This is a genomic window from Halobacteriovorax sp. JY17 (assembly GCF_002753895.1).
Taxonomy (GTDB): domain Bacteria; phylum Bdellovibrionota; class Bacteriovoracia; order Bacteriovoracales; family Bacteriovoracaceae; genus Halobacteriovorax.
The window spans coordinates 343,338-458,680 of the sequence record NZ_NJER01000003.1; the positions used below are offsets into that span (position 1 = coordinate 343,338).

The 115,343-nt window shown below is 36.5% G+C and carries 117 protein-coding genes, 6 tRNA genes and 1 pseudogene (2 of these 124 cut by a window edge); 20 read left to right on the forward strand and 104 right to left on the reverse strand.

The features are described from left to right. Positions 1-2,999, forward strand: partial view of a putative Ig domain-containing protein gene (locus tag CES88_RS14060; protein ID WP_290735649.1) — the 3' portion only. 1,939 nt of this gene lie to the left of the window's left edge; 2,999 of the gene's 4,938 nt are visible here — the last part of the coding sequence; its start codon lies off the left edge, out of view; its stop codon occupies positions 2,997-2,999. On the opposite strand, the gene rimO is transcribed toward CES88_RS14060, so the two are convergent. After that, positions 2,992-4,368: a 30S ribosomal protein S12 methylthiotransferase RimO gene (gene rimO, locus CES88_RS14065; RefSeq protein WP_290735652.1), complete on the reverse strand. Its 1,377-nt coding sequence runs from the start codon at positions 4,366-4,368 to the stop codon at positions 2,992-2,994. The genes CES88_RS14060 and rimO overlap by 8 nt on opposite strands. Before the next feature lie 129 nt (positions 4,369-4,497). Here rimO and CES88_RS14070 point away from each other — a divergent pair, with 129 nt between their 5' ends. After that, positions 4,498-6,504 (forward strand): lytic transglycosylase domain-containing protein, encoded by a 2,007-nt coding sequence (locus tag CES88_RS14070; protein WP_290735655.1) that lies wholly within the window; start codon positions 4,498-4,500, stop codon positions 6,502-6,504. Here the strand turns inward: CES88_RS14070 and CES88_RS14075 are convergent. Both CES88_RS14075 and smc read right to left on the reverse strand, forming a co-directional pair. Beyond that, positions 6,494-7,099, reverse strand: coding sequence for an outer membrane lipoprotein carrier protein LolA (locus tag CES88_RS14075; protein WP_290735658.1), 606 nt, complete (start codon positions 7,097-7,099; stop codon positions 6,494-6,496). The genes CES88_RS14070 and CES88_RS14075 overlap by 11 nt on opposite strands. A gap of 47 nt (positions 7,100-7,146) precedes the next feature. Next, the gene (smc, locus tag CES88_RS14080) at positions 7,147-10,827 is read right to left on the reverse strand and encodes a chromosome segregation protein SMC (protein WP_290735661.1); all 3,681 of its coding nucleotides are present in this window, start codon (positions 10,825-10,827) and stop codon (positions 7,147-7,149) included. A gap of 286 nt (positions 10,828-11,113) precedes the next feature. On the opposite strand from smc, the gene CES88_RS14085 reads away from it, so the two are divergent. Further along, positions 11,114-12,703 (forward strand): methyl-accepting chemotaxis protein, encoded by a 1,590-nt coding sequence (locus tag CES88_RS14085; protein ID WP_290735665.1) that lies wholly within the window; start codon positions 11,114-11,116, stop codon positions 12,701-12,703. Here the strand turns inward: CES88_RS14085 and CES88_RS14090 are convergent. The 5 genes from CES88_RS14090 to CES88_RS14110 form a co-directional block, all read right to left on the reverse strand. Continuing rightward, positions 12,700-13,635 carry a hypothetical protein gene (locus tag CES88_RS14090; RefSeq protein WP_290735668.1) on the reverse strand — a complete coding sequence of 312 codons (936 nt, stop codon included), beginning with the start codon at positions 13,633-13,635 and terminating at the stop codon, positions 12,700-12,702. The two genes, CES88_RS14085 and CES88_RS14090, sit on opposite strands and share 4 nt — an antisense overlap. A 126-nt stretch (positions 13,636-13,761) precedes the next feature. After that, complete coding sequence (locus tag CES88_RS14095; protein ID WP_290735670.1) at positions 13,762-14,100, reverse strand: hypothetical protein; 339 nt, start codon at positions 14,098-14,100, stop codon at positions 13,762-13,764. 1 nt (position 14,101) lies between these two features. Beyond that, complete coding sequence (locus CES88_RS14100) at positions 14,102-14,437, reverse strand: DUF6488 family protein (RefSeq protein WP_290735673.1); 336 nt, start codon at positions 14,435-14,437, stop codon at positions 14,102-14,104. Positions 14,438-14,446: 9 nt separating this feature from the next. Further along, positions 14,447-15,220, reverse strand: a complete 774-nt coding sequence (locus tag CES88_RS14105) for a HupE/UreJ family protein (RefSeq protein WP_290735675.1) — start codon at positions 15,218-15,220, stop codon at positions 14,447-14,449. Positions 15,221-15,263: 43 nt separating this feature from the next. Beyond that, complete coding sequence (locus tag CES88_RS14110) at positions 15,264-15,638, reverse strand: hypothetical protein (RefSeq protein WP_290735678.1); 375 nt, start codon at positions 15,636-15,638, stop codon at positions 15,264-15,266. 219 nt (positions 15,639-15,857) lie between these two features. On the opposite strand from CES88_RS14110, the gene CES88_RS14115 reads away from it, so the two are divergent. Continuing rightward, on the forward strand, positions 15,858-16,184 hold the full coding sequence (locus CES88_RS14115) for a recombinase family protein (protein WP_290735681.1): 327 nt from the start codon (positions 15,858-15,860) through the stop codon (positions 16,182-16,184). Between the two features lie 2 nt (positions 16,185-16,186). Further along, complete coding sequence (locus CES88_RS14120) at positions 16,187-16,354, forward strand: hypothetical protein (protein ID WP_290735684.1); 168 nt, start codon at positions 16,187-16,189, stop codon at positions 16,352-16,354. Between the two features lie 56 nt (positions 16,355-16,410). On the opposite strand, the gene CES88_RS14125 is transcribed toward CES88_RS14120, so the two are convergent. The 6 genes from CES88_RS14125 to rph all read right to left on the reverse strand — a co-directional run bounded on the left by CES88_RS14125 (position 16,411) and on the right by rph (position 21,446). Then, positions 16,411-17,202 (reverse strand): cation transporter, encoded by a 792-nt coding sequence (locus CES88_RS14125; protein WP_273871398.1) that lies wholly within the window; start codon positions 17,200-17,202, stop codon positions 16,411-16,413. A gap of 54 nt (positions 17,203-17,256) precedes the next feature. Beyond that, a complete protein-coding gene (locus CES88_RS14130) occupies positions 17,257-19,137 on the reverse strand; it encodes an FTR1 family protein (RefSeq protein WP_290735692.1) in 1,881 nt (626 codons plus the stop codon). Beyond that, a complete protein-coding gene (locus CES88_RS14135) occupies positions 19,130-19,666 on the reverse strand; it encodes a metal-dependent transcriptional regulator (protein WP_290735695.1) in 537 nt (178 codons plus the stop codon). Before CES88_RS14135 ends, CES88_RS14130 begins: the two co-directional genes overlap by 8 nt. A 372-nt stretch (positions 19,667-20,038) precedes the next feature. Beyond that, a tRNA-Pro gene (locus CES88_RS14140) sits at positions 20,039-20,113 on the reverse strand. Between the two features lie 38 nt (positions 20,114-20,151). Beyond that, positions 20,152-20,742, reverse strand: coding sequence for a non-canonical purine NTP pyrophosphatase (locus tag CES88_RS14145; protein ID WP_290735697.1), 591 nt, complete (start codon positions 20,740-20,742; stop codon positions 20,152-20,154). Further along, positions 20,742-21,446, reverse strand: a complete 705-nt coding sequence (gene rph, locus CES88_RS14150; RefSeq protein WP_290735700.1) for a ribonuclease PH — start codon at positions 21,444-21,446, stop codon at positions 20,742-20,744. Before rph ends, CES88_RS14145 begins: the two co-directional genes overlap by 1 nt. 76 nt (positions 21,447-21,522) lie before the next feature. Here rph and CES88_RS14155 point away from each other — a divergent pair, with 76 nt between their 5' ends. Next, a complete protein-coding gene (locus tag CES88_RS14155) occupies positions 21,523-22,221 on the forward strand; it encodes a biotin--[acetyl-CoA-carboxylase] ligase (RefSeq protein WP_290735703.1) in 699 nt (232 codons plus the stop codon). Here the strand turns inward: CES88_RS14155 and CES88_RS14160 are convergent. The 15 genes from CES88_RS14160 to CES88_RS14230 form a co-directional block, all read right to left on the reverse strand. Beyond that, positions 22,218-23,474, reverse strand: coding sequence for a response regulator (locus tag CES88_RS14160; RefSeq protein WP_290735706.1), 1,257 nt, complete (start codon positions 23,472-23,474; stop codon positions 22,218-22,220). The genes CES88_RS14155 and CES88_RS14160 overlap by 4 nt on opposite strands. A gap of 54 nt (positions 23,475-23,528) precedes the next feature. Continuing rightward, positions 23,529-24,269 carry a hypothetical protein gene (locus CES88_RS14165; protein ID WP_290735709.1) on the reverse strand — a complete coding sequence of 247 codons (741 nt, stop codon included), beginning with the start codon at positions 24,267-24,269 and terminating at the stop codon, positions 23,529-23,531. 2 nt (positions 24,270-24,271) lie between these two features. Continuing rightward, positions 24,272-26,503, reverse strand: a complete 2,232-nt coding sequence (locus CES88_RS14170; RefSeq protein ID WP_290735712.1) for an FHA domain-containing protein — start codon at positions 26,501-26,503, stop codon at positions 24,272-24,274. Further along, entirely contained in the window at positions 26,484-27,473 is a 990-nt protein-coding gene (locus tag CES88_RS14175; protein ID WP_290735715.1) for an FHA domain-containing protein, read from the reverse strand. Before CES88_RS14175 ends, CES88_RS14170 begins: the two co-directional genes overlap by 20 nt. Then, on the reverse strand, positions 27,470-29,026 hold the full coding sequence (locus tag CES88_RS14180; protein WP_290735718.1) for an FHA domain-containing protein: 1,557 nt from the start codon (positions 29,024-29,026) through the stop codon (positions 27,470-27,472). The genes CES88_RS14175 and CES88_RS14180 overlap by 4 nt, the downstream gene beginning before the upstream one ends. Beyond that, positions 29,014-29,361 carry a DUF192 domain-containing protein gene (locus CES88_RS14185; protein WP_290735721.1) on the reverse strand — a complete coding sequence of 116 codons (348 nt, stop codon included), beginning with the start codon at positions 29,359-29,361 and terminating at the stop codon, positions 29,014-29,016. Before CES88_RS14185 ends, CES88_RS14180 begins: the two co-directional genes overlap by 13 nt. Then, the gene (locus tag CES88_RS14190) at positions 29,361-30,575 is read right to left on the reverse strand and encodes a type II secretion system F family protein (RefSeq protein WP_290735723.1); all 1,215 of its coding nucleotides are present in this window, start codon (positions 30,573-30,575) and stop codon (positions 29,361-29,363) included. Before CES88_RS14190 ends, CES88_RS14185 begins: the two co-directional genes overlap by 1 nt. 83 nt (positions 30,576-30,658) lie before the next feature. After that, complete coding sequence (gene nagZ / locus CES88_RS14195; RefSeq protein ID WP_290735725.1) at positions 30,659-31,735, reverse strand: beta-N-acetylhexosaminidase; 1,077 nt, start codon at positions 31,733-31,735, stop codon at positions 30,659-30,661. 66 nt (positions 31,736-31,801) lie between these two features. Further along, the gene (locus CES88_RS14200) at positions 31,802-32,626 is read right to left on the reverse strand and encodes an ABC transporter permease (RefSeq protein WP_290735728.1); all 825 of its coding nucleotides are present in this window, start codon (positions 32,624-32,626) and stop codon (positions 31,802-31,804) included. A gap of 13 nt (positions 32,627-32,639) precedes the next feature. Further along, on the reverse strand, positions 32,640-33,551 hold the full coding sequence (locus CES88_RS14205; protein WP_290735731.1) for an ABC transporter permease: 912 nt from the start codon (positions 33,549-33,551) through the stop codon (positions 32,640-32,642). Then, a complete protein-coding gene (locus tag CES88_RS14210) occupies positions 33,551-34,342 on the reverse strand; it encodes a hypothetical protein (protein WP_290735734.1) in 792 nt (263 codons plus the stop codon). The genes CES88_RS14205 and CES88_RS14210 overlap by 1 nt, the downstream gene beginning before the upstream one ends. 3 nt (positions 34,343-34,345) lie before the next feature. After that, positions 34,346-35,191 (reverse strand): hypothetical protein, encoded by an 846-nt coding sequence (locus tag CES88_RS14215; RefSeq protein ID WP_290735737.1) that lies wholly within the window; start codon positions 35,189-35,191, stop codon positions 34,346-34,348. A gap of 25 nt (positions 35,192-35,216) precedes the next feature. Beyond that, positions 35,217-36,254 carry a rod shape-determining protein gene (locus CES88_RS14220; RefSeq protein ID WP_290735740.1) on the reverse strand — a complete coding sequence of 346 codons (1,038 nt, stop codon included), beginning with the start codon at positions 36,252-36,254 and terminating at the stop codon, positions 35,217-35,219. A gap of 23 nt (positions 36,255-36,277) precedes the next feature. After that, positions 36,278-37,324 carry an AMP nucleosidase gene (locus CES88_RS14225; protein WP_290735743.1) on the reverse strand — a complete coding sequence of 349 codons (1,047 nt, stop codon included), beginning with the start codon at positions 37,322-37,324 and terminating at the stop codon, positions 36,278-36,280. Positions 37,325-37,673: 349 nt separating this feature from the next. Then, positions 37,674-38,696: a hypothetical protein gene (locus tag CES88_RS14230; protein ID WP_290735744.1), complete on the reverse strand. Its 1,023-nt coding sequence runs from the start codon at positions 38,694-38,696 to the stop codon at positions 37,674-37,676. 42 nt (positions 38,697-38,738) lie between these two features. On the opposite strand from CES88_RS14230, the gene CES88_RS14235 reads away from it, so the two are divergent. Beyond that, the gene (locus CES88_RS14235) at positions 38,739-39,698 is read left to right on the forward strand and encodes a glycosyltransferase family 2 protein (RefSeq protein ID WP_290735747.1); all 960 of its coding nucleotides are present in this window, start codon (positions 38,739-38,741) and stop codon (positions 39,696-39,698) included. On the opposite strand, the gene CES88_RS14240 is transcribed toward CES88_RS14235, so the two are convergent. Continuing rightward, a complete protein-coding gene (locus CES88_RS14240) occupies positions 39,688-41,667 on the reverse strand; it encodes an ABC transporter substrate-binding protein (RefSeq protein ID WP_290735749.1) in 1,980 nt (659 codons plus the stop codon). The two genes, CES88_RS14235 and CES88_RS14240, sit on opposite strands and share 11 nt — an antisense overlap. Positions 41,668-41,829: 162 nt before the next feature. Here CES88_RS14240 and CES88_RS14245 point away from each other — a divergent pair, with 162 nt between their 5' ends. After that, on the forward strand, positions 41,830-42,531 hold the full coding sequence (locus tag CES88_RS14245) for a hypothetical protein (protein WP_290735752.1): 702 nt from the start codon (positions 41,830-41,832) through the stop codon (positions 42,529-42,531). Positions 42,532-42,567: 36 nt separating this feature from the next. Here CES88_RS14245 and dnaJ read toward each other — a convergent pair whose 3' ends face one another. The 3 genes from dnaJ to CES88_RS14260 all read right to left on the reverse strand — a co-directional run bounded on the left by dnaJ (position 42,568) and on the right by CES88_RS14260 (position 46,318). Beyond that, the gene (dnaJ, locus tag CES88_RS14250) at positions 42,568-43,710 is read right to left on the reverse strand and encodes a molecular chaperone DnaJ (RefSeq protein WP_290735755.1); all 1,143 of its coding nucleotides are present in this window, start codon (positions 43,708-43,710) and stop codon (positions 42,568-42,570) included. 84 nt (positions 43,711-43,794) lie between these two features. Then, positions 43,795-45,717 carry a molecular chaperone DnaK gene (gene dnaK / locus CES88_RS14255; RefSeq protein ID WP_290735758.1) on the reverse strand — a complete coding sequence of 641 codons (1,923 nt, stop codon included), beginning with the start codon at positions 45,715-45,717 and terminating at the stop codon, positions 43,795-43,797. 25 nt (positions 45,718-45,742) lie between these two features. Then, positions 45,743-46,318 (reverse strand): nucleotide exchange factor GrpE, encoded by a 576-nt coding sequence (locus CES88_RS14260; protein ID WP_290735761.1) that lies wholly within the window; start codon positions 46,316-46,318, stop codon positions 45,743-45,745. 221 nt (positions 46,319-46,539) lie between these two features. Between CES88_RS14260 and CES88_RS14265 the strand changes: the two genes are divergently transcribed. Then, the gene (locus CES88_RS14265) at positions 46,540-47,511 is read left to right on the forward strand and encodes a hypothetical protein (RefSeq protein WP_290735764.1); all 972 of its coding nucleotides are present in this window, start codon (positions 46,540-46,542) and stop codon (positions 47,509-47,511) included. Here the strand turns inward: CES88_RS14265 and CES88_RS14270 are convergent. Continuing rightward, positions 47,503-48,624 (reverse strand): coproporphyrinogen-III oxidase family protein, encoded by a 1,122-nt coding sequence (locus tag CES88_RS14270; RefSeq protein ID WP_290735766.1) that lies wholly within the window; start codon positions 48,622-48,624, stop codon positions 47,503-47,505. The genes CES88_RS14265 and CES88_RS14270 overlap by 9 nt on opposite strands. A 71-nt stretch (positions 48,625-48,695) precedes the next feature. On the opposite strand from CES88_RS14270, the gene CES88_RS14275 reads away from it, so the two are divergent. After that, positions 48,696-51,260: a pitrilysin family protein gene (locus CES88_RS14275; RefSeq protein WP_290735769.1), complete on the forward strand. Its 2,565-nt coding sequence runs from the start codon at positions 48,696-48,698 to the stop codon at positions 51,258-51,260. An 8-nt stretch (positions 51,261-51,268) separates the two neighbouring features. Here the strand turns inward: CES88_RS14275 and CES88_RS14280 are convergent, their stop codons facing one another. Further along, positions 51,269-51,796: a hypothetical protein gene (locus CES88_RS14280; protein WP_290735772.1), complete on the reverse strand. Its 528-nt coding sequence runs from the start codon at positions 51,794-51,796 to the stop codon at positions 51,269-51,271. A gap of 196 nt (positions 51,797-51,992) precedes the next feature. On the opposite strand from CES88_RS14280, the gene scpA reads away from it, so the two are divergent. Genes scpA through CES88_RS14300 form a run of 4 tightly spaced genes read left to right on the forward strand, consistent with a single transcriptional unit; the run spans position 51,993 to position 55,661 of the window. Beyond that, the gene (gene scpA / locus CES88_RS14285) at positions 51,993-54,122 is read left to right on the forward strand and encodes a methylmalonyl-CoA mutase (protein WP_290735775.1); all 2,130 of its coding nucleotides are present in this window, start codon (positions 51,993-51,995) and stop codon (positions 54,120-54,122) included. A gap of 2 nt (positions 54,123-54,124) precedes the next feature. Further along, on the forward strand, positions 54,125-55,090 hold the full coding sequence (gene meaB, locus CES88_RS14290; RefSeq protein WP_290735778.1) for a methylmalonyl Co-A mutase-associated GTPase MeaB: 966 nt from the start codon (positions 54,125-54,127) through the stop codon (positions 55,088-55,090). Between the two features lie 8 nt (positions 55,091-55,098). Beyond that, positions 55,099-55,449, forward strand: coding sequence for a hypothetical protein (locus CES88_RS14295; RefSeq protein WP_290735781.1), 351 nt, complete (start codon positions 55,099-55,101; stop codon positions 55,447-55,449). 11 nt (positions 55,450-55,460) lie between these two features. Next, positions 55,461-55,661: a DUF5989 family protein gene (locus CES88_RS14300; RefSeq protein WP_290735784.1), complete on the forward strand. Its 201-nt coding sequence runs from the start codon at positions 55,461-55,463 to the stop codon at positions 55,659-55,661. Here CES88_RS14300 and CES88_RS16665 read toward each other — a convergent pair. The 3 genes and pseudogenes from CES88_RS16665 to CES88_RS14310 all read right to left on the reverse strand — a co-directional run bounded on the left by CES88_RS16665 (position 55,658) and on the right by CES88_RS14310 (position 59,127). Continuing rightward, on the reverse strand, positions 55,658-56,140 hold the full coding sequence (locus CES88_RS16665; RefSeq protein WP_365993278.1) for an SxtJ family membrane protein: 483 nt from the start codon (positions 56,138-56,140) through the stop codon (positions 55,658-55,660). The genes CES88_RS14300 and CES88_RS16665 overlap by 4 nt on opposite strands. Further along, a pseudogene (locus tag CES88_RS14305) lies at positions 56,129-57,886 on the reverse strand (carbamoyltransferase); the annotation flags it as partial. The gene CES88_RS16665 and the pseudogene CES88_RS14305, both read right to left, overlap by 12 nt. Then, a complete protein-coding gene (locus CES88_RS14310; protein ID WP_290735788.1) occupies positions 57,886-59,127 on the reverse strand; it encodes a radical SAM protein in 1,242 nt (413 codons plus the stop codon). The gene CES88_RS14310 and the pseudogene CES88_RS14305, both read right to left, overlap by 1 nt. 131 nt (positions 59,128-59,258) lie before the next feature. On the opposite strand from CES88_RS14310, the gene CES88_RS14315 reads away from it, so the two are divergent. Then, the gene (locus CES88_RS14315) at positions 59,259-60,263 is read left to right on the forward strand and encodes an SGNH/GDSL hydrolase family protein (protein WP_290735790.1); all 1,005 of its coding nucleotides are present in this window, start codon (positions 59,259-59,261) and stop codon (positions 60,261-60,263) included. On the opposite strand, the gene CES88_RS14320 is transcribed toward CES88_RS14315, so the two are convergent. The 5 genes from CES88_RS14320 to CES88_RS14340 form a co-directional block, all read right to left on the reverse strand. Next, the gene (locus CES88_RS14320; RefSeq protein WP_290735817.1) at positions 60,250-61,461 is read right to left on the reverse strand and encodes a cysteine desulfurase; all 1,212 of its coding nucleotides are present in this window, start codon (positions 61,459-61,461) and stop codon (positions 60,250-60,252) included. The genes CES88_RS14315 and CES88_RS14320 overlap by 14 nt on opposite strands. A gap of 352 nt (positions 61,462-61,813) precedes the next feature. Further along, positions 61,814-62,671 (reverse strand): hypothetical protein, encoded by an 858-nt coding sequence (locus CES88_RS14325; protein ID WP_290735820.1) that lies wholly within the window; start codon positions 62,669-62,671, stop codon positions 61,814-61,816. A 282-nt stretch (positions 62,672-62,953) separates the two neighbouring features. Further along, entirely contained in the window at positions 62,954-63,400 is a 447-nt protein-coding gene (locus tag CES88_RS14330; RefSeq protein WP_290735822.1) for a hypothetical protein, read from the reverse strand. A 20-nt stretch (positions 63,401-63,420) separates the two neighbouring features. Continuing rightward, the gene (locus CES88_RS14335; protein ID WP_290735824.1) at positions 63,421-65,070 is read right to left on the reverse strand and encodes a hypothetical protein; all 1,650 of its coding nucleotides are present in this window, start codon (positions 65,068-65,070) and stop codon (positions 63,421-63,423) included. Positions 65,071-65,181: 111 nt separating this feature from the next. Next, positions 65,182-66,057 (reverse strand): MBL fold metallo-hydrolase, encoded by an 876-nt coding sequence (locus tag CES88_RS14340; protein ID WP_290735827.1) that lies wholly within the window; start codon positions 66,055-66,057, stop codon positions 65,182-65,184. A 76-nt stretch (positions 66,058-66,133) separates the two neighbouring features. Between CES88_RS14340 and CES88_RS14345 the strand changes: the two genes are divergently transcribed. After that, on the forward strand, positions 66,134-66,463 hold the full coding sequence (locus CES88_RS14345) for a helix-turn-helix domain-containing protein (RefSeq protein ID WP_290735829.1): 330 nt from the start codon (positions 66,134-66,136) through the stop codon (positions 66,461-66,463). A gap of 106 nt (positions 66,464-66,569) precedes the next feature. Here CES88_RS14345 and CES88_RS14350 read toward each other — a convergent pair whose 3' ends face one another. From CES88_RS14350 to CES88_RS14650, 61 genes are all read right to left on the reverse strand, one after another. After that, positions 66,570-67,193 (reverse strand): L-threonylcarbamoyladenylate synthase, encoded by a 624-nt coding sequence (locus CES88_RS14350; RefSeq protein WP_290735831.1) that lies wholly within the window; start codon positions 67,191-67,193, stop codon positions 66,570-66,572. Beyond that, positions 67,193-68,170 carry a protease modulator HflC gene (hflC, locus tag CES88_RS14355; protein ID WP_290735834.1) on the reverse strand — a complete coding sequence of 326 codons (978 nt, stop codon included), beginning with the start codon at positions 68,168-68,170 and terminating at the stop codon, positions 67,193-67,195. Before hflC ends, CES88_RS14350 begins: the two co-directional genes overlap by 1 nt. Beyond that, positions 68,170-69,177, reverse strand: a complete 1,008-nt coding sequence (gene hflK, locus CES88_RS14360; protein ID WP_290735837.1) for an FtsH protease activity modulator HflK — start codon at positions 69,175-69,177, stop codon at positions 68,170-68,172. The genes hflC and hflK overlap by 1 nt, the downstream gene beginning before the upstream one ends. Positions 69,178-69,186: 9 nt before the next feature. Further along, entirely contained in the window at positions 69,187-69,699 is a 513-nt protein-coding gene (locus CES88_RS14365; protein ID WP_290735840.1) for a biotin/lipoyl-containing protein, read from the reverse strand. A 2-nt stretch (positions 69,700-69,701) separates the two neighbouring features. Further along, positions 69,702-71,150 (reverse strand): biotin carboxylase N-terminal domain-containing protein, encoded by a 1,449-nt coding sequence (locus CES88_RS14370; protein WP_290735843.1) that lies wholly within the window; start codon positions 71,148-71,150, stop codon positions 69,702-69,704. Further along, a complete protein-coding gene (locus CES88_RS14375) occupies positions 71,147-72,709 on the reverse strand; it encodes an acyl-CoA carboxylase subunit beta (protein WP_290735846.1) in 1,563 nt (520 codons plus the stop codon). Before CES88_RS14375 ends, CES88_RS14370 begins: the two co-directional genes overlap by 4 nt. Positions 72,710-72,905: 196 nt before the next feature. Continuing rightward, positions 72,906-74,477, reverse strand: coding sequence for a sigma-54 dependent transcriptional regulator (locus CES88_RS14380; protein ID WP_290735849.1), 1,572 nt, complete (start codon positions 74,475-74,477; stop codon positions 72,906-72,908). 181 nt (positions 74,478-74,658) lie between these two features. After that, the gene (locus CES88_RS14385; protein ID WP_290735851.1) at positions 74,659-75,216 is read right to left on the reverse strand and encodes a TlpA disulfide reductase family protein; all 558 of its coding nucleotides are present in this window, start codon (positions 75,214-75,216) and stop codon (positions 74,659-74,661) included. Between the two features lie 72 nt (positions 75,217-75,288). Next, positions 75,289-75,645, reverse strand: a complete 357-nt coding sequence (gene rplQ / locus CES88_RS14390; RefSeq protein ID WP_290735853.1) for a 50S ribosomal protein L17 — start codon at positions 75,643-75,645, stop codon at positions 75,289-75,291. 35 nt (positions 75,646-75,680) lie between these two features. Beyond that, on the reverse strand, positions 75,681-76,694 hold the full coding sequence (locus CES88_RS14395; RefSeq protein WP_290735855.1) for a DNA-directed RNA polymerase subunit alpha: 1,014 nt from the start codon (positions 76,692-76,694) through the stop codon (positions 75,681-75,683). A gap of 24 nt (positions 76,695-76,718) precedes the next feature. Further along, complete coding sequence (rpsK, locus tag CES88_RS14400; protein ID WP_014245793.1) at positions 76,719-77,105, reverse strand: 30S ribosomal protein S11; 387 nt, start codon at positions 77,103-77,105, stop codon at positions 76,719-76,721. A gap of 17 nt (positions 77,106-77,122) precedes the next feature. Then, the gene (rpsM, locus tag CES88_RS14405) at positions 77,123-77,506 is read right to left on the reverse strand and encodes a 30S ribosomal protein S13 (protein WP_290735870.1); all 384 of its coding nucleotides are present in this window, start codon (positions 77,504-77,506) and stop codon (positions 77,123-77,125) included. A 21-nt stretch (positions 77,507-77,527) separates the two neighbouring features. Continuing rightward, the gene (rpmJ, locus tag CES88_RS14410) at positions 77,528-77,644 is read right to left on the reverse strand and encodes a 50S ribosomal protein L36 (RefSeq protein ID WP_290735872.1); all 117 of its coding nucleotides are present in this window, start codon (positions 77,642-77,644) and stop codon (positions 77,528-77,530) included. Between the two features lie 25 nt (positions 77,645-77,669). Further along, positions 77,670-77,894 carry a translation initiation factor IF-1 gene (gene infA, locus CES88_RS14415; protein WP_014245796.1) on the reverse strand — a complete coding sequence of 75 codons (225 nt, stop codon included), beginning with the start codon at positions 77,892-77,894 and terminating at the stop codon, positions 77,670-77,672. Between the two features lie 83 nt (positions 77,895-77,977). Beyond that, entirely contained in the window at positions 77,978-78,616 is a 639-nt protein-coding gene (locus CES88_RS14420) for an adenylate kinase (protein ID WP_290735876.1), read from the reverse strand. Next, entirely contained in the window at positions 78,616-79,926 is a 1,311-nt protein-coding gene (gene secY, locus CES88_RS14425) for a preprotein translocase subunit SecY (protein ID WP_290735879.1), read from the reverse strand. The genes CES88_RS14420 and secY overlap by 1 nt, the downstream gene beginning before the upstream one ends. Before the next feature lie 12 nt (positions 79,927-79,938). Then, entirely contained in the window at positions 79,939-80,397 is a 459-nt protein-coding gene (gene rplO / locus CES88_RS14430; protein WP_290735880.1) for a 50S ribosomal protein L15, read from the reverse strand. Between the two features lie 20 nt (positions 80,398-80,417). After that, positions 80,418-80,603: a 50S ribosomal protein L30 gene (gene rpmD / locus CES88_RS14435; protein ID WP_290735883.1), complete on the reverse strand. Its 186-nt coding sequence runs from the start codon at positions 80,601-80,603 to the stop codon at positions 80,418-80,420. A gap of 14 nt (positions 80,604-80,617) precedes the next feature. Further along, positions 80,618-81,208, reverse strand: a complete 591-nt coding sequence (gene rpsE / locus CES88_RS14440) for a 30S ribosomal protein S5 (protein WP_290735885.1) — start codon at positions 81,206-81,208, stop codon at positions 80,618-80,620. Between the two features lie 10 nt (positions 81,209-81,218). Further along, entirely contained in the window at positions 81,219-81,593 is a 375-nt protein-coding gene (rplR, locus tag CES88_RS14445; protein WP_290735888.1) for a 50S ribosomal protein L18, read from the reverse strand. A 63-nt stretch (positions 81,594-81,656) separates the two neighbouring features. After that, positions 81,657-82,193 (reverse strand): 50S ribosomal protein L6, encoded by a 537-nt coding sequence (gene rplF, locus CES88_RS14450; protein ID WP_290735890.1) that lies wholly within the window; start codon positions 82,191-82,193, stop codon positions 81,657-81,659. A 9-nt stretch (positions 82,194-82,202) separates the two neighbouring features. Next, positions 82,203-82,583, reverse strand: a complete 381-nt coding sequence (gene rpsH, locus CES88_RS14455; RefSeq protein WP_365993280.1) for a 30S ribosomal protein S8 — start codon at positions 82,581-82,583, stop codon at positions 82,203-82,205. Positions 82,584-82,601: 18 nt separating this feature from the next. Further along, positions 82,602-82,907 (reverse strand): 30S ribosomal protein S14, encoded by a 306-nt coding sequence (gene rpsN, locus CES88_RS14460; RefSeq protein ID WP_290735896.1) that lies wholly within the window; start codon positions 82,905-82,907, stop codon positions 82,602-82,604. Positions 82,908-82,927: 20 nt separating this feature from the next. Beyond that, on the reverse strand, positions 82,928-83,467 hold the full coding sequence (gene rplE / locus CES88_RS14465) for a 50S ribosomal protein L5 (protein ID WP_290735899.1): 540 nt from the start codon (positions 83,465-83,467) through the stop codon (positions 82,928-82,930). 13 nt (positions 83,468-83,480) lie between these two features. After that, on the reverse strand, positions 83,481-83,792 hold the full coding sequence (rplX, locus tag CES88_RS14470; RefSeq protein WP_290735902.1) for a 50S ribosomal protein L24: 312 nt from the start codon (positions 83,790-83,792) through the stop codon (positions 83,481-83,483). A gap of 18 nt (positions 83,793-83,810) precedes the next feature. Further along, positions 83,811-84,179, reverse strand: a complete 369-nt coding sequence (gene rplN, locus CES88_RS14475; protein WP_290735906.1) for a 50S ribosomal protein L14 — start codon at positions 84,177-84,179, stop codon at positions 83,811-83,813. A 47-nt stretch (positions 84,180-84,226) separates the two neighbouring features. Continuing rightward, positions 84,227-84,481 (reverse strand): 30S ribosomal protein S17, encoded by a 255-nt coding sequence (rpsQ, locus tag CES88_RS14480; RefSeq protein ID WP_290735909.1) that lies wholly within the window; start codon positions 84,479-84,481, stop codon positions 84,227-84,229. Between the two features lie 2 nt (positions 84,482-84,483). Further along, a complete protein-coding gene (gene rpmC, locus CES88_RS14485) occupies positions 84,484-84,681 on the reverse strand; it encodes a 50S ribosomal protein L29 (RefSeq protein WP_290735912.1) in 198 nt (65 codons plus the stop codon). 29 nt (positions 84,682-84,710) lie between these two features. Continuing rightward, a complete protein-coding gene (gene rplP / locus CES88_RS14490; protein WP_290735915.1) occupies positions 84,711-85,121 on the reverse strand; it encodes a 50S ribosomal protein L16 in 411 nt (136 codons plus the stop codon). A 100-nt stretch (positions 85,122-85,221) separates the two neighbouring features. Then, the gene (gene rpsC / locus CES88_RS14495; protein WP_290735918.1) at positions 85,222-85,848 is read right to left on the reverse strand and encodes a 30S ribosomal protein S3; all 627 of its coding nucleotides are present in this window, start codon (positions 85,846-85,848) and stop codon (positions 85,222-85,224) included. Positions 85,849-85,858: 10 nt separating this feature from the next. Beyond that, positions 85,859-86,194 carry a 50S ribosomal protein L22 gene (gene rplV, locus CES88_RS14500; protein ID WP_290735921.1) on the reverse strand — a complete coding sequence of 112 codons (336 nt, stop codon included), beginning with the start codon at positions 86,192-86,194 and terminating at the stop codon, positions 85,859-85,861. Between the two features lie 48 nt (positions 86,195-86,242). Beyond that, positions 86,243-86,527 carry a 30S ribosomal protein S19 gene (gene rpsS / locus CES88_RS14505; protein ID WP_290735925.1) on the reverse strand — a complete coding sequence of 95 codons (285 nt, stop codon included), beginning with the start codon at positions 86,525-86,527 and terminating at the stop codon, positions 86,243-86,245. A gap of 15 nt (positions 86,528-86,542) precedes the next feature. Further along, positions 86,543-87,367 carry a 50S ribosomal protein L2 gene (gene rplB / locus CES88_RS14510; protein WP_290735928.1) on the reverse strand — a complete coding sequence of 275 codons (825 nt, stop codon included), beginning with the start codon at positions 87,365-87,367 and terminating at the stop codon, positions 86,543-86,545. A 27-nt stretch (positions 87,368-87,394) separates the two neighbouring features. Beyond that, a complete protein-coding gene (rplW, locus tag CES88_RS14515) occupies positions 87,395-87,685 on the reverse strand; it encodes a 50S ribosomal protein L23 (protein ID WP_290735931.1) in 291 nt (96 codons plus the stop codon). Positions 87,686-87,688: 3 nt separating this feature from the next. Further along, positions 87,689-88,306, reverse strand: coding sequence for a 50S ribosomal protein L4 (rplD, locus tag CES88_RS14520; RefSeq protein WP_290735934.1), 618 nt, complete (start codon positions 88,304-88,306; stop codon positions 87,689-87,691). 16 nt (positions 88,307-88,322) lie between these two features. Beyond that, positions 88,323-89,021 (reverse strand): 50S ribosomal protein L3, encoded by a 699-nt coding sequence (rplC, locus tag CES88_RS14525; RefSeq protein ID WP_290735936.1) that lies wholly within the window; start codon positions 89,019-89,021, stop codon positions 88,323-88,325. Between the two features lie 89 nt (positions 89,022-89,110). Then, on the reverse strand, positions 89,111-89,419 hold the full coding sequence (rpsJ, locus tag CES88_RS14530) for a 30S ribosomal protein S10 (RefSeq protein ID WP_290735939.1): 309 nt from the start codon (positions 89,417-89,419) through the stop codon (positions 89,111-89,113). A 201-nt stretch (positions 89,420-89,620) separates the two neighbouring features. Further along, on the reverse strand, positions 89,621-90,811 hold the full coding sequence (tuf, locus tag CES88_RS14535; protein ID WP_290735942.1) for an elongation factor Tu: 1,191 nt from the start codon (positions 90,809-90,811) through the stop codon (positions 89,621-89,623). Between the two features lie 61 nt (positions 90,812-90,872). Beyond that, positions 90,873-92,957, reverse strand: coding sequence for an elongation factor G (gene fusA / locus CES88_RS14540; protein ID WP_290735946.1), 2,085 nt, complete (start codon positions 92,955-92,957; stop codon positions 90,873-90,875). Positions 92,958-93,041: 84 nt separating this feature from the next. Continuing rightward, positions 93,042-93,512, reverse strand: a complete 471-nt coding sequence (rpsG, locus tag CES88_RS14545; protein ID WP_290735949.1) for a 30S ribosomal protein S7 — start codon at positions 93,510-93,512, stop codon at positions 93,042-93,044. Between the two features lie 79 nt (positions 93,513-93,591). After that, positions 93,592-93,966: a 30S ribosomal protein S12 gene (gene rpsL / locus CES88_RS14550; protein ID WP_014245824.1), complete on the reverse strand. Its 375-nt coding sequence runs from the start codon at positions 93,964-93,966 to the stop codon at positions 93,592-93,594. An 82-nt stretch (positions 93,967-94,048) separates the two neighbouring features. Continuing rightward, positions 94,049-98,176, reverse strand: a complete 4,128-nt coding sequence (rpoC, locus tag CES88_RS14555; RefSeq protein ID WP_290735955.1) for a DNA-directed RNA polymerase subunit beta' — start codon at positions 98,174-98,176, stop codon at positions 94,049-94,051. A 42-nt stretch (positions 98,177-98,218) separates the two neighbouring features. Beyond that, entirely contained in the window at positions 98,219-102,346 is a 4,128-nt protein-coding gene (gene rpoB / locus CES88_RS14560) for a DNA-directed RNA polymerase subunit beta (RefSeq protein WP_290735958.1), read from the reverse strand. 160 nt (positions 102,347-102,506) lie between these two features. After that, positions 102,507-102,872: a 50S ribosomal protein L7/L12 gene (gene rplL / locus CES88_RS14565; protein WP_290735962.1), complete on the reverse strand. Its 366-nt coding sequence runs from the start codon at positions 102,870-102,872 to the stop codon at positions 102,507-102,509. Positions 102,873-102,929: 57 nt separating this feature from the next. Then, the gene (gene rplJ, locus CES88_RS14570) at positions 102,930-103,490 is read right to left on the reverse strand and encodes a 50S ribosomal protein L10 (protein ID WP_290735965.1); all 561 of its coding nucleotides are present in this window, start codon (positions 103,488-103,490) and stop codon (positions 102,930-102,932) included. Positions 103,491-103,581: 91 nt separating this feature from the next. Beyond that, positions 103,582-104,289 (reverse strand): 50S ribosomal protein L1, encoded by a 708-nt coding sequence (rplA, locus tag CES88_RS14575; RefSeq protein WP_290735967.1) that lies wholly within the window; start codon positions 104,287-104,289, stop codon positions 103,582-103,584. 45 nt (positions 104,290-104,334) lie between these two features. Next, the gene (gene rplK / locus CES88_RS14580; RefSeq protein ID WP_290735970.1) at positions 104,335-104,760 is read right to left on the reverse strand and encodes a 50S ribosomal protein L11; all 426 of its coding nucleotides are present in this window, start codon (positions 104,758-104,760) and stop codon (positions 104,335-104,337) included. Between the two features lie 42 nt (positions 104,761-104,802). Then, positions 104,803-105,459, reverse strand: coding sequence for a transcription termination/antitermination protein NusG (gene nusG, locus CES88_RS14585; RefSeq protein WP_290735973.1), 657 nt, complete (start codon positions 105,457-105,459; stop codon positions 104,803-104,805). Between the two features lie 14 nt (positions 105,460-105,473). Beyond that, a complete protein-coding gene (gene secE / locus CES88_RS14590; protein WP_290735976.1) occupies positions 105,474-105,860 on the reverse strand; it encodes a preprotein translocase subunit SecE in 387 nt (128 codons plus the stop codon). A 169-nt stretch (positions 105,861-106,029) separates the two neighbouring features. Next, entirely contained in the window at positions 106,030-106,761 is a 732-nt protein-coding gene (locus CES88_RS14595; protein WP_290735979.1) for a transporter substrate-binding domain-containing protein, read from the reverse strand. 54 nt (positions 106,762-106,815) lie between these two features. Beyond that, a tRNA-Trp gene (locus tag CES88_RS14600) sits at positions 106,816-106,892 on the reverse strand. A gap of 121 nt (positions 106,893-107,013) precedes the next feature. Beyond that, positions 107,014-108,204 (reverse strand): elongation factor Tu, encoded by a 1,191-nt coding sequence (gene tuf / locus CES88_RS14605; RefSeq protein ID WP_290735942.1) that lies wholly within the window; start codon positions 108,202-108,204, stop codon positions 107,014-107,016. 254 nt (positions 108,205-108,458) lie between these two features. Continuing rightward, complete coding sequence (locus CES88_RS14610) at positions 108,459-108,776, reverse strand: hypothetical protein (protein ID WP_290735981.1); 318 nt, start codon at positions 108,774-108,776, stop codon at positions 108,459-108,461. Positions 108,777-108,858: 82 nt separating this feature from the next. Then, positions 108,859-108,933 (reverse strand) — tRNA-Thr (locus tag CES88_RS14615). 66 nt (positions 108,934-108,999) lie between these two features. Then, positions 109,000-109,773: a hypothetical protein gene (locus tag CES88_RS14620; RefSeq protein WP_290735984.1), complete on the reverse strand. Its 774-nt coding sequence runs from the start codon at positions 109,771-109,773 to the stop codon at positions 109,000-109,002. Then, positions 109,770-110,252 carry a hypothetical protein gene (locus tag CES88_RS14625; RefSeq protein WP_290735987.1) on the reverse strand — a complete coding sequence of 161 codons (483 nt, stop codon included), beginning with the start codon at positions 110,250-110,252 and terminating at the stop codon, positions 109,770-109,772. Before CES88_RS14625 ends, CES88_RS14620 begins: the two co-directional genes overlap by 4 nt. Positions 110,253-110,349: 97 nt before the next feature. Next, a tRNA-Gly gene (locus tag CES88_RS14630) sits at positions 110,350-110,425 on the reverse strand. 42 nt (positions 110,426-110,467) lie between these two features. Continuing rightward, positions 110,468-110,553 (reverse strand) — tRNA-Tyr (locus tag CES88_RS14635). A gap of 7 nt (positions 110,554-110,560) precedes the next feature. Next, positions 110,561-110,636, reverse strand: a tRNA-Thr gene (locus tag CES88_RS14640). A 158-nt stretch (positions 110,637-110,794) separates the two neighbouring features. After that, positions 110,795-111,553 carry an RNA methyltransferase gene (locus tag CES88_RS14645; protein ID WP_290735990.1) on the reverse strand — a complete coding sequence of 253 codons (759 nt, stop codon included), beginning with the start codon at positions 111,551-111,553 and terminating at the stop codon, positions 110,795-110,797. After that, positions 111,550-113,277, reverse strand: a complete 1,728-nt coding sequence (locus CES88_RS14650; protein ID WP_290735993.1) for a proline--tRNA ligase — start codon at positions 113,275-113,277, stop codon at positions 111,550-111,552. Before CES88_RS14650 ends, CES88_RS14645 begins: the two co-directional genes overlap by 4 nt. A gap of 257 nt (positions 113,278-113,534) precedes the next feature. Between CES88_RS14650 and CES88_RS14655 the strand changes: the two genes are divergently transcribed. The 4 genes in view from CES88_RS14655 to CES88_RS14670 are tightly spaced (each overlapping or abutting the next) and all read left to right on the forward strand, a layout consistent with a single transcriptional unit that may run on beyond the window. Beyond that, positions 113,535-113,891 (forward strand): hypothetical protein, encoded by a 357-nt coding sequence (locus tag CES88_RS14655; protein ID WP_290735995.1) that lies wholly within the window; start codon positions 113,535-113,537, stop codon positions 113,889-113,891. Next, the gene (locus CES88_RS14660) at positions 113,888-114,364 is read left to right on the forward strand and encodes a hypothetical protein (RefSeq protein WP_290736000.1); all 477 of its coding nucleotides are present in this window, start codon (positions 113,888-113,890) and stop codon (positions 114,362-114,364) included. The genes CES88_RS14655 and CES88_RS14660 overlap by 4 nt, the downstream gene beginning before the upstream one ends. Beyond that, on the forward strand, positions 114,354-115,241 hold the full coding sequence (locus tag CES88_RS14665) for a hypothetical protein (RefSeq protein ID WP_290736003.1): 888 nt from the start codon (positions 114,354-114,356) through the stop codon (positions 115,239-115,241). Before CES88_RS14660 ends, CES88_RS14665 begins: the two co-directional genes overlap by 11 nt. Then, positions 115,241-115,343: the 5' portion of a hypothetical protein gene (locus CES88_RS14670; protein WP_290736006.1), read on the forward strand. 926 nt of this gene lie beyond the right edge of the window; the window shows 103 of its 1,029 coding nt (coding positions 1-103); the start codon lies at positions 115,241-115,243; its stop codon lies off the right edge, out of view. Before CES88_RS14665 ends, CES88_RS14670 begins: the two co-directional genes overlap by 1 nt.

The window sequence follows — 115,343 nt, forward strand, 5'->3', positions numbered from 1 at the left end:
TTTTCAATTCTGCAACTGGAGTACCTTCAAGACTACCTACTCTATATAATGACTTGAGTCCTACAACTCTTTCATTGGGAGAAGTAATATCTTACGACATCTCACCAACACTTCCTTCTGATTTTACGATGTTTAATAGCACAACAGGAGAAATTGATGGAGATGCATCTCTACCTCTCTCCCTCACAACTCCCAAGACATTTGTAATTCAATTAACAAATTCAATTGGTGAAATTGTTGCTAAAGAGTATAAATTCCTCGTAAAAAGTGCTCCTATTCAAGCGACAATTGGTCGCTACCAATTCATTAGAATTTCACAAAACTTTAATAACTTCTATATTGGTTCCCGTTTTCAAACATCTGGTGGGACAAAAGGACGTGTTGTACACAAAATTGGAAATTCTACATCTGGAGGTTTACTCGTAGATGCCCAAGGAACTATTGAAGCGGGAGAAGATATTGATAACGTTATCCCATACTATGCTGCAGAAGCTAGAGTTCAAAAGTACTTATTAATTACTTTAAAAAATGCTACGACATTAGCTGCCTCCAATATTATTACAACGACGGATGGTGATACAGCACAGATTCAAAGTGTTGTGACTGGTGAAAATAAAGTCTACGCCTTAGTTTCAAGTGGAGACTTCTCTGCTGGTGAAATAATAAATGCAGGAACAGCTACTGAGACTATAGTAATGGATGTCGTTAGCAAGCACTACGCATCTCATATTTTAAGACTTACAGATGCATCTCCTCTTGAGATAGGGGGCTATATATCCTCCAACCTTGGACTAGGTAGTGCCGACGTTATCTTTAAAGAGGACACGAATGACTATGCCTATATTCAACAATTAAGTGGAGAATTTAGACAAGCTGAGAACTTTGACAACACTGTCACTTACGCAGGACCAGAATCAACTATTTCTCGAATTATTGGACCAATTGTAAAAATAACTTCTTCAGGAAATGCAGGAGGAGCGGAAGTTACCTCCAGTACTAATTCATTCATTGAAGGTTCTACAATTACAGCCTACCAAGCAGGTCATAAATCTTCGGGTATTGTTCTAAATACATCTGGAAATGATTTCATAGTAGACGTTAAAGATATTAAGGGGACAAACTCTTTCGAGATAGGAAACTCTCTAGATGATGCGACTCCATTTAATATCGCACTTGACTCTGCAAACACCGTTACAGCAATTGCCACTGGAAATGTTATCCCTCTCTACGTTGGAGAAGAAACTTATATTGAAGGTAAGATAAAAGGAGTTTTCAGTAACGTTAAACTTACTCCAGAAACTCTCCCACAGGGACTTTCTTTTGATGGCACTACAGGAGTAATTTCCGGTACACCTAACGAGCCGCAAGAAAAAACAACTTATACTATTACCTACTCATCACCTGGTGATGCTGATGCAGTTTTTACTTTTGAACTCGTTACCTATAATCAATTTGAATTAATTCAAGAAACCGAACAGGCTTCTTCATATATTCTTCATAAAGAAGGACAGGGCTATGGAACAACCTCTTGTAAGATTTTAAGTTCACAGGTGTCTCCAACTAACACTTCAAAATACCAGATGAATGATATTGTCTGCAGACTAGAAGGACAGGAGCTTGATCTCTACAATAGAGGTGCCGCACTTAAAGTAAAGTCTGGGGCCGGAATGTGTGAATATGTTAGATATATTCCAGAGGCTCACAAAAGCTATCCCACAGGAAGAACAAGATCTTACTTTGTTCAATACAATGAATTTACTGATGCCTGTATGCCTTTTGGTGGAAACCCAGCGCTTCCTCAAATAGATATTGTAAATCCAATAACAGGTGGAGCCTTAACAATCATGGATACTGCAGTAGATCACACAAATGGACCTCTCTCCGTTCAATCTGGAGGAGTTATAAATTTTGGTGAAAAAGCATGTGTTGCAGGTGATTGTTTACAACAATATGGTAAAGCAGGGGCAACAAACGCGTGTCAATTCAACCATACAACTCCGAAAGGAGACCTTAAGTGTGATGAAGGTAGTAAGTTCACTTCTACAGTGTCATGTGAAGAAAAAACCGATGGATACTGCGCCTGTGTAGCAACAGACTGGGTAGAAGAAGAGTGTGGAGGAAATAAGAATGCTTGTATCAGTGGTGGAATCAGAAGTACTGGATTAACAATAGGTCTAGAAAATTCAGAAATAGTAAATTCATTTGCTGGAGTTGTTCAAGAGTTTACAGTAAAATCACCACAGTCATACGGACTTGGAAACAATACTGTCATCGCAAATACGACAAGAGCATCTCAATGTAGAGACGTTTCTCAGAACTATGCTTTTGACAGCTACGATGATACCGGAATTCTCTCTACCTTTATAGGGAATTACTCAAACTACAATACGACTGACTTTACTGCAAGTGACTTTGAAGCGAACGTTAGCCCGAATGGTGGGAACGAAGCAAACGCTAATAAGTTTTACGAATACCACTGTCTAGACGCTGCATTTAACGTAAAAGCTAGAATTAGACTACAAATAAGAGACTGGGATAAATCCTTTAATCCAGAAACACCAAATATTGAAGTGTTTGACAACGGCGGAGCCATATCGAATATTGATGATTCTACAACAACGTGTTTTGGACTTAATTGTGACCAGAAGTGGGATTGGGATACATTGATTGATGCTTTAGCGGCAGCTTCAAAACCAAACTACACAGTTGCAGCAGGATCATGCTCTAGAGGTGCATATGCTGCTCCAGCTGGTACAGTTAGAACAACTGAATCTAGTACAACAATCCACACATCACTACCTCTAAACTCTCAGCTTATGCCAGGTATGATTGTAAAAGTTGGGACAGACCTAACTTCTGGAGGGGAGTTTAGATACTTTACAGTAGAATCTGTCAGTAGCGATAGATTTACGGTAACAACTCCTGCCGACATGACCCTCAGTGGGCTAGATTGGGAAATCGCAAGAGACTTCCCATTTCCTATGGACCATACTAATTAAGAGTAACGACTCTACCAACTAAATCATAATCTAAAACTTCGGTGATCTCGACTTTTACGAGATCTCCGGCTTTTAGGCCTTCTAGATCACTATCATTTATAATAACTTTTCCATCAATATCTGGAGCTTGTCCAACATGACGCCCTTGAATTAAAAGTTCTGTTTCTTCGTGAGCCCCTTCAATAAGAACGTCTATAACTTTTCCTTTATAACTAGCATTGAGCTCTCTAACTATTTCTCTTTGAACTTCAAAGAGCTGATCAAAACGATCATCAATTGTTTCTTGGTCTACTTTATCTCTAAGTCTATAAGCAGGTGTCCCTTCTTCGTCTGAATATCTAAAAATTCCTAAGTGATTAAACTTAGCTTTCTTTACACCCTCTAAAAGAGTCTGAAAATCCTCTTCACTCTCTCCAGGAAAACCTACAATAATTGACGTTCTAAGAACGATACCAGGATTTCTCTCACGAAGTCTTTCGATTCTATTCATGATTTCATCACCAGTAATTTTTCTATTCATCCTCTTTAAAACGTTTGTTGAAAAATGTTGAACAGGCATATCAAGGTAGCTACAAATCTTTTTACTATTTCTCATCTGCTCAATAACTTCATCCGTTAATTCATCTGGGTAGAAGTAAAATAGACGAATCCAATCTATCCCCTCAATACTTTCTAATCCATTTAAAAGTGCGAAGAGATTATTATTCTCATCAAGATCAACACCGTAATCAGAAAGATCTTGAGAAATAAGATTCAATTCACGAACACCAGACTCTGCAAGGTTTTGGGCCTCTGTGACTAATGACTCAACAGATCTAGATCTTAATCTTCCTCTAAGCGCAGGAATAATGCAGAAGGTACAATTTCTATTACAGCCTTCTGAGATTTTAAGCCATGCCGTATAGAATGGAGAAGTATTTAATCTTGGATCAAACTCCGTGTGGATAAACTTTGGAATTTCTACGAATGATTTCTTCTCAAGCTTATTGTCTTCTAAAGCCTTAAGAAGAGGAACAATTTTATTATACTCTCCTGTTCCAATAAACATATCAACTTCAGGAAGAGATTCTTCTAACTGATCTGAATATCTCTGCGCCATACAACCAGAAACAACAAGGGCCTTACAATTTCCCTGCTCTTGATCTTTATAGTCAGCAAGATCTAAAATCGTTTCAATTGACTCTTGTTTTGCAGCCTCAACAAATGAGCACGTATTTACAACTATGACCTCAGCAGTTTCAGGTTCAGGGACAACCTGAAATCCATCTAATCCCATATAGCCAAGCATTACCTGCGAATCGACTAAGTTCTTAGAACATCCTAATGAAGTGAAAAATACAGTACGGTTTTCAAACTTTGTTGTTTGCATAGAATTCCCTTAAATTTAAAAATAACATGGCAACTTGTATTACATATTCTTCCAATAATCAAAGGGTTGTGTAATATTTCAACGAATTAGTCGATTGCTTTTTTTAGCGATGAGAAATAGACTTAAGCCATGGAAAACAAAAGCTTTTATATCCTTATTTTAGTGACCTTATTCTACTCCTCGTGTGCCACAAAGGTGATGAGTCCTCCAAATCCAAATTTTTTAAATTTGAGTGGCAGCCTTGAGCTTTCAGAATCTGATATTTTGGCCCAGAAATTCCATAAGGCTAATTTAGATTTTTCAAATAAGTTCTATCAGAAAGCCTGTCCAGAGTTTGAAGAACTATCAAATAATAAGAAATTTCCGCTTAGAAATATTGCTCTTATTCGAGCCCTTAAGTCATGTAACTGGACTGTTCCTAAGTTGATATCTGTTTGGGAGTCTCATGAAATCGAAGATTGGCTCTCTCAAGATTATTACCAAATATCTTATGAAGTCGCAAAGTCCAAGAACATTAAACTCTGGCAAGCAAAGCATAACTTCTCGCTCTATCCTTTTGAAGTACGAAAAGAAGAAAAAGAAAAATATATTCGAAATGCTCTTGAAATAGCTGAGGACGAACAAATCACAGAGCTAGTGACAAAGTATAATGAAGAACTTCAAAAAATTTCACCAAGATTTATCATTGCCCCAAGCGATGACCAGCTCTATGAAGTCGCGAGAGATTTTGAAAGAGCAAGAGAATATGACAACGCAATTAAAACCTATGAATCCATTATAAAAAATCAAAATGTAGATTTAAAAACAAAAATTAATTCATGGCACAGAATAACTAGAGTTTTTAAGAATAAGAGAAGAAAAGATCTTGCACAAAGTTCTACAAAGACACTTGTCAATTGGATAGAAAAAAACAGAGAATCAATAGGGAGCCAATATAATTTTGAACTTGTTGAAGCAAGAACGAGGTGGGCAAGAGCAACTTGGACTGAAAATAATCTTCCTCTAGCAAAGAAAATACTAACGAATACTCTAAAAAGGCACTCTCCTACGGACTCTCAAGGTGCTACTATTCACTACCTACTTGCAGGAATTGCAAAAGAAGAAAAGAAGATTAAATCTGCAATTTACTATCTCAACCAATCTATAAAACTTAGCGATAGAGAGCAGAAGGAAGATATTCTATGGCAACTCTCTTGGCTCGAATATAAGAGAAAGAATTACCAAGTATCGAGTAAGCTTCTCCTTGAACTTCACTCAGATTATAGCGACACTTCAAAGTATAGTTACTGGCTTGCAAAATCTCTTTCGAGAGAAAAGAAAACAAAAGAGTCTCTTCCTTATTTTTCGAAAACAATTGAGCTTAATCCCTATGGATACTATGGGATTCAGGCAAAGAGAGTTCTTGGGCTAAAGAGTGATTTCAACTTAGAGGTTATTAAATCAACAGAAGATAATCTATTTGAATGGTTGATTGCTCTTGGAGAATACGACTCTGCAAAGAAGTACCTAGATGGTCTTATTTATTCTAGTAAGTCTGATTCAAGTAAACTCTCTCTTTTAGAGAGAATGAATAGGGCCAGAAATTTTCAAGGAAGTCTTCGAACATTCTTTAATATGGATGAAAATCAACGTGGTGAAATTGAGAAGAAATTTATTCAATATATTTATCCAAAGCCAAGTTTAGAATCTAAATACTTAGAAAATAAGTTTGATAACAACCTAGCGTATTCTATTATCAGACAAGAGTCTGCGTTCAACAGGGAAGCAAGAAGCTTTGCGGACGCTTATGGACTAATGCAAGTAATCCCCTCAAGAGCTCAAAAACTCGCGAAGAAGCACTCTATCCCATACCAAGACACTGATGACCTCTACAATATCGATGTGAATATGGCACTCGGAGTTCACTACCTAGAAGATTTAAAAAAGATGTTTCAATACCTTCCAATGGTAATCGGCTCTTATAATGCTGGAGAAGCGGCCATGAGTAGATGGGTTAAATCCCGCTACCAAGGAGATATAGAAATTTTCATTGAAGATATTCCTTACCAGGAAACAAGAAAGTATATAAAGCTAGTTCTTAGAAATTACTTTATTTACCAAGAACTACCTATTGATAAGAAAGTATTTATCTATTAATTTTCGTGTTCTTTGGAATTTCAAAAACAAAGTGATCTTTAGAAAACTTAGGGCCTTCAATAATTTTTGAAAGCTCTAACCTCTTTACTTTCTTACTATCTAAAACCATTTCAACAGTTTTTAAATTTTTAAAAAGTGGTTTTCCATCTTTGAATACTAGCTTCGCACTAACGATTCCTAAATCCTTAGAAATATCTTTTGTGAAAGTTAAAAAGTAATTACTTTCTTTATTCTTTGTTACTTTATAAAGCTTATTAGTAAGAAGTCCCTTTCTTAGAATATCTAGAAATTTTGTCAGTTCATTCTTAGTTGCTTCTTGAATGGTCACTTGCCCTGGCTCACTTTCTATAAAAGCAGGTGTATAATACCAAGTCTTTCTTTCATTACTAACATAAGTTAAGCTCTCCGGTGATGAAGTCTCTAATCGAATACTTCCAGGGTAGCTATAATCCATCATTCCCTTAGATCTCTTCTCTTTTCCAGTTAAGGCACTTTTATACACTTGCTCAAAACTTGCCGAAAAACGATCAGGAATAAATGCCGCGGCATAAATTTGATTAATAAATAGAAGTGAAATTAAGATTGATTTAGCCATAATAGTGAAGCCTCCATAGACTTCACTATTATAACTAGATATGAAAATTAGTGCAATTGTACTGATACTGCTTTTGAAACACCTGGCTCTTGCATAGTCACACCATAGAGCGTGTCATTAAGTTCCATTGTTTTCTTATTGTGAGTAATGAGAATAAATTGAGAGTCAGAGCTCATTTCTCTAAGTAGTTCGTTAAATCTACCTACGTTAGCATCATCAAGAGGAGCATCAACCTCATCTAGAAGACAGAACGGAGAAGGTTTAACTAAGAATATTGAGAAAATTAGTGACACTGCTGTCATGGCCTTTTCACCACCTGACATCAAGTTAATATTCTGCATTTTCTTACCTGGTGGCTTAGCAATGATGTCTACCCCACACTCACTATCATTTATATCACCAGTAACTTTTAGCATGGCTTCACCACCACCAAAAATGATTGGGAATACTTTTCTAAATCTTACATCAACTTCTTCAAAGGCAATTTTAAATCTCTCTTTAGACTTATCATCAATATGATTTATTGCCGTCTCAAGATCTTCGAGCGATTGTTTTAACTCAACCTCTTGCACTCTTAGGAAATCAAACCTGAGCTTTTGACGATCGTAATCTTCAATTGCTTGCCAATTTATTTCTCCAAGACGGTTATACTCGTTCTTGTAATTCTTAAGCTTATTAGAACATTCTTTTAAATCCTGCCCATAACGTCTGTGGAACTCGTATGATTGTTTTTGAATAGGAATTAGACCATTTTCAGTTTCCATCATATACATTTGTCTTGTATCGATAAGGTCTTCAAAATCATCTTGTTCGTACTCTAAGAATCCACCGATAGCTTCTCTTAAGTCAATTTGATACTTTTCAAAGATATTTTTAACCGACTCAACTTCTTCATTTTGCCACTGAGTGATTTTAAGATCGTATTCTGTAATATCTTTTTCATTCTTACTAACTTTCTTATTTAGCTCCTTAACCTCATCTTCTCTCTCTTGCATTGCAAGTAGTAGCTGAGTTAAGTCATCTTTCATAATTCCTAGAACATCATCTCTGCCTGAAAGCTCAGAGGCCTTCTCTTGATTAGATGTCTCTAGAAGATCAATTTGATCGTTAGTTGTTTCAATTTCTTCATTATACTTTTCTATTAATTCTTTATTTGAAGCTATACGTGTTGTTTGCTTCTCCATTTGAGAATTAATATCATCGATTTGAGCTTGAATTCCAGAAACACGTTCCTTAAAAGTATTTATCTCTACTTGTTTCTCCATATAAGACTCTCTTTCAGTCTCATATGTTGATCTTAGATCGATTAATTCCTCATTCTCTTCTTCAAATCTCGCTGTTAAATCTTCAAGCGCTTCATCAAGAATAACTTTATTCTTAGAAAGTGAATCCTCACTCTCAAGCATATCTAATCTAGATTTTGAAATTTCGGTCTTTCTCTTCTTTAGGATCTCAAGACGTGTATTTCCTGACTCCATTCCAGAAAGTTTAGACTCAAGGGCTGACTTCTTTGCAGCATGATCCGCTCTTGCTTCAGAAAGTTGATTTCTTTGTAGCTCAAGCTCGTCTCTCTTTTCTTCAAGTGTAATAGAATGTTCTTCACACTTAACTTCAAGATTTCTCACTTCAACTTCAAGAACTTCTATTTCTTTTTCAAGTTCTAAGATCTGATTATTTCTTTCAACAACGCCCTGCCCTTCAGAGTTTCCAGTCATCGTTAAAATTTTTCCATTTCCAGCATTTCGAATTAAAGACTTTCCATCCACTGAGCTGATTGCCTTAAATTTAATTGAATCTGAAATAGACTTGAAAACGTCTTGATCGAAGCTTGTTGCAATAAAGTATCCATCAAAGAATGGTACTAGTTTTGCTTTATATTCTTCAGGAAGATTTAGTAACTCATAAACAGGAGTTATATTCCCACCTGTAGCAACTCTTAATCTCTCAAGAGTTTCTTCAGAAGTCATGTCTCCACTTTTATTTGGAGAAAGGAATTCTAAAGCTTTTTCATTATTATTCTTACACCAGTCAAGAACAGGACTTACTTCATCTTCAGTAGAAACAAGAGTATCCATGAAATCACTTAGAAGATTCTGAACTGCTTTTGCGTGCGTTTCCTCACACTGTATTAGACTTCCAAGTAATTGGTATTTTTCAGAATCAACAGTCTTTAAAAAATCAACGGCACCTTCTCTAACACCGTCCATCGCCGCGCTAACTTCTCTTAATGACGAAAGCTTAGACTCTTTTGTAATAAGAGACTTACTTCTCTCTTTAAGCTCAGCTTCAAGAGCTTTATTTTCTACGATTAACTTTTCAATTTCAGTTTTTAAACTTACTTCAAGGTCAGTTAATCTCTCAGCTAACTCATTTGCCGCGTGAACAGCATCTCTTTCTTCTGCTAGTTGAGTAGAAACACCTGAGTATTGCTTCTCTAGAGCTTCAATTTCTTCAGTTATATCCTGAAGATTAGCAGCATACTCTTCAAGCTTGGAAGTATTTTGAAAAGCTGTTTGAGAAAGAGTATTGAGTTCAGCTCTCTTCTCTTCCATTCCACTTTTCATCGAGTCGACTTGATCTACCTTAAGCTCCAACTGCTCTTTAAGAAGTTCTATTCTCTCTTCAACTTCTTCAAAGTTGATAGCCTCTTCATTCTTTGCCTGCAATTCAACTAGAGATTTTTCAAGAGCTTTAATCTTCTCTTCTCTTTCGATTAGCTCTTCTTCAAGCTCGGACATTTCTTTTTGTCTTGTCTCGATTAAATTTTCTTTATCTGTAAGAGTTTTACAAAGATTAGAAAATCTCTCTTCAGCAGTAGCAAGTTGAGTAGAAATTTCATTTCTTTCTTTTTGAAGAATTTCGACTTTCTCTGTTTGCTCTTCTTTCTTAAATCTCTCTTCTTCGAGTGAAATTTCAAGAGAATTCTTTCTTGTTGCCCAACCTTCGAGCTCAAGAGTTTTTTCATTTAATAAAGTCTTTCCATCTCTTAAATCCTTAAGAAGATCATAAACTTTATGAGAGTGAACAATAATATCATTTCTCTTAATTTTCTCTTTAAGAGATCTTGCACGCTCCGCTTTTTCAGCTTGTTTTTGCAGGGCCTTCAAGTTCTTTTCAATCTCAGATTGAAGGTCTTGAAGTCTATTTAAGTTTTGTTCTGTTTGTTCAATTTTCTTTAAAGACTCTTTCTTTCTGACTTTAAATTTTGTGATACCAGCAACTTCTTCAATCATCGTACGACGCTCTTCCGGCTTCGCTTGAACAAGTCTATTGATTTCCCCCTGAGCAATAATCGAATAAGATTTCGCTCCGGCCCCAGTATCCATGAAAACTTCTTGAATATCTTTAAGTCTCGCAGGGTAATTATTTATTCGGTATTCAGTCTCACCATTTCTATAAAGCTTTCTAGTCAGCTGAATTTCAGATGGGCTTGATACTTTATTTCCAATGTGGATATGTTTACCATCATCATTACCAAGAACAAGAGTCGCCTCAGCATATGCACCAGGGTTATATTTTGAAGAACCTGCAAAAATTAAATCTTTCATGGATTTACCACGAAGGTGTTTTGCAGATTGCTCACCCATTACCCAAAATAAGGCATCAACAATATTCGATTTTCCACAACCATTTGGCCCAACGATACCAGTAATACCGTCATCAAAATGTATAGTTGTGCGATCTTTAAAGGATTTAAATCCCTGTATAACAAGTCTCTTCAATTTCACAAGCGCATCCTCTGCTTGAAATAGTGTGTGTATGTCCTAGAAATCTACCATTAATAAAGGCCTTTCGTACACGATAAATTATTAAATGTAAGATCTTGTGAGGCCAGGCTCAACGTAATTTTAATAACTTAAAAACATTAACTTTATTAACTTCAACCCAATATTAGCGAGATAAAAAGGTAGTTAAGGCACTTACTAAATAAAATCTTGATTCTTCCTTTAGTAAACGCTGTAAATATTTAAAAAAACGTTCCGACAACTTAAGAAATCTTGAAAATGAGGAATTATGACAAAGATAAACTTTAAGATTAAACTTATATTATTGTGTATTTTCATGTCATCAGTAAGTCTGACTATTGGAATCGTTTCATACTTAGGTTTTCAAAAGTTTACCGACTTATCCAAAAATATTAACCACGATGTTATTCCTCGAAGCCTTCTTCTAAGTGAGATGGATGTGAATTATCAAAAAACTAGAATTGCGGTAAGAACCTTAGGTCTTGCGAACCTAAGTGATGAAGACAGGCTTGAGGCCATACAAGCTTCAATCAACGCAGTAGCTGCATATGAAAAAGCTTCCGACAATTTAAATGCCAAAATCTCAAACCCAAAAGAAGAAATTCTCTACAAAAATGTTCTTAAAGAATGGGCTGATTTTAAAAGTGTTGGAGTTCGCGCACTTGATTTAGCAAAAGTGTACGATGAACCAGCAAAGATTAAACTACTCGAAATATTTCTTAAGCATTGCCCGGAAGCGGCAAGCCAATACCAAACAGTCCTTGATGAGTACAATAAATATATTCGTCTTGAAGTAACACACTCTTCCGACTCTGCAACAAAGACTTCACACTTTTTAAACATCATTCTAATTGGAATTTCAATTACGGGAATATTCTTAGGTCTTATAACTGGATTTATTTTTGCGAGCAAAATTTCCACATCTATTAGAAAAACCCTAGAAAATCTTACACAGAGTTCAAGTTTTTTAACTCTTAGTGCGAACACTATTGCCGAGACATCTCAAAGCCTTTCAAGTTCAAGTGAGCAACAAGACACCTCACTTCAAGAATCATCCTCATCTCTTGAAGAGATTAGCTCAATGGTGAGAATGACTGCAGACAATGCGATCAAGTCTGACGACTTAGCAAAATCAAGCCTTACCAAAGCCTCTTCCGGAAAAAAAGCTGTAACAAAAATGATTCAATCCATGAGTGATATAAATATTAATATTGATACAATTGTTGAAGAGCTAGATGGAAATAATTTAGAAATGAAAAAAATCACTGATCTCATAAATAAGATCGAAGAGAAGACACAAATCATTAACGATATTGTTTTTCAAACAAAGCTTCTCTCCTTCAACGCTTCAGTAGAAGCGGCAAGAGCTGGTGAAGCTGGAAAGGGATTCGCTGTCGTTGCAGAAGAGGTTGGAAAACTTGCAGAGCTTAGTGGGAAAGCATCGATTGATATTGCAGAGATGGTTTCTTCCAGCGTCGACCAAGTAAATAGAATCGTTAACGATTCACAGAAGAGAGTTTCTCTACTAGTTACAGATGTACGAACAAGTGTAACCAACGGCTCAAGTATTGCGAATGAATGCGGTGAAATTTTAGAAAATATTGTAACAAGTGTTGAGCATGTCACGACTTCAATTTCTGAAATCTCTACGGCCTCAAGAGAGCAATCAAAAGGAATAGAGGAACTTCAAGAATCAATTCTTCAAGTTGATAGCTCGTCAAAATCTAATACAGGCATTGCAAGAGATACTTCCGAAGTTGCAAATAAACTTAAAGATCAGGTCACTCATGTTAATAGCTCCATCTCAGAAATTCAAAATGTCATTCTTGGTGACTTTGAAAGGAAGAAAGCTTCTTAATTATTACAAATAACTTTATCGAGCTTGCAAGCAAGCTCTTTATATTTCTTAGCAAGCTTAGGATTCGCCTTTTGATAAATTGAATACTTTAAACAAGACTCTGCGGATGGGTCAATTTTAACCTGGCAAGCTCTTCTGTAGAAACTCATTGATCTTGCCAAATTTTTCTTTTCAATACTTTGAGCGTAACGAATACAACCCATTGCAAGTTCAAGATCACAGGCCTTTTCAAAGGAGGCCAAATCAAGTTTCCCTTCCTTCTGTTCAACCTCTCCTAAAGCTAGGCACCCCTGGGCACTCTTGTTGTTACAAGCTGTCTCTGCCCATTTCCTAGCTTCTGTTAAATTGGCCAAGAAGAGATACTTTGAAGCAAGCTCTGTACATTTCTCGTACTTTTTTTCGGTACAGCTCTTTTCCAAAATTTTCATTCTCGCTTTTAAAAGATCAAGATACTTTTTCTGATCTGCGAGCTCTTCTTTACTTAATTCTTTCGAGTTTGTTCGAATAATTTTTGAAAAATAAATATCATACCGATCTTTTTTTTCACAGGCCTTCTTAACATTTAGAGTACAGGCCTTTTCGTAGTGATCTAAGGATTGTAAATAATCTTTCTTAGTAAAGTTAAAATCCGCAAGCTTAAAACATCCCATTCCAAAAGAGTGTTCACACGCAAGAATTAAATACTTCGGATCACTAATCAATTGATTTAATTTCTTATAAACTCTATCTAGGGCGTAGCACGATCTTCCGTCTTTTAAATTACAACCTTTTTCAAAGTAAGTAAGTGGAGCAAGCTGATCACCATCAACAGCTCTTTTATAAGCATACTCAAAACAGTCTGTAGCTTTTCCAGAATTACATCCATTTACCAATTGAGACACTTCTGCCTGAATGGAAAAAAAGGAAAAAAAGAAAACAAGAATAACGTTCATTATCAAAGTATAACACAAGAACTTATAGAAATTTTATAGGAAAATTAAGACAAAAATAGCCAGACGAAATTCTTCAACATCGTTTTTTTACACAAGAAGTCCCCCCAAAAAATGAGGGGGACTATTTTAAAGAAATTTAGTGGCGTATGAATGAATAAAATATCCAAATCCCAGTAAAGCTATTCCACTTGAATAGCAGGTCCAAAAATTTAAATTAAATTTTTGAGCCAGGAGAAATGGAATAAAGAATAATAATGAAACAGGTATCGCAACGAATACGCTCTTTGCATATTCAACTGACTGACTTGAATCTCCCCATTCTAAATGAGAAAAAGCCAGAGCTAAAAGAGTAGTTAGAGGCAAGGCGGTCAAGAACCCTGCCAAACCAGTCTTTTTACCTGAAAGCCAAGAAACAAAGCTAATTAAAATAGCCGCGAAAATCGTTTTACCTACTGCTAACCACATATTATTTTCCCGAGAAATTTGCTGCGACAAATCCACCTGATTTTTTCAAAAAGATATAAAGCTTTTTTCCTTTAACACCTTTGTCATTGTCAAATGTAACGATCCATTCATTTTTCTTCATCTCTGACTTATCAAACTTTGAATTGAGCCATGAAGTATCTATTTTCTTTGCTTTTATAAGCCTTTGGATATGCTCTCTTCCAATTTTTTCAGTCTTCTCTTTACTAATCATAGGAGCACTATGAGAGTGACCATGTCCATGAGAATGTCCTCCTCCCGGACCAGCAAAAGAAATTGAAGTTAAAGTAAGTGTTATTAAAATTGTTATAATTTTCATAAATTTTCCTTATAAGTTATCGTGTTGTTCAGTATTTTTAGTCTTATCTATCTTAAGGTGATGATGAATATGATTATCTTCACTAAATCCAAATTCCTCGGGGCTTGAGTTGTGTAAGTAGCCATGAAGCTGCATTAGCAAGAGCATAAATCCCGCAAGAATTAGACCATCGTTAGCTATCTTTGAAAATCTTTTAAAGAAGTTCGTCTTCCGAACTCCAGACAGTAAGACTAGCATAATCCCGAGGGCGACAATTTGTCCAAGCTCAACCCCTACGTTGAAAGAGACGATTCTCATCAACATTCCCATTCCTTTTTCACCAAGTGGGAGCTGTTGCAATCTTGTTGAAAGACCAAAACCATGAATTAGGCCAAAAATAAAAACCATCATTAAGAGATTCGGAGACCTCCTCATTCCAAAGTATGTTTTAAATCTATCATTATTATCAAAACCCTTATAGCAAACACTAATGGCGATTACTGCATCAACCAACCAATAGTTAGCCGTAATCCCCATAAAAGTTGCTAGAATAAGCGTAATGCTATGACCAAGAGTGAAGACACTAATGAATTTCACTATTTCTTTAAATGTAGTTAAGAAAAATATTACTCCAAAAAGAAATAGTAAGTGATCATAACCAGTAATCATGTGCTCGGCACCGAGCCATATATATTGAAGATAACCACCTTCAATCATTGCTTGCTTAGCTTCCTCACTTATTCCATGAGCAAAAGAACTTGCTGACATGAATAACATGAGAAAACTTAATATTAGTTTATACATATTTTCTCCAAATAAATTATTGTGATTAGAATTAAAAAAAGAGTTAGCCAATCGGGGGCTTAAAGAGTTTCAACAAGTGAGGACTTGAAATTAAATACTTTTCAAAAAAACCTTGTGAAGGCCTATATTGATCTGAGTTGGTTTGAATATTGGTAGATTGATTTAAAAACTTCAATTCAAATTGAGGAATCTTTGAATGATCATGATTATGCTCGTGCTCTTCACCATCTTCGCTATGTCTATGACTATGACCATGCTCCAGAGCTGTATCATCAATATTATCATGGTGAATTTTATTTATATGAGCATATTTATCCAAGTGAGACTTTGTATTATCTAACTCTAATAAAGGCTTCCCTGTGCTAACAATACATAGACAAAAGAATAAATGAATTGCTGCTTTAAAAATCTTATACATATTTGAATAGTCTATAGGACTTAAAGAGAACTTTAAAACATTTTATTTTCAACATATTGAGGGACTTGAGCGGGAAAGAAAAATGGTCGGCTCGCCGACACCGTATGCGAACCAAACCATCATAGCTCATATCTATCTGTTTTTATTACACATTTTTTCAATAATCCCAAGGAAAATATCGGAATTTTACGGAAACTATACCTCGATTTTGATCTCTCAATGAGCAAAATCAGTGAACTAACTGAAGGAAAGTGGCCAAAGACATCTATCATTGAAGCCCTTCAGGCCCATGGAATTAAGAAGTCAGACACTCCAATTCCTTCCAAACCCAAGTATGGCTACAAAGTGGAAAATGGGGAGCTAGTTCTTTGTGAAAAAGAACAGAAAATCATCAAACTGATCTTGGAGCTTCATGCCCAAGGTAACTCTTTGCGAAAAATCGCTCGAATTCTAAACGAGAAAAAAATTAAAGGTAAGTACGGCGGTCTTTGGGACAAGTCCGTTATCTCAACCATTATTAAGCGTGAAACCAAACAGGAGGAATAATCATGCGTGCAGTTATTGAAATCATTCTTGCGGTAGTATTTACAGCCATTACAGGAACGACAGTTTTAAACTTCTCTAGTAAGGCCATCAAAAAGGAAGCTCTCACAAAAATACAAAGGGGTCTGCCAAGCTTAGAAGATTTTACTTTAAAAATGATTCAGAGAAATTAAGCCCCTTTTGGCCATAGCTCTATTAGTACCAAAATTCAAAAAGGCTTAATGACTAGTTAATCACATTTATTAGAACAACATGTCTCTTTTACTGGCTCTACTTTCTTGATTTTTGATAACCTAATTATGCTAATACCGCCTCTAATTACTATAATAGAGACAATTCCACCAATAATTAAATCTGGTATATTACTATTAAGAAAATAAACTAACGCACCAGAAACAATTACTCCTGTATTAACAATTACGTCATTAGCAGAAAAAATCCAACTGGCCTTCATATGAACTTCGCCGTCTTTATGCTTGTGAATCAAAACAAGACACCAAAGGTTCGCGATAAGAGCGATCATTGAAACGACAATCATATAATTAGAAAGTGGCTCACTCCCAAAGTAGAACTTTCTACCGACCTCGACTAGGCAAAGCAAGCCAAGAGAGATTTGCATTACTCCACTAAAGTATGCTGCTTTGTGCTTCATTGAGATCGACTTTCCGACAGCGTAAAGACTTAGGCCATAGACAAATGAATCAGCTAGCATATCAAGTCCATCAGCGAGAAGCCCTGTAGACTCAGCATAAAACCCTAACATGATCTCAATAACAAACATCGTAAAGTTTATGCCTAGTAAGTATTTTAACGTTTTCGCTTCTACACTAGGAGCAATATCTGGAACTTCATCAATTCCTATTTCTTCTGTACTAATTAACTCACCAGGAAGGGATATGGTATTCAAAGATTCTATTATTTGGTGCTTATCCACACTATGATAAAAATGCACAGTCCTAGACTCTAAATCAAACTCCATCTTTGCACTTGGATCTAAGTTTTCCATCAATCCTTCGATCATTTTTATTTCCGAAGGACAATCCATTTTTTTTATATTTACAGATGTTTTTTGCACCTATGCCATACCTTTTTCCAATTTTAATCTGGAAGCGATGAAAAAAGAGAGGACTAAAAGAACCATAATCATTTGTGCGATTAGAACTTCTAGCGTCGAATTAAAGCCTATTGATGGTAGAGAAAAAATATCTAGCGAAGTTTGTGGAAATACACCAGTCTTTTGAAGAGCACCAATTCCTTTTCCTAAAAAAATTGTCGATAAACTCAAAATTAATATAGTTGATGCCTTAAATAGATACTTTAAGTTAAGCTTGATTGAGAATTTAATCGCAACCAAAATGACAAAAAAGGTTAATAGCACTGCTGATATAGCTCCAATTCCAACAAAGTACTGCTGATAACCGTCAAGAATTAATACTTTAAGAAAAAGTATTGTTTCAAATATTTCTCTAAAAGATGCAGTAAATGCAATAAAAAATAAAGTCAAACCTCTCCCACTTCCGAGAGTAGTGTCTACTGCTGAGGTAAATTTATCTTTTAGTTTTTGAATATCAGTATTTTTATGCATCCAGTATCCGACATAAAACAATAATAAGGATGCGATTAACGCAGTATATCCCTCAAGAGATTCAGCAACTTCCCCTGTTATACTAATATATCTACTCAGCAAGATATATGCACCAACTCCGATTGCTATTGAAGATATCCAGCCTAAATGAATATGTTTATTAAATGCAGTTGCATTAGACTTCCTAGTAAGGCTCAGTAACAAAAATAATATAAGGCCTGCCTCAAATGCTTCCCTTAGTACAATGCCAAAAGACACTAAAAATGATGATACATTTGTTTTCTTGATCGTTGAGGTATCTATGGCCCCTTGGAGCTTACTCAGTATGGGGTTTAAAACGGATTCGACTTTGCTATGATTAGCACTTTCACTAATTAAACCTCTATATTTTGCCAATGATGTCTCTAGCTCAATTACTAAGTCTGCATTCTTAGACTTTAAAATTCCCTCGACAGGCTCAACTCCCTGCAAATAAGCAGATAATGAAAGATTCCTGGCCTCTTTTAATTTTCCTGCCTTATATAGTGAAAAGCTTGCTTTTAAGTCCTTGATTGCCTTTTTTAAATAAATTTCAACTTGCCCTTTATTGCCGTTTGAAGGTGGTGGTGAATTGATGTCTCTTATCGTTGCCATCATTCCCATTAAATCATCCTCTTTCAAATCGAATTTTTTTTGAATCTCATTGTCTGAAAGGGAAGAGCTTTCCTTAACATCTAAAACTAAACCTGCTCTCTTTTCTATGTTCTTAAAACGAAAGCTAGATACATAATAAGCTAACGACCAACGATCTTCTTTTGAAAGATAGTCGTGAGCGGCCATTCCTGTTTCATTTACTCCTAGGGTAATGGTATTATATGCCCCATAAGGAGATACATTTTTCATTCTCTCTAAGTCATGAAAGTTCGTAGGACTTGGCTCTAGCCCTTCTCCGGCCTCACCATCACCATATCCATTCTGACCATGACAGCTCATGCAATTATTCTTATATAAATTGGCCGCTCTAGTTAGGTCAATTTTTGTCTCAGGATAAGTTAAAAGATTGAACTGTTTTAAAATTTCAGACTTTATTTTATTTGCTAGAGCAGAAACCTCATGAACCTTACTTTTAGCTAGAATTGACTGATTAAGATTTTGAATACTAGAGCTTAAACTTTGATTATAATTATTTTCTTTTGCAATTCTAATAACTTCATTGGAGAAATCAATTTGTTCCTCATATTCTCCTTTACTTATAACTTTTCCATTGGCAACAGCTTCACCGTAGTCCTGAGCTAAATAGCTTAAAAGGTGGACAGCTAATTGGTTCTCTTTAGTCGATGCAAATGCTGTAGAACCAATAACAAATAACAAACAAAAAAATATCTTAATCATCCTCATTGCCTTTCTCCATAGAATGTATACTTTCACAAAGACCACAGCCAATTTCGGGGTCACATTGTAGGTAATATTTTTGAAACTCTTTTAAAAATTGCAAAACGACCTTGCGATCAGAACGTAAGAATTGAACAAACTTAAGTAGAGATTCACCCGTTTCATCAGATAGTAAATGCTCTATTTTACAACTATCCGTCACAGCTATATGTTCAGGGAGTCCCAACACTTCTGTAAGCAAGACAATCATCGTTTGTCTCTTATTAGCGATTTTTTCGACTAACACTATCGAATGCTTTGGAAGTGATATAAAGTTATCTTTTATTTTAACAAGTTTTTTTTCTGATAACTTTTTGAGCTGTAAATGAACAGCATTTCTACTAACACCAAGTTCTTTGGCGATAGTGGAAGCTCTGAGTTGATCACTTTTTTGTAAAAATGAATAAATAGTTAAGAGATAGTGCGTTTCAGAATGTGATAATTCGTTTTCACTATATTCCTTCCAGTACTGTCCAAATTGAAATTCCAAGGCATCCTCTTTTTATGTTAGGTATGCCTAACATATTTTTAATCTCTAATATTGTCAAGCATGCCTAACAGTGAGGATTGCTCTCTGGAAAGTTTCTCCATCCAGTCGAGAACAAAAAAGAGCGGGGAGTGTGTCGTCTTAACCTTTTAGAGATTTCATAAATTTTCAGATTTGGGATTGAGTAAAACATAAATTTAGAGATTACTAATTTTCATTCATCGCTGTGATTAAATATCGCAAATAAATAGTTCACAATCATGATTTAAATATCGCAATTTCGTTGAAAAATATCGCAGACGAACCAAGCTTTTGGGCTAAAAAACAATAATTTCAGTGATTTAAAAATAGTGCAATAAATATCGCACAAAAAGATGGTCGGAGTGATAGGATTTGAACCTACGACCCCCTGCTCCCAAAGCAGGTGCGCTACCCCTGCGCTACACTCCGATCTATTCATTTTTAATGAGTGATTTTTATAAGGCCAATTACACTATTTGGCAATCTCTTTCCTTGAAAAATTTCTGGGCCATTTTACAAGCGTGAGAGCGATGGGAGTTTTTATGTTTCCACTCAGGGACTTCAGCTACAGTCCTTGCTTCAAACTCACCTAAACCATGGAATATAGGATCATAGCCAAATCCGTGATCACCTATGTAATTTTGTCCTATAAATCCATTTAATCTTCCTTCAAAAAAGAAAATTTCTTGAGGGCTGATGTAGAAACAAAGCACACATGTAAAGTAAGCCTCTCTATTTTCTACTTCCTTCAGTTTCTCTAAAAGTAGAAGAGCACGACCTTTATCATCTAAACCCTCCCCTCCGAATCTGGCAGAATAAATACCAAGCTCTTCCGGTAAAGCCGCCACATTCAATCCTGAATCATCGGCAAGTACTGGTACCTTAAATTGGTCGTAATAGGCCTTGGCCTTTAAGAAAGCATTCTCGTTATATGTTGAACCTGTTTCATCTACCTCTAATTTAGAGCTAGCTGGGACAACTTTTAAAATATTCTTATCAAATAATTCTGAGAACTCTTCCGCCTTATGAGCATTTCCAGACGCCAGTACAAATTCCATTATTTTAAAACCTTTTCCTGAGCAGCGAAGACAACTTTGAGTGCATCGTAAGCACAATCCAAGATCGCGTTAAGCTCATCTCTTGAAAATGGCTCTCCCTCTGCTGTTCCTTGAACCTCAATGAATTTTCCAGACTTAGTCATCACTATATTCATATCAGTTTCACAAGTTGAATCTTCTTCGTAATTCAAGTCAGCAATAACTTTTCCACCAGAAGTAACTCCTACACTTAGTGCAGCAAGAGGCTCTCTAATTGGGCTCTCTTCTATTTTTCCAGACTCAAGTAACTTCTCAATTGCCATCGATAGAGCAACATAAGCTCCTGAAATTGATGTTGTTCTTGTTCCACCATCTGCAACGAGAACGTCGCAATCAATTTGAATACTTCTTTCACCAAGCTTTTCTAAATCAATTATAGCGCGAAGACTTCTTCCAATAAGTCTTTGGATTTCTTGTGTTCTACCACTAACCTTATCTCTCTCTCTTCTATTTCTCGTATGAGTTGATGATGGGAGCATAGAATACTCTGCAGTAACCCAGCCTTGCCCTTTATCTTTTAAGAATCTTGGAACACTTTCTTCTACTGTTGCCGTAATGTGAACTTTTGTATTACCGAACTCAGCGATAACACTCCCTGCAGCATATGGATTTATTCCTGCAGTAAATTTAATTTCTCTCGGTTCAGATCTTTCAATAATTGACATGTGAGTGGCCCCTTTATAATGATTATCTATTATTTCTACCTTTTCTTTAGAGAATTGAAAAGAAGGTCATTTTACTATGAATCACAATATTGAACACCTACACTTTGAAGAATGCGAATCAACACAAATAATTCTAAAAACAGAGTTAGAAAAGAGAGATGATTCTCCAAATCTACTAATTACAAGTAGAAAACAGACAAAAGGAAGAGGAAGGAGTGGCAACACGTGGGAAAGTGTGGAGAACTCTATTGCAATGAGCTTTATCCTTTCACCAAACTCAGAGCTCACACTAACTTCTCTTGAGATTGGCGCTCTAATTTGTCTTTTTTTTAAAAGTGAAAATCTACTTCTAAAGTGGCCTAATGATATTTTAAATTCAAATAGAATGAAATGTGCAGGAATTCTATGTCAAACCCATAGAGATAAAATCCTCGTGGGTCTTGGGTTAAACTATGGACCGTCTAAAACTCTAGAGAAATCAGAGCAATTCAAATTTGGAAGATCACATATAACAAATGAAGAGATTGAAAGCAGAAGAGTGAAATCAATTGCATTAAACTTATATTCTTTTCTTATTAACAATCGATTAACAAAAGAAGAGACAATTAAAACTTGGAATACTTACTGTGTTCACATGGATCAATCCGTAGAAATAAGAGATTCAAATAATATACAGGCTGGAATGTTTAAAGGTATTGGAAAAAATGGAGAAGCCCTTTTAGAAAATAAGGGCCTCATCACTAAAGTTTACACTGGATCACTTTTTTTGAATTAGTGTTCTAATGTACTTGTTATTTCTTTGATTTCTTTCTTAATTAGGTTTTCTGCAAGATCAGGAATCACTTCCCATGCGACTTGTTCAATTTTCTCTCTACAAAACTTTTGAACGAGCTCTTCAAGTGCAGGTGTAATAGCTTCTTTAACTTTCTCTACAATTTCATTTGTATCAATATCAACTTCTATTGCTGGAGAGCGATTATTAGCCGAAGCCATATTTTCGATTGTGTAACTCTCTTTTTCTGAATCTATTTCACTTTCTAAATCAGCAAAGATTTGATCAACTTCTTCTTCAGCAATATCGTCTAAATCTTCCATACTTGCTGTAGGAGTAGTATCAAATGAGTTCTTATTTTCCTCAAAAGTTATATCTTCACTATCGCCATCAACGGCCCAGAAATCTTCCTTATCAACCTCTTCTTCAAGAGAGCTAGAAGTCTCATTATTACTTAGGAAATCTTGTGGCATTTGAAATGAAGGATCTGTTGCATCAAGGTCCTCTTCCTCACCATCGTCATTAGAAAAGTCACTCATCGATATTTCATCTAAATCATCTTCAACATTATCTTCAGAAGGTTCTTCAGACACTTCTTGTGCTTCAATTTTTGGAGGAAAAACACCGAATCTATTCTCAGCACCTATAACATTGGGAACTTCAATTCCCCAACCTTTCATCTCTTCACTTAAAGCATCTTCTGCAATAGTTTCGTTAAATACTAATTCTTCTGGTTCTTGATCTGATTTTGACAATATAGCACTTGAGCTATCACTAGGCTTAGGAGAATCAACCACCCAATCTTCACCAATAACCTCATCTTCTTCCTCTTCAACTTCTTCTAAAGAGAATGATTCTGAATCATCTAAACTAATATCTGAAAGCTCTCCCTTACTATCTAAGAGCATTCTACATTTTTGAATAAACTTATCGCTTTCAAATGGCTTAACAATCTTGTCACCAATTCCACAGTCGGAAAGTTGGTAATCATCAATTGTGTCGAATGTTCCAAGCATGGCCAAGATTTCAGAATCAGGAGCTAGCTCCTTAATTTTCTTTGCTAAATCATAGCCTGATAACTTATCTGATAAGTTGAAATCAAGTAAGATCAGATCAAAGTTATCTACTTCTAACTGTTGAATTAAATCACTTTCATTCAAACATTCGACTAACTCGTAATCAGTATTTGAAAGAGTGATTGAGATAACTTTTTGAATTGTAAGACTGTCGTCAGCGACTAATATTTTTTCTGCCATATAGATATTGTCACCTAAATTCAGCAGGTAAGCAACTGATTATTAAATCATGAGTTAAAACTGGAGAAAAATAGTCGACTGATTATCTAAGTTTCCTCTTTGATTAGAGAGCTTAGTCAGCTCTTTAATTTTTCCATTATCATCGAGGTCCTGCCTTTCAAGAGTATGCTTAATTTCCTTATGTGATAAACGTGAGTAAACACCATCAGTCATAAAGATAAATAAGTCCCCACCCATAACTTTAAACTCTTTCACATTTAAGTGAAGATCATCAAATAATCCAAAACCACTCATCGGTGTCGTTCTAAACTGAATATCGTAACTATCTTCACTTAGTGACTCAAGAGAGTCTGGGCGAACAACATTGTCTAACTTTCCTCTTCTAAAAAGAAAAGCACTACAATTTCCAGTTGAAGAAGTAGTTAAAATACTATCGGCCAAAGTAGCAGCAATGCAAGAAGCGCCTCCCCTGCTTGATAAGTCTTTTTCTTGATTATCTGACTTAATCATCGAATGAGCTAGATGCATTGAATTTACAAGTGCATTTCCTTCAATTAAATACTTATGACTATAATAGAAAGGGAAAGTTGAATCTGGATCTCCACCTATTTTTGTATAGAATTTTAATATCGTATTCTTTATTTTTTCAACAGCAGCATCTCCAATATTTGATCCACCAAAACCATCAAAGATAAGAAATAATTTATTTTTTAAATCTACAACAGCATCATCTTCATTAATTTGAAGATATGGCCCTTGATTTGTGTAAACGGAATAACTCTTAAGCTTTGCCATTTCTACTCCAAATAATCTTTAAGCTTTTCTGTCGCTTTCAAATAATACTCACTATCCATAGGAGACACTTGTTGAACCTCCTGAAATTTCTCTTTTGCTTCATTAAAGAGACTCAGAGATTCTGCAATAATTGCTTCTCTAAAAATTCTCTTTGATCTAAGAGTAAGCCTATCTCTAATTTGATCCATTTCATTTAAAGCTTCTTTATTAGTTGGATCAAATTCTAATATTTTATTGTAAGTTTCATAGGCACCCTTTAAGTCTTGACCTTCATTTAAAGATCTGGCCTTACCAAGAAGAGGGCCAACTATATTATTAAGATTTTCCTTTGATTCGTTCAGCATTTCGGTTGCGCTTTTAACAAGGTCTTCATCCATTCCCTGTAACTTCAAGAATATTTCAAGCTTCAACATGGCACTATGCCACTCACCCTTTAAATAAAAAGACTTACCTGGCTCTAGAGCTGTTTCTTGTCTATTTCTTTCAGCTTCTCTCTGAGCTTTTTCAACAGAAATTCTATCCTGCTCTTTTCTCCACTCATCTAGCTCTAACTTTAATTGTGGAACATCATAATTTTCAGGATCTAAACTAAGTATTTCTTGAAAAAGAGATCTAGCATAAGTCTCTTGCCTTTCTTTTACAGCTTCCTTTGCCTTCTCTAGAAGTTTTGCAATTTTAACTTTTAACTCTGCTTTTCTAATCTCTTCTCTTTTCTTTCTCTCAGCTTCTTCAATACGAGCAAGACCTTCTTTGGCATTATTGTAAATTTGATTAGAGTTTTTATATTCTGGAATCACTTGTCTTAATCTTTCAATTTCAATTAAGGCCTGCTCATACTTTCCACTTGCAAGCAAATCTTGAGAGAGTAAGTATTGCGATTCAACAAACTCTAATTGCTCAGGCTTTAGCTGAATTTTCGGCGTATTTAGAGTTTTCTTCGGTGCATTTGCAAGGTTCTCATTCTTCTTCTTATTTTTAGCGCTTTCTTCTGGAACAGGATCATCTGTTAAAAATACAAGAGCCAGAAGAAGACCAACAACAATATAAATGATTTTCTTCCTCTGAGCAGGATCTTTTAACGCTTCTTTTGAAAAAAGGGATTTTGGACCAGTATCTTGAGTAGCTCCAAATCCATCTCCATCAATTTCGACGACATCATCATCGCCTTCATAATCTGCAGAAACTTCAATAACCTCTTCGACTTCTACGATTTGGTTTTCTTCGACAGGCATTAAACGATCTTTCTCTTTCTCCAGAAAGTCAGAGCCTACTCTAAATGTAAAAGTAGTCGACCCAATAATAAATTCATCATTATTTGTTAGAACGGCCTGATTAACTCTCTCTCCATTTAAGAGAGTTCCATTTCCAGACTGCATATCTTCGAGCATACAAGTGATATTATTCTTCTTAAGCTTAGCATGTGTTGAAGAGACTTCTGGATCATTTAGAACTATCTGACATTTCGCAGGATCTCGCCCAATTATAACTTCTTGATCCTCAACATTGTATCTATCATAAGGAGCATTCTCTCCAAAAAGCTCTAAAAAGAAAGAAGCAAATGATTGTAAAACTTGCGTCTTATCGTCTTCTTCATAATCATCATCTAGCCCATACTCATCATCATATTCTTCGCCGTACTCATTGCCTTCTTCAAGAGATCCTTCGCCAAAGGATTCCGTACCATCGTTATCCTCAGGAAATTCTACGTCATTATTTTGTCCAGAAAAAAATGATGTACTCTCACCAATTGAAGAAGTTCCTCCATTTTCAGCAGTATCTTCTTCGACTATGATTTCTTCGTTTTCTTCACCATTTGTATCTAGAGGTGCGAGTTCATCACTTCCTAAATCTTCTATTTCGTCAGAGCTACTCAGAGCGATTGTTTCAGTCATTGAAACTGGTTCTTCTGAAGAGGTTTGATTAATTTGATTTACAAAGCAAATAATTGAAAATGGGCCAATCGTTATCATATCCCCATTATTTAAAGGTGATTCTTGAATCATATTTCCGTTAACTAAGATTTTTCCGAACTCAGAAATTTGCTTAATGCTCCAACCTTGACCATTGTAATCAAGTTGAGCATGCTCTCTGGAGACCATTTTATCATCCAATAGAACATGACACTCCTGTGAGCGCCCAACAAGAAAACTTAATCCTTGCCCGGCCATTGTAAGTTCACTCGTTAAGTCAAACTCACCAACAGATATGTTATTTTTAGAAACATTTAACTTCATCTGCCCTCAATCCCTGCTCTTGTACAATTACATCAATTTCTTTTTGAGCTCTTTTATATCTCTCATCTTCAGGTCTTTCTTGAAGATATCTAAGTATGGAACAATAAATTCTCACCGACTTTTTAAACTTTAAAGAGTCGATCTCTCTCTTGGCTTTATTGAATTGGCTTTTCACTTCTTCATCTAGGAGCATTTTTGATTTTTCTAAATATGCACTTGCTCGACCATGGTTAGGACTTAGAATTAGTGCGAGGCTAAATTCTTCAATGGCGCGCATATAATTTTTCTCTCTAAGTTCTCTAAAGCCACGATGAAGGATTACACCAATCTTTTCTTCCGTCTCTTGATCATAGCTCTTATTCCTGTCTCTTAATGCTGCTGCTAGAGATTTATCTTCCTTTTCTATTACTGGAGCCTTCTTAACAGGAGGCTTTTTTTCTTCCCCCCCATCTAAGAAAACAAAGAGTAGAGCAATTCCAACAAGTCCATAAATTAACTTCTTCTTTTTTGCAGCGGCTTCCTCTTTTGCCTTTTTCCCCTTGGGCTTCTTTTCCTCTTCTTCTTCATCTTCATCGTCTTCTTCATCACTGTCTTCGTCGTAAACCTCAAGCTCATTTTCAACGACAATGACATTAAATTTAAAGACTGTTTGCCCAATAATAATTTTATCTCCATCATCAAGCTGATGTTGACTAACCTTTAAATCATTAACAATTATTCCATTTTGAGAACCCAAATCTGTCACAATATAGGTTTCACCAAACTTTGTTAATTCAGCATGCTCTCTTGAACTTTTAGCATCAAGTACTTGGATATCTGCAGAATCTGTTCGCCCAAGGACAAACCTCTTTCCTCTAAGATAATAAACAAGACCTTTATTTTTCCCAGTCATACAAAGAACTCTAAAGTGAGTTCCTGCAGCCTCAGGCTTTTTTAAGTCTCTTGTTAATCGTATATCCTGATTCTTCATACTCTCACAAATGTTATATAATATGCTTTCGCAAAGTTATCTTTACCAAGTAAACTCGCAACATGAATAGCATAGGCGTTCCCTTGGAGATCATATTCACCTTCTTGGTTAGTTCCCCCATTGTTGGCCGAGTTGTCGCATAACTCGATCACTGTCCCAGCAAAACCTTTCTCTCTCGAAACATCAGATATATTCATACCTTGAGCACTTGACTCTCTTATACCTGTTATATCTTCCGCTTCATTATTAATTGCTTGTACATTTTTTTCTGAATCTAAGACGAGTACGGCCACCCCAGATCCTCTCATGAATTCCTTTAATGTCGAGACATACCCTTCATCTCCTTCCATTTCTGCAAACTCACTATCCATCTCTTCATTTTGAAGCTCTCTATTCCTTTGAAGAATAGAGTTTACGGAAGATCTAAGAGTATTCATTTCACTAAAAAGAAAACGACTTTCTAGATTTCGCCTCTTACCTCTCAAAGCTTCTTCAATTTGATACTTCATTTCATCTAAAGGTTTTATTGTTAAATAATAAACAATTGAAAAGAAAACGATTGCAACTAAGAAGGAAGTCATCAAAGCTTCAAGATAAGCCTTTGTACTTTCCTGACTCTCTACTGCTAGAGATTTAGGGCTAAACCTAATTGCAATAACCCCAACAGGCTCTGTCTGCCCCGTCTTTGGATTAAAGGCCATAATTTTTTTACCAATACCAATCTCTCCACCATCAAGTCTCTTCTTGTAAATATTTTCCTCTGTTCTAGTCTTTTGTGCCCATTCCTTAACTTTGATTGAGTGGGTATCGGTAATATAACTATTCATTCTGACTAGAGGTCTTACAATTCTTCCATCGAGTTCAAAAAGATCGTAACTCGTTACATCTTTAATACTATTCATAAAAGCTGTATTAAGCTGATCTAAATTCTTTGCTTCTAGAGCTCTTGCATTCGTTCTTGCAATTTCTTCTGCATAGTGGGCCCCACGCTCCGCCGTTTCAAGGAGAAGAGTTCTCTTGCTACTTTGAATCACAGGAAAAATAGTAAGCGTAATTGTAATAACACTCAAAATTGCCAAGAGTATTCCAAACAAAACTCTCCACTCATACTCTTCATTTACACCGTGAAAGACAGGCATTAATTTATACTTAAATGCCCATATGACTTTGGCAGGAAGAGCCTGAGGAGCCGGAGGTGTATCCAACATGAAGTCAACATCTTCCTCTTCTTCTTGCGCTCTCTTCTTTATAACAATCTTTTTTTCAGCAACATAAACGACTTGTAAAATTGAATCAGGAAGAGCTATCTTATCGCCATTCTTAACTGTTGCTCTTTTAATAATCTTACCGTTTAGAAATGTTCCATTTGAACTTCCTAAGTCTTGTAAGTAAGCTGCATCTTTTGTTACTGATACCGCCATATGCTTCTTTGAAACACCATTTACAGGAAAGTTAATATCGCATTCATCACTGCGCCCGAGAATATTTTCTCCATCATGAAGTTCAAACTCCTGCCCTCTAAGCTTTCCACCTACGACAACTAATTTATACATACTATTTCCAATTGATCTTCTTTCTTTAATCTATTATTTAAAGTTCCACTCTTCAGCTCTAATACCTGCGAGGATTTAAGGTACATTAATGTCATTCTCCAGGGCTTAATATTTTCAATGACTTTAACAACCTTCATTTCCTTATTTAAGAAAACTATATCGAGCGCATATCTCATAAAGAAAGTATGAATCGAATTGCACTGTTTAATAAGGAGCCCATCAAATCCAATCATCTTCTTTTTAAACATTAAGCCTATTAGTCTTGAAAAAAAGTCATCTGCTATTTTTAATTCTTCGCAGAGAACAATCTCTTTAAACTTTACTTGCATACTCATTATTTAGGTCCCGTAACAAGTTCCAAAATAATTGGAGCCGCGACAACAATAAAAACTGCTGGAACAATAAGAAATAACATCGGGAAGAGAATTTTCGTAGCTGCTGTTGCTCCTGCTTTTTCAACCTCTGATGATTTCTTCTGCCTAATCTCTAATGATAGAGCTTTTAAGATAGGACCTATTGATGCCCCTACAGAGTCTGCCGCAATCAATGTTGCACAAAACGACGAGGTTTGAATTAAATCAATTCTCCAAGCAAGATTTCTTAGGGCCTCTGCCCTACTTGCACCAATTCGAATTTCTTTAATCATAGTTTCAAATTCTTCAGAAAGAGCTGTCTTCTTTGCCTTTTCAACAACTTTTGTCATAGCTGCAACAAAATCTAGTCCTGCTTCAACTGAAAGAGCAAGCATATCCACACAGAAAGGCATCGCCATAATGACTTCCTTCTGCCTCATTTGAATTCTTCCTTTTATCCAAATATCTGGGTAAACAAATCCTACTGCTGCAATTATTGGAATCATACTTAATGGCCAATCTTCTTCTAAGAAAACTCTGACTCCAAAGAAAACAATAGGAAATCCAACAATGAGAAATATCTTAAATGAAAAGAAATCTTCAGGGCTTAAAACATCCGTTAATCCTGAAGAGGCTAATTTTCTCTTATACTTGTCCTTAATTTTCTTCTTGGATTTCATAGTCGAAACTATGGGGGTTACATACCTCTTAAAGAATGGCTTCGAATAACGAAGAACAATTCCATAGTTCTCAGTTGGTCCACTCTTCTTTCCTCCCTCTTCTAGTTTTTCAGAGGCTTTAAATTCTTCCTCATCTTGAAACATCATAATCGTTACAAGATAGACAGCAAGACCTATTAAACCTATTGATGAGTAGAAGAGTAAGTCAGAACCCGTATCTCTAGCAAGTCCACCCTTTAAGAATTCACAAGCATTTTCATGTCCACCCTGACAGGACTTTTGGATAAGCTTTCGCCCTTTTGACTTTGATGCCTCACTTTCCGCCCCCATATACATCTGGCCAGCTTCATAGCAGTTAGCCATTTGTCCACGCTCACACTCTTCATTCAACAGTTGCACTAACTCTCTTGAAGAGAGATTCTCATAGCGCGCAGTTTGAGCGAGAGTTTGCGTTGGCGCAAAGAGCGTTAAAATTGTCAGTACAAGTAAAATGATATGATATCCCCATTTTTTCATCTAAGTATAGGATATCAAAAGGATGTAAATAGGATGCTCACAGGCAAAAAAAGCATCCAATTTAAAGTAGTCGACAAAAGAGCTTAAGCTTTAATCTCTTCAATTTTCTTTTTAATCTCTTCGATATAAGTCGTGCTGGCAGGAGTTCCTACATGCTTGCTGATTTCTGGAATATAAATTGGTGTATACTCTTTCAAGTTTCTTTCTTTGCAATTCATGACTCGGCTATGACGATCTAGAATTGTTTCATTTTTTAATTCCTGATTCTTTTGAGCTTGCTTAAGTCCATTTAATGCTTTTCTAGCAAATTCCATATCTTTATACTCAATTATATCTGCTCCTGCATTAATCGCCATCACAGCAGCTTCTTCATATGAATACCTATCTGCAATTGCTTTCATCTGCATATCATCAGATATTATCAGCTTTGTGTACCGAAGCTCTTCCCTAAGAATTTCATAGGCCTCAGGACAAAGAGATGTTGGAAGATCTGGATTTATTTCCTCAACAATCACATGTGCCATCATGACAAATTCAACCCTAGATTTAATGGCCTTTGTGAAGGGAAGAAATTCTTCCTTTCTTATTTCATTTAATGGTTTCTTTATAATTGGCAAATCAAAGTGTGAATCTTTTGTTGTACAACCGTGTCCAGGAAAGTGCTTCGCACATGAAAGAATATCACTTGTTTGCAAACCTCTTATTACAGAAGAAATATATTTAGAGACTTCTTCTGCAGTTTTTCCAAAGGCCCTATCTCCAATAACTTTATTTTGCTCATTATTTACAATATCGCAAACAGGAGCTAAGTTTAAATTTACTCCACAGGCTTTAAGTTCCTTGGCCATAATTTGACTACATTCAAAAACAGTTTTAGGTGAATTTAGGCTTCCAAGCTCCATCATAGAAGGGACCTTAGTAAAACCTGTTTTAAATCTAAAGACTCTTCCACCTTCATTATCTACGCAAATAAATAATGGATACTCTTTTCTAGTTGTTTGAATTTGGTTTACTAATTCTGCAAGCTGAGCAGGTGATTCATAGTTATTTGAGAAGAGGATCACTCCTGCAATATTTTCTTTTTCTAAGAACTCTCTCTCCTCATCAAGAAGAGATGGTCCAGAAATACCAGTAATTATTAATTGTCCTAATTTACTCATGCTTCCACCTTTATGGTCTATCATATAGTATTTTACAGTTATTAGGAATCAGTGAAACTTATTCACTTAAAAAGATTTTCTTGGATCGAGATAATCTCTAAGTCCATCGCCTAATAAATTTAACCCAATAATCAATCCCGCCATTACCGCAGAAAGAGTGATCACCATATAAGGTGCTTCAAGTAAGACTGTTTTTGCTATTGATAACATTGCTCCCCATGAATACTCTGATCCACCAAGACCTAGAAATCCAAGAGCTGCTTCACTTATGATAACTCCACTTACTCCTAGTACAATATGTACCATCATAAGAGGAAGAATTGCAGGAACAATAACTCTTGAAAAGAGTCTTGTTTCTGTAACTCCTACCGCTCTAGCACTCTCTACATAAGTTAGATTCATCACTCTCATCGTTTCACCACGAGCAATTCTCGCATAGCCTGGCCACCCTGTGATCACCAGAGCAAAGACTAGCCCCCAAAATGACTGACCAGTTACCGACATCACCATAATTGCAATTAATATACTTGGAAAAATAAAAATCAAGTTAATGATGAGATCACTTCCAATCTTTACGAAATTGCTTCCTGTTACAGAAAGGTAACCAATAATAATTCCAATCGTTGCAGAAGTTAAACTTACTAGAAGTGATACTCCTAAACTATAGGCAAGACCTGCGGAAAGAATTTCAATAACTGAACGTCCATATATATCTGTTCCAAGAATGAAACCATTATTTCCCGGGCTAACTAATTCTTGCGTCATATCTGTAAGTGGAAAATAAGGGCTTGTAAGCGAACCTCTTATAAAATAACTATAAATAATCCAGACAAGCGCCCAAATCAGATAAGATGATAGGAGAAATGTACCAATTTTAATTTCTTTATTCATCTTTCTAGACATATTAAACCTGAATCCTTGGATCTATTTTTGTATTTAAGAAATCCACTATGAAATAAACACTCATATAAATTACTGTTGAGTAAATAATTACTCCTTGCACGACTGGATAATCTCTATTTTGAATTCCCTCAAAAAGGAGCATACCCATTCCTGGTATATCAAAAATTGTTTCTGTAATCATTGTTCCGGCCAAGACAACAGAGAGCTGAATGGCGACAACATTTAAAATAGTCGGAAGACAGACTTTAGTTAGTCTAAATAGTACTTGTAAATCGTTCATACCTTTTGATTTTAAAACTTGAACCCAAGGCTCACCTGCTTCTTCAAGGAGTTTGTTTCTAGAAACTCTCATCAAAACAGCACTCAAAGGAATAATTAATGTTACTAGTGGAAGTACCATATGCTTTAATCCACCCCACTCCGATACAGGAAGAACTCCCATTTTTACTGAAAAAATATAAACAAGAATTGGAGCTAGAGAGAAAATAGGAAAAGAGAGAAATAAAAGAGAAATAATTCTTGAAGTATTATCAAAGAAACCAGACCTCTTAAAGCCTGCCCATATTCCTAACATTGTTCCTAAGCACATTGCACAGCCAACTGAAATGAATGCGAGAATTACTGTTGGTCCCATATGTTTTCCAATCAAAGTTTTTACTTCTTTTTTCTTAAAAAGACTCTCCCCCATATTTCCGGTAACAACACCAACCAGATAATTCTTATACTGAATAATAATAGGTTGATCTAAACCAAGTTGTTGTCTATATTTTACAATCTCTTCTGGTTTTGCTTCTGCTCCTAGGACTTTCTCTACAGGATCTCCAGGTGTTGCTCTTAATACGATAAATATTGCACTCACGGCGATGAACATAGTAAAGAATGAATAGGCTAGCTTTCGAACTGATTTTTCCATTAATTAATCTCCACCATTGAAAGTCCTTGAGAAACCCAAAACTTCTTCATTAATTCTTTATTCTTATCAAGGAAGTAAAAGATAGATTGATTACCTACTTTTAAAGTGAATCGCCTTTCCCCACTTTCGTTTCGACCGTCATATTCAAATGTTCCCTCTGTGAAAACAGAATTAGGTATATTTAAGTACTGCTCTTGAAAGTATGGATATCCTTCCCAAATAATGACCACCTTCATTGAGCCGCCATCTCTTTTGATCGCCTTATCTATAAATCCAGTCGCCCTTGCACACTCTGTAATTTGAGAAAAATAACAGAAAATACCAAGAGTCTTAGGAAATGGAAAAACTCTCTTTCCTTGCCATTGCTTTTCAGGAGATGACATTCGAACTTCCATAGATTTATTTGTTGGATTGACTTGCATTCTAGAGACGTACTTCTTTCCTTCAAACCAAACGCTATACTCTGAAACTTCAGGCTTTAAAATAGTTAAGTTCTTTTTTAAACTTCCTAGTTTTGATATTACTATTAGCTTCTCAAGCTCTTTAGAGTCACCGCTGGCCTTAACTGATTTTTTTACAATAAATTGATTCTTGCCTTTATTAAAGCCTTTCTCTCTTTCTACTAGGAACTTTCCAGCTTTATCAGAAAGCTGAAAGGTTTTAGATACTTTATCTGTATTACCTGCACCAGAACTATCGCTAGAGGAGAACAAATCAGAGACACCAATACTTTTAAAATAAGCACAGGAACTTATAAACATAAGACTTATTAAAAGAAATATTTTCACCATATTTTAATCCGCTAGAAAAGATTCAATATTCTTATCGACTTCTCTAAATACACCAGAAGAGTCCATAAAATTTAATAAATGATTCTTTAATTCTTCATTTTCGTTAAAGTGTACGCCGATTTTCTTCATAGGAATTTTTGATGCTCTAGCATTTACATAATCGACAATATAAACGATTTCAGCACATCTAAGAGAGTATGGCTTCTCTTCAAACATAAGAGTGAATTCAACATCTCCATCGTCTTCTAAACCTACAAAGTACCCCGTTTCTCTATTATTTGCACAAAATGAAAGACCATTACTTGAAATATCTAAAATACGAAATCCCATAAGTTCAGAAATTCCATCATGATCATTTACAATACTTTTCATTCTCTCAGACACAAAACTATCTAAAGCACCAGAAGGGGCTTCATTAAACCTATTTAGAGAAATTATATTGCTTGAATTTTCATCAGAGAATACTTTGAAATAAGCGTAAACTTGGTGATGAGGAAACGTTAGTAATCTTTCATTAGATCTTTTTTCGCTCTTAAAAACATCTTCACCCAGATTGATGAGAACTCTTCCATTTTCATCTGAGATCAGATCACCTTTTGCAAAGTAATCAACATTATTATAAGAAAAATTAACAAAGACTCTGCTTGAGAATTGATGAGACTCAATTAGAGAATTTGAAATATCCAGAGTGAGTACTTGCTTTTCATAATTTCTAACAAAAGCAAGTACGGGCTCCTCGCCCTTACTCCAAACTCTAATTGGTTTTTCACCATTTATAAAACTGGAAATCTTTGAAGTGATTTCCGATACGTTCAATCCTGTGAACTTTTCCTTAGAGCTTTCCGCCATGAAAGCCACCTCTTCATTTAAAGTTTTACGAAAGTGTTGCCACCTGTCTTAGTAGGTGAATAGACTCTAAAGCCTTTCCACAACCTCTAACCACACAAGTAAGAGGATCTTCAGCTAAAGAAACTGGTAAACCTGTCTTCTCTTTAATAAGTACATCTAAGTTTGCAAGTAATGAACCACCACCAGCTAGAATGATACCGTTATCAACAATGTCAGCAGCAAGCTCAGGAGGTGTTTTTTCTAGAGACACTTTAATAGCTTCAACAACTTCTGCAATAGGGTCTGCAAGAGCATCTCTAATTTCATCTGAAGTAACTTCGATAATTTTTGGAGCTCCAGCAATTAAGTCACGACCTTTAACTTCATAAGTTTTTACTTCGTCGTCAAATGGGTATGCATTCCCAATTGACATCTTAATTGCTTCAGCTGTTCTCTCACCAACGAGTAAAGAATATTTTTTCTTAATATAAGATGTAATCGCTTCGTCGAATTTATCTCCAGCAACTCTAACAGATTGAGAATAAACAATTCCACCAAGAGAAATAACAGCAACTTCAGTCGTTCCACCACCGATGTCAACAATCATATTTCCAGAAGGCTCTGTAATTGGAAGTCCCGCTCCGATAGCTGCGGCCATCGGCTCTTCAATTAAATAAACTTCTCTAGCCCCTGCCTGTTCGGCAGATTCTTTAACAGCTCTCTTTTCAACCTGAGTAATACCAAATGGAATACAGATTATAATTCTAGGCTTAATTAGCTTCGACCCTGTTAAGGATTTTTGAATGAAGTATTTTAGCATTGCTTGAGTAACTTCAAAGTCAGAAATTACACCGTCTCTCATTGGTCTGATTGCCTTAATGCTTCCAGGAGTACGTCCAAGCATTTCCTTAGCTTCTTTACCAACAGCTAAAACTTTATTAACGCCTTTCATACCTTGATGAACAGCTACAACAGAAGGCTCATTTACAATTATTCCTCTATCCTTTGCATAGACAAGACAATTTGCAGTACCTAAGTCAATCGCTAAATCATTTGAAAACCAATCTAAAAATTTCTTGAACATTATGAAGTCCTTATTTATTTATTTTACCAATTATAATGTCTAACTTTCTCACCTCTTTCTGCAATATCGGCCATAGCCTCTATTCCGAGTTCGATGTGAATGTCTGTATACTTTTTAAATACTTCTTTTGCAGAGCTCTTTGTTTTAATTCCACCCTTCTTCATAGGGCAATCTGAAATAAGAAGTAATGCTCCGATATTAACCTTACTTACGAAACAAGCAGTAAAAAGCGCGGCTGTTTCCATCTCAACGGCCAAGACTCTTTCTTCAATTAAGTTCTGCTTGAAGCGATCATCAAATTCCCAGAATCTAAAATCAGTTGAATGAATTGTACCAGTTCTATAATCATGCCCGTGCTCTACTAAAATCTGAGAAACAAATTTTTGTACTTTAAAAGTTGGGAGAGCTGGAACTTGAGGAGGTAAGAAGTGATCCGAAACACCCTCTGCTCTAACAGAAGCAATTGGAAGAACAAAGTCTCCAACCTTTAGTGATGGGTGCACAGAACCAGCGAGTCCTAGAAATAAAACGGCCTTTGGATTTACCACGGAAACGAGCTCTCCGATTAGAGCTGCCATAGCAGAGCCAACACCAAATTCAATAATCGTCACTTGAGCTTTCTTTGACGATGAAGCTTTAAAGGCTGAACCTTTTGTATACTTAGCATCATCTAAGAGAACATTGAATCTCTCAATGTAGTAATGAAAATTCGTAAGAATTATTTGTTGTTGAAAATCTTTAAGATCATGCCCTGTATATCTTTCAAGCATATCAATTGCGATTTTTTCTTTTTCTTTATTCCAGTGAATTCTTCTGGCGCGAAGTTTAGCCTTCTTCTCTTCAACAGAGTTTACTTGACGCTTTGTCGACAAACGTACGAGTGCGTACGGATCTACCGATGCCGCTAACTCACTACTTGCAGAAGACTTAACTTTTAAAGTACTCGCCTTTTTGCTTTTCTTTAGCTTAGAACTCACTGAACTCTTTGAAGAAGTTTTCTTTTTTGTAACCTTTTTCTTCTTCACTGCGGACTTAGTGGTTTTTTTCGCTGTCTTTCCTTTGACGGCCATAGTCGTAAAATCCTTTTTAATTAAAAAAATACAATAATAAAATGTACCACTTGGCCCTTTTTATTGACAACACCTAAGTGACTAAAATCCCCATAAAAGCAAATAAAGCCCTCATTGACGCCAAGGGCCACAGATTGAGTAGCTATTTGAATTTTTGCTTGTCAGAGTGGGTCATTTTTCTTAGTATGGGGAAACTTAAATCAAAGATAACACATAGCAAAAGGATATCTCATGGGAATGGGTAGAAAGAGAACAGTTACAAAAATGAAGCAAAGAAAAGGTCAAGCGAAGAAAAAAGCTAGAATCCTTAAAAGAATCGAAGCTGGTAAAAAGTAGGGCCTATAAAGCCTTACTTTTCTTTTAAAAATTCATAAAGAAACTTTCCATTATATTCTGGATTTTCCCCAGTTTCAAAAATATAAAACTCACTTACTAATATTACTTTGAACATCGCAATCACTCTATAAATTGCAATCTTTGTTTTTCGAAAGAAATCTCTTATTCCTGTTTCCCAGAAATATTCAAAAATCATTGGGAGTCCAAATCCAATAACCATATTGAAAATAAGGTAATAAACTTTTTGAAAGATATTCGCCCTATAGATCCTGCACTTTGGCCCTTTAATTCTCTTTCCCTGGAAAAAGATTTGGATCTCATTTGGATTATCACTCGCAATCTTATTTACTATTCCTTCAACTGAGATCAATTTCTTTGTTCCATACTCCTGCCTCACCATTTTGTAGATATTTTCATTTGGATTTATTATTTCTTTAATAATTTCTGGATAAGCGCCAAGCCTTAAGGGAAAAGGTCTTACTCTCCCATCTTTCCCAATAATAGGAATATCATCAGAAATAAGTTCTACTTCTTTGTAGTTCAAAAGATGTGATAAGAGAGTGCTCTTACCTCCGCCCATATTCATCATAAAAATAGAGTCAACCCTACCTAAACGAAATGCCATTGCATGAACCCTATGCAATCTCTCTAGATCCATTCTCTTTCCAATACGGGAAAGTATAATCAGATACGTAAGTTCATGAAGGAGATTTAAATCTTCTGAATAAATCTCTACTTCTTCCTGTTCGTAATTCATTATTGTAAGCGCTTTGCCACGATAATTATTATAGCGAACACTCCCCTCATCAAATGTCGTAGAATATTTTCTATCAAATACTGGTTTAACATTAGGAATTTTATTAAGAGGAGCTCTCAGATTATGGATATAGATTTTAAGAAATGGATCTTCTTTTTCAAGGTTTACTTTGAAGTGAGAGAAGTCTTTCTCAAGCTTTAACTGAATTTCAGAGCTATCACTTTCAACACAGACGGCTAGCCCATAAAAATTAAATTTATTACGAAATTTAGTTAACATATGTTTATAATAAGACAAAACAATATTTAGCAAAAGTTTATTATGGCATATTCAATTATAATTGTAACTTATGAGAGAACTGAACTACTTCAGAAGTGTATTTCTGAAATTAGAAAGCAATCTCCCCAAACTCCTATTTATGTGGGAATTAATGGAAGCGATAGTAAGTCTACTCAATATTTACAAAGTATTTCTCAGGTCACTTGTAAATCATTTCCAAAGATAACACCCGGGGAAGTAAGAAATGAGCTCATCAAGCTTGTAGAGACACCTTGGATTTGCTTTCTAGATGACGATATTATTCCTTGTGAAAACTACTTCAAAATGGCCGAAGACAATATCACAATGAAGTCTCTCGATATTTTTGGAGGTCCTGATACTTCTTACCCAAATGAAGACAAATTCGAACAGGCCATATCACTCGCACTAACGTCTCCTTTAGCAACGGCCCACTCACGAAAGAGACATACTGTCTCAACAGAGTTTAAATCTTCAGCAACTGAGCAAGACTACATTCTTTGTAATCTTTGGATGAAAACTTCTATCTTTCAAAAAGAGGGCAACTCATTTGATTCGAGATTCTTTCGAAATGAAGAAAATGTTCTACTTAATAAGGTATTAAGAGAGGGAAAGATTGCACATTATTATGGGCAATTCTATGTTCATCATAAGAGAAAGAATAATTTAATTTATATGATTCTTACGGTGATGAAGAGTGCAAACTTTAGAGCAAAGTCATTTCTAATTTTTCCTAAAACATTTCAAATGATTTACCTAGCACCAAGCTTTGCGTTCTTATATTTAATCTATGTATCACTTAGACCTAGCTTAATAAATTTAGTCCCAGTAGCTCTATACCTACTAACTCTGATATTCTTTAGTTTAAAGATATGCTCAAGACATAAGAAGATGAGTCTCCTTCTACATGTCTTGATTATTCAGGGATTGATTAACATAAGTTATGGGATAGGATTTATATCTCCCCCAAGAACTACAAAGTAGTCTTGGCGTCGGCCTTTACTTCTAAAGTAACTTGCTCAATTTTTCCTCTTCTAAGTTTTAGAGGAACCATTTTCTTAAGCCAAACTCCATCATTTAGAACCCATGTTCCAGTAATTCCTGAGAAGTTTTCTTTATTTCGAATAAGCATTTCTAATTCATCTCTCGTTCCTGGAGAATTATCAGAGAGAACACTGCTAATCACTTTGAAAGCATCATAGGCACGCATTTCAATGAGTCTAGGTTTAATTTTATAGCGGTCGATAAAGCTATTAACAAATGTCTTATCTTTAATACTAAAATCATCTCCGACAAAGTAGAGTGATCCTAATTTATAACTCTCTCTACTTAAGGCCTGAGATCTCCAACTAGGCCCTCCGATAATATTTAAATTAAAAGCATCAAAGTAAGTGAATGATGGAATGATCTGTAGTGCTTCATTTGGAAACGCTGGCATAAAGACCCAATCAAAATCAATAATTGGTTTTAGGTTTTGAATTCTTCTCGTTGAATGATTCTTTTCTAAGGAGTGAATGTCTTCCATTATGGCAAGCTCTTCTTCTCTCTCCCTCTTATACTTAAGACCTAAGAGCTTTTGAATTGTTTCTCTATGATCCGTTTTATTCTTGTCGTAAGTTTTTACATCAGTAACTTTAACTTGATGAATTCTCGCTTTCCTCCAAAACTCATCAACATAAGCACGTCCTCTTTCAGAATCTGGATAAATAACAGCGGCCTTCTTTCCAAAGTGAGCAAGCATTTTTTCAGAGAAGAGGTTATCAATCAACGACTCTACAGAACCTGGAATCTCTAGAAGAAGGTGATTCTTTTCTTCTTTTGGAAGATAGATCTGCGAAAGAGAAATAAAGAATACACCATGCTTTCTCGCCTCTAAGTATTCCTTTGTTGCTTCTGAAGAAAATAACCCACCAATTATGACAGAAACATAATTTTTTTCAACCAGCTCTTTAACCCTATAAGCTCCTACAACTCCACTTCCTTCACTATCTTTAACGAAAATTTCAAATGGAGGCTTTCCTTCAAATTTATTATTTAGCTCTCTAATACCATTATCAATTCCAATGAGTGCTCTTTTACCAAACTCAACTTTATCACCACTATTTGGTAAAATGACTCCAATTGAATGAGGATTCATTTTTGTAAAGTTATCTAATCTAAATTGAAAATTTGCGATTAAAAGAGAAACTTCTTGAAAGTTTTTATAGCGATCCTCTACCCATCCAAGTAAATCCTTGGCTTCATCTTTCTTACCTTTGTAGTAGAGCTTTTCTGCTTCCAGATATCCAAGGTATCCCACAACAAGAAAAGGCTCATCTTCAAATTCTTGTAAAATTCTCTTCTTTTGATTTTCTTCTAACTGAAAGAATGATCCCATCAGCTTTTCATACATAACTTCGGACTTTAATCCACTTAACGTATCAATTGGAGAGAGATACCAAATAATAGATCTCATCGCATTAGATGGCTTATCTAACTCATTCGCTAAATTATAATTTAACTTATGATACTTCTTACTTTCTGCAGCTTCTAGGTTTTTAAATTCAGTAATCGAAAGAGTTGAGAAGGCCTTATCAAGATAACCCATTTTATAATATGAACTAGCTAGATTTAGATGAATCTGTGCCGTTAAATTCTTATCTAATCTAGAAGATGAAAGGGCCATTTCAAAGTTATAGATCCCCTGCTCGTAGTTCTTCTCACCGAAGTTAATAACACCAATGAGGTTTCGCCTCAAGGCCTTCTCAGTTGGAAGAAGTGTTTCTGTTTGATAAGCCTGAAGTTTCTTTAGAGCAATTTCAGACTGCCCCTTTTTATAATCCTCTTTTACGGCATTAATAAATGTCATAAATTTCTCTGTATAAAGATCACTTGGATCGCTTCCAGAAAGTAAGGAGATTCCCGAACATGAGCAAAGGGCGAGTAATATTATTGTCGAAATGAATTTTTTCATAGTGAATTCTCTTTTAGTCCGTTAAAAGTAGAAAACAATTGTACGATATGCAAAAAGAAAGGGCTAGGCTGTTTTAAGCGACACATATTGTTAAAACACTAAGTTTAAGTAAAAAATACTCGAATTCTTACTAAGTTATTCTAAGTTGTGTAAGAAAGTCAGATGAAAAAACTTATTTTCCTAATACTACTTTACTCATCTAATAGCTTTTCAACGGTTACTCTCGAAGAATTCAACCTCTTAAAAGTTGCTATTCACAAATCATTTCTTATTTTAAGACCAAGCAGCGATCATAAACTTACTATAAACCTAACAACTAATCTTCCAGATAATTACTGGTGGAACCTAGACGTTGCTCACGCCTCTTATTCAAGATTAGATAATACTCACAATATATTTATCTTTGGTGGATTTGCTCGATTAGAAGAAATGACTCTTGATGGGCTCGCAATTACAGCCTGCCACGAGCTGGGTCATGGAATTGGTGGCCCTCCATATAAGTCTTCAGGTTCTTCAATGGAAGGTCAAGCAGACTACTTTGCAACAAAGATCTGCCTACCTATAGTCTTTAATTATCTTGAAGCTAGCTCGACTTCAACAGAGACTCCATTTAATTTAGAATTTTGTTCTAATAGTGAAGACTTTAGCTTTTGCCTTAGAGCACTTACCGCCCTTGAAAGTGATATTTTCTTTTACAAGACACTAGGTGATGTGGTTCATTTTGAAACACCTGCTACTGAACTAGCTACTCTACTTGATTACTCACCAACATATTATCCTAGCTCTCAATGCCGTCTAGATACTTCTTTAAATGGTATTTTAGGACTGAAGCGTCCTGGCTGCTGGTATCCTGAAATTAATTAAGTTGAAAAAAATAAAGCCTCTAACGAGGCCTTATTATTATTGAAATAAATTTTTTACTTTATCAAAGAATCCATTACTCATTGGATGAGAAGAGTCGCTATCAAAACTTGCTAATTGCTGAAATAATTCTTCCTGCTCTTTAGTTAGCTTTTGTGGTGTTTCAACATGAATATGCATGATCTGATCACCATTTCCATAACCACCAAGGCGTTGAATTCCTTTTCCTTTAAGTCTCATCTTCTTTCCAGATTGAGTTCCTGTTGGAACTTTTACTGAAACTTTTCCATTGAGAGTTGGAACTTCTACCTCGGCCCCAAGTGCTGCCTGAGAAAATGAAACTGGAATCGTGCAATGAACATCAAAGCCATCTCTTTCAAAGAGGTCATGTTCTTTAATGTCAATTACAACATATAAATCACCGGACGGTCCGCCCTTAGATCCAGCATCGCCTTCTCCAGTAAGCTTGAGTCTTTGCCCATGGTCAATTCCACCAGGAACTTTTACCTCAAGTTCAGTCTTCTTTCTTGTTCTTCCATCTCCATGACAAGTTCCGCATGGATCACTAACTGTTTGACCTGCACCAGAACACTTTGGACATGTCTGAGAGACTGTGAAAAAGCCTTGTTGCCTTCTCACTTCACCCATTCCACCGCACATATCGCAGTTAACAGGCTGAGAGCCGTCTTTACCACCGGTTCCATTACAAGTCCCACACTCAGCAAGTCTTGTTAGGCTAATATTTTTCTCGCAACCAAAAGCAGCTTCAGAAAAATCTACTTCTAGAGACATTTGCAGGTCATTTCCTGGTCGAGCGGCAGAACGTCTACGTCCGCCTCTACCTCTTCCTCCTCCTCCTCCGAAAATATCACCAAAGATATCTCCAAGATCTCCGAAGTCACCAAATCCACCTCCACCTCCACCGAAGCCTCCTCCGCCAAAACCACCGCCTTGACCATCAACTCCAGCATGACCAAATTGATCATAACGAGATTTCTTATTATCATCTAAAAGAACTTCTGCGGCTTCTGAAGCCTCTTTGAACTTTGCTTCAGCCTCTGCGTTGTCAGGATTTCGATCAGGGTGATACTTCATCGCTTTTTTTCTGTAGGCTTTTTTGATTTCGTCCTTACTAGCGCCCTTCTCTACCCCAAGAGTTTCGTAATAATCTCTCTTACTCATAATCTTCCTTATATGAGGAAGAGGTGTTGGATGATTTTACTCACCGAACACCTCTGCATCTTTATTAAAATTCTTTATATAGACTTAAACTTCTTTAAAGTCTGCATCAACAACATCATCGTCGTCTTTCTTCGCTTGAGCTCCAGCTTCTGCACCTGGTTGTCCCGCTCCCATATCTGGTCCCGGCTGACCTTCAGCACCTGGCTGCTGATACATTTGCTCTGCAATTTTATGAGAAGCATTCTGAAGTCTTTCTTGCTCAGCCTTTAACTCATCAAGAACTTCTGATTGTAGTTTTCCTTTCGCAGCTTCGATTGCAGCTTCAAGTTCTTTCTTATCACCTTCAGCTATTTTATCTCCACCATCTTTAATCATTTTTTCGCTACTAAGGATTAAAGCGTCTAAACCATTTCTAGTATCTACAATTTCTCTTCTCTTAGCATCTGAATCCTTATTCGCTTCCGCTTCTTTAACCATTCTTTCGATTTCTTCTTCAGAAAGTCCTGAACCGGCAGTGATTTTAACTTCTTGTTTATTACCTGTCGCTTTATCAACTGCAGATACGTTAACAATACCGTTAGCATCAATATCAAAAATAACTTCAACTTGAGGAACACCTCTTGGAGCTGGAGCAATTCCTGAAAGATCAAATCTACCAAGAGTTTTATTATCATTAGCAAACTCTCTTTCACCTTGAAGCACGTGAATAGAAACTGCTGGTTGATTATCTTGAGCTGTTGAGAATACTTGTGATTTCTTCACAGGAATAGTTGTGTTCTTTTCGATAATTTTAGTTGTAACACCACCAAGAGTTTCAATACCAAGAGATAGAGGAGTAACATCTAAAAGAAGAACATCCTTAACATCACCAGCTAGGACACCACCTTGAATAGCTGCACCTGCTGCAACAACTTCATCCGGGTTAACACCTTTTGAAGCATCTTTACCAAAGATTTCTCTAACTCTCTCTTGAACAGCTGGCATTCTAGTAGAACCACCAACAAGAATTACCTCATGGATTTCGTTCTTATCTAGACCAGAGTCTTCAAGACAAGTTAAACATGGTCTTGCAAGGGCTTCTAAATCTTTAGCAATTAGAGATTCAAATTTTGCTCTAGAAAGATTGATGTTTAAATGTTTTGGCCCTGAAGCATCAGCAGTAATAAATGGTAGATTTACATCAGTACTATTTACATTTGAAAGCTCATGCTTTGCTTTCTCAGCAGCTTCTTTAAGTCTTTGAAGTGCCATCTGATCTTTTCTAAGGTCTATTCCTTCTGTCTTATTAAATTCTTCAGCTAGAAAGTTGATGATATCTTCATCAAAGTTCTCTCCACCTAGGAATGTATCACCGTTAGTTGCCTTAACTTCGAAAACACCATCAGTAGTAATTTCAAGGATAGAGATATCAAATGTACCACCACCAAGGTCAAATACAGCGATATTCTTATCTACTTTTGAATCAAGACCGTAAGCAAGTGCCGCAGCCGTTGGCTCGTTGATAATTCTCTTAACTTCAAGACCTGCAATTTTACCTGCGTCTTTTGTTGCTTGTCTTTGAGCATCATTAAAGTAAGCAGGTACTGTAATAACTGCTTCAGAAACTGATTCACCTAGATAGTCTTCTGCTGCTTTCTTAAGTTTTTGAAGAACGATTGCTGAAATTTCTTGTGGAGACATTTCTTTACCGTCAACTTTTACCCAAGCATCACCATTTTTATTTGCAAAAATTTCAAATGGAGCAACGCTAGCAAATTTCTTCGCTTCAGGAGTATCGGCCTTACGACCAATAAGTCTTTTAATTCCATATAAAGTTTTAGTTGGGTTTGTAACCGCTTGTCTCTTTGCAACTTGACCTACAAGAGTGTCACCGTTATTTGCAAAACCAATCACTGAAGGAGTTGTATTATGCCCTTCTGCATTTGCAATAATTTTATACTTTCCGTTTTCAAGAACTGAAACACAAGAGTTTGTAGTTCCTAAATCAATTCCAATAATTTTACCCATGGTAATCTCCTTAATTAAATATATATTAGTTCTTTGTTATTACTACTTTTGCCGCTCTTATAAGACGACCATTTAAAATATAACCTTTTTGAAACTCTGAGATAATTTCATCGTCTTTCTTTCCTTCTGCCGGCTGCTGAGCCATTGCTTCATGAAAATTAGGATCAAAGATTTTCCCAACAGATTCTACTTCTGTTAAACCATTTCCCAATAAGACATCAGAGAATTGTTTCTTAACCATATCTACACCAATGTAAATATTTTTAACTTTCTCATCTTCATCATTAGAAATTGCCATTAATGTTCTATCTAAATTATCTAAAACATCCAAAAGAGAAGATAAGATTTTCTCATTACCGTATTTAAGAAGATTATCAGTTTCTCTAGCTTGTCTTTTTTTAAGATTTTCCATTTCTGCAGCTAAGTAATAAAACTTTGCTTTGAAATCTTCTTGTTCAGCTTGAGCTTTCTCTTCTTCAGTTAACTCTTCCTTCTTATCTTTTGTTTCCAAAGTCTCAACATTATCATTTTCCATTTCTTCCGAAACTGGTGCGCTCTCTTCAACTTTAGTTTCTAAATTCTCTGTATTTTCCGTAGTCATTTTTTCTCTGCTCCTAAAGCGTTTTAATTTCTCCCACATAAGATGGGAGCTGTAGGCCCAGTGTCAATGTTAGAAAAAATAAAAATATTTCTCTTTATAAATACTTAGTGATTACAGAGCCTTATAGTTGGCACATACATTGAATATATAAAGGTAACTAAGAGCTAGATAAACCCTAAGTATCTTAAATTACGAAAACATCATTGTTAGGAACTTGACCAGTGTCGAAAATAAAGACGATTCTTCTATTCATACTTTTCTCCTGTAATACACTTGCTGGTGGAATTGATATATCTAAGGAATATCTTCTTTCTAAAACTCAAATTCAGAGCCAATCCTTCAATAAGGACCTACTTTTAAGTTACTTAAGGTCCCAGACTATTCTCTTGATTCCAGGAGTACTATCAGAATCATTTCGCTCAGACTCCAATCAGAAAATCAAAGTAGATTACTTCTTGGGTGAAATTTTCAATGATCATGAAGACTGGCTAATCGAAGAAGGCCTTAAATATGAAATTCTAGACATTGAATCCGAATCTTCACCTACAGAGAATAAAGATTTTATCATAGAAGTTATAGAAAGCTTACCTAGTAATGTCATCATCTTCACTCACAGCAAAGGCGGATTAGATACTTTTGCAGCACTCTCAAGTAGGCCTGACCTCTTAAAAAAAATAACAGGAGTTATAACCGTTCAAACTCCCTTTAGAGGATCTCCTGTCGCTGATGCTTTCGCAGGCAACTTTGTGACAAAGAAAATAGGGAAATGGTTATTTAACTTTCTTGGAGGTTCAGAAGATGGATTCTTAAGTCTCACGACCAAGAATTCAAAAGAAAGAAATAGCGTATTAAAGAACGATTACCAAAGAATTATAAGAGAAATTCCCGTCATAAACTATGGTTCTTTTAAAGAAGATACTTTTGGATGGGATACTCCTCTTGAACTCTTTAGGGATTATACCCAGATAAAGATAGGAAGAAACGATGGAGTCGTTCCACTTCAAAGTGCACTTCTAGACGATACTTACCAAGTGACAGAGTCGGGTGTTGACCATTTAAATAGTGTTACCAATACCAGTGGTGTGAGAAAAGTTTCAATACTTCCACAACTTAATTACAAAAAGAGTTGGACCTTTGATAGAAAATCTCACTTTCAGGCACTGCTAGAGAGTCTTCGAAAAGTTTCATATTAATCCATATTTAAAGAGATCATTCATTAGTGAATCGAGTAAGAGAAATCCTTTTGAATTTAAACTCACTCTTGTTTCCACTCTCTCCTTTAAGTATCCTAAAGCTTCCCACTCATCTAGTAATTTAACGAGCTTAACAGAATCATTAGTAATCAAGGCGAGATCATAGAGTTGATTTATACGAAGCCCCATATAGACTTCTTCTAGCTTCAGCTCATCAGCACTTAAGACTTCTTCAGAAAATTCTCCTTTAGAAACTTTCCATTTATATCTAATGCCTGATTCCTTTAGAAATCCTGTTGCAGAAGCTCCAAGTGCCGCTACAGACTCGCTTCTCCAATACATTAAGTTATGCTTAGACTCTTTACCACTCTTTGCAAAATTTGAAACCTCGTAGTGGTCAAAGCCGTGAGATTCAAGAAAGTGAGCAACTTCTAAGTATTCTTTTTCAATATATTCTTCATTAGGGAGATCATTCTTATGAATGTATCCGGCCTTTGTTGTTAGAATATAGAGACTAATATGTTCTGGATTAAATTTTAAAATTTCAGAAAGCTCAGCGATGATATCTCTATTATATTTTTCAGAAAATGGAAGTCCCAACATAAAATCAACTGAGAAGTGAAGCTTATTACCTGAAAAGAATTTCAATGTATCAAATACGTCATCAATACTATGAACACGATCGATAATTTTCAAAAAGTTTGCGTTTAAAGATTGAATGCCTAGAGAGTAACGATTTACTCCAGTATTCTGCCAAGCAGAGAGTCCTTCATCAGTCCATGCTCCGGGATTAACTTCTAGAGTAAATTCTGCCCTAGGGCTCAATTTAATATTTCTTTCAAGAAGAAAATTTTTCAAAAATTCAGCGCCTCTCTTATCCCAAAGAGAAGGTGTCCCCCCCCCTAAATAGAGCGTATTTAAAAGATTTATTTCAGAATTATTTTTGGAAAATAATTTCAAAAGCTCCGAATAGCCCTCTAATAAAGATCTTTCAAATACTTCATACTCAACATCTTTGTTTTTTGGGATATTCTTATAGAAATCACAGTAGTTACATAAGTGTCGACAAAAAGGAAAATGAATGTAAAGTGAGTCTACATGGTGAATTTTCAATTTTTTACCTTAAAAAAAAGCTGCCTTAATCTATAATAGAATGAGTTTAAAATAATCAAAATAGGATATATATGCAACATGATCAAATGACACTAAAAAATGGGCTTGAAACACTCTTTATCGACTTTCCAGGATCAACGAGCTCCAGTGTCCAAATTTGGTTTAAAGCAGGATCGGCCCTAGAGGCGAAGAAAGACGAGGGTATCGCTCACTTTCTTGAGCATATGTTCTTTAAGGGAACAAAAACAAGGCCAGGCGCAGCTATTGCTCACGAGGTTGAATCATTTGGTGGTGAAGTAAATGCCTTCACTTCGTTTGATTATACCTGCTATTACATTAACTCTCCAAACTCAAAAATTATTCCAACAACTGACATTCTTCTCGATATGGTTGCAAACCCAATGTTTAAAAAAGAAGATTTTAATCCAGAAATTGGTGTTGTCTTTGAGGAATATAGACGCTCACAAGATAACCCAAACCAATTCTCATTTCAAAAAATTCAAGGCAGTAGCTTTACTGGTGGGTACTCTCACCCAATTCTTGGAACAGAGAAAACGATCCTTAAGTTTAATAGAGAGCAACTCCAGGACTTTAGAAAGAAGCACTACAATTTAAATAATGCCCTACTTGTTGTTTCCGGAGATCTCAAAGAGAAAGCGAAAATAATTAAAGCAATTGAGAAGTATAAACTACCGAAGGGTGATTCTTCAGTATTTCCAAAATTTAAATTAAAAAATAAACCAACAATAAGTGTTCACAAAAAAGATGTGAGAATGTCACAACTAACACTAACAATTCAAGGCCCAGCTTACGCTGACTCAAACGCTGCGGCAGAAGACTTGGCACTTAGTACTCTAGGGCACGGTGAAACTTCAAGACTTCATAGAAAATTAGTACTCGATGGAACTCTTTCTAATGGAGCTTCAAGCTCAACCATGTTCATGTCCAAAGGTGGTGTTCACTTTTTAAGAGTAAGTCTTCCCCACAAGAATTTAAAGAAAGCGTTAAAGAGATTAGAACTTATTTTCAAAGATCTAGTTAAACAAGGTCTAAAGAAAGATGAAATAACGAAAATCCAAAACCAATATGTAGCTTCAAAGATTTATGAAAAAGAATCTCTTGAATCTTATGCCTTCTCTCTAGGGCACGGCTTCGCTCAAGCGGGAAATATTAACTGTGAAGAAGATTTCATCAATAGAATTAAAAGTACTTCTATCACAGAAGTAAATCAGACTTTTAAAGAAATATTTTCGAGACCTATTCACATTTCGCTCCAAGTTCCTCAAAAGACGGACTTAGAAAAGACTCAAAAAATTCTAAAAGAGTTTCAAGAAAATACTTCAAAGCTAAAAGATCTTGCAAAGGATACAAATGTTAAAGAAAGAGGAATAACTTCTAAATTTGATCCTCAAGTAAGAGTCATAGAACTAAAGAAAGGTATTTCTCTACTTTATAGACATAATCCTCTCAATCCAACTTTTGTACTACATACATACTTAAAAGGTGGATTAACAGAAGAGACAAAGAAGAATAACGGGATCTACCATCTCTTAAGTGGGACAATCTCCAAGGGTCATAAAGAAAAATTCTACGATGAACTAAAAGAAGAGCTTGAAAATAAATCGGCTCACATATCGGGGTTTACAGGAAAAAATGCTTACGGAATCACGATGCATGGACTCACTGAAAATGCTCCTGGACTTTTTCAGGACTTCTTTTCAACTCTAACTAAGCCAAACTTTGAGCAGAAGTTTATTGATCATGAAAAAGAAATGACTTTAAGACATATTGAAAATCAAGAAGAAGATCCAATTAGACATTGTTTTGGAAAAGTTAATGAGTATGCCTTCAAAGGTCATCCTTATAGTTTGAATATTCTCGGTTCCGTTGAAAATATAAACAAGCTAAAGAGAGAAGATTTAATTAATCTTCACAACGAAAACTTAAAGAATAAAGAAATTCTTATTAGTTACTGTGGAGACCTTTCTCTTGAAGAGGTCATGAATATGGTTAATAAAGAAACCAAAGAGCTTGAAAAGAGATCAAAGAATAAATTTGTGACAAAAGAAGTGAGACCAGAAGTTGGAAAGAAGCATTTTATAAAATTTGATAGAGAACAAACACAGATATTTCACTTTATCCCAAGCGCAAAACTTGGAAAGAAAGAAAATATTGTTTTAAAAATGATCGCAACTCACCTATCAGGGCAATCAAGTGAATTATTTGTTGAAGTGAGGGATAGGCAAGGTCTCTGCTACTCTGCTCAACCTATCCATTTTACCGCTCTTGAAGCTGGTTACTGGGGAATCTATATGGCCTCTGGTCATGACAAGGTAAAGCCTGCGATTAAAGCGATTAAAGAAATTTTAAATAACCTAAGAGATAAAGGCCTATCGAAGAAAGACTTCAATAGAATAAAGAAAATGATTGAAGGACAATCTCTTTTAAATGTTCAAACTAATGAAGACTACGCCAATATCTACTCTGTTCCAACGCTTCAAGGCCTAGGGCTTGATTGGTATCATGAAGGAAATATCGACATCGGTAAAATTACTTACGAAGAATTTCAAAATGAAATTAAGAAAGTATTCAAAAGAAAGTGGAATACAATTATTGTAGGAAGAGAAGACGCTTAATATCCTTTTTAGGAGGCGATCCAAATAAGATCGTCTTCTTTATTATTGCTTGAATACTCTTTTGAAAGAAGTTCCATTAATAAAGTCACATTAGAAAACTTCTTTGAGAACTCATTGTAAAAAGAATCTACGTCATAGAAAGAGGGAACAAGATTATTTAATTTTGAATAGGCTGCCTGCCCAATACTTCTATAATAGCTGACATCAACAATTTTCTTATTTAATGAATCTGAAAAGAAACCGCAAACGAAGAGTGCTGTATCTCCCACATCTTTCAATTCCCTAATTCTCATCTTCCGAGAAAGATGAGTCGATTCCATTAATTTAATCCCAAGAATTTTCTCCGATGTCCTCCCTCCCTTCTCTTCAAAGAATTCTTGGGCCACACCAAACTTGTCCATAACAAGGCTTGAATAGAAAATATCTTCTTTAGAAAGAGGTGTTGAATACTTTTGATTTAATTGAAGCAATTGATCGAAGAAATAGCTCTGTAGGCTCGTTTCAAGTATGAGATTATTAGGTAAGCTTGCTGACATCAATTCTCCTTACGAAGTTTCAATTAGTTAGATAGAAGTCTTCCGACAACTTACTAACCTATTAAAATTGTAACACACTGCCCCTACAGAAGGAATTCTGCATTTTTTTCCATTACTTAGAAAATGCAAAGTGTGCAAAAGTGCCAAATTTTTGCTAGTTTTAAGGCTCATTATTTTTAATAAAAAGTGGAGCATCATGAAATCTGTTAATGACTGGAAAGAACTTGCGACGAAAGAGCAAAGGGGAAAATCTCCAGACACCCTCATAACGAAATCCGCCGAAGGCATAGATATTAAACCTCTCTACACAAGAGAAGATATTGAAGCATTCGACAACACAAATACTATGCCCGGTTTTGCTCCCTTTATAAGAGGACCAAGAGCAACGATGTATACAGGTAGACCTTGGACAATTAGACAGTATGCCGGATTCTCTACCGCCGAAGAATCAAATGCTTTTTACAGAAAAGCACTTGCAGCTGGAGGACAAGGTGTTTCAGTTGCTTTTGATTTGGCCACTCACAGAGGCTATGACTCCGATCATCCAAGAGTAAGTGGTGATGTTGGAAAGGCCGGTGTTGCTATTGATAGTGTTGAGGATATGAAAGTTCTCTTTGATTCAATTCCACTTGATAAAGTTTCTGTTTCAATGACAATGAACGGAGCTGTTCTTCCTATTCTTGCCAACTATATTGTTGCCGCAGAAGAGCAAGGTGTTTCAAAAGACAAGCTCTCTGGAACAATTCAAAATGATATTTTAAAAGAGTTTATGGTTAGAAATACTTATATCTACCCGCCTGCTCCATCAATGAAGGCCATTGCAGATATTTTTGAATACACATCAAAGAATATGCCTAAGTTTAATTCCATTTCAATTTCTGGATATCATATTCAAGAAGCTGGTGCCGACAATGCTCTAGAGCTTGCCTACACCTTAGCTGATGGACGAGAGTATATTGAAACTGCAATTGCAGCAGGTATGAATATTGACGACTTTGCCCCAAGACTTTCATTCTTCTTTGGAATTGGAATGAATTTCTATATGGAAATTGCAAAACTTAGAGCAGCGAGAATGCTCTGGTCAGAAATAGTTAGTGAGTACGAACCAAAAGATATTAAATCGACGATGCTTAGAACTCACTGTCAAACATCAGGTTGGTCACTTACCGAACAAGATCCATATAATAATGTTATTAGAACAACAGTCGAAGCGATGGCCGCTGTATTTGGAGGGACACAGTCTCTTCACACAAATGCGCTTGATGAAGCCGTTGCTCTTCCGACGGAATTCTCTGCTCGAATTGCTAGAAATACACAAATTATTCTTCAAGAAGAAACAGGAATTACCAATGTTGTCGACCCATGGGGTGGCTCTTATATGATGGAAACTCTCACTAACGAAATTGCCGATAGAGCAAGAGAGTTAATGGAAGAGGTTCATCAACTTGGAGGGATGGCCAAAGCAATTGAGTCCGGTGTTCCAAAACTTAAAATTGAAGAAGCTGCCGCTATCAAACAAGCCAAAATTGATAGAGGAGAACATACAATTGTCGGCGTAAATAAATATAAAGTTGAAAACGATGAAGAGATCGAAATTCTTGAAATTGATAATACTGCTGTAAGAGATTCTCAAATTAAAAGACTAGAAGAACTTAGAAAAGAAAGAGATCATAAAAAAGTCGCTGACGCACTAGAGGCCCTCACTCAATACGCTAAAACAGGTATTGGAAATGGTCTTGAACTAGCAGTAAATGCAGCCAGACTTCGCTGTACTGTTGGAGAAATATCAGAGGCCTTAGAAGTTCACTGGGGAAGATATAAAGCAAACTCAGGTACTGTTTCAGGTGTTTATGGAAGTGCCTACGAAGAAGACGAGAATTGGAATATGATTAAAGAAAGAATAGCTGAATTTGAAAAAGAGCACGGAAGAAGACCAAGAATGCTTGTTGCCAAAATGGGACAAGATGGTCACGACCGAGGAGCAAAGGTTATTGCTACGGCCTACGCTGACGTTGGGTTTGATATTGATCTTGCTCCACTTTTTTCCACACCTGAAGAAGTTGCCAAACAAGCTGTTGAAAACGATGTTCACGTCATTGGAGTTTCTTCACTCGCTGCTGGCCATAAAACTCTCATTCCATCTTTAATTCAAGAACTAAAGAAACTCGGAGGAGAAGATATTGTTGTCGTTGCCGGAGGTGTTATTCCAAAGCAAGATTATGACTTCCTCTATAAGGCTGGTGTTAAAGGAATCTATGGTCCAGGAACGGCCATTCCTTACGCGGCTGAAGATGTTCTTAAACATATTGAAGAGACTAAAAAGTAATAATGATAGAAGTAAATGCGAAAAATATTCTTGCAGGAAATAGACGAGCTCTTGCTAAGGCCATTACTCTTTTAGAAAGTAAGAGAGATGACCATAGAGTTCAAGGACAGCAACTACTAGAAGAAGTACTTCCCTCTTCTGGGAAAAGTATTCGAATAGGTATTACAGGAACTCCTGGTGTTGGAAAATCTACCTTCATAGAGACTTTTGGTCTCTATCTTATTTCTAAAGGACATAAAGTCGCAGTTCTTGCTGTAGACCCAAGCTCACCAATTTCAGGTGGAAGTATTATGGGCGATAAAACAAGAATGGAAAAACTCTCACAAAATGAGAGCGCTTTTATTAGACCGTCTCCTTCCTCTGGAAGTCTTGGTGGAGTCGCGGGAAAAACAAGAGAGACAGCTCTTCTTTGTGAAGCTGCTGGTTATGACGTCATTCTCATCGAAACCGTTGGGGTTGGACAGTCTGAATATGAAGTTGCTTCAATGGTAGATTTCTTTCTAGTTCTCATGCTTCCAAATGCAGGTGATGAGCTTCAAGGAATAAAGAAAGGAATTTTAGAATTAGCAGACTCCATTGTTATTAACAAAGTCGATGGGGATTCTCTAAACTTGGCGAATCAAACAAAGGCCCACTACACGGGAGCACTTCAAATCATTCACCCAACTTCTTTTTGGAAGCCCGAGGTTCAACTAATCTCATCATTAGAGAATAAGAATATTGACGGCGTTTGGGAGATGATCCAAAGGTATAAAACTGAGGCTTCATCTAACGGAGAACTTCAAGAGAAGAGAGTAAAACAAAATAAGAATTGGATGCAGAAATTAATAGTAGACCTTTTAGATATAAGACTTAAGCAACATTCAAAAGTAAGCAAGGAACTTCCTTTACTTGAAAAGAAAGTCGTGGAAGGAAAGACAACTCCTTTCCTAGCAGCTAATAAAATCGTAGAACTTTTTTTAAAATAGGGCCGTTTATGAAAGTATTATTTGTCATATCTTCAATTTTTGTCACTCTATCCACAATGGCCAAGAGAGAAATTCATTGTGTTGTTAACGACGTATATGCACCATATTCAGATATCCTTTTAAAGCAAACAAAAGGCAATAAATACAAAATGGAGACCTTCTCTCAAGAAAACTTACTGTTAGAAGATACTGTTTCTTATACATTTTCAAGAAGAGCTAGAGTAACAACATTTTCAAGTAAGAATTCTAAGATAAACGCTGTTGGTTTAGTGTATAATAAGGGTGTAAGAAGCCAATTTACGATCCCTGAGATCTCCAAGCTACCGTACAATGGCCTCTGTAAGCTTTATAAGAAGTAGGTTAAATATCTATGACAAAAGAAATTAAAAAGAAGACGTTAAGGGAAGGGTTTAGAGCTAATAACAAGATGCTTAAAGAGATCTTTCTCCTCATTAAGAAGAATAAGAAATGGTGGCTCATGCCTATATTCTTTGTCTTTGCAATCTTAAGTTTATTTATAACACTTGCAGGAGGAAGCTCTATTCTACCTGCAATTTACGCTCTTTTCTAAAAAGGGTATTTTAATGATTGAGGGTCAAACTCTTCGCTATATCTTGTCATATAGGAATCTTGTCCCTCAATAAAATTTTTCTTCATAGGATCTTTTCCTATGATTTTCATAAAAACCCCAATTGGACTTAAAAGCAGAAAGTAACTTATAAATAAGAGAAGGCTTCCCTTTACGTAGGTTAATATATTTGAGAGAAATGTCCACGGGTGATAGAAAATTAACAAAGCCTTTAGAAAAGTAAACCTAAGAACAAGAGTTAAGGTAGCGAGGTAAAAAGGAATATAAGAAACTTCATACTTCCAAACCCAAGGAAGAATGAGCCCTATGACAACTGCGAGAATAAAGGTAAATTGGTAACCAAATGACTTTAATTCTCTTTCTGAAATCTTCCTCTTTTCTTGAACTTGTTTCTTTCCACTTATTTCTTCAGTCGTATACTTTTTAAATTTATTCTTATCTTGTCTATCTTTATAAAGAATATAATCCTCAAGAACTAGGACATCCATTTCTGTATTCATAAAGCAATTAATGGCATCCTGAGGAGACAAGACAATAGGCTCTCCTCTAATATTAAATGAGGTATTAATTACTAAAGGTGTGCCAGTTAGCTCATGAAATCTTTCTATTAAACTATAAAAACGCCTATTAGATTTCTTTGAAACAGTCTGAAGTCTAGCCGACAAATCGACATGAGTAACTGCGGGAATAGTTGAGTCTACCCCCTCTAGTTTCTTCAACAACTCACTTCCATTGTCTATATTCTTTGCCCCTTTAACCTGTGCTGTAAATAACATATAAGGAGATATACCAGCGAAGTCAAAGAAGTCAGATACTTTCTCTTCTAAAACTGCGGGGGCAAAAGGTCTAAAAGATTCTCTATACTTTATTTTTAAATTTAGCTTCTTTTGCATTTCAAAACTTCGAGGATCTGCAAGGATAGACCTATTTCCAAGCGCCCTTGGTCCATACTCAGCTCTGCCCTGAAACCAACCTAAGACATTACCTTTTTTAATTTCTTCTGCTGCAAGGTTTTCAATACAATTACTTTTTGAATAATCACACCCCATCTCTTTTAAGGCAGACTCAACTTCATCATTTGTATATGAAGGCCCTAATAAAGAACTTTTCATCGAGTCTTCCTTTAGAAGAACTCTCTCATTCCCAAGCACTTGATACCAACTTATGAGTGCCGCCCCCAAGCTTCCCCCAGCATCTCCAGCTGCAGGCTGTATCCAAATTTTTTCAAATATTCCCTGCTTCTTTAATTCACCATTGGCCACACAATTTAAAGCAACTCCACCAGCTAGACAGAGAGAGTTTAGACCAGTCTCGCTCTTCAGTGTTTTAGCGAGTAAGAGAACCACTTTCTCCGTTACTTTTTGAACACTTGCCGCAATATCCATATGAAACTGCTCTATCTCATCTATTGATGTTCTCTCTTTCCTTCCAAATAGATCAGAGAACTTCTTATTTGTCATAACTAGATCTGTCGCAAATGCGAAGTAGGCCATATTCAATTGGAACGATCCATCTGGCTTTATCTCTATTAGCTCTTTCTCAATAAGATCTACATATTTGGCTTCTCCATATGGAGAGAGTCCCATCATTTTATATTCGCCATTATTTACTTCAAAACCAAGATAGTAAGTGAACGCAGAATAGAGCAGTCCTATTGAGTGAGGAAAGTCTATCGCCCAAATTTTTCTAAGTTTATTCCCCTCTCCTATCCAAGCAGAGGCAGTATGCCACTCTCCGACACCATCAAGGCAGAGAACCGCCGCAGACTCAAAAGGACTTGGATAAAAAGCTGATGCTGCGTGCGAGAGATGATGTTCACTAAAGAGTATCTCCTGCTCTCCACTCCAACTTGGATCAAGAGACTCAAGGTTCTTTCTCAAGGTTTTTTCTAAGAAAATTTTCCCATTAAACCATTCAGGAAGAGAAGCTTTATAAAAACTCCATCCCATAGGAGCAAAAGAAACATATGTTTCAAGTAATCTTTCAAACTTTGTAAGAGGTTTATCGTAGAATATTATAGAATCAATATCTGAGAGAGTAATTCCGTTTGAGCTTAAGCAAAATTCTATCGCATTCCGTGGAAATTCTTTATCGTGTTTAATTCTAGTAAATTTCTCTTCTTCAATTGAAGAAAGAATTACTCCGTCTTTTATCAATGTTGCCGCACTATCATGATAGAAGGCCGAAATTCCAATTACCAAACTCATTATTTATCAAAAACCTGTTTAAAGAAAAAGCTCTTTAGATTTTGCCAAACGGAGTGTAGGCACCTGCCCCAAAAGCTCATTTGAGGAAATTCAATTTTTAATCTATTAGAGACAGGAATCATTCTTGTCTCTGTGACAAAGGAGCTTACTTTATTTTTAATATTACAGCAGTCTTCTTTATTGTCCCAGAGATCCTGATCTTTCCAAAAATAACTCTCTCCTAAGCCTAGATAACAAGTTGTAAATTCAATACCATTATCCTGACATCTCTTCTTTAAAATTTCATAGTACTTTCTGATCTCCGAATTTGAATAAGTAAATCCTTCCCCCATCTCTTTCATTTCGCCAGACATAAATCCCATAAGGTCTACACCAGTTTTCTCGGTAATTAAGTTGACTACTTTCATATCAAGATGAACAAATCCCGTTAAAAGTGACTTACAGCCGTACTTAGCAAGAGTATTAATATATTCAAATTCAAAGAACCCTGTCCTTATGTCAGAACTTAAACTTCTAGATAATACTCCATCTGGATAAATTGGAAAAAGAGGATTTAACCTAACCGTACACCAAACCCCTCGGTCCGTTAAAGTTTTTAAAGCCTCTAACCTCTTTGTAGGTGAAGGTGCTCCAGGCTCTAATACTTTTGTAAATGCCTCATTTAAACTCGGCATTGAAATCTGTATAGAAAATAGAGTCGGATCTAAATAGTCGAGGTAGCGCTCCTCAACGACATTATGCGATCTTGTAAGAAAGACTGTTGGATAACGGTAATGATTCAAAATTTTAATTATCTCTAAAGTTACCCCATACTTCTTATCCATCGTCATAAATGGATCAGATAAAGAACCGACGCGTAGAGGGGTTCTTCTTTCAAGTATTGTCCTTAATGGATGATCTTTCTTCGTTTCAAAAACCGTATAAAACATTTCCCAAAACTCTGTAATATCAATTGGCAGAGGCATTGGATTATTCCATTTCTCAACTTTGGATAAGTCAGATTTTGCCCAACAATATTCGCAGTCGTGGAAACAGCCTTCAGCATAAGAATCAATCTGAAGTCCGTAATAGCATTCTGAACAATCACTTAAAGCATTCAATAAGCTTGGCACTCCACTTGGAAGCGAATCTTTAATCAGATTTCTCTCATAGAAGAATGAGTAAATTGAAACATCAAACGAAGATGAATAACTAGAGTCTCTCTGTAGTTGATTAAGTTTATCTACAATCTTTGAAATCATATTTTCCTTAAGAGATTTATATAATCATACAGCATCTTCTATTTTCAAACCATCCTTTCCCTAAGGTGCTGAATAAACGAGCTTGTTTAGACACGAGAATTCATAGATACTTAAGTAAATAAGGAAAATTAATGATTAAATCAAAATTTAAAGAAATTTCTATTTCCATATTAATTGCATTCGTTCTTATCCTTCTAATGGAAGGGGGAGCTCATTTCTTATATACACCAACTCGTTTAGATAGAATTATGAAAGTTCTTGAAGAGAATCATCATAATTTATGGAAAGTTAAAAGTAACCTAGATCAAGAGTTCTTTGGTGCGAACATAAAGACAAATAAAGAAGGTTTTCGTATTACAGATGGAGAGGAGGGCTGGGAAAATTCTAATATTAAAATTGCAATTCTCGGGGCCTCTCCAAGCTTTGGTTGGGGAGTTGAAAATGATCAGACTTATTCCTCTAAGATATTTCATCTATCAAATAAGAAAATCTCCGTAAAGAATTTTTCTCAAATTGGCTATAGCTCCTTTCAAGGAGTTCACATATTAGAAGAGGCCATTAAATCGAAGCCCACTCATATTCTTATAACTTATGTCATAAATGATTTAGACTATTACCGTTTCTTCTATTCTCAAAACGTCGAAGATAAGAATGTTACCCCCTCAAATCCTCTTATTATTTTTCTAAGAAATTTCATAAAGGAGTTGACTCTACCTAAGCTTATAATTAGCCAAATACCAAAGAAAAACGCTTCCTCTATTAGTCTTAAAAGAGAGACTCGAGTTTCTCTAAATGACTATGTTAAAAATATTAAAAACTTAATAAAAAAAGCGAAGGCTAATGGAATAACTCCCATACTGGTGAAGTTTCCAGTAAACATACCTATCCAAAAGAATATTGGAACCGATGTAAAAAAAATACAAAACACAAAAATTCGAGAGAGGAGTTTCTTATATAATAATGAGATCGAAAAAATCTCGTCTCAAAGTAACACTCCTTTAATTGATTTTACAAAAGTAGTGAAAGAAAATAAGAACTACCTCTTCCTAGATCCAAATGGAGATACAATTCATCCTAATAAGCTAGGACATTCTCTCTTTGCAGATGAAGTATTAAACTATTTCAAAAAAATCTAATTATAGGAGTAATTACTTCTATAAATTTCTCAACTTCTTCTTTCGTATTATAAGGACCGAGAGAAACTCTAAGAGATGGCTTTAATCCCTTCTTATGAAACCATGAGTGACAACAATGCACTCCACTTCGAACCATTATTCGGTGGGACTTATCTAGAACTAATGAAATTTGTCCTAAGTCAAGGCCTTCAATTGTGAAGTTTAAAATACTTGGTCTATCTTTAGGATTCTTAGGACCAATTATTGTAACCCTATCCTCTTTTATCAGTGCATCTGTGAGTAACGTATTAAGAGAAAGTAAATGATCTCTAATATTTCTAACGCCTACACTTTGTATATAATCAATCGCGGCCTTCGCACCAAAAGCTCCTGAGTAATTTTGCAGACCAGCTTCGAATCGATAGGGAACATCACTAAACGTACAAGATTCATAAGTAGAATCTATAACCGTTTCTCCACCATATAACATTGGAGTTAACGCCTCTAGAACATTTCTCTTTCCATATAGTGCCCCTAAACCAGATGGACCAAGGCACTTATGAAATGAGAAAGCTATAAAGTCTGCATTAAGGTCTTGTACATCGATTGATGTTGTTAGCATTGCTTGAGCGCAATCAATCAGAACAAGTGCTCCATTTTCTTTCGCTATTTTTGACAACTCTTTTACAGGAAGAGAGCCTCCAGTAACATTCGAAGTATAATGGAAAGCAACTAGTTTAATTTTTTCTTTAGAAAAGATTCTTTGATATTCCTCTAAATCAACTTCAAAGTTTTCATCAATTTCAAAATGAGAGCACAGGACACCTTTTTCTTTTGAAAGAAACTGCCACGGCAAGAGGTTTGAGTTATGTTCCATATCAGAAGTTAAAATATGATCACCTTCTTGCCAGTTTATTCCTTTTGCTACAATATTGATTGCCTCTGTCGTATTACGTGTAAAGACGATCTCCGAGGAGCTCTCTGCACCAATAAAGTTAGCAATTGAGTTTCTTGCATTCTCGAATTTCTTAGTCGTTTGTACACCAAAAGAATGAAGAGTCCTATTATGACACGATGGATGTAGTTCATAGTATTCGTTCATAGCACTAACGACAGACTTTGGCCTTAAGCTAGTACAAGCGTTATCAAAGTAAATAAATTTCTTATTATTTTCAAATACAGGAAAGTCTTTTTTTAATTCATTGGGATCTAGTGCCATTATCAAACTACTTGGTAAAAAGTTACAATTAAAACTATCCAAATAAAAAGCAATATAGAAAAGTTGAAATACTTAAAAACAAATCCTGATGCCCTAGGAGTAACTTTAAATAGTGAACTTGCAAGCTGACACTTGTATCTAGATAAAATATTCTTCTGTGAGATCAGTTTTAAGTTTGCCTTGATTAGAGAGTCTAATATTTTAATTCTTTTGAAGAAATATATCGGTATTAATAAGAATCGAAGAAATAAGCAAATAAGTAAAAGAGGAAAAGAGAATGTTAACAATCCTATTAATGAAATATGATTTTTTTCAAACTCAGCGCCACAGCATTCTAGCTCTTGGTCAAACATTATATTTTTCCAATAATTTTCTGAACTTTCTTATCATCTTTCTCTAATAAGTTAATCATTCTAGAAATTTTCGATTTATAAAAATCTACGGTCTTATCTCTATACTCTTCGTACGTGTGTTTTTGAAGAAAGTACTTTATTGCAAAGATATTAAAAATAATAAACTGAAAGCATCTAGGCTGTCTTTTCCTATCATACTTCGATCCTTTTACATTTGGATTAGGAGCAAGCCCCATCTTAAAGAGAGTTTCACCTGGTGTAAAAGTTTTCTTCTCTTCATTATAAACAAGAGGCTTTTCTATGTCTGGAACAGTATGGTCATTAATGAGGAGAAGGTTAGACTTCTCGATAAACCCTTTTTCTTCTGGGCCATCAAGTTCAAAAACGGGATTAAAATATGTTATCCCAAAATGTTCATACATTTTTTTTAATTCATCAATAACACCCTTCATCTGAGCGGGAAACATACTCATTGCCTGATTTGCACCATCTGCAACAAACTTAATATCGTTATCATTACAATACTTAATAGTTCTCACATGCATAGAAAGCTTACATAATCCACATGTCGAGAGATTAAAGAAACCGTACTTTCTAATATTTGAAAAATAATTTTCATACGAGATATGCTTAAAGAGTTTATCCACATTTAAAATTTCATGAATAAAGCGGTCTTGCCCAAACTTATCTCTAAGCAACTGAGCCTGAACAGCTGTATTATCAGTTTCATGAAAACCAAATCGGTTATATGTTACAAGATGAATATTATCAAAAGACTTTTCAAGTAACGCTGCAGTTAAAGTTGAGTCTGTTCCACCAGAAAAGAGAATTGCGACACGCTCACCAGAAGGATTCATTTGCCCTCCTCATCAGCCTTCAATTCCTTTAACAAGAAATTAAGGATGCCATAGTATGTGTAGTAAATAAATTGAGTGATCCACCCTAGAAGTTCACTAAAGAGAACTCTAAGCCTCCAAGGAAGAATTAGAGAAATAAGGCAAATAAATATACCAATTAAGCGACTTATCATAAGCCACTATTTTAACACAACTTACCTATTTCACCAGAAATTCGAAGAGAATGCCTTAACTATTCGAATATTCAGTCAAGTGGCCAGTCAAGCCTGGCCACTACTCTTGCTACTGATCAGACAGTATAAATACTCTATTATTCTTTCTTAAGGCAGTATTGCTAATAGCTCCTCTCTGTAGGCGAATAATATTTGAAGAAGTAGGAACTACTCTATCTGCAATATTTACATAATCTGGATCTTGAAAACGTTCTTTGTCGTCTTTATTTAATGCGTGAAGAGGCGTGTTGTGAGTCACAACCAGAGCATGACTTGCCCCTCTCCAACCATCAACCTCATATTTCACAGTCGGTACTTCGATAACACCATTATCACTATCAAATGTTCCAACCTTTTTAAATACTTTCGAGATTATAAATGAATAGCCTCCTCCACCAGAAACCAGATAAACTGATACTTTATCTGCTTTAATATTCTCCACTCTAAAACCTTCGAATTCTGCAGCACTCACACTAATTGTCATCAGTAATGCTAAGCTCATTGTGATAAACTTCATAAATACCTCGTTTTATATTATTATTCTAAATAGTTGTTATAAATCATTAAGTAACCATTTTTATTAATTTCAGCTTTTTCTTTCTCTAGTAAAATACCACCAAGATCAGAAGGAACAGGAATCTCATCTGCAATCTCCATTCCATTGATATCTTTTTGCATGTCTTTGATTTGCTCATGAACAGACTTTCTAACCTTGCTCGCAAATAGTCTAATATACTTATCGTCTAGGTAAACTGTATTCAAATCTATTCCAGTTGCAACCATTTTTATTCTTCCAGTACGAGGATCGATTGGAAAATCCAGATTCATATCAAAGTTTATATGAATAGGATTTCTAACAAAAGCCTTTTGCCATCCTGATACTTTATAAATAATCTCTAAAGACAATGTTGCAGGTTTATTCTTACCCTTTCCTTTAAAGTTAACAACCGGCATCCCTTCAATTCCTATAGACTCTCCACTTTCTAAGTCCATCTTCTCAAAGTAACCTCTTAGTGATGATAGCTGGACCATTCTATTAATTAGTCCCTGATTTAAAGCAAGAGTTATATCGTAATTATCAATATCTGAATTTTCGATATCAGGATACTTTAAAGATGTGTACTTCTCAGGAAATGGTACGTGATCTCTAGATGGATCTGAAACGCTTGCACCAAGACCGATATGAAGATTATCTCCTACAAAGTTAAGTTCTTCGAGCCCTAGCTTCCAAAAGAACTTTGGAACGATTACTCCTACAGGAGCGCCAGGAGGGTTCATTTGCGTAACTTCAAATAAACCACCATCAAGTGCAGCTTCTGCCTTTTCTGTGATCATCTTTGGAGCCTCTTCTTCTAAGAATGTTTGAAGATATGCTTGAATCTTCTCAAGAATCATTGGCTCTTTTTCTATAACGAGCTTTTCAACTTCTTCTAAGTTTAAAGAAACTTCATGACCATTAATTAGAATTTTTATTTCTGGCAACTTTAATGGCGAAGTGAAGTCAGCATCAAACTTTACATCATTCATATTTGATACTGGCTTAGAAACAACTATTTTAAACTTCCCGTTTTCATCTTTCCCAAGCTTAACAGGAAGCCCGATTCTGAGCTTATCACTACTATCAACTTGCTCTATTTTTAATCCATCAACACCAACATCACCAAGAAATTTATTTCTTAAGTCTCTGGCATAAAGTTTATCTACACTAACTTTAATATCTGACGCTTCAATCCAGGCGTAAACAAGTACATCATAAGGGTCTTCCTCCTCTGTAAGCTGAGGCTTATAGAAATCAAGAGAGATCTTCTCCCAGTTAGCAGAGAACTGCACTTCCTCAATATCTACTTGAAATCTATGAGTATCTAAATCAATTCCATCAAAGAATCTTGTAATCTGGTTCTTTACTTTAACGATGGAGTCTTTAGCTTCCTGGTCCTCAATCATATCTTCGAGCTTTTGCTCTTCCATATTAATTTGCGTACCTGAGTACGAGAACTCATCAATTCTAAAGCCGTTATTCTCAATAACTTCTTTTAAATTATTCTTGAAGTATTTAAGGCCATTTTGAGAGATATAAACCCCAACAGAGTGCTTTATATCTTCGGCCCTTCCGGCTGATATATAGAAAATACAGCTTAAAAAGAGAAAGAATGAAAAGAAGAAACGCTTCAATAATTCTAATAACATAGGATGATCCTCAATAGTTTATTTCCTCCATTCTATTGATTTTATGGATTTCTATCTAGCCACCTTGTAAAGACTTCCCAGGATGTAAAAACTTTAATCAGCCTCCTTACCCTAAAGAAACTGAGGATAGCTGGGAATAAATTTAATTGCCTCAAAGTGGTGTGCAGGAAGGATTCTTATGTCTTTATTGTTCTTCCACACTGAGTTTAGAAGCTCTATCGTTTTAAAGGTCATCTCCTTATCATCATCTGTTAAACAACTTGAAAGCGCCATCTTATGCTTCTTAGAGTAGACTTGATCTGCATGCCAAACACTATCTCCCACAAAGAACAAGCGCTTCTCTCTAGAGACTCTTACTAAAATACCGATAGATCCCTTACTATGACCATATAAAGGAAGAAGAATTACCGACCCATCACCAAAGAGATCCTTAAATTTAGCAAATGGCCCAAACTCTTGATCACTCCAATCTACAAAACTCCACTTAAGCTTTGGATCATCGTACTGCTCACTTAAGAACGCATGCTTAGCCCTATTTTTTGAAAATGCTCCTTCATGTTCATTCTTGTCCACTATCACTTTACTATCAAGAAACTCTTCTAGGGCGCTCGTATGATCCCAGTGCATATGAGTGAGAATAACTCCCTTTGGTTGCTCACGATAGGTCTTTTTTATATTTAAGGTTTGCTCATAACTAAAGAATATTTTAGCCCAAAAAGGCATCTTAGAGAATTGCTTCTCAATCTCTGAACCTAATCCAGTATCAATTAGATATTCTCCAGATGGATGCCGAATCACAAAAGCGTTATGAGTTGAGCGATGGGACTTGGACCACTTTCCTTTTTCATAGACCAATGCTTCTGGGCTCTCATTAAAACCGGTATCAATTCTAGAAACGCTTACAAAAACTTCTCCGCTCATTGGAAGAGTAAAATTTTTTGCAGATAAGTTATTTATTAGTAAGAAAAGAAATATTATTTTTTTCACAAGCTCTCCTGATGTAGTAGGCTTATTATAAACGATTTAAATAAAAAACTAGATTACCAAAAGGTTACTTACAAAAATGCCTCTAACAAAAGAACAATTAGATATAAGCACTCGTAATATATACACAGCTCTTGATGTACTTGGAGGAAAGTGGAAAATTAAGATCTTAGGACAGGTCTACTTCCATAAGAAACTTCGATTTAACGATCTTATAAAAGCAATTCCAGGAATTTCCAACAAGGTTTTAAGCCAGCAATTAAAAGAGCTTGAAAGAGACGGCATCGTTCTAAAAGAAGAATCTCAAGATGAGAGTAAAATTGTTTTCTACATGCTATCAAAGAAAGGAAATAGTATTAATCCAATACTGACTGCTCTTTGCAATTGGGCAGGAGACAACTACTATTAATTTCCAGCTGTCACCATTGATTGATAAAGATGGTACCAAAAGTAAATAACAATAATAAGGAGCGAGAGCTTAATAATAATGCGCTTCTTATTTAAAGGACGCTTACTCATTCCCAAGGCCCCGATCCCATACGAACAACCTCTACTTCACCCTCAACACTTAAATTAACAATTGTTGAAGCACCAACAAACTCATACTCTCCAGGGTCAATTATCATATCGAGAGGACCACGAAAAGTTTCCTCAATTTGATAACTATAAAACTCCTCATTCTCACTTAAGCCAAGAAGTTCAGAGGTAATATGCGTCGAGAGAAGTACATCACCATGAGCCTTTATTAAGTTCTGAGAAAGGAGATCAGGACAGAATCTCACTCCGACCTCTTTATCAGACTTATTTGCCTGAACGGCCCTTGTAATTTTTTTCTTTGCTTCAAAAATAAATGTATAGTGCCCAGGGATCTTCTTTCTGATCATCTTAAAGGCACTATCATGAATATAAGCAACCTCTACAGCTCTCGAAATAGTATCGCAAATTAAACTATAGTGCTTTAATGGACCTTCATTCTTTATTCTATAAAGTTTCTCAAGTCCCTTCTTATTAAAAGGATCACAAACAATTAACCAATTCGTATCGGTAGGATAACAAACGAGCCCCCCCTCTTTTAAGATCTGGCTCGCTTTAGCTAAAACTCTATCGTCTGGACTTTGAGCTACTACATATTCAATCATTATCTACCTTTAAGATGCTTTAAAAATTCCGAATCAGAAGAAATGATAAAGTTAGTCTTTTCTTTCAGAGATGATTGGTAAACTTCCATAGATTTAATAAACTCATAGAACTTAGGGCCTTTATTGAAAGCCTTCGCATAAATCGCTGACGCCTTCGCCTCTCCTTCCCCGCGAATCTTCTGTGCTTTTCTATAAGCTTCAGATTGAATTCTTCTAAGATCTCTCTGCAGTCGACCTTCAATCTTTGCTTTTTCACCAGATCCAATCGATCTAATTTTCTGTGCAATTCTCTGTCTTTCAGAAATCATTCTCTCATAAACCTTCTTCTCTACAGATTGTTCATAAGAAATTCTTCTAAGCTGTACATCAATTAGCTCAATACCAAAGGCCTTAAGTTCTTCATCGGCCTTTTCAACAATGAGTTGGCTAAGTTGTTCACGCCCTGTTGAAATTTTTTCGATTTCTCCAGTAACACCTTCTTCAACGTAGTTTTCACCATTCTTTACTTTTTCAGCAATTTCTTCTTTTTCTTTTTTAATTCTATCTGTAATCGAATTTGTGTTTCTAACCGCTTCTACTAAATTATGAGAAGAGATAATATTTCTAGTTGCTGAATCAAGTATTGTATCCAACCTCGCTTTCGCTCCAGATGTATTTCTTACAGTTTGAATAAACTTAAGAGCATCAGTAATTCTATAACGAGCAGTCGTATCAACTTTAATAAACTTCTTATCCTTAGTAGGTATTTGATTAGGCATTCCATCCCAAGAAAGAATTCTCTTATCAACATATCGAACTTCTTGAACAAAAGGTTTTTTCCAATGAAGGCCAGCTTTCGTCTTTGGTTTCCCAACCGGTTTACCAAATTCCGTAATAATCGCCTGTCTTCCTTCATTTAAAATAAAGAGAGAAGACTTACCAACTACAAATATTCCAAAAACAACAATAACAAGTGGTACTAATATTTTATTATTCATTACTTACTCCCTCCCAAAGATTTATTAAAAACAGGAAGAAGTCCTTTAATTTCAGGATCGACAACAGTTATGTTTTCAAATTTCTTAAAAATTGTAGACATCGTTTCAAGGTAAATTCTCTTTCTCGTAACCTGTGGCGCTCTCTTATACTCTTTAAAGATTGCTTCAAATTTCTCAGCGTCTCCCATAGATCTATTAACCTGTGCACTGGCATAACCTTCAGCTTCACTAACCAGCTTCTGGGCCTTCCCTCTGGCTTCAGGAATGATCTTATTATATTCACCCTCTGCCTGATTAATAGATTTCTCCTGCTCTTGTTTGGCCTCATTGACTTCATTAAAAGAAGGCTTCACCACTTCAGGAGGATTCACATCTTGAAGCTTAACCGTAACAATTCGAACACCCATATCATACTTATTTAAAACTTCTTGCATGAGTACAAGTGCTCTCGTTTCAATTTCCATCTTACCAGTTGTTAAGATATCAGTAACAGACCTATCCCCAACAACTCTTCTCATAATTGATTCAGAGACATCTCTAATATTTGTTTCAGGAGAAGACGTTTGAAAGAGATACTTAAATGGGTCTGCAATTTGAAACTGAACGGCCCATTCTACATCTGCAACATTTAAGTCACCCGTAAGCATTAAAGATTCGTACTTAAAACTATTTGAAGAATAAGTTGTTCTTCTTGTGTTTGTATCTTTTGTTCTAAAACCAAACTCTGCTTGAAGAACTCTCTTTGTCTTAACTTTAATAACTTGATCAACACCCATTGGAACTTTAAAGTGAAGTCCTGGCGAATTTGTCGTTAAATACTTTCCGAATCTAATTACCACAGCCTCTTCATCCGGCTCTACTGTATAGAAAGATGTAAAACCTCCAATTGCAATCAAGATGACCACAATTAATGGCCCAAGAAACTTAGCTCCATTTTTAAATTCATTCTTCATTCGATCAATATCGTTCATGAAGTCATTAGGGTTATTTCCATTATTAAAGGACATTGCCTCTCCTTAAGTTGCTTCAATTTCGATCATTAGAACACCTTGATCTAATGCATCTCCTTCTGAAACGTGAATTTCTTTTACGACACCATTCACTCCACATTTAATTTCATTTTCCATTTTCATGGCCTCTAAAATAATGAGAGTTTGTCCTGCTTCAACTGTTTCTCCAACAGAAGTCATAATTTTTACAATTTTCCCAGGCATTTGTGTAAGAAGCTCTCCCTCGTTACCGCCACTCAGCCCCGAAGGTTTGTAACCCCTGTAAACATTAAAGACTCTATCAATATTCAACATTCTAGATGGAAGATCCTGTCTAGAAACTTTTGACCACCTCTTATTGTCTTCAGAAACAAAGTACTGTCCACAAAGTTGCCTTACAAAGATTGTCTTCTTATCTTTTAATTCATTATCTTCAATTGTGGAAAAATCAAATTCAACAAGTTCACTAGAGTGAACTTTTGTTCTTGTTAAATCCACAATTACTTCATTCTTATCTTCATCTATAAGATATGTTCTCATGATTACATCCCCATCCTTCTAGCTTCCACAGCTGCAAGCATTTTATAGAATCTCATATGGTTCAAATCCGTCGATACTTTTTCGTTTGGATTTTCAACTTTAATAAAGTCAGTCGAATACTTCCCATCAATAAAGTTCTTATTATCCATTATAACTTTAAGCAATGGCTTATTCGTCTTAAGTCCTTCGATAAATAATCCATTAAGCGCTGCTTTCATTTTTCTAACCGCAACATCGCGGATAATTCCCTTGGAAACTAACTTACCGACCATTGGGTCGAAGTCAGGAGTTACATTCAATCCTTTATAAAGACAGTGATCAAAACGAATCCCCTGAGGAAAGTTTGTTTCAAAACCAGTAACAAGTCCCGGAGCTGGTAACATTGTAATTGGGTCTTCCGCGCAAATACGACATTCTATTGCGTGTCCTGATCTTTTAATAAAATCTTGACCAGGAAATCCCAGATCATCTCCAAGTGCAGATTGAATCATACAAACAATTAAATCAATTCCTGTAATCTCTTCAGTAATTGGATGCTCTACTTGGATACGAGTATTCATTTCTAAGAAATAAAAGCTCTTATCTTCTCCCATAATAAACTCAACAGTTCCTGCTGAATCATAATTCACGGCCTTTGCGAGCTTAACAGCTGTATTACAAACGTCTTGCCTCAACTCTTCATCATCACCAATAAATGGTGAAGGAGCTTCTTCAATTATCTTTTGATGACGTCTTTGGATTGAACATTCCCTCTCAAAAAAGTGATAAACATTTCCCTTCTTGTCAGCAAGGATCTGCACTTCAATATGCCTTGGATTAACAATTAGTTTTTCAACTAAGAGATCACCATTATTAAAGGCAGCAAGAGACTCTCTTCCAACGGCTTCAAAGTTCGCACGAACTTCTTCCTCATTAGCGCAGGCCCTCATTCCTCTACCACCACCTCCAGCAACGGCCTTTAGTAGTACAGGGTAACCAATCTTGGCAGATACAGTAACAGCTTCCTCGACAGTCTCAACAGCCTTATCCGTTCCAGGCACTGTAGGAATACCAATCTTATTTGCAAGTTGTTTTGAAGTTGCCTTATCACCCATCACTTGGATACATTCAACATTTGGACCAATGAAAGTAATTCCCTCACTCTCCATACGTCTCGCAAAGTCTGCATTCTCAGATAAGAATCCATAACCTGGATGAACAGCATCAACATTATTTTCTTTAATTACTTTTACTAAGTTTTCTACATTTAAATAAGTCTCAGCATTTGTATTTCCTTTTAGATGTACCCACTCATCACAAAACTGAAGATGAGTTGCATGAACTTCATTATCTGTCCAAATTCCAATTGCCGTATGACCCAGCTCTCTACAAGCTTTCGCAATTCGAGAGGCGATTTCCCCGCGGTTCGTAATTAAAATTCTTCTACTTTGGTTTTCTGGTTGTCTAATCATAATTGAATATTCCCGTGTTTTCTTTTTGGGTTTTCAACAACTTTATTCTTAAGAACAACAAGGTATTCATAAACTCTCTGTCTTGTTTCTTCTGGAAGAATAATAGAATCTACATAACCTCTCTCTGCTGCTCTATATGGATTCGCAAAGCGGTCTTCATAATTTCTAACAAGCTCAGCTTTTTTCTCATCAAAAGCTTTTCCCTCAAGTCCAGTTAATTCATTTCTAAAAACGATATTAACTGCACCATCAGCCCCCATGACTGCAATCTCTGCTGTAGGATAAGCTAGATTTACATCTGATCTAATATGTTTTGAAGCCATCACATCATATGCACCACCGTAAGCCTTACGTGTAATTAACGTAATCATTGGAACAGTCGCATCTGCGTAAGCGTATAATAACTTTGATCCATGCTTAATAATCCCACCATACTCTTGAACTGTACCTGGCAAGAATCCTGGAACATCAACAAGTGTTAAGATTGGAATATCAAATGAATCACAAAAGCGAATAAACCTTGCGGCCTTACATGAAGAATCAATATCTAGAACACCTGCAAGAATTTGTGGTTGATTCGCAACGATACCAATTTTAATTCCACCGATTGAAGCAAAGCCTACAATTATATTCTTTGCCCATCCCTTATGAACTTCTAAGAAGTGTGAATCATCAACGATATCAAGAATAATTTCATTCATATCATATGGTTTTTTTGGATTCGCAGGCACTAACTCTTTAAGCTTTGTATTATCTCTATTCACTGGATCAGAAGTGTACTTCGGAGAAGGCTTCGTATAACAAGCCGCTGGTAAATAAGAAAGAAGCTCTCTCACTCTTTCAAAACACTCATCTTCATCTTGGCTATTGAACTGAGCAACTCCAGAAGTTTCATTATGAGTAGCCGCACCACCTAATTCTTCTTTTGTAACTTCTTCATGAGTTACTGTCTTAATAACATCAGGACCGGTTACAAACATATAAGAAGTCTTATCAACCATGAAAATAAAGTCTGTAATAGCAGGAGAATAAACCGCTCCACCAGCACAAGGCCCCATGATAAGTGAAATCTGTGGAATTACTCCAGAGCATTTTACATTTCTATAAAAAATTTCAGCGTAGCCACCAAGAGCATCTACACCTTCTTGAATTCTTGCTCCACCAGAATCATTCATTCCAATGATTGGAATTCTATTAGCAAGAGCGAAGTCCATTATTTTACAAATTTTCTTAGCGTGATACTCTCCAAGAGCTCCACCCCAACAAGTAAAATCCTGCGAATAAAGAGCTACCTTCTGCCCGTTAATTTCAGCAATACCTGTAACAACACCGTCACCAAGGTATTCATTCTTCTCCATTCCAAAGTCTTTACAACGATGTGTAACAAACTTATCGAATTCGATAAAAGTTCCTGGGTCGATTAATCTCTCGATTCTTTCGCGCGCAGTATATTTTCCTTGAGCATGTTGCTTTTCGATTCTTGCAGCTCCACCACCAAGGTCTGATTGTGTTCTTTTTTCTAGCAATAGAGAACGTTTTTCTTCTAAAACGGTATCCATAAATCCTCCTAAAAATTGAGGCCACATCATACCGTTTTGCTCCAAAAAGAGCTATCAACTCGCGTCAATTAACGCTTATCAACAAAGTCTTCTAATTTTTTAGTTTTACGAAAGGAAAAAAGAAAAAGCCTCCAAAAATGGAGGCCTCTTCAACATATATATTTTTTATTACTATTTATTAACTTTCAGCGATTTCTTACTCGCCCGCGGCCTTCTTTCTCTTATCAAGGTCATACTTATCAACCTTCATAATCAGCGATGCTCTTGAAACTCCAAGCTCCTTAGAAAGCTTTGATTTATTATAATTACATCTCTTAAGACCTTCTTTAATCATCATCGCTTCTAACTCTTCTAGCGCTTCTTTGAGAGATCCATTCGTATTAATCCCTCTTGATACTGCTACTGGCTTATCACCAGACTCAAGAATTCTTGGGCTGAGAAGATCTGGAGTGATCATCTTATCCTCACCCGCCAGAACAACTAGTCTCTCGATCTCATTTTCTAGCTCTCTAACGTTACCAGGCCAATGATAATCAAGTAGAACCTCTAAACACTTCTTAGAGAATTGCTTCATAGCAATTCCAGACTCATCACATCTCTTCTTTAGGAAGTGATCCATTAGAATCGGAATATCTTCAGCTCTATCTTTAAGCGATGGAAGATTCACATTAATGACGTTAATTCTATAGTATAAATCTTCTCTAAACTCACCACTTGCCATCATTGCTTTTAAATCTTTATTAGTTGCCGCTAAAATTCTAACATCTGTCTTCTTAGGTGCGTGTGCCCCCACTGGAAGGTAGGTCCCTTCTTGAAGAACTCTTAGTAACTTTACCTGCATACTTAATGATGTATCTCCAATCTCATCGAGAAAGAGTGTTCCACCATTGGCGACTTCAAAAAGTCCCGCCTTATCTTTAATTGCTCCAGTAAATGAACCTTTCATATGACCAAATAATTCTGAATCTAAAAGATTATCATTAAAAGCTGAACAGTTTAGAGCAACAAATTGCTTCTCTTTTCTTGGAGAATAGAAGTGTATTGCCTTAGCAACAAGCTCCTTCCCCGTTCCATTACTACCTTGAATTAAAACTGACGACTCTGAAGAAGAGATTTTTTCTAGCAGTCTATAAATCTGCTGCATCCCTTTAGATTTACCAATCATCATATGATATCTATACTTATCTCCAAGCTCAGAGTTAAGTTCTTTAATTCTTGTCTCTCTCTTAGAGATCTCTGAATGAAATGTCTTAATTTCATCTGCTACAAGTTCTACTAATTCTTGTAGATACTCAATTTCTCTTGGAAATAATCTTCTAAGTCCATCAACTGCAGCACTTGCATCAGACTCATTCGCACCTTCCGAGATCATATGTTTTTTGATTTCTTCAACTTCTTCTTCAGTGATAGAACTTGAAACAAAAGGATAAGCAAAGACACTTCCTAAAACCTCTCCACCAATCTCAACTTTAGCTCCAACACCTTTTACATGCTTAAAGAAAGTATCAAACGACCTGGCCTTATCATCTTCTGACTCTAAAGCATCGGTCACTTTTTCAACATCTTGTCCCATATAGTTGTAACCATGACTCATTTGCATTTGAACTTTAAAGAAATGATTCTTAAATTCATAACCTTTATCAATATGACCACTTCTAATCTTGTAATGCATATCAGAGTAAATTTGTTCTACCCCAAACCACTTACTTAAAATCTCTTCTAATTTTGAGATTACATGAAGGTCGCTAATTTCTTGCCAGTTAATCATTTTCCTACTCCATTTCACTTTAATGTGAACTTTCACTTCACAATGGAAGCTTTACTGTCTAACTTTTCGGCAATAGATTTTTATTCTTTAGAATTTTTTGTTGATTTATTTGACATAGAAATACATGTAAATGACTGTTTTCACGTTATTTTGTCTAAAATTTTAATAGTTTGTATTTGTCTTACTGACCAAAGATTAGTCTTTTAACCCTTGGAGCAAATGCTTCAAGACCCCAAGACTGCGGGCCAATAAACTTCTTCAAATTTTTAAAATTCTTATCAAAGAGGTATGTTTCTGGAACCTTTACTGTTCCAAATAGGTTCATACTCTTCCCCGATTCATCATGAGAAATAATAACATTCTTAGGTAATTCCCCAAATCTCTTTAAGAATTTACGCATTTTCCCGTCATCGTCATTCACTGACAAGAGCAGAAATTGAATATTATCATTTTCAAACTTTTCCGCAAATTTTAAGAATTCTGGAAATTCGGCTTCACAAGGAGCACACCAAGTTCCCCAGAAATGCACAAAGAATCCATTTGAGTTTTTAAAAGTATCTTTTGTGACTTCTTCTTTGGTGTAGAAATTTGTTAATTTAAACTCTGGAAGGACTTTTAGAACTGGAGCATCTTCTGCAACATTCATCATTTCAGAAAATTGCTTTTTCTCAAATAATGAATAAGCGAGCGTTGCACCTAAAACTAATGAAATGATTAATACTTTAGAACTTAAAGACATAAATAATCCAGAAACAAAAAAACCTTCGGTGGAAACCGAAGGCTTTTAATTAATTACTTTTTACAATGATAATTAGTCTACTAGAGCAATGTATGCCATAGGAGCGTTGTCACCAACTCTTCCGTCTGCCATTTTCATAATTCTAGTGTAACCACCATTTCTTTCTTTAAACTTAGGCGCTACATCAGTGAATAATTTCTGAACAGCTGCTTTATTGTTTAATTTTTTGAAAGCAAGTCTTCTATTAGCAACAGTATCTTCTTTTGCAATAGTGATTAGCTTTTCAACATATGGCCTAATTGCTTTACACTTAGTAATTGTCGTCTTAATTTTCCCGTGATCAATTACTTCGATCGCTAGGTTTTTCATAAGAGAAACTCTATGTGCTGGACCATTACCAATTCTATATTTATGCTTTTGATGTCTCATAACTACAACTCCAACTGAGCCCTCAGCTTAAAAACTTATTCACCGTCTTGAAGGTCTTTCATAATAGAATCAACCTTCATTCCAAGTCCAAGTCCCATGTTACTGAGAATTTCTTTAATTTCATTTAACGATTTACGACCAAAATTCTTAGTTCTTAACATTTCACCTTCTGTCTTAGAAACTAACTCATAAATATATTTGATGTTAGCATTCTGTAAACAGTTAGCAGAACGTACCGAAAGCTCTAACTCAGAAACAGGCTTTAATAAAGCACTATTAGCCGGACTAGAAGCTTGCGCTGGTGCTTTTTCAAGTCTTACAACTTCTTCTTCATCTTCGAAGTTTAAGAATACTGCTAGCTGATCTCTTAAGATCTTAGCAGAAAAAGCGACTGCGTCTTGCGGTTGAATCCCAGCATTTGTCCAAACTTCAAGAGTAAGCTTGTCAAAGTCAGTTCTCTTACCAACACGTGAGTTTGTAACTGTAAAGTTAACTCTGTGAACAGGAGAGAAAAGAGTATCAACATAAATCCAACCTACAGGTAGGTCATACTCTTCTTTATTTTCTAATGCTGTAACATAACCTTTCCCTCTAGCTACCTTAAGTTCAATTCTTATTGAACCACCTGAGGAAATATTACATATTACGTGCTCTGGATTAAGAACTTCAAGACTTGAACTTTCTGAAATATCTCCAGCAGTAACAGGCCCTTCTCCACTCTTCTCAAGAGTAAGTACAGTATCTTCTTTACCTTTTAGCTTAAAGAATACTTCTTTAAGGTTAAGAATAATTTCAGAAACTTCTTCTTTCACGTTATTGATTGTACCAAACTCGTGCTCAACACCCTCAACTCTGATTGCCACAATTCCCGCACCCTGAAGTGAAGAAAGTAGCGCTCTTCTAAGAGAGTTACCTAAAGTTTGTCCATATCCTCTCTCAAGAGGCTTGGCTACAAACTTTCCATAGTTCGCTTTCATACTCTCATTATCTGCTTCAAGAGAAACAGGTCTGATCATATTCGTCCAATTTTTTGCTACAAAATTATCCACGGATAATCTCCTTAATTATTACGATTAAACTCTTCTTCTTTTCGGTGCACGACATCCATTATGTGGAATTGGTGACTTATCTGCAACAGATGTAATTCTAAGTCCAACACCTATTAGAGCTCTAATCGCATTTTCTCTACCCGCTCCAGGACCTTTAACTCTTACGTCTACAGAACTTAACCCGTGCTCCATTGCTTTCTTAGCTGCATCAGCTGAAGCAACCTGAGCCGCGAATGGCGTAGATTTTTTTGATCCACGGAAGCCAAGTTGCCCAGCTGACGCCCATGCAATTGCTCCACCGTTTGGATCAGTAAAAGTAACTATTGTATTATTAAAAGAACATTGAATATGACAGATGCCATGTGGAATATTCTTTTTGACTTTTTTCTTTCCAGCAGTCTTCTTAACCATTTTTTACTCCAACCCTATTACTTCATTGACTTAATAGACTTCTTACCAGCAATAGCTTTCGCAGGACCTTTTCTAGTTCTTGCGTTTGTACTAGTTCTCTGTCCTCTTACAGGTAAACTCTTTCTGTGACGAATCCCTCTATAACAACCAAGATCTTTCAATCTCTTAATGTTAAGACCGATCATACGTCTTAGATCACCCTCTACCGTGTACTCACCCTCTAGAAGTAGACGAATATTATTCGCTTCCTCTTCAGTTAAGTCATTAGAGTTTTTGTTTAGTTCAATTCCCGCTTTAGTGAGTACTTCTTGAGCTACTTTAGGACCAACACCATAGATTGATCTTAAAGCAACAGTAACCACCTTATTACGAGGAATATCAACACCAAGTATTCTTGCCATAGCTACACTCCCCTAAGGTTTTTAACCTTGTTTTTGCTTATGTTTAGGGTTTGCTTTACAAACAACCCTTAATACACCTTTTCTTTTTACAACTTTACAGTCTTTACACATTACTTTAACTGACGCTCTAACCTTCATAACATCCTCTTTAACAGTAAGTAGCCTACCGGCCCTTACTTCTATATGTGATTCTTCCTTTCGAAAGATCATATTTACTTATCTCTACAAGCACTTTGTCCCCAGGAAGGATTTTAATAAAGTGCATTCTCATTTTTCCACTAATGTGAGCAATCACACTATGTCCATTTGGTAGCTTAACTTTAAACTTTGTATTAGGTAGTAGTTCAACTACTTCACCTTCAATCTCTAGGACTTCTGTATTTGCCATTAAGCGAAAACTCCACTAATCCCTGCCTTATATCTAAAGCGGAATCATTATGCAACTTATATTGATAAAATATATACTAAATATTAACTATTTACAGCATTCTCAACAAGGTCATACACTTCATCAGCAGATCTTGATGCGTCTACAGTAACTAACACACCTCTAGATTCATAATAATCTAATATTGGAGCGATAGTATTCTTAAAGACTTCCAGTCTATTTCTCACAGTCTCTTCGTTATCATCTTTACGGTGTATTAAATCCTCACCAGATATATCACACTTTCCATCAATTTTTGGTGGACGAGAGAGTAAGTTATATATTTCTCCACTCTTTGGAGCAATTCTTCTATTTGAAATTCTTTCAACAAGAACCTCAAGATCCATATTAAAATAAATCGCTTTAGACTTACTTCCCTTGAGAACATTACTTTCTAAAAGTTCTGCTTGCTCAATATTTCGTGGAAAACCATCAAATATATATGCAGAATTTTCAAGGTCGCAATTAGCATTCAAGAGCTCTAAAACCACTTGATCATTGACGAGGTCACCTCTATCAATAATCCCTTTAACTTTTCGACCAAGCTCAGAATCTTTGGCTATTTCATTTCTTAAAAGATCACCCGTCGACACATGGTTATAACCAAGTTTTTCAACGATTTTCTTAGCCTGAGTCCCCTTGCCGGTACCAGGGGCTCCCAATAGTATCAACTGTGGCTTCATTAAAACCTTCTATTTTGTCCGTTATATTTTCCGCGCGACTTATAAGCTGTTTCATATCTATCAGAAAACATAAAAGCCTGAACATTCATCATCACACGAACACAAACACTTACTAAGATAAGAAGTGAAGTTCCACCAAATCTAGTATTTGCACCAGTGACAATAGTTGGCAATATACAAATAACAACTAGAAACAGAGCCCCGAAGAATGTCATTCTATTTAAAATGAAATCCAAGTATTCCTTTGTCTTCGCCCCAGGTCTTACACCAGGAACAAAAGCGTTATTCTTCTGTAGCATCTCTGCCACCTTTTTTGTCTTAAATTGAATTGGCGCATAAAAGTACGTCATATAAACAATTAAGAGTGCAAAGAATATATTAAATAATAATTGCCCCGGATAAAGCGATTGAATCATTGTATCCAAGTAAGGCTTTAAAGGATGCCCTTGCCCTACAAAGTTGGCCATTGTTGCAGGAGCAGCCAAAAGTGAAGATGCTAAGATTGGAGGCATAACTCCACCCGTATCTACTCTAATTGGTAAACTTTGAGCTCCACCGTAAACTTTATTATGAACTACTTTTTTAGCGTATTGAACAGGAACACTTCTTTGAGACCTCTCAATAAACGTTACAATGAAGAAGCCAACCAGAATTACAGCAACAGTTATCAATAAACTAATTCCTGATAACTCTCCGTTTCTAAAAAGAGTTAATTTTTGCATCATTTCTGCGGGTAACTCTACAGCAATACCTGCAAAGATAATTAGAGAAATACCATTCTCTAAACCGTACTCAGTAATTCTCTCTCCGAGCCACAGAAGAAACATAGTTCCTGCACAAAGAGTTATAACTGTTGTTATTCTAAAAAGAAGTCCTGGCTCAGGTATTACAGGAATATTTCCTGCACTCTTAAAGCCCTCAAACATGACGGCCATACCCCACCCCTGTACAGCACAAAGAAGTACAGTTGCATATCTTGTCCACTTCTGAATTTTCTTATTACCTTCTGAGTCTTCCTGCATTTCCTGAATCTGAGGAATTACTTCTCCTAATAACGAGAAGATAATCGATGTCGTGATATACGGCATAATCCCTAGCGCTAAAACAGAAAATCTTTTAAAGGCACCACCACTAAAAGTATTGATGAGATCGAAGATCCCACCACCACTTTCAGCAAAGTATGAAGCAATAGCTGCAGCATTAACACCTGGAACAGGTATTTGCGCAGCCATTCTATATACGGCAAGTAATAAAAACGTGAAAAATACTTTTTTCTTAAGCTCTTCTAGCTTTCCATGAGCAGTAGACATTTATTAAAATCCTTACTTTTTAGTTTCGATTTTTCCACCAGCTTTTGAAACCATTTCTTCAGCTGATTTTGAAAACTTATCAATATTAACAAAAGTTAACGATTTTGAAAGCTCTCCGTTACCAAGAATTTTAATTGGTCTTCTTTTGTCTATACCTTTTAGTACACCCTTTTCAACAAGAGCTTCGCGAGAAACTTCCTCAGCATTAAATTTTGCTTCGATTGTTGAAAGGTTTACTTCAGCATAAATAGTTCTAAATGGTGCATTAGAGAATCCTCTCTTAGGAAGTCTCATGTATAAAGGCATTGCACCACCTTCAAAACCAGTTCTAACACCGCCACCAGCTCTCGCCTTTTGACCCTTGTGCCCTTTACCAGCTTGCTTACCTTGTCCTGAACCTTGTCCACGACCAAGTCTTTTAACATTTCTATGTGCGCCCTTTGGGCTGCTTAGATTATTTAACGTTAACATATAATATCCCCAATTTGGTCTTAGTTCTCTTTAATATCTAAAAGATGAATAACTTTTTTGATCATTCCACGAACAGCAGGAGTATTCTCTAAAGTTCTCTCTGTTCCAGTCTTTCTTAGACCTAAACCGCGAACATTAGCTTTCTGCTTTTCAGTGCTACCAATAGTACTTTTTTTCAACTTAACTGTTATAGTTTTTCCGGCCATGATTTTATCCTCAACTATTTGATTCTAAGCCCTTGAGCTTCTTTTCCTCTTATCTTAGCCACTTGATCAACACTTCTTAAGTTTTTAAGTGCATCGAAAGTTGCCTTTACGATATTATGAGGATTATTTCCTCTTAGAGATTTTGTTAATACGTCTGATACTCCAGCAAGTTCCATAATTGAACGACATGCTCCAGCAGCTTTTACCCCTGTACCTGTTGCAGCTGGCTTGAATAGGATCTTTCCTGCATCAAACTCACCTGTTACTTCGTGTGGAATAGTTCCACTATCAAGAGGTACACTAATCATACTTTTCTGAGCAGCTTGTGTTGCTTTTCTGATTGCTTCAGGAACTTCTTTCGCTTTCCCTAAACCATAACCAACACGACCTTTCTTATCACCAACAATCATCAGCGCTGCAAAAGAAAATCTTCTACCACCCTTAACAACCTTAGCAACACGATTTACTGCCACTACTCTTTCTTCAAATTCAGAAACAGGTGCAGCAGCCTTTGGCTTTCTTGTACCTTGCTTCTTCTTTGGAGCTTTTTTATTTTCAGCTTTCGCTTCTACTTTAGTTTCTTCTACTTTAGTTTCTTCAGTCATGAGATGCCCCTTAAATCTGAATTCCGTTTTCTCTTACACTGTCAGCAAGAGTTGCGATAACACCATGGTACTTGTAACCACTTCTATCAAAGACAGCCGTAGTAATACTCTTACCTTTTAACCCTTCTGCTACTTTAGCACCAACAGTTTTAGCTGCTTCCTTGTTGCTTCCAGTACCAACGGCCTCTTTCCCATAAGTCTGAACAGAGAAAAGTGTTTGCTGAGCATTGTCATCAATTACTTGAACAGTTAAATTTTTGTTTGAACGGAATACACAAATTCTTGGACGATCTGCTGAACCGTTAATTTTTGAACGAATCGCTAATCTTCTACGATAGCGACGAGATTGTGCGGCATTATTTATCTTGCCATTTTGCTTTCTCATATTTTCTCCACCCTAAGCTTTGCTATTTCAAGGCAAATGTTAATAAACGGCTAAAGCCAGATCTTACTTAGATCCAGCCTTACCTGCTTTTCTAATAATTGTTTCGTCAGAGTATTTAACACCCTTACCTTTATAAGGCTCTGGTGGTCTAAATGATCTGATCTTTGCAGCTGCAAAACCAACTAGTTCTTTGTCACAACCAGTTAGGTCGATAACGTTTTTAGTTACTTTAGCTTCTACACCTTCTGGTAACACATAGTCAATTGGATGTGAATATCCAAGGTTTAAAGTAATTGTTCCACCACTTACAGCGGCTTTATAACCAACACCTGTGAACTCAAGAGTTCTAGTGAAGCCAGTTGAAACACCTACAACCATGTTGCTAACTAATGTTCTTGTTGTTCCCCAAAGTGATCTTGACTCTTTAGACTCATCAATCGGTCCAACGAGAACAGTTTTCTCTTCAAGTTTAATTGTTACTTTATCAGTAAAAGTATATTCAAGTTGCCCCTTAGGACCTTTAACAGCAACGTGTGCACCGTTAATCTTTACTTCTACTTTTTCTGGTATTTCTACAGGTACTTTACCAATTCTAGACATTGTAAACTCCTACCATACGTTGCAGAGAATCTCTCCGCCAACTTTAAGTTTCTTCGCTTCTCTATCAGAAATAATTCCTTTAGACGTTGAAACTATCGCAGTTCCGAGACCACTAATTACTCTAGGAATATCAGCATAACCTGTATATCTTCTTAGCCCTGGCTTAGAAATTCTCTCTAAACCAATAATTGCGTCTTCTTTAAAAAGAACTTTTATTTTAATATCGTTTTTACTTTTAGCGATTATTTTAAATGAACGAATATATCCTTCATCTTTTAACACTTTACAAAGACCAGCTTTTGCTCTTGAAGCAGGAAACTCAACTCTGTCGTGACCCGCTCTAATTGCATTTCTTATTCTTGTCAGCATATCCGCTATAGGATCAGTCATCATAAGTCAGCTCCTTAATTACCAGCTTGATTTCGTTACACCAGGAATCATTCCACTCAAAGCAAGTTCTCTAAATTTAATTCTAGAGAGTCCGAATGCTCTGTATGTACCTCTTGGTCTACCAGTTAATATACATCTATTTCTAACTCTAACCTGAGAAGAGTTTCTTGGAAGTTTCTGAAGCTTAATTGTTGCATCAGCTACCTGCTCATCACTCGAGTTAGTACTATTAATAATTTTTTTAAGTTCTGCTCTTACAGGAGCATACTTAGCACTTAATTTCTTCTTCATTTCGTTGTTAACGATTTTCGCTTTTCTAGCCATTATCTCATCCTCTAGATTTATTATTTTGCAAAAGGCATTCCTAATAAAGTTAGTAACTCACGACCTTCGTCATTATTCTGAGCCGTAGTGACAATTGATACACCAAGACCTCTAACTTTATCAATTTGATCATAAGTGATCTCAGAAAACATAATTTGCTCTTTAAGACCTAATGTATAGTTACCACGTCCATCAAAACCTTTCTTAGAAACACCTCTAAAGTCACGTACTCTTGGTAGTGAAATTGTGATTAATCTATCTAAGAAGTCATACATTCTCTCACCTCTTAAAGTAACAGAAGCACCCAATGGCATTCCCTCTCTAACTTTAAAAGAAGCAATTGATTTCTTTGCTGTAGCTACAACTGGCTTTTGACCAGCAATTGCAGTTAGATCTTTAATGATTGAATCAACAACCTTTGCATTTGTAACTGCATCTTTTGTACAACAATTAACAACAATTTTCTCAAGTTTTGGAACTTGGTGAATATTTTTGTATTGGTATTTTTCTTTTAACTTACCAACTACATCTTTTTTATAAGTTTCACGTAATCTGCTCATAGTTTGCCTCAACTTACTTCAGTACAGAGCCGCATGCAACTGCTACTCTTACCTGTTTACCGTCTTTCTCTTCAAATCTTACTCTAGTAGCCTTTTTTGTTTTTGGGCTTACTACAGCAACATTACTTAAGTGGATTGGCTTTTCCATATCAGCAAAACCACCAGCAGGATTTTCTTGAGAAGGCTTTAAAGCTTTTTTAGCTAAGTTGATACCTTCAACTAGCAAAGTGCTTTTCTTCAAGTTAAGTCTTTGAACTTTACCTGTCTTACCTTTGTCTTTTCCTGCAATTACCACAACTTCATCATTAACTTTTATCTTTTGCATCTCTAATATCCTTGCAAGTTATAAAACTTCCGGTGCCAGAGAACAGATCTTCGTAAAGTTCTTCCCTCTTAACTCTCTCGCAACTGGACCAAAGATACGAGTACCTACTGGTTCATTATTGTTGTTTAAGATCACCACACTATTATTATCAAATTGGATATATGATCCATCTTCTCTTCTTAATGGGTAAGCTGTACGTACAATTACTGCTTTCTTAACATCACCCTTCTTGATTTTTCCACCAGGAAGTGTTTGCTGTACTGCTACCACTATAATATCGCCAAGGCCAGCGCTCATTCTCTTAGAACCGCCTAAAACCTTAACACACTTTACTTCTTTTGCTCCTGAGTTATCTGCTACCAGAAGCTTTGTTTGCATTTGAATCATGGGTATTTCTCCATCTAAATCAGCTTAACATTAACTCTGTAGTCAGATTATTTCTGAGCTCCAACAAGTTCCCATTTTTTCAACTTAGAGTGTGGTCTAGATTCAATGATCGTTACCTTATCTCCAAGTTTTGCCGTGTTATTTTCATCATGAGCGTGATATCTCTTACTAGAAGAAACGAACTTGTTATATGTTCTGTGCTTAAAACGACGAACAACGTTTACAGTTATAGTCTTATCATTCTTATCAGAAACAACAACACCTTCTAGCGTTCTTTTAAATTTTTTATTTTCAACACTCATCACTACTTACCTTTAGAATTTTTTACTGTTAATAAACGAGCAATATTTCCTTTAGCAATCCTAACAGTATGAGGCTTTTCTAAACCTGATGCTGTCTTCTGCATTCTCAAGTTAAAGAGACTAGTTCTCATCTCTTTAACTTTGGCGTCAATTTGCTTGTTATCTAATCCACTTATTTCGCTTAATTCTAGTTTTTGCATCTTCGCCTCGCAATCATTCCATCTAGGAATTATTCTTCTCTTTTAATAATTCTTGTCTTAACAGGAAGCTTGTACATTGCTAGCTTTAAAGCCTCTTTACTTAATTCAGCATCAAAATGCTTAATTTCGAAAAGTACACGACCTGGTTTAATTACTGCTACCCATTTTTCTGGAGAACCTTTACCTTTCCCCATTCTAACTTCTGCAGGTTTCTTAGTAAGAGACTTGTCTGGAAAAATCTTAATCCAAACGTTACCACCTCTTTTAATCTTTCTTGTCATGGCAATACGGGCTGCTTCAATTTGTCGGCTTGTTATATACCCACAAGTTGTCGCTTGTATAGCAAATTCCCCAAACGTGATACTATTTCCACGGTTGGCTTTGCCCTTCATTCTACCTTTATGTTGTTTACGCCACTTTACTCTTTTAGGACTTAGCATATTGACCTCAAAAATACTGTGTTTCTAATCAGTTAGCACTTAACCCGTTTTATATACGCGCCAGAGGTGCACCATTCATTCAAATCTACAAACCAAAGGTTTATACGTAGACTTCACCTTTATAAACCCAAACCTTAACCCCAATTACACCGTATGTAGTGTGGGCCTCAGCTGTTGAGTAATCTATATCTGCTCTTAATGTGTGAAGAGGCACTTTTCTTTCTGAGTAACCCTCAGCTCTTGCCATTTCTGCACCACCAAGACGACCAGCAGTTCTAACTCTGATACCTTTAACTCCAGCTCTGAAGGCAGATTGCATAACCTTCTTCATAGCTCTTCTAAAAGCAACACGTTTTTCTAACTGAGACGCAATATTTTCCGCAATTAGCTTCGAATCTGCATCTGGTCTCTTAACTTCAGCAATATTAAAAATTAAAGTTCCTTTAGTTAATTTCTTAAGGTCATCTCTAATCTTCTCAATTCCTGCGCCTTTCTTACCGATCGCAACCCCAGGCTTAGCTGTATAAACAGTAACCTTGATTTGATCAGACGTTCTTGAAATTTCAGTTTTAGATACGGCTGCATTCTTCATGTTTTTTTCAACATAATTTCTGATTGCAAGATCTTCTTTTAACTGAGTTGCATAGTTATCCTTTGCATACCAGTTAGATTGCCAACCTTTTATATAACCTAATCTAAAACCATATGGATGTACTTTTTGTCCCATTGTATCCTTCCTATGCTTCTTTCAATTCTAAAGTAACGTGGCTACTTCTTTTTCTAACTCTAAAGGCACGACCCTGAGCTCTTGGCTGAACTCTTTTCAGAGTTGGACCCTCATCTGTGAAGATTTGAGTTAGAACTAGATTGTCCATATCGTACTTATCAGAATCAGCTGCAATAGCAAGTCCACTATTGATCAACTTTGTCAGCATAAGTGCAATTTCTTTCTTTTCGCAAAAACGAAGAATTTTAATTGCTTCTGATGCTTTCTTGTTTCTTACTAAGTCGCATACTTGTCTTACTTTTCTCGGAGCAATTCCTACTCTGCGATTCTTAACTGTAATGGCCATAGCGAGCCTCTCCTAATTTACATGCCACCGAAGTGGCATTTAAAACTATTATTTTCTTTTTGCTTTCTTATCAGCACCGTGACCGTAGTACGTTCTAGTAAGTGCAAATTCCCCTAACTTGTGTCCAATCATATTGTCAGTTACATAAACTGGAATAAACTTCTTACCATTATGAACAGCAAAAGTTAGTCCAATAAATTCTGGAACAATTGTTGATCTTCTAGACCAAGTCTTAATTACTTTTGAACTTTTGTTATCTTCATCCATTACTTTAAGAACTTTCTCAAGTAAGTGGTAATCAACAAAAGGACCTTTTTTAAGTGAACGGGCCATGTATATCTCCCTAACCTATTTTCTTCTTTTAACAATAAATTTATCTGTTCTTTTATTCTTTCTTGTTTTGAAACCTTTAGTTGGTTTACCCCAAGGTGTAACTGGGTGTCTACCACCTGAAGTTCTACCTTCACCACCACCATGCGGGTGATCAACTGGATTCATAACAACACCACGAACCGTTGGTCTGAAACCAAGCATTCTTTTACGCCCAGCCTTACCAATGTTTCTTTTTTCATGATCAAGATTTCCAACCTGACCAATCGTGGCTCTACAAACAGATCTTACCTTTCTAAGCTCACCTGAAGGCATTCTTAGAAGCGCCATCTCACCTTCTTTAGCCATTACCTGTACATAAGCTCCAGCAGATCTTGCGAACTGACCACCAGCACCTGGATGTAATTCAACATTGTGAACTAACGTACCAACTGGGATGTCCTTAAGTTGCTTTGAGTTACCAACAGTAATATCTGCAGTAGCAGATGAGATAACAGTGTCTCCAGCTTTTAATCCAACAGGAGCAAGAATATATCTTTTCTCACCGTCAGCATAAGCTAAAAGAGCAATGTTACACGTTCTGTTTGGATCGTAACTAATTGCTTGTACCTTCGCAGGGATATCAAGTTTGGCTCTTTTGAAGTCAATTACTCTGTATCTTCTCTTAACTCCGCCACCTCTGTGTCTAACAGTGATTGTTCCAGAGTTATTTCTACCTGCTGTGCTCTTCTTAGGAGCCAATAATTTCTTTTCGGGTGCTACACCTTTAGTCAACTCGTCACTATTTACGACTTGCATACGTCTTAGCGAAGGAGTTGTCGGTTTAAATTTTTTAATACCCATAGTTCTTCCTCTTCTACTTTATCTTAATTAGATTCCTTTAAAGAATTCTATTTTTTGACCTTCACCTAGTTCCACGTAAGCCTTCTTGATTTTAGAAGTCTTTTTAATAGCCTTTCCTACTCTCTTTGTCTTACCTGGAGTGATATTTGTTTTAACACTTAAAACTTTTACGTCATAAAGTCTTTCAACAGCTTCTTTAATCTGATTCTTATTAGACTTAAGGCCTACAACAAAACCAAATCTATTATACTTCTCAGTTGCTACTGCTGCTTTTTCTGTAATCAATGGTTTTACGATTATATTCTCTAACTGTGCCATCTCTTACCCCAATCTTCCTAAAAGTGCTTCTAGAGCAGCTTTTTCAATTACTAAGTTTTCGTATTTTACTGCTTCGTAAACACTGAAACCTTCAACTGCAAGACCTTTACCGTACTGAAGATTTTTTGCAGCTCTAATTGCTAGAGAATCTTTCTTCTCAGCAACTAATAGTGCAGGCAATAAACCCTTTCCACTTAAAGTAGCAAAAAGCTCTTTAGTTTTACCGTTAGACTCTAAAGAATCTACTACAGTTAATTTTCCAGCTTGAAGCTTGTCAGCCAATACAGACTGAATTGCTTTAGCAGCAACTTTCTTATTTAGCTTCTGGTCATAGCTTCTTGGTTTTGGACCAAAAGCAGTACCACCGCCAACCATAAGAGAAGATCTAATAGAACCTTGACGTGCTCTACCTGTACCTTTCTGCTTAAATGGCTTAGCTCCACCACCACTAACTTCACCTTTAGTTTTCGTACATGCGTTACCTTGTCTTCTACCAGCTAATGTAGCTTTAACTACTTGGTGAACTACAGGAACGTTTATGTCTTCAGAAGTAAGGCTTACATTTGTGCTTAGCTTTCCTGAAGTTTCGAATTTTCCATTAAGTACTGTTATATCTGTCATTTTTACAACCCCTTAACTATTTCTTCAAAGCTCTAGCTATTTTAATGAAGCTATTTTTTGAACCTGGTAACGAGCCTTTAATAAGCATGTAACCTTTTTCAGTATTTACTTCAACAACTTTGACGTTTTGAACTGTTTGTTTAACTGCACCCATGTGTCCTGGCATTTTTTTCAATTTGAAAACTCTACCTGGAGTAGCTCTGTTACCAATTGAACCTGTTGTTCTATGGAAGTGAGAACCGTGAGCAGCTGGACCACCAGCAAAGTTGTACTTCTTCATTACACCTTGAAAACCCTTACCTTTAGTAACACCAGTTACGTCTACGTAAGTCTCAGGAGTAAATGAAGATACAGATACTTCTTTACCTAGATCATCGTTTGATACTGTTTCGTTTTTGATTTCAGCGAACTTCGTTAAGTTTGCACTTACGTTTGCGCTCTTTAAGTGACCTTTAATTGGCTTCTTAACCAATTTCTCTCTCTTCTCACCATAACCAACTTGATAAGCTTCATAACCGTCTTTTTCAACAGTTTTCACTTGAGTTACGATGTTTGGGATTAATTTTACGACTGTTACAGGAACATGGTTACCGTTTTCATCGAAAATTCGAGTCATACCTGCTTTTACGCCATAAAATGCAGGAAGGTCGATTGAATTTGCAGTTGCAGAATTTTCAGTAGACTGATTCTCAACAGCTGTATTTTCTTCTGTCATTGATCCTCCACAGCATCACCCTACTCTTAGGGATGCATGCATGGTTAATAAAATAATTTAGACTAATTAATTTGAGTTTAGTCTATATACTAGTATTTAATTTCTACGTCAACACCAGCTGATAAGTCTAACTTCATTAGGCTATCAACAGTTTGTTGTGTTGGGTCTACGATATCAATAAGTCTTTTGTGAGTTCTCATTTCGAACTGCTCTCTAGACTTCTTGTTAACGTGTGGTCCCCTAAGAACAGTAAATTTATTAATTTCTGTTGGTAAAGGAATAGGTCCAGCTACTCTCGCACCTGTCTCTTTCGCTGTGTTAACAATTTCGCTAACAGAGTTATCAAGTAATTTATAATCGTAAGCTCTAAGCTTAATTCTTAGTCTTGGTTCTTTCATGACTATTAAATCCTCATATTTTTTTACATATAGAGTCAGGGTTTTATGAGTTATTGGGCCCTTTGTCAATAATAATTAAAAATTTAATTCATTTTTTTTATTATTTTTGGCCCAAAATTCAAATACTTACTCTTTCCAATAATACTTCTTTAAAAAAGGGCCATTTCTCATGGCCCCTTGTGTAAATTTTACTTTTAAAAATTATTCAACGATCTCAGATACTGTTCCTGCTCCGATTGTTCTACCACCCTCACGGATTGCGAACTTAAGACCTTTTTCCATTGCGATTGGAGTAATTAACTCTACGTCGAATGAAGTGTTGTCTCCTGGCATGATCATCTCTGTTCCAGCTGCTAACTCAATAGCTCCTGTCACATCTGTTGTTCTGAAGTAAAACTGTGGTCTGTATCCCTTGAAAATTGGAGTGTGTCTTCCACCCTCTTCTTTTGAAAGAATATAAACTTCACACTTAAATTTCGCGTGTGGCTTAACTGTTCCTGGCTTAATTAAACACTGTCCACGTTCGATATCTTCTCTTTTAACACCTCTTAAAAGAAGTCCTACGTTATCTCCAGCTCTACCTTCATCAAGAAGCTTTCTGAACATCTCAACACCAGTTACTGTTGTCTTAGTAGTTTCTTTAATACCAACGATTTCTACTTCTTCGTTTACCTTAACGATCCCTCTTTCAATACGTCCTGTACAAACTGTACCACGTCCTGAAATTGAGAAAACATCTTCTACTGGCATTAAGAAATTCTTATCGATATCTCTCGCTGGAGTTGGGATGTACTCGTCAACTTGTGCCATTAGCTCAAGAACTTTGTCCTTACCAATTGCATCGTCTCTCATCTCAAGTGCTGCAAGCGCTGAACCTGCTACGATTGGAAGATCGTCACCTGGGAAATCATAAGAAGAAAGAAGTTCTCTTACTTCCATCTCTACAAGCTCAAGTAGTTCTTCGTCATCTACTTGGTCTACTTTATTTAAAAATACTACGATCGCTGGAACACCAACCTGTCTAGCAAGAAGGATATGCTCTCTAGTCTGAGGCATTGGTCCGTCTGCTGCTGAACATACTAGGATCGCTCCATCCATCTGTGCCGCACCTGTAATCATGTTCTTTACATAATCCGCGTGACCTGGACAATCTACGTGAGCATAATGTCTCGAAGCTGTCTCATATTCAATGTGAGAAGTATTAATTGTAATCCCTCTCGCTTTCTCTTCTGGAGCAGAGTCAATCTCGTCGAACTTTCTTACTGCTCCACCTAGTGCATTTGCAAGAGTGATTGAAATCGCTGCTGTTAATGTTGTTTTACCGTGGTCAACGTGCCCAATCGTACCGATGTTTACGTGCGGCTTACTTCTGTCAAAAGATTCCTTTGCCATTTTAATTCTCCTAAAGTTTATATCTTTGTTTTATTTTTATTTAAAAATCAATTTGCTGAATTTAAATATATATACCCTTTTTTTCAAGTATTACTTTTGCCATATCTCGAGAAAGACCTTCATACTTACTAAAGTTCATTGTGAAGCTTGCTCTTCCCTGCGATTTTGATCTTAGATCAGTACTATAACCAAACATTTCAGCTAACGGGACTTCTGCTTCAACAACTTCTTTATTTTGTTTTGCATTCATGGCCAAAACTTTACCACGTTTCATATTTATATCAGAAATCACATCACCAGTGTAATCGATTGGCGTAACAACTTCTAAAGACATTAATGGTTCGAGTAAACCAATTCCTGCTTTCTGACAGGCTTCTCTAAATGCATTTGAAGCCGCGATTATATAAGCAACTTCCGATGAAGATTCTTCACTATATTTTGCTTCTAATAAAGTCACTTTAATATTTATAAAGGCGTATCCGGCCATGGCCCCACCTGGAGCAGTATCATGAATTGACTTCTCAATCGCATCGATAAATTCTTGTGGCAAATCTCTCTTCGTAAGCGACGTATGGAAGTCAACGCCTGCTTGATGGTCTGCAGGCTCAACTTTCAATTTGACATGACCAAATTGAATTTTACCTCCGTGCTCTTTATCAAATGTATTCTCCGCCTCACCTGACGCTAAAACACTTTCTCTATAAGAAACTTGAGGTGCTCCAACACGTATCCCCACTTTAAATTCACGCTCTAACCTATCTGCGATAATTTCAAGATGAAGTTCACCCATTCCATAAATTAATAACTGACCAGTTTCTTTATTATTTTGAAATGTGAACGATGGATCTTCTAATTTTAATCTTGAAAGTGATTCCATCAACTTCTTTTCGTCAGCCGTTGTCTTTGGCTCGATAGCGACAGAAATTACAGATTCGGGAAAGTCCATTAGATCATAAACAATTGGCTTATGATCCGTACAAAGAGTTTCTCCAGTAATAGTATCTTTTAATCCTGATACAGCAACAATATCTCCAGCCCTAGCTTCTGCAAGCTCTGTTCTCTTGTCAGCATGCATCTGAAGAATTTTTGTAATTCTTTCTTTTTTCTTTTTGTGCGGATTATAAATAGTTGCACCTTGCTTTAATGTTCCTGAATAAATTCGAACATAGTGAAGCATACCAACAAAAGGATCCGAAGCGATCTTAAATGCTAATCCACTAAAGAGATCTTCTTCAGATGGTTTTCTTGTATCTTCTTTTTCAATATCTTTAGCGCTATGGCCTTTAATTTCTCCACGATCTATTGGAGATGGAAGATAGTCACAGATTGCGTCTAATAATGGCTGAACGCCTTTATTCTTAAAAGCTGATCCACATAGAACAGGAATAAAGTCATCGTTTATGACAGCAGATCTTATCGCGGCCTTAATAGTTTCGATAGAAATCTCTTCTCCACCAAGATACGCCTCTGCTAGGTCGTCATTGTAATCACAAAGAGATTCGATGAGCTCTTCTCTAGAGAGTGTTGCCTCGTCTTTTAAATCTTCAGGGATTTCTCTTTGCTCAACTGTTGCACCAAGATTGTCATCGCTAAAAAATAACCCCTTCATCTCAACTAGATCAACCATTCCAAGAAAATCTTCTTCAGCCCCTATTGGAATCTGAATAGCTGCGGCCTTCTTACCAAGTCTCTCTCTTATTTCATCTAAACAGTTTTGAAAATCTGCACCAACTCGGTCCATTTTATTTACAAAAGCAATTCTAGGAACTTTATATTTATCAGCCTGTGCCCAAACTGTTTCGGACTGAGGCTCAACTCCAGACACAGCATCAAAGACGCCTACAGCGCCGTCAAGCACTCTAAGGGCCCTTTCAACTTCGATTGTAAAGTCTACGTGTCCGGGTGTATCAATTATATTTATATTTTTCTTATTCCATGAACATGTTGTTGCTGCAGAGGTAATTGTTATACCTCTTTCTTGCTCCTGAACCATCCAGTCCATTGTCGCCGCACCGTCATGAACTTCACCAATCTTATGACTCTTTCCCGTATAAAAGAGAATACGCTCTGTTGTTGTAGTCTTGCCTGCATCAATGTGTGCCATGATGCCAATGTTGCGGATTGAATCGATTTGAACTGAGCTCATATTCCTTAAGCCTTTACTAAAAATGGCTTCCTAAGTTTTAACACCTAGGAAGCCATAAAAATTGCAATTAGAATTTAAATTATATTACCACTTAAGGTGAGCAAATGCTTTGTTTGCTTCAGCCATTTTGTAAACGTCTTCACGTTTCTTAACAGCTCCACCTCTACCTTGAGAAGCATCAACGATTTCGTCTGCTAACTTCTCCATCATAGTCTTACCACCTCTATTCTTAGAGTATTCTCTAAGCCATCTAAGTGCTAAAGACTGACGTCTGTTAGGTCTTACTTCTACTGGAATTTGGTATGTAGCACCACCAATACGACGAGACTTAACTTCTACAGCCGGCTTGATGTTTGAAAGTGCTTTTTTAAATACTTTTAATGGCTCTTCACCAGTTTTCTTTTCAACGATACTCATCGCACCGTAAAAGATTTTTTCTGCTGCTGACTTCTTTCCTTGTATCATCAAACTGTTGACACATTTAGAAATCACTACGTCTTGATACACTGGATCTGGAAGAACCAGTCTCGCAGGCGCTCTACGTTTTCTACTCATAAAAACATCCTCTTCAATCCACTAGGGATTTACTCTGACCGACACGTCGGCCAGTGATTAATAATAAACTGCTAAGAAATTATTTCTTAGGCTTCTTGCAACCATACTTAGAACGTCTTTGTCCTCTTTTATCAACACCTGTTGCATCAAGAGCACCACGAATAGTATGGTATCTAACACCTGGAAGATCTTTAACTCTTCCACCTCTAAGAAGAACAATACTGTGTTCTTGGAGGTTGTGACCTTCGCCACCAATGTAAGAAGTTACTTCAAAACCTGAAGTTAATCTTACTCTACAAACTTTTCTCATCGCCGAGTTAGGTTTCTTAGGAGTAGTTGTATAAACTCTCGTACAAACCCCTCTACGCTGAGGGCAGGCTACTAGGGCAGGAGACTTAGTCTTTGTCTGCTTATCCGTTCTACCTTTTCTAATCAATTGGTTAATCGTAGGCATTACCCACTCCTTCTACTTCATCGCAATTTTAGCTTATACAGCCAAATTGATGTATCACACCAATTTGGCTGATTCAAGTTTTTTATACCATTAATGTAACAGATTCTTCTACTTTTTCAGTTTCTTCTTCTTCAACTACCGCTTCAAAGTCGCGATATTTTGAAATACCTGATCCAGCAGGAATCAATCTACCCATAATTACGTTCTCTTTCAGTCCACGCAGAGAATCTGACTTCCCTTCAAGCGTTGCCTGAGTAAGAACCTTCGTCGTTTCCTGGAAAGAAGCGGCTGAGATAAATGAGTCAGTCGTTAAAGACGCTTTAGTAATACCAAGTAACATTGGTCTACCTTGAGCTGGCTCGTAACCATCTGCAATCATTTGCTCATTAACTTCTTGGAACTCACCTTTAGTAACTGAGTCTCCAATAACAAAGTTTGTATCTCCAGCATTCAGAACTTCGATTTTCTTAAGCATTTGAGAAACAATTACCTCAATATGCTTATCATCAATCTTAACACCCTGAAGACGGTAAACCTCTTGGATCTCGTCAACAATGTAACGAGCAAGAGCTTTGATACCCATAACTCTTAGAATATCGTGTGGATTTGAAGGACCATCCATAATCGGCTCACCGGCACGGATATAATCGCCTTCATTTACAATCACATAACGACCTTTTGGAACAGAGTAAGTTACAGGCTCACTTCCGTCTTCTGGTCTAACGATAATTCTTCTATTACCTCTTAATTCTGGACCAAATTCAATCGTTCCTGAAACGTCTGAAATTTGTGCAGCATTAGATGGCTTTCTTGCTTCGAAAAGTTCTGCAACTCTTGGAAGACCACCGGTAATATCTTTTGTCTTAGTTGTTTCACGAGATAGTTTAGAAAGCGCATCTGCCGCTCCAACTTGATCACCTTCATTAACCATAATGTTGGCACCAACTTGTAGACGGTAAGTTGCATGTCTCTTAGTACCTGGAACAACTATTGGATTTCCGTTCTCATCAACAATAGAAAGTCTAGGTTGTAGAGATGGATCCTTAGATTCAACAACAACTTTCTGAGTTAACCCTGTAACTGCATCTGTTTGTTCATTGATCGTTGCACCAGCAATAATATCTTCGTACTTAACTGTACCTTTAACTTCTGTAAGAACTGGAATCGCAAACGGGTCCCATTCAATAACTGTATCACCAACGTTTACTGCATCACCTTCTTTAAAGAAGATTTTTGCACCGTAAACTGCAGGGTATCTTTCTTTTTCTGCTCCACGAGCATCTTTAATGATAAGTTCCCCGATCTTGTTCATAACAATCATCGTTCCATCAGCTTTCGTTTCAACACTTACGTTTTCATACGAAAGATCACCGGCCGTTCTAATCTGAGTCTTATTAACTTGAGCACCAGCAGTTGCAGTACCACCAACGTGGAATGTACGCATCGTAAGCTGAGTACCAGGTTCACCAATTGACTGAGCCGCGATAACACCTACAGCTTCACCAATAGAAACTCTGGTTCCTCTTGCAAGGTCACGTCCAAAACAACTTACACAGAAACCATGTCTTTCTTTACAAGTTAGAACTGATCTAACTTTGATCTGATCCACATCACGCTCTTTAAGTTGCTCCATATCTTTTTCAGTAAGAAGATAATTTCTTGGGAAGATTTCTTTAGCTTCACCATCAACGATAGGAGCTGCAGTTACTCTACCCATTGCTCTTTCAGCAACGTGCTCAACGATCTCTCCTGCTTCAATTGTTGAAGTTAGAGTAATACCATCTTGAGTTCCACAATCTTCGTTTCTGATAATCCCATCTTGAGCAACGTCAACAAGTCTTCTCGTTAAATAACCAGAGTTTGCTGTTTTAAGTGCAGTATCGGCAAGACCTTTACGTGCACCGTGCGTAGAAGAGAAGTACTCAAGAACTGAAAGACCTTCACGGAAGTTCGAAGTAATTGGTGTTTCAATAATTTCACCAGATGGTTTAGCCATAAGACCACGCATGGCCGCAAGCTGTCTCATCTGAGCAGCAGAACCCCTTGCTCCAGAGTTTGCCATCATATAAAGAGAGTTAAACGAAGGAGCTTGAATGTCTTCTTCACCTTCAATATCACTTGAGAAAGTATCAATTGAAATTCTCTCGAGCATTACTTGTGTTAAGTGCTCACCAGTTTGTGCCCAAACATCAACGATCTTGTTGTATCTTTCACCGTTAGTAATAGAACCTTCGTTATATTCTTCAGTGATCTTTGCAACTTCAGCATATGCTTCATCTAGAATATTTACTTTTTCTTCTGGAATAGTCATATCGTGAACGTTAATTGAGATACCAGCTTTTGTTGCCTGGAAGTAACCTAGTCTCATTAAAGAATCAGCAAGAAGAACAGTCTCTTTTTCAGACCCAACTCTATATGCTTTATCGATAAGTGCACCAAGTTCTTTCTTACCAAGAATCTTGTTGATATCTGAATACTTAAGACAAGATGGAATCGCATCATAAACAAATGTTCTACCAACTGTAGTTTCAATCAACGTACCTTCAACTCTTACTTTAACAGGAGCTTGAAGGTGAAGGTTTCCAGAGTGGTAAGCGAATTGTGCTTCTTCTTTAGAAGCAAATACTTTTCCATATCCTCTAGCGTATGGACGAATTCTAGTCATGTAGTAAAGACCAAGAACGATATCCTGTGAAGGAACGATAATTGGTGCACCATCTTTCGGAGAAAGAATGTTGTTCGTCGACATTGCAAGAATTCTACACTCGATTTGAGCTTCAAGTGATAGAGGTACGTGAACGGCCATCTGGTCACCGTCGAAGTCGGCGTTAAATGCCGTACAAACAAGTGGGTGAAGTTGGATAGCTTTACCTTCAATAAGAGTTGGTTCAAATGCTTGAATACCAAGTCTGTGAAGAGTAGGTGCACGGTTTAGAAGTACTGGATGCTCCTGAACTACTTGCTCAAGAATATTCCAAACTTCTTCTTTTTGTTGATCAACCATTTTCTTTGCAACTTTAATAGTTGTACAGTGACCAAGCTCAATTAGTTTGTTGTAAATAAACGGCTTGAAAAGCTCAAGGGCCATTAACTTAGGTAAACCACACTGGTGTAATCTTAGTGTTGGACCAACAACGATTACAGAACGTCCTGAATAATCAACACGTTTACCAAGAAGGTTTTGTCTAAAACGACCTTGCTTACCTTTAAGCATATCTGAAAGAGATCTTAATGGACGCTTGTTAGCTCCTGTAAAAACTTTTCCTCTTCTACCGTTATCAAATAGAGCATCGACTGCTTCTTGAAGCATTCTCTTTTCGTTTCTGATAATGATTTCTGGAGCATTAAGTTCTTTAAGTCTCTTAAGACGATTATTTCTGTTAATTACTCTTCTATAAAGATCGTTAAGATCTGAAGTCGCAAAACGACCTGCTTCAAGAGGAACTAATGGTCTTAAATCTGGTGGAAGAACTGGAACAACATCCATCATGAACCACTCAGGCTTGTTTTCAGATTTTAAAATTGATTCAACAACTTTAAGTCTTTTAACAATCTTAGTTCTGGCCATTTCTGTTGTAGCAGCTTTTAAACCTCTTCTTAACTCTTTATTATCAAGGTCAAGATCGATTTTTCTAAGCATATCTTTTACAATTTCTCCGCCCATTCCGGCTTCGAATTCAATACCTTGCTCTTTAAGCTCAAAGTATTGTTGCTCAGTGATTACTCTACCGATTTCTAAACCACCATCTTGTCCGTCAGTAGCTGACGAAGTAACGATGTAAGCTTCGTAGTAAAGAACTTTTTCAAGCTCTTTAAGAGTCAGGCTTAAAAGTGCTCCTAAACGTGAAGGTAGTGAACGTAGGAACCAGATATGTGCAACTGGAGCAGCAAGCTCAATATGTCCACATCTCTCTCTTCTTACTTTAGAAAGTGTAACTTCAACACCACACTTTTCACACACAACACCTCTGTGCTTCATTCTCTTATATTTACCACAGATACATTCGTAATCTTTTACTGGCCCAAAAATCTTGGCGCAAAATAGACCATCTCTTTCTGGTTTAAAAGTTCTGTAGTTAATTGTTTCAGGCTTTTTAACTTCACCAAATGACCACTCACGAATAGTATCAGGAGATGCCATTTTTACTGAAACAGCTTCTACACTAATCGGATCTTTTGGTTTATCAAAAAAGTTCAATAAGTCTTTCATGCCTAATCCTCAATATGTCCCCGAGCAAGCTCGGGGATAAAATTAATTAAAAAATTCTTCTTCAGTACTCTCGTCTAACTTCACATCAAGACAAAGTGCCTGTAACTCGCGAATAAGAACGTTAAATGATTCAGGAAGACCTGGCTCAAGAACTTGTTCACCTTTTACAATTGATTCATACATTCTAGTACGACCAATAACATCATCTGACTTAACAGTTAAGAACTCCTGAAGAGTGTAAGCTGCACCGTATGCTTCAAGTGCCCAAACTTCCATTTCCCCAAGTCTCTGTCCACCGAACTGAGCCTTACCACCAAGTGGCTGCTGAGTAACAAGTGAGTAAGGACCTGTAGATCTTGCGTGAAGTTTTTCATCAACAAGGTGGTGTAGTTTAAGCATATACATCGCTCCAACAGTAACATCTTCCGCGAACGCGTCTCCTGTCATTCCGTCGAATAATGTAGTCTTACCATTTCTCTCTAAATCACCAAGAGCAAGCATGTCTCTAATTTTCTCTTCTTTAGCACCATCAAATGCTGAAGTTGAGAAACGAACACCTGTTGCCAATTGATCAGCAACTGCTCTTACTTCTTTATCAGTAGCTTTTTTAAGCCAATTCTTAACATCTTCAGTTTCATAGATCTTGTAGATGTAATCTTTAATTTCTGCCATCGCAACCTGATCTTCAATCAGAGCTTTCATCTTCTCACCAAGACCACGTCCGGCCCAACCAAGGTGAAGCTCAAGAAGCTGACCAATGTTCATACGAGATGGAACCCCTAGAGGATTCAGAACGATTTCTACTGGAGTACCGTCAGCAAGGAATGGCATATCTTCTTGTGGAAGAACGTTCGAGATAACACCTTTGTTACCGTGACGACCAGCCATCTTATCACCAGGTTGAAGCTTTCTCTTGATCGCTACATAAATAGTAACTTTCTTGATTACACCTGGAGGTAATTCATCCCCTCTATGGTGCTTAGCTATTTCATCGTTGGCTTTTTGACGAACTCTGTTGACTCTATTTCTAACGTCTGCAAAGTACTCACTTAGTCTTTCTTCAAGTGCCGGCTCAAGTGGTAAGTAACCAATAAGCTCAAATGGAACCGAAGCAAGAACTTCACCTGTTAGCTCTGCACCTTTTGGAAGAAGCTCTGTTGAACCGTCTTCTGATACAAGTCTATCAGTTGTTTTTGTACCCTTAAGCATTTCTGCAATCTTTAAGATAGAAGAAGTTTGAATTGCTTTAATTTCAATTCTCTCATCTCTTCTGATTAAAGTTGTTTCTTGCTCAATGATTTCTTTAGATCTTGCACAAAGCTCAACACCTTCTCTAGTGTAAACTTTTGCATCAATAACAGTACCACGTACTGACGATGGTGCTCTTAAAGAAGTATCCTTAACATCTCCGGCCTTATCACCAAAGATTGCTTTAAGAAGTTTCTCTTCTGGTGAAAGTTGAGTCTCACCTTTTGGAGTAATCTTACCAACAAGAATATCACCTGGTTTAATGATCGCACCAACTCTAATAATACCTGCTTCATCAAGATCCTTAAGGGCCTCTTCTGAAACGTTTGGAATATCACGAGTGATCTCTTCTTTACCAAGTTTAGTGTCTCTAGCTTCAACTTCATAACTTTCGATATGAACAGAAGTGAAAACATCTCTTGCAAGTAATCTTTCATTGATTAGGATCGAATCTTCATAGTTGTAACCACCCCATGGCATGAACGCTACAAGTACGTTTTGCCCAAGAGCTAAGTCACCTAAGTGAGTACCAGGTCCGTCAGCGATTACCATTCCCTTAGAAACAACATCACCTTCTTTAACTAGCGCCTTTTGGTTATTACAAGTATTCTGGTTAGTTCTTTGATATTTAACAAGTTTGTAAATATCAACACCAGATTGACCTTCATCAAATTTATTTCTCTGAATAACAATTCTGTTTGAATCAACAAAGATAACTCTACCAGAATGTTTCGCAAAAAGAATTGCACCCGAATCTCTAGCAACAGTACTTTCAATACCTGTTCCTACGATTGGAGCATCAGTTCTAACAACAGGCACGGCCTGTCTCATCATATTCGATCCCATTAGTGCACGGTTGGCATCATCGTGCTCAAGGAAAGGAATTAGAGATGTTGCGATCGAAATCATCTGTTGAGGCGAAACGTCCATCAGCTCTACTTGATCGTTAGGAACAAGTGTAAATTCACCCGCCGCACGAGAAGGAACATGTTCTCCGTCTACTTTTCCATCAACAATATGATTGTTATCAATCTGTGCAATTACTTTTCCTTCTTCTTCAAAAGCTGTGAAGTACTTAGCTGCACCTAGAGATAGATCTTCATTTACCGTCTGGTATGGAGTTTCAATGAAACCGTACTCAGAAACTCTTGCATACGTTGCAAGTGAAGTAATTAGACCAATGTTTGGTCCTTCTGGAGTCTCAACCGGACACATTCTACCGTAGTGAGTAGAGTGAACGTCACGAACTTCGAAACCAGCTCTTTCTCTCGTTAGACCACCTGGCCCAAGAGCTGAAAGACGTCTTTTATGTGTTACTTCAGAAAGTGGATTTGTTTGATCCATAAACTGAGACAGCTGAGAAGAACCAAAGAATTCTTTTACTGATGCTGAAACTGGTTTTTGGTTAACAAGATCGTATGGCATCATTGTTTCAATTTCTTGAATTGCCATTCTTTCTTTAACAGCTCTTTCCATACGTACAAGACCAACTCTAAATTGGTTCTCAAGTAGTTCACCTACCGCACGTACTCTTCTGTTACCAAGGTGATCAATATCATCAACTTTACCTTTTCCGTTGTTAAGTTCAACAAGGTACTTAGCAGTCATGATAATATCGTCTTTAGTAAGAACTGTATTTTCAACAGGAACACTTAATCCAAACTTATAATTAATTTTCATACGACCAACTTTTGATAGATCGTATTTTTCGTCATTAAAGAATAAGTTGTTAAATAGTAGCTCTGCAGCTTCTACTGTCGGTGGCTCACCTGGACGTAATCTTTCAAAGATTTTAGTAAGTGCAGTTTCTCTTGAATCTGTTTTATCTAAAAGAAGAGTATTTCTAACTTGGTCACCAAAGTTAATCATATCAATATAGATAACTTTTACTGACGTGATCCCAGCAGTAATAAATTCTTGAATCTTAACTTCTGAAATAGCTTCATTAGCAAGACATAGAACTTCACCTGTGTTTTCGTCAAAAATATCTTCAGCAGCAACTTTACCAATCACTTCTTCAAGTTCAGCAGAAATTTGAGTTACACCAACTTCGTTAAGTTTTTTAACAGAAGCTTTTGTAAATTTCTTACCTTTCTTAACAAGTGCTTTTCCAGTTTTTGGATCAAGGATGTCGTTATACGCTCTTGTTCCAATCATTAGAGAAAAGTCTAACTCTCTTGAGAAAGTAGTGTCTTTATTGATATGTAACGTTTCCATCTCATAGAACATTTCTAAGAGGTCTGTCGTTGTATATCCCATAGCTTTTAAGACTACAGTTGCATGTAATTTTCTTTTTCTATCAATTCTAGCAAATAGAACATTCTTGTGATCAAACTCGAAGTCTAACCAAGAACCTCTATGTGGAATAATTCTAGCAGAATAAAGTAATTTACCACTTGAGTGCTTCTTACCTGAATCGTGCTCGAAAATAATCCCTGGAGATCTGTGAAGCTGAGAAACAATAACTCTCTCAGTTCCGTTGTATACGAAAGAACCAGTCTCGGCCATAAGAGGAATATTACCGAGGTAAACTTCCTGCTCTTTAATCGATGATACTGTTCTTTGCTCGTTCCCATCTTTATCTACGTTTACTTCGTAGAAAACAAGACGAACAACCACTTTAAGTGGAGCTTCGTAAGAAAGGCCTCTTTGTCTACACTCTTTCACAGAGTACTTTGGCTCTTCCAATGTATAACTTACAAATTCTAATGAAACTGTTTTGTTGAAATCGTGAATTGGAAAAACAGAGTGGAATACATGTTGTAAACCAACCATTTTTCTCTGCGCCGGTGGCACATCTTTTTGCAGAAATTCTTCGAAAGATTTCAACTGAAGATTCATGAGTGGTGGTGTCTCAAGTACCGTTGGAGCTGTAGAAAAACTCTTTCGATACCATTCATTCGGCTTAAAAACCTCAGTCATTTGATGTCTCCTAGAGAGAAGAAAGTATATATTAAATCGATTTTAAATTATTTTTTTTGCCAAAAATGCAAAAAGGCGTGAAGACGCGTCCGTCTTCACACCGTTTATTTTTTACAAATTCTAAAGACTTAAGTCTTTAAAAGATGAACTAAGTAACAAATTACTTAAGCTCAGCTTTTGCTCCAGCAGCTTCAAGTTTCGCCTTGATTTCTTCTGCTTCAGCTTTTTCAATACCTTCTTTGATTGCTTTTGGAGCACTTTCAACAAGTTCTTTTGCTTCCTTAAGTCCAAGTCCAGTAATTCCTCTAACTTCTTTAATTACGTTGATCTTCTTAGCTCCTGCTTCAGTTAGCATAACAGTAAATTCAGTTTGCTCTTCAACAGCTGCACCAGCAGCAGCACCAGCTACAGCTACAGGAGCCGCTGATACACCAAATTTTTCTTCTAGTTCTTTAACTAGGTTAGCCACGTCTAAAACAGACATTGCAGAGATATGATCGATAAGTTGTTCGTTTGTAATTGACATATAAAACTCCTAAAATTTTTAAAATTAATAAATTAAAATAATAAATTGTTAACGTTTCTACTCTTCAGTTGCTGGTTCTTCAACCGCTGGCGCTTCTTCAGCAGCCGCTTCAACTGGAGCAGGTTCTGCACCTGATTCTTTCTGCTCTTGAACAGCAAATAGCACTCTGGCTAATGCTGAAATTGGAGCATTGAAAGTAGCAAGTAATGTACCTAACATTTCGTCAAGTGATGGTAAATCAGCAAGAGCTTGTACTTCTTGAACAGAAAGAATCTTTCCATCAAGTAGACCACCTCTAAGTTCTACCATTTCGTGTTTCTTTCCAGCTTCTTTAAGAGCCTTCGCAACACCCGGAGCATCTTCAAATGCAAATGCTACCGCTTGTGGACCTTTAAGGTTTGCAAGCATTTCTTCTGCTCCCGTACCTTTAGACGCAAGTCCAAAAAGAGTATTTCTAGTTACCACTAGCTTCCCGTTGGCTTCTCTAATTTCTTTTCTTAGAGCTACACCATCGTTCGAAGTCATCCCGATAACGTTTGTAAGAAAAATACCCTTCGCATTTTCGATATCGCTTTTAAGCGAGTCGATAATGACGCCTTTTTCTTCTCTGGTTAACATAAAACCTCCAAATTGGTTAATATTAGGAGGGAGTTTCGGCTGGATTTATACGCTCATTCCATTGAGCCGTAACCTGCTTTCTTCAACCCTATTATTTAGCTACGCTTAGCGCTTCTAATGTATCTACTTTAATTCCTGGACCCATTGTTGTACTGAAAGTTAATGTCTTTAAGTACGTACCCTTGGCCGTAGAAGGCTTAGCCTTAATGATAGCTGTTACAACAGCATCAATATTTTGTCTAAGCTTTGCAGGCTCAAAAGACACTTTCCCAACAGGAACGTGAATAATACCATTCTTCTCAGTACGGTATTCAACCTTACCAGCTTTTTGCTCAGCAACTGCTTTAGCAACATCAGGAGTAACTGTTCCAAGTTTCGGGTTAGGCATAAGACCTCTTGGCCCTAAAACTCTACCGATTCTACCTAGTTTACCCATCATGTCTGGAGAAGCGATAACTCTATCGAAATCTAACCATCCACCAGCAATCTTTTGAACGATATCATCACCACCGGCGAAATCTGCACCAGCTTCTTCAGCTGCTTTGATTTTATCTCCAGAAGTAATAACACAAACTCTTACGTCTTTACCTGTACCAGCTGGAAGAGCTAATGCCCCACGAATCATCTGATCAGCATGTCTTGGATCAACACCAAGATTAAAAGCTACGTCAACAGTTGCATCAAAAGTAACATAGCTAGTTTCTTTAGCAAGATTGATCGCTTCTTCGAATGAATATAATTTTGTACTGTCAACTTTCGCTGCAGCTTCTAAATACTTTTTTGACTTTGTCTTAGCCATGATAACACCTCATTGGTTTTAACGAGCTTGCGCTCTCCCACTTAATTAATAGTCTAACTTTAATCCCATTGCTCTAATAGAACCTTCAATTGTTCTCTCTGCTGCCTCTTGTGATGCTGCAGTTAGATCCGGTCTCTTAGTTTCAACTATTTCTTCAACAATCTTCTTAGGAACTGAACCTGCTACTTCTGTACCTGGTTTCTGGGATCCTCTTTTTAACTTAAGTTTTGTCTTAAGTAAGTAAGAAGCTGGTGGCGTCTTCGTAACAAATGAAAATGATCTGTCAGAATAAACTGTAATAATTGTTGGAAGTACTGTTCCGTTTTCTTTTTGCGTCTTCGCATTGAAAGCTTTACAAAATTCCATAATGTTCACACCCTTTTGACCAAGTGCTGGTCCAATTGGAGGTGAAGGGTTTGCTTTTCCGGCTTCAATTTGTAATTTAATGAAACCTGTAATCTTTTTTGCCATGATTACTCCTGCGATCTATTCGATCTACCAACAAGTTAATATTTATGCTTTTTCAATTTGTGTAAAATCTAACTCAACTGGTGTTGGTCTACCAAAAATTGAGACGTTTACACGTATTTTACCTTTTTCATTAACCGCTTCTACAGTTCCAACAAAAGATGCGAATGGACCTTCAATAACCTTAACTGTCTCACCCTCTTCAAAGGCAATAGTTGTCTTAGCTTTCTTGAATCCGTCGCTCTGCTGTCCAGTCATATAAGCAGCTTCTTCTTCAGATATAGGCGCTGGCTTATCAGATGTTCCACCAACAAAACCAGTAATCTTATCTGTATCTTTAACAAGGTGCCATGTCTTATCATTCATGATCATTTTAATCAACACGTAACCTGGAAATAACTTCTTTTTGATCGTTCTCTTTCTACCATTAGCATGACTAGTAACAGTCTCTTCAGGGACCATGATCTCTGAAAAGCTTTCAGTTTGCTTATAGTTAACAATTCTTTCTTTTAATGCTCTTTGAACCTTACCTTCTTGACCAGTAAGTGTCTTAGCAATAAACCATTTAAAGTCTGGAGAATCACCCTTCGCAAGCTCACCCTCTGCAGTTTCAGACTCTTCACCCTCTGCTGCTGCCTCAATAGTTTCTTCAGTCTCTACAACCTCAGTAACTTCTTCTACTGCTTTGTTTTCATCAGACATATATCACCTTATAATTAGTATAATAATTCTAAAACTTTTCTAAATGAGAAATCCACCAATACGAAAATCCCACTTATTATTGAAACTGTAATAACAAGACCTACCGTCATTTTTAATACAGAATCTTTATCTGGCCAAATTACCTTAACCAGCTCTGAGTAAACTTCCTGCATATGTGTAGATGCATTCTTATTTTTCAGAATTCCAATAAATGTCCCAAGTCCTACAACGATTCCCAATCCTTGAGATACGGCCAAGAAATTAGAAACTTTTGCTTCTAAATCAAACCATTCACCTAATTGACCAACAAAACGAATTGCTACAAAACCAGCCAAAATACTGATAATTGCAACGAATGTGTTGATCCACTTTTTTCCGTCTTCTACTCGAATAAATGACATCCGAAAAATCCTTGGACTAAATTTATTTCTAACAATAATTTGTTAAAAATTAGTTATTATTTACGTATAAGTTTTCCATATATCCAACAATTGAGACACTTTGTCCATTTATTTCTACAAGACAAAATAACGCAAACCTTAAACATGAAGAAAATGCAGGGAAAGCACCCTATCTATTAAGATAAGAACTCATGAACCTAGCTCCCTCTTTGGAAGATAGTACCTTGTTAATTTTAAATATTATTTCTTTATTTTCTACCGTTCTTTTAAATCCAATAAAATTAGCATCCCTAACTAATGGCTCTGGAGCGATAAATAGATCTTCCAAGCTCCCACTGCCGTTTTCTTTCAGCGCTGAAACTAGCCCTATTTTTCCTGAACCAATTACGGCCCAATCTATTCGTCCTCGAAGCAACATCGCTATTCTTTGAACAGAATCATTTAGCTCTAATACTTTAAATACCTTAGCCTTTCTCATCTCATCAAACTTCTCTCCGTAGAAACCACCTCTTGTAATTCCAACAGTTTTTCCTTCCAGTGTCTGAATTCCCTTAAAGCTAGCCTCTTCCTTCTTTTTCCCAACCAACAGAACATCTTCACTAAAGATTTCATCAGAAAAGTGGAATATCCCTTCCCTTTCCTCATTTCTGGAGACTCCAATAATACCTCCCCTTCCAAGGACTGCACTCTTGTAACTTCTACTCCAGGGTAATAGCTCAATTTTGAAGCCTAAATCAGAATTCTTTTCTATAAATTTTAAAATATCTATTAGGAATCCTGCGGGGGAACCTTCTTTATCTAGGTATATTCTTGGTCTCTCTGAGTCATCCCCAAAAATAACCACCTCTGCAGAAAAGACACTTAAGGAAGTTAATAAATAAAGAAGTAGAAATAATTTCATATAGAATTTATACCAATGAATCTACCTGAATGAAACTTTTGAATGAATTAAAAATGGCGGGTGCAGAGGGATTCGAACCCCCAACCTACTGATTTGGAATCAGCCGCTCTACCAATTGGAGCTATACACCCGTAGTGATTTTTTGATTGAAGCTAAATTACTTAATCTAGAGTAATCAGTCAATCTTTATGCGTAAGAAAAGAAAAGGCCATCCGAAGATGGCCCATTCATATTAAATAATTAATTTAAAAATTATTCAACGATCTCAGATACTGTTCCTGCTCCGATTGTTCTACCACCCTCACGGATTGCGAACTTAAGACCTTTTTCCATTGCGATTGGAGTAATTAACTCTACGTCGAATGAAGTGTTGTCTCCTGGCATGATCATCTCTGTTCCAGCTGCTAACTCAATAGCTCCTGTCACATCTGTTGTTCTGAAGTAAAACTGTGGTCTGTATCCCTTGAAAATTGGAGTGTGTCTTCCACCCTCTTCTTTTGAAAGAATATAAACTTCACACTTAAATTTCGCGTGTGGCTTAACTGTTCCTGGCTTAATTAAACACTGTCCACGTTCGATATCTTCTCTTTTAACACCTCTTAAAAGAAGTCCTACGTTATCTCCAGCTCTACCTTCATCAAGAAGCTTTCTGAACATCTCAACACCAGTTACTGTTGTCTTAGTAGTTTCTTTAATACCAACGATTTCTACTTCTTCGTTTACCTTAACGATCCCTCTTTCAATACGTCCTGTACAAACTGTACCACGTCCTGAAATTGAGAAAACATCTTCTACTGGCATTAAGAAATTCTTATCGATATCTCTCGCTGGAGTTGGGATGTACTCGTCAACTTGTGCCATTAGCTCAAGAACTTTGTCCTTACCAATTGCATCGTCTCTCATCTCAAGTGCTGCAAGCGCTGAACCTGCTACGATTGGAAGATCGTCACCTGGGAAATCATAAGAAGAAAGAAGTTCTCTTACTTCCATCTCTACAAGCTCAAGTAGTTCTTCGTCATCTACTTGGTCTACTTTATTTAAAAATACTACGATCGCTGGAACACCAACCTGTCTAGCAAGAAGGATATGCTCTCTAGTCTGAGGCATTGGTCCGTCTGCTGCTGAACATACTAGGATCGCTCCATCCATCTGTGCCGCACCTGTAATCATGTTCTTTACATAATCCGCGTGACCTGGACAATCTACGTGAGCATAATGTCTCGAAGCTGTCTCATATTCAATGTGAGAAGTATTAATTGTAATCCCTCTCGCTTTCTCTTCTGGAGCAGAGTCAATCTCGTCGAACTTTCTTACTGCTCCACCTAGTGCATTTGCAAGAGTGATTGAAATCGCTGCTGTTAATGTTGTTTTACCGTGGTCAACGTGCCCAATCGTACCGATGTTTACGTGCGGCTTACTTCTGTCAAAAGATTCCTTTGCCATGACTAAGTCTCCTTAAAAGCTTGTTATATGAATCATGTGTTACTATCAAAAATGAGTACAAAGTATCAACGAATATCGAGTCCATGACAAGAGAAAAATCTTTCCCACAGGACTAAAAATAAGTTATATACCAACGCATTTCACTATAATCAGCAATTGATTTACAATCTTACTTATCTAACGTCAAATATTTAAAGGCCTTTTCGACAAAAAAGGCCCGATATTGAGTGTTAATTAGTCCGATATTGAGAGAATTATTCTTCCTCTGCCTGCGAATAAAGGAAATACTCTACCGCTCTTAGTGAACAACCTGCCTCAAAAGCTCTATACATTGAACCCTCTTGGTTATTATTCTCTAAACAGCGTTTCTTAAGAACTTCCGCCAAAGCTTGGTCATACTCATTTAAATCCGCTTTACACAATTCGTAAGCCTTCCAACCCAAGGAAGACACCAATGTATTTGCACCGTAAACCTCGACAGCACCTTCGTAGGCCACTGTTGCGTTTTTGCAAGACTCACTCTCTGCAAGAGAGCTAAATGATAATAGAAAAGTCATTAGAATTATTTTCATAGAAATCCCCTCATAAATAAAAGCCTTTTATCTACGAGAGGATTTCATACGGCAATTATCTTGAAAATTTTACTTGAAGAAATGGAGCTTGTGACGGGAATTGAACCCGTGACCTCTTCCTTACCAAGGAAGTGCTCTACCACTGAGCCACACAAGCAGAATGAAACACTTGTATGCTAGCGACAGCGCTATTAGTGAGTCAAGTCAATAATGATAAATAAACTCAATGACCACAAAGAGGAAACTTTCTAACTAATTTTCCTATTGGCCCTCCAGTACTACTATGACCTGGGCGCAACTTTTCCCAGTAACTATTTGTTGGAAAGATTTTTCCATTAGACTTATACTCACCACTTTTTCCCTTTAAAAGTTCGTGCATAATATCCATGCTACAACGAACTTGATTGCGAGGCTGATTTGTATGAGTTGCACCAGAAGGAAACTTACAATTTCCCCCCCTCCACGACCTATTTTTCTTTAATGTATTTAATTGAAATAAACCACGAGGTCTATCTGCTCCATTTGGAACCCTGCCAGTGTTTACCTTATCTTTATCACAAGAAGACTCGACCTGTGCAATTGAGGCCATCATCCAAACCCAAAACCTCTTTCTTTGCTCAGTATTTAGATTATACCAATTAGGGCAAGTTCCTGGGGCCGCTGTCATCCCTCTCACCTCATCATCAAGGAAGAGACTATCTGGTCCTCCGGCCTCGTCAATGTAATTAGTAACAAGTTCCCCCCATGCTCCCTCAGTTCCGTCAGACTTTATAAAGTTGGTACATTTCTCATTAAAGTAAACGCCATCTTTTCTATGTTCAGTTGGAAGTGGGTGCCCCCCATTATTACTGGAGGTTCTACAATCGTGACAACTTCCATCAGGAGCATTTGTACTCTTATTCACAACTTCATTGACTCTCGTAACGCCAATGATATCACTTCGACTAAATACTGGAAGACTTAGTAAGAATAAGAAAAGAAGGAATGAAACTTTCACTTTTCACCTCTCTCTTTAATTCTCACAAAGGTGCATTCAAGTCCCGACTCCAAACTCTTATAAAAGATTTTATTACTTTTAAAAGTTAGTGTTTGTGTTGAGACGCTCTCATCAGTTCTATGCTCTTTTTCACATTTATGAACTTTTGTAATCTGTTTTACGGAGTCTTTGCCGTAGTGATACTTCTCAGAAATAGAACAATACCCCTCTTCTTTTAAATGAGATGCATCTTCTACAAATGGTCCAAAGAAAATTTTATTTGAAAGACGAAGCCCTTCCTCGGGCTTATTTGAATTAACAAAGAGAAGGTGCCCTGAATGACAAAACTTACTCTTCTTTCCCTCATATTTATAATCGCCGACAACTTTTGCTGCCATTTTTAAGAATTCAGCTCTAGAAATTTCTAAAGAGTAGGTCGAACTCATTAAGAAAAACATCAAAAGAGTCAATTTACACGTAGTTAGCTTATTTTTTGACACTAGTTTCCTCCCCAGAAAAGAACAAACCAATTATATCACTATTTCGAAGTTTCTTGCAAAAAGGGGAAAAAAAAGCCTATCCGAAGATAGGCTTTTTTGGAGCGGGCGACAAGGTTCGAACTTGCGACATTCAGCTTGGAAGGCTGACACTCTACCAACTGAGTTACGCCCGCATAATTATGAATTTTTTCCATCCACTTAAATACGAAAGAAGATGGTGGCGAAAGATGGATTCGAACCATCGAAGGGATAACCCGACAGATTTACAGTCTGTTGCCTTTGGCCACTCGGCAATTTCGCCATTTAAATGGAGCTGGTTATAGGATTTGAACCTACGACCGCCGGTTTACAAAACCGGTGCTCTACCAACTGAGCTAAACCAGCATAATCCCAAATTATAAATTTGTTAAGTATTTTTTAACAAATTTTTTCAATCAATCCGAAGATTAAAATTGTTTTTGAGAACTGAATTTATAATTGTTTCCGTTCTTAAAATCAACTCTTTTTTTTATATTTCTTCTTTTTTTTTACAAAAATATTTCTTATTTAAGCCAACGCTCCATAGCAATTGCTGCCGCAACAGAAACATTTAATGACTTAATATTACCAAGAGGCTTAATTGCCACACGATGTTCTACAACCCTAGAAACTGCATTAGACATACCAACATCTTCAGCCCCAAGCACTAAGGCCACATGACCAGAAGTATCTACTCCCTCACCACCCTCACTTGCATGCTCAGAAAAACCAATCACACTTACGCCCTTTTCAATTAGTTTTGTAATTGCTTTTGGAAGAGAGGAGCAAATAACAATATCTACATGCTCAATGGCACCTGAAGCAATTCGAGCAAATGATGGTCCTGTTCCAAAGTGTCCTTTAGCTCCAGTAACAACACAATTTACCCCGTAGAAAGCCGCTGTTCTCATTATGGCTGCTGCATTGTGAACATCGGTAACTTGATCGAGACAAAGAATTTTATATCTATCTGACTTATCGATTTCCTCATAGAGCCAAGCAAGGTCATAAGTTTCAACCGGATCAACCACCATAAAGATTTGAGAAGGCACTCTTTGAAAAGTCATCTCTAATTCTTTGTAGAATTGCTCTGCCATTTTCTGAACTTCGTGAGGTCCTACAGTTTTCACATCGAATTGCTTTAGTTCTTTATCAAGACGAGTTTTCTTTCTAAACTCTTTTAAACCGTCTTGTGTTGCAATTATTTTTCTCACAGAGTTCGGTCTGCATATAATTGCTTCAGCAATACTATGAATTCCTACTATTAAATCAAATGTACTCACTTACTACCTTCAATAAGGCCTTTAATTTTCTCAACAACTTCAGAAGGAAGCACTTTAAAACTCTCGCCCGTTTTTCTTATTCTTATTTCTAACATTCCATCATTTTTAAAGTCTCGCTCACCAAAGATTAGCTGAATAGGTAACCCTAAAAGATCTGCATCTTTAAATTTGAAACCTGGCCCCGCCTTTCGGTCGTCAAAAACGACTTCTATACCAGCCTCTAAAAGATCATGATAAATTTTATCTGCTAGCTCTTTATTTTCTGCCGACTTTGTAATTTCTGCATAGTAGACATGATAAGGAGCAAGTGCCATAGGCCATACGATTCCCTTATCATCATGGTGTTGCTCAACTGCCGCTGCAACCACTCTTGTTACACCAATTCCATAACATCCCATCAAAGGGTGCATTGTTTTTCCATTACTATCTAGAACGGTTGTACTCATAGCTTTTGTATACTTGTCACCGAGTTGAAAAATGTGACCGACTTCGATTCCTCTTCGGATATCAACAACGCCCTTGCCGTCTAAAGTTAGGTCTCCCTTTGTTGCTAGTCTTAGATCTGCAACTTCAAAACTACTAACATCTCTCTTTGGGACAAGACCTTGAAAGTGAGTGTCCACTTTATTTGCCCCTGCCGTATAAGAAGCCTCTAAATCAATTTGTGAATCAAAAATAATTCTCGCCTTTGAAGAAAGATCATGTGGACCAATATAACCCTTAACAAATCCTTCATTTAAGAGCTCACTATCCACTGCCGCTTTTAATAGATCACCTTTTAAGAAAGCGGAAAGCTTTAATTCATTTAATGAATCATCTCCAAGAAGCAGAACAAGTATTGTCTCTTCTTTTTCATCTATAACAGACTTATAAACTAGAGACTTTAAAGATTGCTCCTTTGGAGTCTTTAAGAAGTTACAAACATCTTCGATAGTAGACATAGAAGGTGTCGCAACCTCTTTAATCTCAGAATTTGTCTTATCAAAATTGATATTCGCTCTCTTCGTCTGTGCCTTTTCAATATTAGCTGCGTAACCTGTTTCGGCACAGTAGATAACTTCATCTTCACCAGTATCAGCTATAACTTGAAACTCGTGCGTCTTTTGGTCACTGTCGGCCATGGCACCACCATCAGCTTCAACAGCACTAAACTCCAAACCTGCTCTTGTAAATATTGCCTCATAGGCCTTAAATAATCTGTCATAAACTTCATCTAGAGAATCTTTATCTGCATGAAAACTATAAGCGTCTTTCATTGTGAATTCACGCCCACGCATAAGTCCAAACCTTGGGCGAAGCTCATCTCTAAATTTTGTATTAATTTGATAAACAGTTACAGGAAGATTCTTATAAGACTTGATCGTCTTTCTAAAAATATCTGTTACCGCTTCTTCATTTGTAGGAGAGAGGCATAGATCGCGCCCACCTTTATCTTTCACTTTCAACATTTGGTCACCCATGGCGTCCCAACGTCCAGACTCTTGCCAGAGCTCACCAGGAGTAACCATACTCATCAAAATTTCATGGCAACCGGCCTTATCAAGCTCTTCTCTAATGATTTGCTCGACCTTTCTAATTGATCTATATCCAAATGGCAGGTAGCTATAAAGACCTGAACCCATTTTATGTATAAGCCCTGCCCTAACCATTAGCTGGTGAGAAGGAATTTCTGCGTCTGCTGGAACTTCTTTATATGTTTGCCAAAATCCTGACGAAAGCTTCATCTATTATGTCCTTGTAATCCATTATTTCATTGAATTTTAACCTAGATACACAACTTTAACTAGCCTTACAAGCTCTTTGAAATCTCAATAGGTCCCCTTGGTCTTCTTTTCTTTTGAACTAAAAGAAAATTCTCAAAATCTAGAATTGTTCCAGATCTGGAACAGAAGGACCCTATAAGCAACTGAAAAGACGTTTTTAGTTTTGGCATTCGAATTGCTTTACTATTTTAAAATTTAATTTAAGAACGGAGAGAGTTATGAAAATTTTTAAATTTATTCCATTAATCGTATTTGCTGTTATTGCTTATTCAAATACTAACCTTCAACCAATTGCAACTGTCTATGCTGGTGACGGAGGAGTAAAGGATGCTGACTGTAACTGCGGACCTGCTGATGATGGTGATCCAAATGTTGGATATAGAACAACCAATCAGGATTTAATCCTTACAATAAATGATGATAGATTTAATAATACAACAAAACTCGAAGAGCTTTTACAAGGGAATCCTAGAAAGAATCCATTATTAAATTCAAAGTTTGAAATTGATTCGAGTTTAATTAATAGTATAAAAGGTAGTAACCTTGTTGATAGTTTGAATATAATTAAGAAATGATAAAAAAGAATTTTCTACTATATTTAATTCCTATGGTTGCTTTAGTTGTTGGAGTAATTCAATGGAGCCTTGTTGAGACAACCCTTCTTTCAAGATGGAAAGGTGGCGGCTTTGGTATGTATACCGAACTTCACCCAAATGTTGCTAGAACTTCTTGGGTTAGCTTTCAAGTTAACAACAAATCCTACAAGATGAGGGGAAAGGATATAAAAGAGGCTTTAAAAGAGAGTCAAATATTCGGTCCCCGAACAGATTTGGCCATTTCTCACCTTTATAATAACCTTAAAGATTTGAGGTATTATCCGAATGCAGAAAGTATTAAAGATGCAATCTTTCTTTTTAAGAAGCTTTATAAAGCTGCTGGTTTGGAAATAACTAACCTATGTATAGAAGTAACAGAACTGAGTCTTAATATAAAAGAAAAGTCTTATAATAATAATTCCTTAATAACGTTATGTGAAAATGAAATCTAATCTTAATAAAATTGATCAATATATTTCTTTGAAAGATAACTTACTAATAGCGGCAAAAATATTTTGTGCCATACTACTTGTCACTTTCATTAAGTATCAAGGCATTTCATTATTTATTCGCTCAAGTGCAACGATACTGCTACTTGGTGGGCTCATTTTACCAAAACTTGTTAAGCATCCTTTATTTTGGCTGGTTATTGCTAGTTTTAACCTCATACACTTAGTAGAAAATTATTTTAGTAGCGCTAATCACCAATTCCTCTTTGTCTATTATAGCTTTATCTTCTCGCTAGCTTTCACTAATGAAGAAGAGCAAGCGGAAGAATTCTTAATAAAATCTTTTAAATATATGTTTATTGTCGTGATGGGTTTAGCAACTCTTCATAAAGCATTTAGCTTATTCTATTGGCAAGGCGGTCTTATATACGACTACATGCTTAGAGGGGGGATTCTTAAATACTTCGTAACGATGATAGACTCTAATAATAGTGCTATAACAGTACTTAACGCTCAAAAGCTCGAAGCGTTTATTGGAAACTACGCGAGTATTGGGCAAGGAATAAAACTTCAAGAACCACTTCCTTGGCTTTCAAGCCTCGCTTCTATTCTATCTGCTTCTGTAATTTTAATCGAGGCAACTCTTACGATTATGATTGCGAGTAATCGGTTTCAAAGAATTAAACACTGGCTCTACCTTAGCTTTGTTATTTCAACATTTTTCTTTCGAATGGAGAATTTATTTCTTTCGACCATCGCCCTTACAGGTTTTGTACTTTGCCCAAAAGAGAATGAAACAATACGCAGTACTTACTTTATTATAATTCTCTATTTTCTTTCTCTATCTGTCTTAAGCCTAATGCCGGGATTTTACTACTAATGAAAAAAATAATCTTCGTCCTTATTCTTGCTCTTTCTTTTTATTATTTCTTAACCGATAGAGAAGACCAAGAGCTTTCAAAGGATACTCAAAAAACAGAAC

What these genes read in the sequence shown, in the direction of transcription:
- rimO (WP_290735652.1), bottom strand. Translation starts at nt 4,368, where the DNA reads ATGCAAACAACAAAGTTTGAAAACCGTACTGTATTTTTCACTTCATTA.
- CES88_RS14070 (WP_290735655.1), top strand. Translation starts at nt 4,498, where the DNA reads ATGGAAAACAAAAGCTTTTATATCCTTATTTTAGTGACCTTATTCTAC.
- CES88_RS14075 (WP_290735658.1), bottom strand. Translation starts at nt 7,099, where the DNA reads ATGGCTAAATCAATCTTAATTTCACTTCTATTTATTAATCAAATTTAT.
- CES88_RS14085 (WP_290735665.1), top strand. Translation starts at nt 11,114, where the DNA reads ATGACAAAGATAAACTTTAAGATTAAACTTATATTATTGTGTATTTTC.
- CES88_RS14090 (WP_290735668.1), bottom strand. Translation starts at nt 13,635, where the DNA reads ATGAACGTTATTCTTGTTTTCTTTTTTTCCTTTTTTTCCATTCAGGCA.
- CES88_RS14095 (WP_290735670.1), bottom strand. Translation starts at nt 14,100, where the DNA reads ATGTGGTTAGCAGTAGGTAAAACGATTTTCGCGGCTATTTTAATTAGC.
- CES88_RS14100 (WP_290735673.1), bottom strand. Translation starts at nt 14,437, where the DNA reads ATGAAAATTATAACAATTTTAATAACACTTACTTTAACTTCAATTTCT.
- CES88_RS14105 (WP_290735675.1), bottom strand. Translation starts at nt 15,220, where the DNA reads ATGTATAAACTAATATTAAGTTTTCTCATGTTATTCATGTCAGCAAGT.
- CES88_RS14110 (WP_290735678.1), bottom strand. Translation starts at nt 15,638, where the DNA reads ATGTATAAGATTTTTAAAGCAGCAATTCATTTATTCTTTTGTCTATGT.
- CES88_RS14115 (WP_290735681.1), top strand. Translation starts at nt 15,858, where the DNA reads ATGAGCAAAATCAGTGAACTAACTGAAGGAAAGTGGCCAAAGACATCT.
- CES88_RS14120 (WP_290735684.1), top strand. Translation starts at nt 16,187, where the DNA reads ATGCGTGCAGTTATTGAAATCATTCTTGCGGTAGTATTTACAGCCATT.
- CES88_RS14125 (WP_273871398.1), bottom strand. Translation starts at nt 17,202, where the DNA reads ATGATCGAAGGATTGATGGAAAACTTAGATCCAAGTGCAAAGATGGAG.
- CES88_RS14130 (WP_290735692.1), bottom strand. Translation starts at nt 19,137, where the DNA reads ATGATTAAGATATTTTTTTGTTTGTTATTTGTTATTGGTTCTACAGCA.
- CES88_RS14145 (WP_290735697.1), bottom strand. Translation starts at nt 20,742, where the DNA reads ATGGAATTTGTACTGGCGTCTGGAAATGCTCATAAGGCGGAAGAGTTC.
- rph (WP_290735700.1), bottom strand. Translation starts at nt 21,446, where the DNA reads ATGTCAATTATTGAAAGATCTGAACCGAGAGAAATTAAATTTACTGCA.
- CES88_RS14155 (WP_290735703.1), top strand. Translation starts at nt 21,523, where the DNA reads ATGAATCACAATATTGAACACCTACACTTTGAAGAATGCGAATCAACA.
- CES88_RS14160 (WP_290735706.1), bottom strand. Translation starts at nt 23,474, where the DNA reads ATGGCAGAAAAAATATTAGTCGCTGACGACAGTCTTACAATTCAAAAA.
- CES88_RS14165 (WP_290735709.1), bottom strand. Translation starts at nt 24,269, where the DNA reads ATGGCAAAGCTTAAGAGTTATTCCGTTTACACAAATCAAGGGCCATAT.
- CES88_RS14170 (WP_290735712.1), bottom strand. Translation starts at nt 26,503, where the DNA reads ATGAAGTTAAATGTTTCTAAAAATAACATATCTGTTGGTGAGTTTGAC.
- CES88_RS14175 (WP_290735715.1), bottom strand. Translation starts at nt 27,473, where the DNA reads ATGAAGAATCAGGATATACGATTAACAAGAGACTTAAAAAAGCCTGAG.
- CES88_RS14180 (WP_290735718.1), bottom strand. Translation starts at nt 29,026, where the DNA reads ATGTATAAATTAGTTGTCGTAGGTGGAAAGCTTAGAGGGCAGGAGTTT.
- CES88_RS14185 (WP_290735721.1), bottom strand. Translation starts at nt 29,361, where the DNA reads ATGAGTATGCAAGTAAAGTTTAAAGAGATTGTTCTCTGCGAAGAATTA.
- CES88_RS14190 (WP_290735723.1), bottom strand. Translation starts at nt 30,575, where the DNA reads ATGAAAAAATGGGGATATCATATCATTTTACTTGTACTGACAATTTTA.
- nagZ (WP_290735725.1), bottom strand. Translation starts at nt 31,735, where the DNA reads ATGAGTAAATTAGGACAATTAATAATTACTGGTATTTCTGGACCATCT.
- CES88_RS14200 (WP_290735728.1), bottom strand. Translation starts at nt 32,626, where the DNA reads ATGAATAAAGAAATTAAAATTGGTACATTTCTCCTATCATCTTATCTG.
- CES88_RS14205 (WP_290735731.1), bottom strand. Translation starts at nt 33,551, where the DNA reads ATGGAAAAATCAGTTCGAAAGCTAGCCTATTCATTCTTTACTATGTTC.
- CES88_RS14210 (WP_290735734.1), bottom strand. Translation starts at nt 34,342, where the DNA reads ATGGTGAAAATATTTCTTTTAATAAGTCTTATGTTTATAAGTTCCTGT.
- CES88_RS14215 (WP_290735737.1), bottom strand. Translation starts at nt 35,191, where the DNA reads ATGGCGGAAAGCTCTAAGGAAAAGTTCACAGGATTGAACGTATCGGAA.
- CES88_RS14220 (WP_290735740.1), bottom strand. Translation starts at nt 36,254, where the DNA reads ATGTTCAAGAAATTTTTAGATTGGTTTTCAAATGATTTAGCGATTGAC.
- CES88_RS14225 (WP_290735743.1), bottom strand. Translation starts at nt 37,324, where the DNA reads ATGGCCGTCAAAGGAAAGACAGCGAAAAAAACCACTAAGTCCGCAGTG.
- CES88_RS14230 (WP_290735744.1), bottom strand. Translation starts at nt 38,696, where the DNA reads ATGTTAACTAAATTTCGTAATAAATTTAATTTTTATGGGCTAGCCGTC.
- CES88_RS14235 (WP_290735747.1), top strand. Translation starts at nt 38,739, where the DNA reads ATGGCATATTCAATTATAATTGTAACTTATGAGAGAACTGAACTACTT.
- CES88_RS14240 (WP_290735749.1), bottom strand. Translation starts at nt 41,667, where the DNA reads ATGAAAAAATTCATTTCGACAATAATATTACTCGCCCTTTGCTCATGT.
- CES88_RS14245 (WP_290735752.1), top strand. Translation starts at nt 41,830, where the DNA reads ATGAAAAAACTTATTTTCCTAATACTACTTTACTCATCTAATAGCTTT.
- dnaJ (WP_290735755.1), bottom strand. Translation starts at nt 43,710, where the DNA reads ATGAGTAAGAGAGATTATTACGAAACTCTTGGGGTAGAGAAGGGCGCT.
- dnaK (WP_290735758.1), bottom strand. Translation starts at nt 45,717, where the DNA reads ATGGGTAAAATTATTGGAATTGATTTAGGAACTACAAACTCTTGTGTT.
- CES88_RS14260 (WP_290735761.1), bottom strand. Translation starts at nt 46,318, where the DNA reads ATGACTACGGAAAATACAGAGAATTTAGAAACTAAAGTTGAAGAGAGC.
- CES88_RS14275 (WP_290735769.1), top strand. Translation starts at nt 48,696, where the DNA reads ATGCAACATGATCAAATGACACTAAAAAATGGGCTTGAAACACTCTTT.
- CES88_RS14280 (WP_290735772.1), bottom strand. Translation starts at nt 51,796, where the DNA reads ATGTCAGCAAGCTTACCTAATAATCTCATACTTGAAACGAGCCTACAG.
- scpA (WP_290735775.1), top strand. Translation starts at nt 51,993, where the DNA reads ATGAAATCTGTTAATGACTGGAAAGAACTTGCGACGAAAGAGCAAAGG.
- meaB (WP_290735778.1), top strand. Translation starts at nt 54,125, where the DNA reads ATGATAGAAGTAAATGCGAAAAATATTCTTGCAGGAAATAGACGAGCT.
- CES88_RS14295 (WP_290735781.1), top strand. Translation starts at nt 55,099, where the DNA reads ATGAAAGTATTATTTGTCATATCTTCAATTTTTGTCACTCTATCCACA.
- CES88_RS14300 (WP_290735784.1), top strand. Translation starts at nt 55,461, where the DNA reads ATGACAAAAGAAATTAAAAAGAAGACGTTAAGGGAAGGGTTTAGAGCT.
- CES88_RS14310 (WP_290735788.1), bottom strand. Translation starts at nt 59,127, where the DNA reads ATGATTTCAAAGATTGTAGATAAACTTAATCAACTACAGAGAGACTCT.
- CES88_RS14315 (WP_290735790.1), top strand. Translation starts at nt 59,259, where the DNA reads ATGATTAAATCAAAATTTAAAGAAATTTCTATTTCCATATTAATTGCA.
- CES88_RS14320 (WP_290735817.1), bottom strand. Translation starts at nt 61,461, where the DNA reads ATGGCACTAGATCCCAATGAATTAAAAAAAGACTTTCCTGTATTTGAA.
- CES88_RS14325 (WP_290735820.1), bottom strand. Translation starts at nt 62,671, where the DNA reads ATGAATCCTTCTGGTGAGCGTGTCGCAATTCTCTTTTCTGGTGGAACA.
- CES88_RS14330 (WP_290735822.1), bottom strand. Translation starts at nt 63,400, where the DNA reads ATGAAGTTTATCACAATGAGCTTAGCATTACTGATGACAATTAGTGTG.
- CES88_RS14335 (WP_290735824.1), bottom strand. Translation starts at nt 65,070, where the DNA reads ATGTTATTAGAATTATTGAAGCGTTTCTTCTTTTCATTCTTTCTCTTT.
- CES88_RS14345 (WP_290735829.1), top strand. Translation starts at nt 66,134, where the DNA reads ATGCCTCTAACAAAAGAACAATTAGATATAAGCACTCGTAATATATAC.
- CES88_RS14350 (WP_290735831.1), bottom strand. Translation starts at nt 67,193, where the DNA reads ATGATTGAATATGTAGTAGCTCAAAGTCCAGACGATAGAGTTTTAGCT.
- hflC (WP_290735834.1), bottom strand. Translation starts at nt 68,170, where the DNA reads ATGAATAATAAAATATTAGTACCACTTGTTATTGTTGTTTTTGGAATA.
- hflK (WP_290735837.1), bottom strand. Translation starts at nt 69,177, where the DNA reads ATGTCCTTTAATAATGGAAATAACCCTAATGACTTCATGAACGATATT.
- CES88_RS14365 (WP_290735840.1), bottom strand. Translation starts at nt 69,699, where the DNA reads ATGAGAACATATCTTATAGATGAAGATAAGAATGAAGTAATTGTGGAT.
- CES88_RS14370 (WP_290735843.1), bottom strand. Translation starts at nt 71,150, where the DNA reads ATGATTAGACAACCAGAAAACCAAAGTAGAAGAATTTTAATTACGAAC.
- CES88_RS14375 (WP_290735846.1), bottom strand. Translation starts at nt 72,709, where the DNA reads ATGGATACCGTTTTAGAAGAAAAACGTTCTCTATTGCTAGAAAAAAGA.
- CES88_RS14380 (WP_290735849.1), bottom strand. Translation starts at nt 74,477, where the DNA reads ATGATTAACTGGCAAGAAATTAGCGACCTTCATGTAATCTCAAAATTA.
- CES88_RS14385 (WP_290735851.1), bottom strand. Translation starts at nt 75,216, where the DNA reads ATGTCTTTAAGTTCTAAAGTATTAATCATTTCATTAGTTTTAGGTGCA.
- rplQ (WP_290735853.1), bottom strand. Translation starts at nt 75,645, where the DNA reads ATGAGACATCAAAAGCATAAATATAGAATTGGTAATGGTCCAGCACAT.
- rpsK (WP_014245793.1), bottom strand. Translation starts at nt 77,105, where the DNA reads ATGGTTAAGAAGACTGCTGGAAAGAAAAAAGTCAAAAAGAATATTCCA.
- rpsM (WP_290735870.1), bottom strand. Translation starts at nt 77,506, where the DNA reads ATGGCAAGAATACTTGGTGTTGATATTCCTCGTAATAAGGTGGTTACT.
- rpmJ (WP_290735872.1), bottom strand. Translation starts at nt 77,644, where the DNA reads ATGAAGGTTAGAGCGTCAGTTAAAGTAATGTGTAAAGACTGTAAAGTT.
- infA (WP_014245796.1), bottom strand. Translation starts at nt 77,894, where the DNA reads ATGGCAAATACAGAAGTCCTAGAGATTGAAGGTGAAGTAGTTGAACTA.
- CES88_RS14420 (WP_290735876.1), bottom strand. Translation starts at nt 78,616, where the DNA reads ATGAAGCCACAGTTGATACTATTGGGAGCCCCTGGTACCGGCAAGGGG.
- secY (WP_290735879.1), bottom strand. Translation starts at nt 79,926, where the DNA reads ATGTCTACTGCTCATGGAAAGCTAGAAGAGCTTAAGAAAAAAGTATTT.
- rplO (WP_290735880.1), bottom strand. Translation starts at nt 80,397, where the DNA reads ATGTTAACGTTAAATAATCTAAGCAGCCCAAAGGGCGCACATAGAAAT.
- rpmD (WP_290735883.1), bottom strand. Translation starts at nt 80,603, where the DNA reads ATGGCCGGAAAAACTATAACAGTTAAGTTGAAAAAAAGTACTATTGGT.
- rpsE (WP_290735885.1), bottom strand. Translation starts at nt 81,208, where the DNA reads ATGACTGAAGAAACTAAAGTAGAAGAAACTAAAGTAGAAGCGAAAGCT.
- rplR (WP_290735888.1), bottom strand. Translation starts at nt 81,593, where the DNA reads ATGAGAAAGCAAAATGGCAAGATAAATAATGCCGCACAATCTCGTCGC.
- rplF (WP_290735890.1), bottom strand. Translation starts at nt 82,193, where the DNA reads ATGTCTAGAATTGGTAAAGTACCTGTAGAAATACCAGAAAAAGTAGAA.
- rpsH (WP_365993280.1), bottom strand. Translation starts at nt 82,583, where the DNA reads ATGACTGATCCTATAGCGGATATGCTGACAAGAATAAGAAATGCAATT.
- rpsN (WP_290735896.1), bottom strand. Translation starts at nt 82,907, where the DNA reads ATGGCTAGAAAAGCGAAAATCGTTAACAACGAAATGAAGAAGAAATTA.
- rplE (WP_290735899.1), bottom strand. Translation starts at nt 83,467, where the DNA reads ATGAGCAGATTACGTGAAACTTATAAAAAAGATGTAGTTGGTAAGTTA.
- rplX (WP_290735902.1), bottom strand. Translation starts at nt 83,792, where the DNA reads ATGCAAAAGATAAAAGTTAATGATGAAGTTGTGGTAATTGCAGGAAAA.
- rplN (WP_290735906.1), bottom strand. Translation starts at nt 84,179, where the DNA reads ATGATTCAAATGCAAACAAAGCTTCTGGTAGCAGATAACTCAGGAGCA.
- rpsQ (WP_290735909.1), bottom strand. Translation starts at nt 84,481, where the DNA reads ATGAGTGTTGAAAATAAAAAATTTAAAAGAACGCTAGAAGGTGTTGTT.
- rpmC (WP_290735912.1), bottom strand. Translation starts at nt 84,681, where the DNA reads ATGCAAAAACTAGAATTAAGCGAAATAAGTGGATTAGATAACAAGCAA.
- rplP (WP_290735915.1), bottom strand. Translation starts at nt 85,121, where the DNA reads ATGCTAAGTCCTAAAAGAGTAAAGTGGCGTAAACAACATAAAGGTAGA.
- rpsC (WP_290735918.1), bottom strand. Translation starts at nt 85,848, where the DNA reads ATGGGACAAAAAGTACATCCATATGGTTTTAGATTAGGTTATATAAAA.
- rplV (WP_290735921.1), bottom strand. Translation starts at nt 86,194, where the DNA reads ATGGCCATTACAGTTAAGAATCGCAGAGTAGGAATTGCTCCGAGAAAA.
- rpsS (WP_290735925.1), bottom strand. Translation starts at nt 86,527, where the DNA reads ATGGCCCGTTCACTTAAAAAAGGTCCTTTTGTTGATTACCACTTACTT.
- rplB (WP_290735928.1), bottom strand. Translation starts at nt 87,367, where the DNA reads ATGGGTATTAAAAAATTTAAACCGACAACTCCTTCGCTAAGACGTATG.
- rplW (WP_290735931.1), bottom strand. Translation starts at nt 87,685, where the DNA reads ATGGCACAGTTAGAGAATATAATCGTAAAACCATTGATTACAGAAAAA.
- rplD (WP_290735934.1), bottom strand. Translation starts at nt 88,306, where the DNA reads ATGACAGATATAACAGTACTTAATGGAAAATTCGAAACTTCAGGAAAG.
- rplC (WP_290735936.1), bottom strand. Translation starts at nt 89,021, where the DNA reads ATGACAGAAGAAAATACAGCTGTTGAGAATCAGTCTACTGAAAATTCT.
- rpsJ (WP_290735939.1), bottom strand. Translation starts at nt 89,419, where the DNA reads ATGAAAGAACCAAGACTAAGAATTAAGCTTAGAGCTTACGATTATAAA.
- tuf (WP_290735942.1), bottom strand. Translation starts at nt 90,811, where the DNA reads ATGGCAAAGGAATCTTTTGACAGAAGTAAGCCGCACGTAAACATCGGT.
- fusA (WP_290735946.1), bottom strand. Translation starts at nt 92,957, where the DNA reads ATGAGCTCAGTTCAAATCGATTCAATCCGCAACATTGGCATCATGGCA.
- rpsG (WP_290735949.1), bottom strand. Translation starts at nt 93,512, where the DNA reads ATGAGTAGAAAACGTAGAGCGCCTGCGAGACTGGTTCTTCCAGATCCA.
- rpsL (WP_014245824.1), bottom strand. Translation starts at nt 93,966, where the DNA reads ATGCCTACGATTAACCAATTGATTAGAAAAGGTAGAACGGATAAGCAG.
- rpoC (WP_290735955.1), bottom strand. Translation starts at nt 98,176, where the DNA reads ATGAAAGACTTATTGAACTTTTTTGATAAACCAAAAGATCCGATTAGT.
- rpoB (WP_290735958.1), bottom strand. Translation starts at nt 102,346, where the DNA reads ATGACTGAGGTTTTTAAGCCGAATGAATGGTATCGAAAGAGTTTTTCT.
- rplL (WP_290735962.1), bottom strand. Translation starts at nt 102,872, where the DNA reads ATGTCAATTACAAACGAACAACTTATCGATCATATCTCTGCAATGTCT.
- rplJ (WP_290735965.1), bottom strand. Translation starts at nt 103,490, where the DNA reads ATGTTAACCAGAGAAGAAAAAGGCGTCATTATCGACTCGCTTAAAAGC.
- rplA (WP_290735967.1), bottom strand. Translation starts at nt 104,289, where the DNA reads ATGGCTAAGACAAAGTCAAAAAAGTATTTAGAAGCTGCAGCGAAAGTT.
- rplK (WP_290735970.1), bottom strand. Translation starts at nt 104,760, where the DNA reads ATGGCAAAAAAGATTACAGGTTTCATTAAATTACAAATTGAAGCCGGA.
- nusG (WP_290735973.1), bottom strand. Translation starts at nt 105,459, where the DNA reads ATGTCTGATGAAAACAAAGCAGTAGAAGAAGTTACTGAGGTTGTAGAG.
- secE (WP_290735976.1), bottom strand. Translation starts at nt 105,860, where the DNA reads ATGTCATTTATTCGAGTAGAAGACGGAAAAAAGTGGATCAACACATTC.
- CES88_RS14595 (WP_290735979.1), bottom strand. Translation starts at nt 106,761, where the DNA reads ATGAAATTATTTCTACTTCTTTATTTATTAACTTCCTTAAGTGTCTTT.
- tuf (WP_290735942.1), bottom strand. Translation starts at nt 108,204, where the DNA reads ATGGCAAAGGAATCTTTTGACAGAAGTAAGCCGCACGTAAACATCGGT.
- CES88_RS14610 (WP_290735981.1), bottom strand. Translation starts at nt 108,776, where the DNA reads ATGAAAATAATTCTAATGACTTTTCTATTATCATTTAGCTCTCTTGCA.
- CES88_RS14650 (WP_290735993.1), bottom strand. Translation starts at nt 113,277, where the DNA reads ATGAAGCTTTCGTCAGGATTTTGGCAAACATATAAAGAAGTTCCAGCA.
- CES88_RS14655 (WP_290735995.1), top strand. Translation starts at nt 113,535, where the DNA reads ATGAAAATTTTTAAATTTATTCCATTAATCGTATTTGCTGTTATTGCT.
- CES88_RS14660 (WP_290736000.1), top strand. Translation starts at nt 113,888, where the DNA reads ATGATAAAAAAGAATTTTCTACTATATTTAATTCCTATGGTTGCTTTA.
- CES88_RS14665 (WP_290736003.1), top strand. Translation starts at nt 114,354, where the DNA reads ATGAAATCTAATCTTAATAAAATTGATCAATATATTTCTTTGAAAGAT.